General features: G+C 55.6%; 102 protein-coding genes and 1 other annotated feature (1 of these 103 running past the window's edge). Of the genes, 16 read left to right on the top strand and 86 right to left on the bottom strand.

Annotated features, from left to right (window positions below; genetic code table 11):
* Window positions 1-64: 64 nt before the first annotated feature.
* The 6 genes from GSF01_RS01495 to pdhA all read right to left on the bottom strand — a co-directional run bounded on the left by GSF01_RS01495 (window position 65) and on the right by pdhA (window position 7,211).
* Window positions 65-1,357, bottom strand: a complete 1,293-nt coding sequence (locus GSF01_RS01495; protein ID WP_159881236.1) for a polysaccharide deacetylase family protein — start codon at window positions 1,355-1,357, stop codon at window positions 65-67.
* 5 nt (window positions 1,358-1,362) lie between these two features.
* Window positions 1,363-2,073 (bottom strand): hypothetical protein, encoded by a 711-nt coding sequence (locus GSF01_RS01490; protein ID WP_159881235.1) that lies wholly within the window; start codon window positions 2,071-2,073, stop codon window positions 1,363-1,365.
* 203 nt (window positions 2,074-2,276) lie between these two features.
* Window positions 2,277-3,692, bottom strand: a complete 1,416-nt coding sequence (lpdA, locus tag GSF01_RS01485) for a dihydrolipoyl dehydrogenase (RefSeq protein ID WP_159881234.1) — start codon at window positions 3,690-3,692, stop codon at window positions 2,277-2,279.
* Window positions 3,693-3,698: 6 nt separating this feature from the next.
* Window positions 3,699-5,102, bottom strand: a complete 1,404-nt coding sequence (locus tag GSF01_RS01480) for a dihydrolipoamide acetyltransferase family protein (RefSeq protein ID WP_159881233.1) — start codon at window positions 5,100-5,102, stop codon at window positions 3,699-3,701.
* Window positions 5,103-5,134: 32 nt separating this feature from the next.
* Window positions 5,135-6,115, bottom strand: coding sequence for an alpha-ketoacid dehydrogenase subunit beta (locus GSF01_RS01475; RefSeq protein WP_159881232.1), 981 nt, complete (start codon window positions 6,113-6,115; stop codon window positions 5,135-5,137).
* A 25-nt stretch (window positions 6,116-6,140) separates the two neighbouring features.
* Complete coding sequence (gene pdhA / locus GSF01_RS01470; protein WP_159881231.1) at window positions 6,141-7,211, bottom strand: pyruvate dehydrogenase (acetyl-transferring) E1 component subunit alpha; 1,071 nt, start codon at window positions 7,209-7,211, stop codon at window positions 6,141-6,143.
* A 245-nt stretch (window positions 7,212-7,456) separates the two neighbouring features.
* Between pdhA and GSF01_RS01465 the strand changes: the two genes are divergently transcribed.
* The gene (locus GSF01_RS01465) at window positions 7,457-8,185 is read left to right on the top strand and encodes an alpha/beta hydrolase (protein WP_159881230.1); all 729 of its coding nucleotides are present in this window, start codon (window positions 7,457-7,459) and stop codon (window positions 8,183-8,185) included.
* Here the strand turns inward: GSF01_RS01465 and GSF01_RS01460 are convergent.
* From GSF01_RS01460 to GSF01_RS01450, 3 genes are all read right to left on the bottom strand, one after another.
* A complete protein-coding gene (locus GSF01_RS01460; RefSeq protein ID WP_235941207.1) occupies window positions 8,180-9,151 on the bottom strand; it encodes a lipoate--protein ligase family protein in 972 nt (323 codons plus the stop codon). The two genes, GSF01_RS01465 and GSF01_RS01460, sit on opposite strands and share 6 nt — an antisense overlap.
* A 181-nt stretch (window positions 9,152-9,332) precedes the next feature.
* Window positions 9,333-9,896: a GDYXXLXY domain-containing protein gene (locus GSF01_RS01455; RefSeq protein WP_159881229.1), complete on the bottom strand. Its 564-nt coding sequence runs from the start codon at window positions 9,894-9,896 to the stop codon at window positions 9,333-9,335.
* A complete protein-coding gene (locus GSF01_RS01450) occupies window positions 9,889-11,112 on the bottom strand; it encodes a DUF2157 domain-containing protein (RefSeq protein ID WP_159881228.1) in 1,224 nt (407 codons plus the stop codon). Before GSF01_RS01450 ends, GSF01_RS01455 begins: the two co-directional genes overlap by 8 nt.
* Window positions 11,113-11,370: 258 nt before the next feature.
* Between GSF01_RS01450 and GSF01_RS01445 the strand changes: the two genes are divergently transcribed.
* Window positions 11,371-12,426, top strand: a complete 1,056-nt coding sequence (locus tag GSF01_RS01445) for a metallophosphoesterase family protein (RefSeq protein ID WP_159881227.1) — start codon at window positions 11,371-11,373, stop codon at window positions 12,424-12,426.
* Between the two features lie 24 nt (window positions 12,427-12,450).
* Entirely contained in the window at window positions 12,451-13,737 is a 1,287-nt protein-coding gene (locus GSF01_RS01440; protein WP_159881226.1) for an ATP-binding protein, read from the top strand.
* On the opposite strand, the gene GSF01_RS01435 is transcribed toward GSF01_RS01440, so the two are convergent.
* The 16 genes from GSF01_RS01435 to cymR all read right to left on the bottom strand — a co-directional run bounded on the left by GSF01_RS01435 (window position 13,734) and on the right by cymR (window position 32,469).
* Complete coding sequence (locus GSF01_RS01435; protein ID WP_159881225.1) at window positions 13,734-15,551, bottom strand: peptidoglycan D,D-transpeptidase FtsI family protein; 1,818 nt, start codon at window positions 15,549-15,551, stop codon at window positions 13,734-13,736. The two genes, GSF01_RS01440 and GSF01_RS01435, sit on opposite strands and share 4 nt — an antisense overlap.
* Before the next feature lie 164 nt (window positions 15,552-15,715).
* Complete coding sequence (locus tag GSF01_RS01430; protein ID WP_235941206.1) at window positions 15,716-17,890, bottom strand: methyl-accepting chemotaxis protein; 2,175 nt, start codon at window positions 17,888-17,890, stop codon at window positions 15,716-15,718.
* 381 nt (window positions 17,891-18,271) lie between these two features.
* Window positions 18,272-20,455 carry a methyl-accepting chemotaxis protein gene (locus GSF01_RS01425; protein ID WP_235941205.1) on the bottom strand — a complete coding sequence of 728 codons (2,184 nt, stop codon included), beginning with the start codon at window positions 20,453-20,455 and terminating at the stop codon, window positions 18,272-18,274.
* Between the two features lie 252 nt (window positions 20,456-20,707).
* The gene (locus GSF01_RS01420; RefSeq protein WP_159881223.1) at window positions 20,708-22,003 is read right to left on the bottom strand and encodes a peptidase U32 family protein; all 1,296 of its coding nucleotides are present in this window, start codon (window positions 22,001-22,003) and stop codon (window positions 20,708-20,710) included.
* A 31-nt stretch (window positions 22,004-22,034) separates the two neighbouring features.
* Window positions 22,035-22,985, bottom strand: coding sequence for a peptidase U32 family protein (locus GSF01_RS01415; protein ID WP_159881222.1), 951 nt, complete (start codon window positions 22,983-22,985; stop codon window positions 22,035-22,037).
* A complete protein-coding gene (mltG, locus tag GSF01_RS01410) occupies window positions 22,982-24,085 on the bottom strand; it encodes an endolytic transglycosylase MltG (RefSeq protein ID WP_159881221.1) in 1,104 nt (367 codons plus the stop codon). Before mltG ends, GSF01_RS01415 begins: the two co-directional genes overlap by 4 nt.
* A 75-nt stretch (window positions 24,086-24,160) precedes the next feature.
* Window positions 24,161-24,472 (bottom strand): DUF1292 domain-containing protein, encoded by a 312-nt coding sequence (locus tag GSF01_RS01405; RefSeq protein ID WP_159881220.1) that lies wholly within the window; start codon window positions 24,470-24,472, stop codon window positions 24,161-24,163.
* A 37-nt stretch (window positions 24,473-24,509) separates the two neighbouring features.
* A complete protein-coding gene (locus GSF01_RS01400; protein WP_159881219.1) occupies window positions 24,510-24,842 on the bottom strand; it encodes a DUF1292 domain-containing protein in 333 nt (110 codons plus the stop codon).
* Window positions 24,843-24,848: 6 nt separating this feature from the next.
* Window positions 24,849-25,271 (bottom strand): Holliday junction resolvase RuvX, encoded by a 423-nt coding sequence (ruvX, locus tag GSF01_RS01395; RefSeq protein WP_159881218.1) that lies wholly within the window; start codon window positions 25,269-25,271, stop codon window positions 24,849-24,851.
* A gap of 22 nt (window positions 25,272-25,293) precedes the next feature.
* Window positions 25,294-25,557 carry an IreB family regulatory phosphoprotein gene (locus tag GSF01_RS01390; protein WP_072329451.1) on the bottom strand — a complete coding sequence of 88 codons (264 nt, stop codon included), beginning with the start codon at window positions 25,555-25,557 and terminating at the stop codon, window positions 25,294-25,296.
* A gap of 90 nt (window positions 25,558-25,647) precedes the next feature.
* The gene (gene alaS, locus GSF01_RS01385) at window positions 25,648-28,269 is read right to left on the bottom strand and encodes an alanine--tRNA ligase (RefSeq protein WP_159881217.1); all 2,622 of its coding nucleotides are present in this window, start codon (window positions 28,267-28,269) and stop codon (window positions 25,648-25,650) included.
* Window positions 28,270-28,755: 486 nt separating this feature from the next.
* Window positions 28,756-29,826 (bottom strand): AI-2E family transporter, encoded by a 1,071-nt coding sequence (locus GSF01_RS01380; RefSeq protein WP_159881216.1) that lies wholly within the window; start codon window positions 29,824-29,826, stop codon window positions 28,756-28,758.
* 183 nt (window positions 29,827-30,009) lie between these two features.
* The gene (locus GSF01_RS01375; RefSeq protein WP_159881304.1) at window positions 30,010-30,207 is read right to left on the bottom strand and encodes a hypothetical protein; all 198 of its coding nucleotides are present in this window, start codon (window positions 30,205-30,207) and stop codon (window positions 30,010-30,012) included.
* 10 nt (window positions 30,208-30,217) lie between these two features.
* Window positions 30,218-30,745, bottom strand: coding sequence for a PRC-barrel domain-containing protein (locus tag GSF01_RS01370; protein WP_235941204.1), 528 nt, complete (start codon window positions 30,743-30,745; stop codon window positions 30,218-30,220).
* Window positions 30,746-30,811: 66 nt separating this feature from the next.
* The gene (locus tag GSF01_RS01365; RefSeq protein ID WP_159881214.1) at window positions 30,812-31,963 is read right to left on the bottom strand and encodes a cysteine desulfurase family protein; all 1,152 of its coding nucleotides are present in this window, start codon (window positions 31,961-31,963) and stop codon (window positions 30,812-30,814) included.
* Window positions 31,964-32,046: 83 nt separating this feature from the next.
* Window positions 32,047-32,469 (bottom strand): cysteine metabolism transcriptional regulator CymR, encoded by a 423-nt coding sequence (cymR, locus tag GSF01_RS01360; RefSeq protein WP_159881213.1) that lies wholly within the window; start codon window positions 32,467-32,469, stop codon window positions 32,047-32,049.
* 166 nt (window positions 32,470-32,635) lie between these two features.
* Here cymR and mnmA point away from each other — a divergent pair, with 166 nt between their 5' ends.
* The gene (gene mnmA, locus GSF01_RS01355) at window positions 32,636-33,721 is read left to right on the top strand and encodes a tRNA 2-thiouridine(34) synthase MnmA (protein ID WP_159881212.1); all 1,086 of its coding nucleotides are present in this window, start codon (window positions 32,636-32,638) and stop codon (window positions 33,719-33,721) included.
* 180 nt (window positions 33,722-33,901) lie between these two features.
* Here the strand turns inward: mnmA and GSF01_RS01350 are convergent, their stop codons facing one another.
* The 6 genes from GSF01_RS01350 to GSF01_RS01325 all read right to left on the bottom strand — a co-directional run bounded on the left by GSF01_RS01350 (window position 33,902) and on the right by GSF01_RS01325 (window position 40,480).
* Window positions 33,902-35,242 carry a TrkH family potassium uptake protein gene (locus tag GSF01_RS01350; protein ID WP_159881211.1) on the bottom strand — a complete coding sequence of 447 codons (1,341 nt, stop codon included), beginning with the start codon at window positions 35,240-35,242 and terminating at the stop codon, window positions 33,902-33,904.
* Window positions 35,243-35,335: 93 nt separating this feature from the next.
* Entirely contained in the window at window positions 35,336-36,700 is a 1,365-nt protein-coding gene (locus GSF01_RS01345) for a hemolysin family protein (RefSeq protein WP_159881210.1), read from the bottom strand.
* Between the two features lie 238 nt (window positions 36,701-36,938).
* On the bottom strand, window positions 36,939-37,439 hold the full coding sequence (locus GSF01_RS01340) for a PCYCGC motif-containing (lipo)protein (protein WP_159881209.1): 501 nt from the start codon (window positions 37,437-37,439) through the stop codon (window positions 36,939-36,941).
* 48 nt (window positions 37,440-37,487) lie between these two features.
* Window positions 37,488-38,753, bottom strand: coding sequence for a replication-associated recombination protein A (locus GSF01_RS01335; RefSeq protein WP_159881208.1), 1,266 nt, complete (start codon window positions 38,751-38,753; stop codon window positions 37,488-37,490).
* Between the two features lie 172 nt (window positions 38,754-38,925).
* Entirely contained in the window at window positions 38,926-39,936 is a 1,011-nt protein-coding gene (locus GSF01_RS01330) for a phosphotransferase (protein WP_159881207.1), read from the bottom strand.
* Entirely contained in the window at window positions 39,902-40,480 is a 579-nt protein-coding gene (locus GSF01_RS01325) for an RIO1 family regulatory kinase/ATPase (protein ID WP_159881206.1), read from the bottom strand. Before GSF01_RS01325 ends, GSF01_RS01330 begins: the two co-directional genes overlap by 35 nt.
* Before the next feature lie 366 nt (window positions 40,481-40,846).
* On the opposite strand from GSF01_RS01325, the gene GSF01_RS01320 reads away from it, so the two are divergent.
* From GSF01_RS01320 to GSF01_RS01310, 3 genes are read left to right on the top strand one after another with little or no spacing between them, the layout of a single operon-like run.
* On the top strand, window positions 40,847-42,001 hold the full coding sequence (locus GSF01_RS01320) for a glycosyltransferase (RefSeq protein ID WP_159881205.1): 1,155 nt from the start codon (window positions 40,847-40,849) through the stop codon (window positions 41,999-42,001).
* Between the two features lie 28 nt (window positions 42,002-42,029).
* On the top strand, window positions 42,030-43,868 hold the full coding sequence (locus tag GSF01_RS01315; protein ID WP_159881204.1) for a CotS family spore coat protein: 1,839 nt from the start codon (window positions 42,030-42,032) through the stop codon (window positions 43,866-43,868).
* A 20-nt stretch (window positions 43,869-43,888) separates the two neighbouring features.
* Window positions 43,889-45,034, top strand: coding sequence for a glycosyltransferase family 4 protein (locus tag GSF01_RS01310; protein WP_159881203.1), 1,146 nt, complete (start codon window positions 43,889-43,891; stop codon window positions 45,032-45,034).
* Window positions 45,035-45,325: 291 nt separating this feature from the next.
* Here the strand turns inward: GSF01_RS01310 and GSF01_RS29215 are convergent, their stop codons facing one another.
* Window positions 45,326-45,631 carry a hypothetical protein gene (locus tag GSF01_RS29215; RefSeq protein WP_201305292.1) on the bottom strand — a complete coding sequence of 102 codons (306 nt, stop codon included), beginning with the start codon at window positions 45,629-45,631 and terminating at the stop codon, window positions 45,326-45,328.
* A 408-nt stretch (window positions 45,632-46,039) separates the two neighbouring features.
* Here GSF01_RS29215 and GSF01_RS01300 point away from each other — a divergent pair, with 408 nt between their 5' ends.
* Together GSF01_RS01300 and GSF01_RS01295 are read left to right on the top strand one after the other, a co-directional pair.
* On the top strand, window positions 46,040-47,356 hold the full coding sequence (locus tag GSF01_RS01300) for a UDP-glucose dehydrogenase family protein (protein ID WP_159881202.1): 1,317 nt from the start codon (window positions 46,040-46,042) through the stop codon (window positions 47,354-47,356).
* Complete coding sequence (locus GSF01_RS01295) at window positions 47,353-48,303, top strand: NAD-dependent epimerase/dehydratase family protein (RefSeq protein WP_159881201.1); 951 nt, start codon at window positions 47,353-47,355, stop codon at window positions 48,301-48,303. The genes GSF01_RS01300 and GSF01_RS01295 overlap by 4 nt, the downstream gene beginning before the upstream one ends.
* Window positions 48,304-48,444: 141 nt before the next feature.
* On the opposite strand, the gene GSF01_RS01290 is transcribed toward GSF01_RS01295, so the two are convergent.
* The 7 genes from GSF01_RS01290 to GSF01_RS01260 all read right to left on the bottom strand — a co-directional run bounded on the left by GSF01_RS01290 (window position 48,445) and on the right by GSF01_RS01260 (window position 58,143).
* Window positions 48,445-49,197 carry a tRNA threonylcarbamoyladenosine dehydratase gene (locus GSF01_RS01290; RefSeq protein ID WP_159881200.1) on the bottom strand — a complete coding sequence of 251 codons (753 nt, stop codon included), beginning with the start codon at window positions 49,195-49,197 and terminating at the stop codon, window positions 48,445-48,447.
* A 31-nt stretch (window positions 49,198-49,228) separates the two neighbouring features.
* The gene (gene aspS / locus GSF01_RS01285) at window positions 49,229-51,016 is read right to left on the bottom strand and encodes an aspartate--tRNA ligase (protein ID WP_159881199.1); all 1,788 of its coding nucleotides are present in this window, start codon (window positions 51,014-51,016) and stop codon (window positions 49,229-49,231) included.
* An 86-nt stretch (window positions 51,017-51,102) separates the two neighbouring features.
* On the bottom strand, window positions 51,103-52,362 hold the full coding sequence (gene hisS / locus GSF01_RS01280) for a histidine--tRNA ligase (RefSeq protein ID WP_159881198.1): 1,260 nt from the start codon (window positions 52,360-52,362) through the stop codon (window positions 51,103-51,105).
* A 582-nt stretch (window positions 52,363-52,944) separates the two neighbouring features.
* Window positions 52,945-54,900 carry an FAD-dependent oxidoreductase gene (locus GSF01_RS01275; RefSeq protein WP_159881197.1) on the bottom strand — a complete coding sequence of 652 codons (1,956 nt, stop codon included), beginning with the start codon at window positions 54,898-54,900 and terminating at the stop codon, window positions 52,945-52,947.
* A gap of 291 nt (window positions 54,901-55,191) precedes the next feature.
* Window positions 55,192-55,368, bottom strand: a complete 177-nt coding sequence (locus GSF01_RS01270; protein WP_159881196.1) for a hypothetical protein — start codon at window positions 55,366-55,368, stop codon at window positions 55,192-55,194.
* A gap of 100 nt (window positions 55,369-55,468) precedes the next feature.
* Window positions 55,469-55,921: a D-aminoacyl-tRNA deacylase gene (gene dtd / locus GSF01_RS01265; protein ID WP_159881195.1), complete on the bottom strand. Its 453-nt coding sequence runs from the start codon at window positions 55,919-55,921 to the stop codon at window positions 55,469-55,471.
* Between the two features lie 23 nt (window positions 55,922-55,944).
* Entirely contained in the window at window positions 55,945-58,143 is a 2,199-nt protein-coding gene (locus GSF01_RS01260; protein ID WP_159881194.1) for a RelA/SpoT family protein, read from the bottom strand.
* 319 nt (window positions 58,144-58,462) lie between these two features.
* On the opposite strand from GSF01_RS01260, the gene GSF01_RS01255 reads away from it, so the two are divergent.
* The gene (locus tag GSF01_RS01255) at window positions 58,463-58,879 is read left to right on the top strand and encodes a hypothetical protein (RefSeq protein ID WP_159881193.1); all 417 of its coding nucleotides are present in this window, start codon (window positions 58,463-58,465) and stop codon (window positions 58,877-58,879) included.
* A gap of 50 nt (window positions 58,880-58,929) precedes the next feature.
* Here the strand turns inward: GSF01_RS01255 and GSF01_RS01250 are convergent, their stop codons facing one another.
* The 6 genes from GSF01_RS01250 to GSF01_RS30165 all read right to left on the bottom strand — a co-directional run bounded on the left by GSF01_RS01250 (window position 58,930) and on the right by GSF01_RS30165 (window position 66,310).
* Complete coding sequence (locus tag GSF01_RS01250; protein WP_159881192.1) at window positions 58,930-59,442, bottom strand: adenine phosphoribosyltransferase; 513 nt, start codon at window positions 59,440-59,442, stop codon at window positions 58,930-58,932.
* A gap of 50 nt (window positions 59,443-59,492) precedes the next feature.
* Window positions 59,493-61,922, bottom strand: coding sequence for a single-stranded-DNA-specific exonuclease RecJ (recJ, locus tag GSF01_RS01245; RefSeq protein ID WP_159881191.1), 2,430 nt, complete (start codon window positions 61,920-61,922; stop codon window positions 59,493-59,495).
* A 30-nt stretch (window positions 61,923-61,952) separates the two neighbouring features.
* Window positions 61,953-62,906, bottom strand: coding sequence for a cation diffusion facilitator family transporter (locus GSF01_RS01240; protein WP_159881190.1), 954 nt, complete (start codon window positions 62,904-62,906; stop codon window positions 61,953-61,955).
* A gap of 88 nt (window positions 62,907-62,994) precedes the next feature.
* Window positions 62,995-63,942 (bottom strand): protein translocase subunit SecF, encoded by a 948-nt coding sequence (gene secF / locus GSF01_RS01235; protein WP_268893666.1) that lies wholly within the window; start codon window positions 63,940-63,942, stop codon window positions 62,995-62,997.
* Window positions 63,932-65,164: a protein translocase subunit SecD gene (gene secD, locus GSF01_RS01230; RefSeq protein ID WP_159881189.1), complete on the bottom strand. Its 1,233-nt coding sequence runs from the start codon at window positions 65,162-65,164 to the stop codon at window positions 63,932-63,934. Before secD ends, secF begins: the two co-directional genes overlap by 11 nt.
* Window positions 65,165-65,272: 108 nt before the next feature.
* Complete coding sequence (locus GSF01_RS30165) at window positions 65,273-66,310, bottom strand: post-transcriptional regulator (RefSeq protein WP_328803621.1); 1,038 nt, start codon at window positions 66,308-66,310, stop codon at window positions 65,273-65,275.
* A 36-nt stretch (window positions 66,311-66,346) separates the two neighbouring features.
* On the opposite strand from GSF01_RS30165, the gene spoVB reads away from it, so the two are divergent.
* A complete protein-coding gene (gene spoVB / locus GSF01_RS01220; RefSeq protein WP_159881188.1) occupies window positions 66,347-67,918 on the top strand; it encodes a stage V sporulation protein B in 1,572 nt (523 codons plus the stop codon).
* A 1-nt stretch (window position 67,919) separates the two neighbouring features.
* On the opposite strand, the gene GSF01_RS01215 is transcribed toward spoVB, so the two are convergent.
* Window positions 67,920-68,600 (bottom strand): DUF421 domain-containing protein, encoded by a 681-nt coding sequence (locus tag GSF01_RS01215; protein WP_159881187.1) that lies wholly within the window; start codon window positions 68,598-68,600, stop codon window positions 67,920-67,922.
* Between the two features lie 151 nt (window positions 68,601-68,751).
* On the opposite strand from GSF01_RS01215, the gene GSF01_RS01210 reads away from it, so the two are divergent.
* Window positions 68,752-69,111: a TIGR04086 family membrane protein gene (locus GSF01_RS01210; protein WP_159881186.1), complete on the top strand. Its 360-nt coding sequence runs from the start codon at window positions 68,752-68,754 to the stop codon at window positions 69,109-69,111.
* Window positions 69,112-69,206: 95 nt separating this feature from the next.
* Here the strand turns inward: GSF01_RS01210 and yajC are convergent, their stop codons facing one another.
* The 8 genes from yajC to GSF01_RS01170 all read right to left on the bottom strand — a co-directional run bounded on the left by yajC (window position 69,207) and on the right by GSF01_RS01170 (window position 77,344).
* Complete coding sequence (gene yajC, locus GSF01_RS01205) at window positions 69,207-69,512, bottom strand: preprotein translocase subunit YajC (RefSeq protein WP_159881185.1); 306 nt, start codon at window positions 69,510-69,512, stop codon at window positions 69,207-69,209.
* Between the two features lie 48 nt (window positions 69,513-69,560).
* Window positions 69,561-70,694, bottom strand: a complete 1,134-nt coding sequence (gene tgt / locus GSF01_RS01200) for a tRNA guanosine(34) transglycosylase Tgt (protein ID WP_159881184.1) — start codon at window positions 70,692-70,694, stop codon at window positions 69,561-69,563.
* 14 nt (window positions 70,695-70,708) lie between these two features.
* A complete protein-coding gene (gene queA / locus GSF01_RS01195) occupies window positions 70,709-71,776 on the bottom strand; it encodes a tRNA preQ1(34) S-adenosylmethionine ribosyltransferase-isomerase QueA (protein WP_159881183.1) in 1,068 nt (355 codons plus the stop codon).
* A 104-nt stretch (window positions 71,777-71,880) separates the two neighbouring features.
* Entirely contained in the window at window positions 71,881-74,148 is a 2,268-nt protein-coding gene (locus GSF01_RS01190) for a SpoIID/LytB domain-containing protein (protein WP_235941203.1), read from the bottom strand.
* 51 nt (window positions 74,149-74,199) lie between these two features.
* On the bottom strand, window positions 74,200-75,204 hold the full coding sequence (ruvB, locus tag GSF01_RS01185) for a Holliday junction branch migration DNA helicase RuvB (protein WP_159881182.1): 1,005 nt from the start codon (window positions 75,202-75,204) through the stop codon (window positions 74,200-74,202).
* Window positions 75,205-75,265: 61 nt separating this feature from the next.
* Entirely contained in the window at window positions 75,266-75,907 is a 642-nt protein-coding gene (ruvA, locus tag GSF01_RS01180; RefSeq protein ID WP_159881181.1) for a Holliday junction branch migration protein RuvA, read from the bottom strand.
* Complete coding sequence (gene ruvC / locus GSF01_RS01175) at window positions 75,904-76,407, bottom strand: crossover junction endodeoxyribonuclease RuvC (protein WP_159881180.1); 504 nt, start codon at window positions 76,405-76,407, stop codon at window positions 75,904-75,906. Before ruvC ends, ruvA begins: the two co-directional genes overlap by 4 nt.
* A 214-nt stretch (window positions 76,408-76,621) precedes the next feature.
* Window positions 76,622-77,344: a BofC C-terminal domain-containing protein gene (locus tag GSF01_RS01170; protein ID WP_159881179.1), complete on the bottom strand. Its 723-nt coding sequence runs from the start codon at window positions 77,342-77,344 to the stop codon at window positions 76,622-76,624.
* A gap of 126 nt (window positions 77,345-77,470) precedes the next feature.
* Here GSF01_RS01170 and lepB point away from each other — a divergent pair, with 126 nt between their 5' ends.
* The gene (gene lepB / locus GSF01_RS01165; RefSeq protein WP_159881178.1) at window positions 77,471-78,019 is read left to right on the top strand and encodes a signal peptidase I; all 549 of its coding nucleotides are present in this window, start codon (window positions 77,471-77,473) and stop codon (window positions 78,017-78,019) included.
* 188 nt (window positions 78,020-78,207) lie between these two features.
* Here lepB and GSF01_RS01160 read toward each other — a convergent pair whose 3' ends face one another.
* From GSF01_RS01160 to GSF01_RS01110, 11 genes are all read right to left on the bottom strand, one after another.
* A complete protein-coding gene (locus tag GSF01_RS01160; protein WP_159881177.1) occupies window positions 78,208-80,790 on the bottom strand; it encodes a LysM peptidoglycan-binding domain-containing protein in 2,583 nt (860 codons plus the stop codon).
* A 151-nt stretch (window positions 80,791-80,941) separates the two neighbouring features.
* Window positions 80,942-82,111 (bottom strand): GNAT family protein, encoded by a 1,170-nt coding sequence (locus GSF01_RS01155; protein ID WP_159881176.1) that lies wholly within the window; start codon window positions 82,109-82,111, stop codon window positions 80,942-80,944.
* Window positions 82,108-83,433, bottom strand: a complete 1,326-nt coding sequence (locus tag GSF01_RS01150) for a F390 synthetase-related protein (protein WP_159881175.1) — start codon at window positions 83,431-83,433, stop codon at window positions 82,108-82,110. The genes GSF01_RS01155 and GSF01_RS01150 overlap by 4 nt, the downstream gene beginning before the upstream one ends.
* Window positions 83,430-84,329: an MBL fold metallo-hydrolase gene (locus GSF01_RS01145; RefSeq protein ID WP_235941202.1), complete on the bottom strand. Its 900-nt coding sequence runs from the start codon at window positions 84,327-84,329 to the stop codon at window positions 83,430-83,432. Before GSF01_RS01145 ends, GSF01_RS01150 begins: the two co-directional genes overlap by 4 nt.
* Window positions 84,310-85,407: an NAD-dependent epimerase/dehydratase family protein gene (locus tag GSF01_RS01140; protein ID WP_328803620.1), complete on the bottom strand. Its 1,098-nt coding sequence runs from the start codon at window positions 85,405-85,407 to the stop codon at window positions 84,310-84,312. Before GSF01_RS01140 ends, GSF01_RS01145 begins: the two co-directional genes overlap by 20 nt.
* Window positions 85,317-86,663, bottom strand: coding sequence for an ATP-grasp domain-containing protein (locus GSF01_RS01135; RefSeq protein WP_159881174.1), 1,347 nt, complete (start codon window positions 86,661-86,663; stop codon window positions 85,317-85,319). Before GSF01_RS01135 ends, GSF01_RS01140 begins: the two co-directional genes overlap by 91 nt.
* Window positions 86,653-87,651 (bottom strand): beta-ketoacyl-ACP synthase III, encoded by a 999-nt coding sequence (locus GSF01_RS01130; RefSeq protein ID WP_159881173.1) that lies wholly within the window; start codon window positions 87,649-87,651, stop codon window positions 86,653-86,655. The genes GSF01_RS01135 and GSF01_RS01130 overlap by 11 nt, the downstream gene beginning before the upstream one ends.
* 772 nt (window positions 87,652-88,423) lie before the next feature.
* The gene (pheA, locus tag GSF01_RS01125) at window positions 88,424-89,311 is read right to left on the bottom strand and encodes a prephenate dehydratase (protein ID WP_159881172.1); all 888 of its coding nucleotides are present in this window, start codon (window positions 89,309-89,311) and stop codon (window positions 88,424-88,426) included.
* On the bottom strand, window positions 89,308-90,291 hold the full coding sequence (gene thrB, locus GSF01_RS01120) for a homoserine kinase (protein WP_159881171.1): 984 nt from the start codon (window positions 90,289-90,291) through the stop codon (window positions 89,308-89,310). The genes pheA and thrB overlap by 4 nt, the downstream gene beginning before the upstream one ends.
* A 61-nt stretch (window positions 90,292-90,352) precedes the next feature.
* Window positions 90,353-91,639 (bottom strand): homoserine dehydrogenase, encoded by a 1,287-nt coding sequence (locus tag GSF01_RS01115; RefSeq protein WP_159881170.1) that lies wholly within the window; start codon window positions 91,637-91,639, stop codon window positions 90,353-90,355.
* A gap of 40 nt (window positions 91,640-91,679) precedes the next feature.
* Window positions 91,680-92,150: an ACT domain-containing protein gene (locus GSF01_RS01110; protein WP_268893665.1), complete on the bottom strand. Its 471-nt coding sequence runs from the start codon at window positions 92,148-92,150 to the stop codon at window positions 91,680-91,682.
* Between the two features lie 138 nt (window positions 92,151-92,288).
* Between GSF01_RS01110 and GSF01_RS01105 the strand changes: the two genes are divergently transcribed.
* Both GSF01_RS01105 and GSF01_RS01100 read left to right on the top strand, forming a co-directional pair.
* Window positions 92,289-92,792, top strand: coding sequence for an NUDIX domain-containing protein (locus tag GSF01_RS01105; RefSeq protein WP_159881169.1), 504 nt, complete (start codon window positions 92,289-92,291; stop codon window positions 92,790-92,792).
* Window positions 92,793-92,825: 33 nt separating this feature from the next.
* Window positions 92,826-93,146, top strand: a complete 321-nt coding sequence (locus GSF01_RS01100) for an MTH1187 family thiamine-binding protein (protein WP_159881168.1) — start codon at window positions 92,826-92,828, stop codon at window positions 93,144-93,146.
* A 111-nt stretch (window positions 93,147-93,257) separates the two neighbouring features.
* On the opposite strand, the gene obgE is transcribed toward GSF01_RS01100, so the two are convergent.
* The 17 genes from obgE to GSF01_RS01015 form a co-directional block, all read right to left on the bottom strand.
* Window positions 93,258-94,559, bottom strand: coding sequence for a GTPase ObgE (gene obgE, locus GSF01_RS01095; RefSeq protein ID WP_159881167.1), 1,302 nt, complete (start codon window positions 94,557-94,559; stop codon window positions 93,258-93,260).
* A gap of 15 nt (window positions 94,560-94,574) precedes the next feature.
* On the bottom strand, window positions 94,575-95,243 hold the full coding sequence (locus tag GSF01_RS01090) for a Spo0B domain-containing protein (protein WP_159881166.1): 669 nt from the start codon (window positions 95,241-95,243) through the stop codon (window positions 94,575-94,577).
* Between the two features lie 150 nt (window positions 95,244-95,393).
* Window positions 95,394-95,705, bottom strand: a complete 312-nt coding sequence (rpmA, locus tag GSF01_RS01085) for a 50S ribosomal protein L27 (protein WP_159881165.1) — start codon at window positions 95,703-95,705, stop codon at window positions 95,394-95,396.
* A 6-nt stretch (window positions 95,706-95,711) separates the two neighbouring features.
* Complete coding sequence (locus GSF01_RS01080) at window positions 95,712-96,059, bottom strand: ribosomal-processing cysteine protease Prp (RefSeq protein WP_159881164.1); 348 nt, start codon at window positions 96,057-96,059, stop codon at window positions 95,712-95,714.
* Between the two features lie 7 nt (window positions 96,060-96,066).
* Entirely contained in the window at window positions 96,067-96,378 is a 312-nt protein-coding gene (gene rplU, locus GSF01_RS01075; protein WP_159881163.1) for a 50S ribosomal protein L21, read from the bottom strand.
* Between the two features lie 11 nt (window positions 96,379-96,389).
* Window positions 96,390-96,476 (bottom strand) — a sequence feature (ribosomal protein L21 leader region).
* Between the two features lie 52 nt (window positions 96,477-96,528).
* The gene (locus GSF01_RS01070) at window positions 96,529-97,770 is read right to left on the bottom strand and encodes an Rne/Rng family ribonuclease (protein WP_201305291.1); all 1,242 of its coding nucleotides are present in this window, start codon (window positions 97,768-97,770) and stop codon (window positions 96,529-96,531) included.
* 63 nt (window positions 97,771-97,833) lie between these two features.
* The gene (locus GSF01_RS01065) at window positions 97,834-98,757 is read right to left on the bottom strand and encodes a M50 family metallopeptidase (RefSeq protein ID WP_328803618.1); all 924 of its coding nucleotides are present in this window, start codon (window positions 98,755-98,757) and stop codon (window positions 97,834-97,836) included.
* Complete coding sequence (locus GSF01_RS01060; RefSeq protein ID WP_159881161.1) at window positions 98,750-99,682, bottom strand: M23 family metallopeptidase; 933 nt, start codon at window positions 99,680-99,682, stop codon at window positions 98,750-98,752. Before GSF01_RS01060 ends, GSF01_RS01065 begins: the two co-directional genes overlap by 8 nt.
* Window positions 99,683-99,907: 225 nt before the next feature.
* Window positions 99,908-101,050, bottom strand: coding sequence for an FtsW/RodA/SpoVE family cell cycle protein (locus GSF01_RS01055; RefSeq protein WP_159881160.1), 1,143 nt, complete (start codon window positions 101,048-101,050; stop codon window positions 99,908-99,910).
* A 6-nt stretch (window positions 101,051-101,056) separates the two neighbouring features.
* Window positions 101,057-101,854, bottom strand: a complete 798-nt coding sequence (gene minD / locus GSF01_RS01050; RefSeq protein WP_159881159.1) for a septum site-determining protein MinD — start codon at window positions 101,852-101,854, stop codon at window positions 101,057-101,059.
* 85 nt (window positions 101,855-101,939) lie between these two features.
* Entirely contained in the window at window positions 101,940-102,605 is a 666-nt protein-coding gene (locus tag GSF01_RS01045) for a septum site-determining protein MinC (protein WP_159881158.1), read from the bottom strand.
* 71 nt (window positions 102,606-102,676) lie between these two features.
* Complete coding sequence (mreD, locus tag GSF01_RS01040) at window positions 102,677-103,204, bottom strand: rod shape-determining protein MreD (protein ID WP_159881157.1); 528 nt, start codon at window positions 103,202-103,204, stop codon at window positions 102,677-102,679.
* 15 nt (window positions 103,205-103,219) lie between these two features.
* Entirely contained in the window at window positions 103,220-104,101 is an 882-nt protein-coding gene (mreC, locus tag GSF01_RS01035) for a rod shape-determining protein MreC (RefSeq protein ID WP_328803617.1), read from the bottom strand.
* Window positions 104,102-104,183: 82 nt separating this feature from the next.
* Complete coding sequence (locus GSF01_RS01030) at window positions 104,184-105,221, bottom strand: rod shape-determining protein (protein ID WP_159881155.1); 1,038 nt, start codon at window positions 105,219-105,221, stop codon at window positions 104,184-104,186.
* A gap of 54 nt (window positions 105,222-105,275) precedes the next feature.
* Entirely contained in the window at window positions 105,276-105,965 is a 690-nt protein-coding gene (gene radC / locus GSF01_RS01025) for a RadC family protein (protein WP_159881154.1), read from the bottom strand.
* A gap of 371 nt (window positions 105,966-106,336) precedes the next feature.
* On the bottom strand, window positions 106,337-106,918 hold the full coding sequence (locus GSF01_RS01020) for a Maf family protein (protein WP_159881153.1): 582 nt from the start codon (window positions 106,916-106,918) through the stop codon (window positions 106,337-106,339).
* Between the two features lie 60 nt (window positions 106,919-106,978).
* A complete protein-coding gene (locus tag GSF01_RS01015) occupies window positions 106,979-107,221 on the bottom strand; it encodes a DUF4321 domain-containing protein (RefSeq protein ID WP_159881152.1) in 243 nt (80 codons plus the stop codon).
* Between the two features lie 181 nt (window positions 107,222-107,402).
* On the opposite strand from GSF01_RS01015, the gene GSF01_RS01010 reads away from it, so the two are divergent.
* The gene (locus tag GSF01_RS01010) at window positions 107,403-108,803 is read left to right on the top strand and encodes an N-acetylmuramoyl-L-alanine amidase (protein WP_235941201.1); all 1,401 of its coding nucleotides are present in this window, start codon (window positions 107,403-107,405) and stop codon (window positions 108,801-108,803) included.
* Between the two features lie 402 nt (window positions 108,804-109,205).
* Here the strand turns inward: GSF01_RS01010 and GSF01_RS01005 are convergent, their stop codons facing one another.
* The 4 genes from GSF01_RS01005 to GSF01_RS00990 form a co-directional block, all read right to left on the bottom strand.
* Window positions 109,206-110,594, bottom strand: a complete 1,389-nt coding sequence (locus GSF01_RS01005) for a hypothetical protein (RefSeq protein WP_159881150.1) — start codon at window positions 110,592-110,594, stop codon at window positions 109,206-109,208.
* Between the two features lie 155 nt (window positions 110,595-110,749).
* The gene (gene murC, locus GSF01_RS01000) at window positions 110,750-112,138 is read right to left on the bottom strand and encodes a UDP-N-acetylmuramate--L-alanine ligase (RefSeq protein WP_159881149.1); all 1,389 of its coding nucleotides are present in this window, start codon (window positions 112,136-112,138) and stop codon (window positions 110,750-110,752) included.
* A 7-nt stretch (window positions 112,139-112,145) separates the two neighbouring features.
* Window positions 112,146-113,525: a bifunctional folylpolyglutamate synthase/dihydrofolate synthase gene (locus GSF01_RS00995; RefSeq protein ID WP_159881148.1), complete on the bottom strand. Its 1,380-nt coding sequence runs from the start codon at window positions 113,523-113,525 to the stop codon at window positions 112,146-112,148.
* Window positions 113,526-113,534: 9 nt separating this feature from the next.
* Window positions 113,535-115,343, bottom strand: partial view of a valine--tRNA ligase gene (locus tag GSF01_RS00990; protein ID WP_159881147.1) — the 3' portion only. Its footprint extends 861 nt past the window's final position; the window shows 1,809 of its 2,670 coding nt (coding positions 862-2,670); the start codon falls outside the window, past its right edge; the stop codon is at window positions 113,535-113,537.

Genomic DNA, 115,343 nt, shown 5'->3' with positions numbered 1-115,343 from the left:
CAAGAAAAAAACCGGTACGTGCGAGACTTCCCTATGTGGGAGCAGCTCAAACGTACCGGCTTTTCTATTTGAACAGAACAAATTTGAGCTGCTGCTGCTTCAAATACTCGATCATTTCCGGCAGCGCTTCGACGGTCGCCGCTTTTTCATGAAAGACATAGATCCCTTTGGAGGGAGTATGCTCTTGCATATACCGCACGAGGTCCTCCGCCTTCTTCCCCTCGGTCCAATCCGTCGGATCCCGGTTCCACAGCACCATCTTCATCCGATTGGCTTTCATATTCTCCATCAGAGCATTGTTTAACGAGCCGTAAGGCGGTCGAAACAGCGTGATCGGCGACTGCACGAGCGGCTCCAGCACTTCGTTCGTTTGGGTCAAATCTGCCTTTTGCTCGGCGGAGGAAGCTTGAGATAAATCCCTGTGATTCCAGGAATGACTCCCTACCGCCATCTCGCGCTCGCTGGCATAGGTCACCATCTCCGGACGCTTACGGGCGTTTTCTCCTATGAAGAAAAAGGTCGCGGCCACCTTATGCTCGACTAAAATATCGACAATCTTCCGTGTATAGACGGACGGTCCATCATCAAAGGTCAAAGCCACGTAACCTTCCGGCAAGCTTGACAAAGCGTCGGCTTCGCCAATCTCATACCATTCGCTTACTCCCGCGGTTTGTTCGGACGGCATCCGTTCCGGCGGCGGAGGCTTCAGCTCCACGACTTCCCTAGAACCTGTCTCCGCCGTGAACGGCTTCATCCCCGCCTCCATGGATGCAAGCTCCGCTTCCATCGGCGGGACATGTCCAAGACCCCATTGTTCAAGTCGGTTATCGGGTACTGCGGTCAGTGCCGGTTCATCCTTCCCTGTGGCCAGTACCGTCACAAACATCAAGGCCAGGATCAAGCCAAGAACGCCCAGTCCATGCCTTTTCCGGGTGGTCAGCCATCCTAGGGGGCTCTTCCCGCCAACAAGAGTTTGGCCTATGAGCTCCTTCTCCTGATCCACAGCTCTCGGGGCTTTCGGTGTATAGCTGCGCCCCTTAATTCGCTGCAGTTGTTCTTGATAAAGAACGGAACAGGCAAAATAAAAAGTCTTGCCGGTAGAGCCTTTTGTAGCAACCAGAGAACTGAAATGCGTTTTTTTGAAGGGATCCCACTTGGAATAAGGAGATAGCCTCACCCTTGCCGAATCATTTAATTCCAAAGAAACAAGCTGATCATATGTATATTCGTCGATCTCAATCTCGCACCGGACCGTTCCTTCTTCCCGGTTTAAAGCCAATTCCAACTTGCAGCAGGTCGAATCTTGCTTGAGCGACAGCAGTTCAATAATACAGACCTCATATGTATCGGATAACATGGAGCTTAGCCGCTCCCGTTCCCGTCTTCATGCTTGGCTCTTATCGCTTCCAGCGGGGAAGACATCCGAGTCGTAAAATCTTGAATCATGCTAAGCAGGTAAGCCTTCTCCTCGCGCTGCTCCTCGAACTTCTGTGTCAGATGAGCATGCTCGACGGCAAGCTTGCCGATCTTTTCTTCCAGCTCATTAATCTTCCTGCTCTTCTCAAGCTGAGCTTCATTATGCTTCTGCAGCAAGCTGCTGTATTTCTGCTGCTCCAGATCGATCACATTTTTCAGTTCCTCGATCTCCTCGCTCAGCCCGTTTTGAATATCGCGGCAGTCATCCATCATTTGATCAAGCTTCAGATTCTTCTCAATCAGCTTTTGCTCCAGCTCGAGGATGCTCTTTTCCCGTTCTTCGACTACGCGGCCCATATTCTTTAGGTCCCGGGTCAACCTGTCTACATTGCCGCTCGCATGCGTCAAGCGGTCCTGATACTCATAAATGCTCATCTCCGCATGCGCCTTAGCTTGGATCATTTGATCCACGGCAAACAGCAAATCCAGAGACTTTTTGTCCAAATTAGCTTTGCTTGCCGTCATAATCACAGGCTGATGATCCGTGTCATAGGTCGATGCCTCATCCGTTTGTTCCCGATAATCTTCCTTTACCTCTGGTTCTTGCTTCGCTTCTCTATCCTTTGCATCCTTCCATATTGCAAAAGGAGACCGCATGCCCAGCCCACCCCCATCAACATTGTTACATTTTGTCGCTCTATAGTTCCATTATAGAGGATAAGCGGGAGCAATTACGTGGGTCTTTATATTCAAGTGTCTCGGTATGAATACGGACCTAAGAACCAAATACAGGTCTATCGACGGAAAGGGCGCCGACGGCAAAAAACCCGCCTATCGGCGGGTTTTCCTAAGCCCTATGCTTATTTGCCCAATTGGTGAATCGGATGGCCCAGCGCGCCTTCTGCGGCGTCCATCGTAATTTCGCCCAAAGTAGGGTGAGCATGAATGGTCAAAGCGATATCTTCAAGCGTAGCGCCCATCTCAATGGCCAGCGTCAGCTCGGAGATCAGGTTGGATGCTTCATAGCCAGCCACGAAGCCCCCGATCAGCAGACCGGTATCCTTGTCGCCGACAAGCTTGACGAAGCCGTCGGTTGCGTTCATGGATTGGGCACGGCCGTTGGCGGCAAAAGGGAACTTGCCGACTACCACATTGATGCCCTGAGCCTTCGCATCCGCTTCGCTCAAGCCTACGCCTGCGATTTCCGGATCGGAGAACACAACGGCCGGAATCACCTTGTAGTCGATAACGCTAGGCAGTCCTGCGATGGATTCTGCCGCGACCTTCGCTTCGTAGGTAGCCTTGTGCGCCAAGGCAAGACCCGGTACGATATCGCCGATCGCATAGATGTGCGGCACATTCGTCTGGCATTGCTCGTTGACCTTGATCAAGCCGCGTTCGCCGACTTCGACTCCTGCCAGCTCCAGCGAGAGCTCACCGTCGGTGTTCGGACGGCGTCCGACCGTAACGAGCACATAGTCAGCCGTTACTTGCTTCTCTTCGCCTTTCACCGTGTACGTAACCGTCACATTGTCGGCCGTTTTCTCGCAAGACTGCGCCAAAGCTTCCGTAATGATCTCGACGCCCTTTTTCTTCAGGTTGCGCTCCGCCAGCTTGGTCAATTCCTTCTCGAAGCCCGGCAGGATGAAGTCGGAGCCCTCGAGGACCGTAACCTTAGAACCCAGTCTGGCATAGGTTTGTCCCAGCTCGATACCGATATAGCCGCCGCCGATGACGACCAGGCTCTTAGGCACTTCCTGCAGGGTCAGCGCCTCTGTCGAGGACAGAATACGTCCGCCGAATGGGAAGGCCTTTAGCTCGATCGGACGGGAGCCCGTCGCGATGATGCAATGATTGAATTTATAGCGTGCCGTTTCGTTATCGTTGAAGACGCGCGCTTCATGCTCGTTAATAAACAGCGCCTCGCCGTTGAAATACTGAACTTTGTTTCCCTTCAGCAGCATTTGAACGCCGCCGGTTTGCTTCTTGATGATGCTGTCTTTCCAGGCTTGCACCTTGGAGAAGTCGAGCTTCACATTTTCGGCCGTTATACCGATCGATTCCGACTGGGTGGCCACTTCATAATGATGGGCCGCAGAGATCAGCGCTTTGGAAGGAATGCAGCCGCGGTTCAAGCATACGCCGCCTACTTCATCCTTATCTACGACCAGCACGCTCTTGCCCAATTGCGCAGCGCGGATAGCCGCTACGTAACCGCCGGGACCTGCGCCAATGACCAATACGTCAATTTCTACAGATGCGTCACCTACTACCATAGCGGATTACACCTCCATAACAAGCAGCTCTGGATCGGAGAGCAGTTGTTTAATGTAGTTCATAAACTGTTGAGCGGTAGCGCCGTCGATAATACGGTGGTCGAAGCTGAGTGACAGAGCCATAACCGGAGCAATCACGATCTCTCCGTTTTTAACGACTGCTTTTTCCGAAATACGGCCCGTGCCCAGGATAGCGACTTCCGGGAAGTTGATGATCGGAGTGAAGAACATCCCGCCGGCGGAACCGATATTCGTGATCGTCAGCGTGGAGCCTCTCAGCTCGGCCGGACCAAGCTTGCCGTCGCGTCCGCGCGTAGCCAGGTCTTTGATCGCCGAAGCAATCGTCCAAATATTTTTTCGGTCTGCGTCCTGGATGACCGGTACGATCAGACCGTTATCCGTATCGGTGGCAATCCCGATATGGTAGTACTTCTTATATACAATTTCCTGCTTCTCTTCGTCGATCATCGCATTCATAGCCGGGAATTGACGAGCTGCAGCCACCAACGCCTTCACGATGAAAGGCAGGTAAGTCAGCTTGACGCCCTTCTTCTCAGCGACTGGCTTGGCTTTCTCGCGAAGCGCGACCAGACGCGTCACGTCGACCTCATCCATCAGAGTGACGTGAGGTGCCGTGTAGGCGCTCTTGACCATAGCGTTCGCGATCGCCTTGCGGATACCCTTCAGCGGCACGCGCTCTTCTTCACGGTCGCCGCTTACGGCGCCCGCTGCCGAAGCTGCGGCCGGCGCAGACGACTTGGCTGCTTCCGCGGCCGGAGCTGCGCTAGCGGCTGCCGGTGCGGCCGCTGTGCCGCCGCCTGCTGCGAAGCCGAGTACGTCTTCTTTAGTAATACGGCCATTTTTACCGGTAGCCGTAACTTGGGCAATGTTAATGCCCTTATCGCGTGCCAGCTTGCGCACGCTAGGCGTGGCGAGCACGCTTCCTGCCGATGAGGAAGGAGCGGAACCGCCGGCAAGCGGAGTGTCCAGCTTCGAAGCCGCTACGTTCGCAGCAACCGCGCTGCCGACCGGCTCTACGCCGCCAGTGGGAACTTCTGCGCCGCCCTTGGCCGCGTCATTCTCTGCGGCGCCTGCCGCAGGCGTCGCCGCTTCGGACGGGCTCGCTGCAGGAGCATCTCCATGTCCGCCCGCTTGCTGAGGCACCTCGCCTGTCACCTCGATGACGGCGATGATATCGCCGATCGTACATACGGTACCCTCGGCAACCTTCAGCTCCACAATTTTCCCTTCTACCGGGGAAGGAACCTCTACGGTTGATTTATCGTTCTGTACGTCCATCAGGATTGTTTCATCATTCACCGTATCGCCAGGCTTGACGTGCCACTTGACGATTTCGCCCTCGTGGATGCCTTCGCCTAGCTCCGGAAACCGATATTCAAAGTTTGCCATCGAACATTCACCATCCTTGTCGCTTCGTCAAATTAAAAATCAAGCACTTTATTCAAGCCGGCTACGATTCTCGCCGGATTCGGAAGCCACTGGTCCTCGACCTGGGCAAAAGGATATACCGTGTCCGGAGGTGCTACGCGAAGCACAGGCGCTTCCAGGTGAAGGATCGCCTTCTCGTTAATTTGTGCAATAACTTCCGCTGCGATGCCTGACGTTTTTTGCGCTTCCTGAACGACGATCGCGCGGTTCGTTTTCTTGATCGACTCGACGATGGTATCGATATCGAGCGGGATCAAAGTACGAAGATCGATGACCTCGACTTTAGCGCCGCGCGTCTTCTCGATCTCTTCCGCAGCCTTGAGCGAGGTGTGAACCATCGCACCATAGGTGATGATCGTCGCGTCGGAGCCTTCGCGAACCACGTTCGCTTTGCCGATCGGCACTGTGTACTCGCCTTCAGGCACTTCGGCACGGAACGAACGGTACAAGTTCAGATGCTCCATGAAAAATACCGGATCGTTATCGCGAATGGCCGAGATCAACAGACCTTTGGCGTCATACGGATTGGAAGGAACGACAACCTTGATACCGGGCGTTTGCACCATCAAGCCTTCGAGCGAGTCGGTGTGCAGCTCGGCAGCCTTAACGCCGCCGCCGAAAGGCGTACGGATCGTAATAGGAGCCTGATAGCGGCCTCCGGAACGGTAGCGAAGACGCGCCGCTTGAACTGCGATCTGATCGAATGCTTCGAAGATAAAGCCGATAAATTGAATTTCCATAATCGGACGGAAGCCCTGAGTGGCCATACCTACCGCCATACCGCCGATAGCCGACTCGGCCAGCGGCGTATCGAATACGCGCTCTTCACCAAATTCGGCTTGCAGGCCTTCCGTTGCCCGGAATACGCCGCCTACCTTACCGACGTCTTCCCCGAAAATGACGACGTTCGGGTCGCGCTGCAGCTCGACGCGCATCGCGTCTTTTATCGCTTGAATCATTGTCATTTGAGCCATGGCTGAATGTTCCTCTCCTTTACGCTTACGCTAAGTAATCCGCTTTTTGCTCTTCCAGATGCTGAGGCGTCGATTCGAACATGCTGTCGATCAGACCCGGCACTGTCATTTTTTCCGTCGTTTCCGCCTTCTTGATCTGCTCGGCTACCGTGTTCTTCGCTTCCTCGACAACAGCCGCCTCTTCTTCCTCGGTCCAGAGGCCTTTGCCCACCAGGTAAGTGCGGAAACGGTTCAGCGGATCCTTCAGCTCCCATTCAGCCGTTTCTTCCTTCGTCCGGTACTTGGAAGGATCATCACCGGACATGGAGTGCGGCAGGTAGCGATACGTGATCGCTTCGATCAGGGTAGCTCCCTCGCCGTTGCGTCCGCGCTCGGCTGCATCCTGTACCGCCTTGACGACCGCCAGGACGTCCATACCGTCGACCTGGACGCCCACGATACCGGCGGATACCGCCTTATGTGCGACAGATAAAGCCGCTGTCTGTTTCTCGAATGGCGTCGTAATTGCATAACCGTTGTTCTGCACGACGAAAATAGATCCAAGCTTGAACGCGCCCGCAAAGTTCAGCGCTTCGTAGAAGTCGCCCTCGGAGGAACCGCCGTCTCCGGTGTAGGTGATCGCTACGCGCTTCTCGCCGCGCTTCTTGAACGCCATAGCCACGCCCATCGCATGCAAATATTGAGCGCCGATAATAATTTGCGGCATAAGCACATGCACATCGTCAGGAATCTGTCCGCCATGCTGATGGCCGCGGGAATACAGGAACGCCTGGTACATAGGCAGGCCGTGCCATACGATTTGCGGCATGTCGCGGTAGCCCGGGCAAATAAAGTCATCTTTATTCAAAGCGAACTCGCTTCCGATCATGGTCGCTTCCTGTCCGGAGACCGGCGCATAGAAGCCAAGACGTCCTTGACGGGTCAGGTTAACGGCACGTTGATCCCAGGTGCGGGTGAACACCATGCGGCGCATCAGCTCGCGCAATTGCTCATCGGTTAAATTCGGCATTTCCTCCGGGTTGACGATCTGGCCGTCTGTCGAAAGAACGCTGAGCGGCTTTACTTCTTCTACGCCAACAATATGCGGCTTACTCATCTCAAAAGTCACCTCTTACGGTTAGTTGGGTATTAGTGATGCAAACGATACGGTGATGATGCAATGAACAAAAACACACTTTCTGTTATAGTAGTATTATAAACCTGTTTTTATAAATAACACAAGAACTATCTAGATAAATACGTTCTTTCTTGCGCGAACCGACTATAACAGTTTCACAAAAAGGGTATTACAGTTTTAGAAAATTTACAAAACTATTATAATACAACCGGAGGTATCCCTTTATGGACCAGGATATTTATTACAAAAGAACGATTGTCAAGGAGCTTGTCCCCTCAACCTTTCTTGGTGAGAAGAGACCGCTTAGGATTTACTTGCCGCCCGGTTATAACGAGCTTTTGTCCTATCCTGTCATCTACTGTCAGGACGGTGAAGATTTTTTTAATTTTGGGCGCATCGCGACGACCATGAATCGGCTGATCTATGATGATCAGGCGGAGCCGGCGATTATCGTCGGCGTTGATGTGGATAAAAGCATCCGTACCAGCGAGTACTCACCGGATGGCGACCGGTTTACCTCTTACTGCCGTTTTTTTGCAGAAGAGCTGCTGCCATTCGTTGAACATCATTACCCCGTTCGGACCGATCCGAACGAACGAATTTTGGCGGGAGACTCGCTGGGCGGAACGGTATCCCTGCATCTTGCCTTAGATTATCCTAGCCTATTTACCCGGGTTATATCCTTATCGGGGGCTTTTTTGCTCTCGACTCAGGAGCGGATTCGCCTGGAATCGGACTTGTCGTGGCTGAGCTTATCGATGGTGATCGGCTTGGAGGAAAAAGACGTCGATACCGGTAGAGGCCGCTTCGACTTCCTGGAGGCCAACCGGATAAGCAAACAGCTCCTCTTGGAGAGGAGCTGTCCGGTCGTCTATGAAGAAAAGCCAGGTAAACATGTCTGGGGCTTCTGGCAAAAAGAGCTGCCGTCCATGCTAAAGCGGTTTTTGTTATAAACCGTAGCGCTCCCGCATCCTCTGGGCCATCGCCCGCACCTCAGCCGGATCGGGCAGCCACAGCTTGGCGGAAGCGTCCGTCAGCCCGTCCGGTGTCTGGCGGTCTCGGACTACGCGTTTGACCGCATCGATGAACGTCTGGGCCGGGGTTGGCCCGCTAGCGGCCGTGTCTCCCGGACGAAGGCCGCCCGTCGACCGCCCTTCGTCCGGGGGGCCGGCGGGATCCGCATTCCCTGCCGCCAGGCTCTCCGGGCCATCCGGCTGCACAGAGCGGGCAAACCCCGTACCCAGCAGCTCCGTCAAGCTCGCCATGCTTTCCTCGCGGACCTGCGGATAGACGGCATCTGCGCTTCCCGCCGCAGCAAGCTCATAGAAAGACCGCGCCAAGGCAGCCTTCTCCGCTCCAGAGCCCTCCACGACTACGAATGCCTGTACCACGTAGGCATGCTGCTGACGACGCTGGGCAATCCCGCAGAACTTCCGGCCCCCTATGCTCAGATCGAAGTCGCCGGGGCAGTAAGCCCCTTCGATTTCTCCCTTGGCTACAGCGCCGCCAGCCTCCTGCAGAGCCAGCGCGATCAGCTCGTACATCCGCTCAAAGTCGTCATGAAAGTCAATTCTGCCGGCCGGCTTGCGCCCGATCAGGGAGACATTGACTACGCCGAGATCCAGCGGCACCGCCGCACCGCCGGAATTCCGGACCGCTACGCTGTATCCTGCCTGCTCCAAACTCCGGCTTGCCTCAGCCGCAGAGGACAGCCTGCTGTCCCTCAATCCCATTACGAAGGCCCGCGGATGTCTCCACATATGGATCAACGGAGGACCTCCCTCGCCGACATACCGGCATAACAGCTCCTCCAGAGCAAACGGATATAAAATATCGGGCTCGCTGAAATCCCCGCTTCGGTCCAGCATAAGCAAATTTTGAAGTCCTTCCCCTGAGGGCGAAGCTTTCTTCTCCTGCATGTTGTAAGTTCCCCTCTCACGCGCTGCGGGCACTCCGCTCCGTTCCTCTCCCTGCTTGCATTTGCCAAGGAGCTGCGGCCCGTCAGACGCCGCTCGGCTTTCGAGGAACGGGGCGCGTTGCTGAATACCGTTATCTTATCGAAATGGAGCTGCCGCAGCAACTCCTTCTAAGCGGAGGAACCTACCTTTCCTCCAGTCCCTCGATTTTTGCTTGTCCCCACGAGGACACCTTCAGATGAACGATCAGATCGGATGCTTTCTCCTCCAGCTCCTTGCCCGTATTCTCGGGGACATAATATTTCTCGATGCCGTAATTGACGCGAAGCCTCCAGTCCAGCGGCTCCCATTGATACGAAGCGCGGCCTTTCATCATCGTTTCGCCGGACATCAGATCAGGCTTGCGGTCATAGGCCCCCACCGGAATGGAAGTCCCGTCCGGCGTTGTTCTCACGACCACGTACACGACTTGCCCTCGCTTCACTCCTTCAGCAGAGCCCTTCCACAAAGCTGGAGAAATTTCGCTGATTTCGTAGCTCAAGTTCACGTAATCACCATACAGGAGATCCCGCGGATCTACCGGCACGGTCTTGACCCTGACATCCTGTCCGTACCAGCTAATGGCATAATAGGAGAGAGCAACGCCGATAAGCACCAGCACCTGGAGCAGCACGAGCGCCGCTGCCAGTTTCCCCCGACGATTCGACAGCCAGAGAGGACCGGCTGCAGCCGTATTCCCTTTATTCATGGCGATTCGCCTCCTCTACAGACTTCAATACCCGCTTATTTCTCCGGTTCAGGAACCAGCTTAGCCCGATTAACAATACTCCGCCTAGTATAAAGAACAATGATTTATCCATAAAGTCCCAAGTCAACTTGATATAGGCGACTAAGGTGCTGCATATAAACAATAGCGTTCCGAAGTTGATCTTGAACCGCCAGCCTTCCGCATAGCCTCTCCATAGCACATAAAGCGAGAACATAAACAGCGCCAGCAGGTAAAGCACCGGATATCCGGCAGACATATATACGAAAGGCAAGAGGAGCACCCATTCAAATCCGCTTGCAAGCGTCCCGCGGACATATTTGCCCGACATCGAGACTATAAACAACAGACCAAGCGCGCCCAGATAAGCCAGTGCCTGCGGTCGCACATCGGCATCCAGATTGGTCCACTCCCCGCTGACAAGCACCATGAACACCCCGAATACATAAGCCAGGGCGAGCGGAGCGGCCTGCATCGCGAAGCCGCCTCGGCGGTCCTTCAGCCAATCTCCCACCACATAAAGGACCATCGCAGGGATAAAGACCCACATAAACGGCAGCTCCTCGCTCATGATCCATACGAGAGAGTGAATGATTACACTCAAGCTGAAGCACCAGATCAGCAGAGCGCTGCGGCTCCTCCAGCCGAAGTACCCAAGCCCGATCACCATCAAGGCGAAGGCCGAATAACTGAAGCTGTCGAACGAAGAAACGCTGTATATTTGAGCCACATTAAACAAAATCAAAGCAATTAAGTATAAATACCGGCTGCGATATAAATAAGTGACGAGCATGGCGGCCGTTGCCCATAGGATAAACGAGCCTGCGTTGTAGGCAACCAAATGAAACATCTGTCCGATCAGCACGATGCCCGCCCCGAAGCTGACTACCCCCAAGCTGACTAGCGCAATCCCCATCCTGGAATCTCCACGGCGAATAAATGCCTCGCCCCCCGCATAGAAGCCGCACATGACGAGGACGATGAGTCCCAGACGGGCCAGTTGGGGGATATCCTGCCAATTGGCAGCGACGAAGCTCAATATACCGAGAGCCAGCAGAATGCTGCCGAGCAGCGGAAGGATACCGATACCCCGTCTATTTTCTGCATAAAGACCGACAATACGATCCGCTTGCTCCCGGGTGACGATCCCTTTCTCCACCCAGCCCGGCGCTTCCTGTTCGACCCATTTCCTGCTCATGCCTGATCACCTCTGTCCTGGTCCGCTACGCCAAAACGTGCAGGACCTTATACTTATAGTATAGTCGTTGATTCTCGCAAAAGAAGTACTATCTTCTACTAGTACCTTACCCGGCAAACTCTTTATTTCAACCTATTAGCCGGCGGTGGTCGATTCATGTATTTTTTTTTGTCGCATCCTCCATTATAATGAGGCTATCTCGATTAAATGCAAAATACGGCCCTTAATTTGCCAAGCTACCCGGAGGGAAATTCCTACATGATAACAAGACGTATCTTTATCAAGCAGCTACTTGCCATGATTGCCCTTGCGACGGGTGGAGCGGCTTTATCGGATCGTTACCTCGGCTCGGAGCAGGCCGCTTCTGTCGATCCCCCAGCCGAAGGACCGCAAGCCCCCGCTTCCGCAGAGCCTGCCGTCTCCGATCAGCCCCTGCTTTCTTTCTTCCTCCTCAGCGATCTGCATATTTCAGTCGCTGACACGACAATCGGCGATAAGCTTCACGTAACCTTGAAGGATGTAAGCAAGTTCGAATCGCCTGTGGATACGATCATCTTCGGTGGCGACGTGACCGACTTTGGACGAGATATCGAATACAAGCAGCTCCGCAAAATATTGGACTCCTACAAGCTTCCTCCCATTTATGCCAATATGGGCAATCACGATTACTATGACATCTGGCTGACCGATCGTGGCGCTTTCTCAACCGATACGGTGCCCAACGGAAAAACGGATGCGATGTGCCGCGAGCGCTTTATGACCTTTTTCGGCTATAAGGAGAAGCCCTACACGGACGTATGGCTGCAGGACGTCCACCTGATCCTGCTCTCGCAGGAATGCTACGTGCAGGAGAAGCCTGATGTCGGAGAGGGCGCCTGGTATTCCGACGAGCAGCTCGCCTGGTTCGAAACGAAAATGAAGGAGCATGCGGACGGCAGGCCCGCCTTTATTTTCATTCATCAGCCGCTGCCTGCTCCGGGAACGGACGGCGGGACTCATCGGTTGATTCGGGCCAAGCGGTTCCGGGAGATTTTGAAGCCTTATCGCAATGCTTTTGTGTTCTCCGGGCATACGCATCGAAATTTTCTCAGCGATAACCATTATAACCAGGAGAACACGTTTCACTGGTTCAACAATGCTTCCGTCGGTAAAACTCGCGCAAGCGCGAATGGCGGCCCTGCCATCCAAGGCATGTATGTACAAATCTATTCGCATCAGGTCGTCGTGAAAGGCCGGGAGTTTACGGATCGTTCCTGGATACCGGGAGCGGAATGGACCGTGCCGATCAAGGCCAAAGCCCGTACCTCCATTTGATTCAGACTGCAAAGGTGATGAATTGTGAGCGTTATTACAGGATTATTGCTGAATATGATGTTTATAGCCATGCCGTTCTTCCTGACGCAGCTCTTCGGACAGGACCATTTCCAGCCCTTCGGTAAACAAAGCTCTTGGCGGTCTGCGGTTATCCTCAGCTCTCTATCGGCCTTATTCTGCATGACCTATCCGGTACAGCTGACGGAGGGATTGCCGTTCGACCTGAGCGCGCTCGCCTTCGCCGCTTGCTTCCTATACGCCGGCCCCCTACCGGGGCTAGCAGTATGCGCCCTTATGCTGCTGTATCGCTTTCTTCTGGGAAACGAAGACAGTTTCTATATGCAGGCCATCTCGATACTTCTTATAGCCGCCTGGCTGCTGCCAAGCCGCAGGAGGCTCATGACGAACGCCTGCTTGCTTGCACCGCTTGCGGCAGCAGGAACCGGGCTTACCCTGTCAGCCCTTGCTTCCCTCGGTTCTATCGTCTATCTGGGCTGGAAGGGGACCCCCATGAGCCTCGAGCTGGCCGGCATGTTTACTATGTATATCCTTTTTCATGCGGCGGCTGCCGTTCTAGCCGTATACATCGTCAAGAAGCTTCTAAATGAAACAGACTCCGGCAAGCGGCCTCAGCATCAGGAGAAGCTGCACATGATGGGCGAGCTTGCCTCTTCGTTGGCCCATGAGCTTCGTCATCCGATGACGGTAGCCCGGGGATTTGTACAAATGATCCGGCGGGGGGATCTGTCTGACACCAAGCGCCAGATCTATGCCCAGCTCGTGCAGGATGAGATCGAGAAGGCCCAATCCATGATCAACGATTATTTATCCTTCGCCAAGCCCCAGCTGGATGCGATCGAGCTGCTGGATGCGAAGCAGCTTGTTCTTCGAGCGGTGGATTCCCTGACGACGTTCGCCAGCCTTCGTCAGGTCCACATTGCAGCCGACCTCCAGGACAAGCTGATGATCAGCGCCAATCCGGACAAATTTATCCAATGCATCGTGCACTTGTGCAGGAATGGAATCGAATCGATGCCCGGAGGAGGAACGCTGCGGATCATCGGCTCTGTTCAATGCTCAACCGTTTGCATCGATATTATCGATCAGGGCATCGGGATGACACCGGATGAAGTAGGACGGCTTGGTACTCCCTATTACTCGGCGCGCGGCAAAGGGAACGGGCTTGGCATGATGGTCACCTACCGGGCTATTCATAATATTCACGGACGTATCGATGTAACGAGCGAACGAGGCAAAGGCACCTGCTTCACGCTCATGCTGCCTACGCTGCAGCCCTCCAGCTATCATTAGCCTTCGTAGGCTGCCAATATATCCATCACTTCGCGGAAGAGCGGGATCGCTAGATTCGGTTCGCCTTCCGGCACATGACGGACCAGGACGGAGGCCGCATACTTCGGCTTATCCGTCGGCCCGTAGCCGATAAACCAATGATTCTCGCCGGCCCGGCCCTGCTCCAGAACGACCTGGGCCGTACCCGATTTCCCCGCCACGGGCCATCGGGCCGACTGCAGCGCACGTCCCGTCCCTCGAACGACAACCCCGTTCATCCACTCCAGCAGCTTACCCGCCGTCTTCGCATGAACCGTTACCGGACTGTCCTCCTCCGCCCTCGCCTTACGGGCAAACCGTTCATATAGTCTTCCATTGCCGAAACGAACCTCCCGTACCACGCGGGGAGCCTGCACTTGTCCTTCATGAAAGAGCGTGACGATCAGATTGGCTGCCGCAAGCGGGGTCATCTGCACATCCCGTTGACCGATCGACGTCTGTACAAGCGCCCCTGGATCGGACCGGTCTGTGGAAGCCGCATACGCTTGACCACGCTGCTCTCCGTCCCACTGCAGGAAATGATCCGATATAGAGCTTGCCCCCGACCATCCGACTGTCCCGGTAACGCCCAGCCTCCCGGCATATTGCTCCAGCTTCTCTCCGCCTAATCTCTGAGCCAGCTTGGCGAATACCACATTGCAAGATTGTGCGTATCCTTCTTCGAAGGTCAAATGACCATGTCCCCCCTGCTTCCAGCAGCGAAACCCGAATTGCCCGAGCTCACCGGCGCAGTGAAAAGATTCTCCGGGTTGTGCTACCCCTTCTTCTAACGCTGCGATGGCGGTCACCGTCTTGAAGATGGAGCCGGGCGGCTCAGCCTGGATGGCGAGATTATGCCAGTTTGTCTGAGTCGGATCGACATCATCGGGATGAAAGGCCGGCTTGCTCGCCATCGCGACGACATCAGCCGTCTCCAGATCCAGCACAACGACAGCTCCCTCCCGGATGGCGGACTGCGCCAGCTTGCTTTCGATCCGCTCCTGCACTTCTCGGTCCAGGGTGGTAACGACGCTCAGCGGATAATAAGGATTGCCCGGCGTAACAGTCCGAATATCCAGCCCGGGCAGCGGCCGCTTACCGGCATCGGTGAACAGCGAGACCGTCGTAGGTCCGATGCCGCGGAGCCAAGGCTCAAAGGTTTTCTCCAGACCCGCATTGCCGATCCGGCTTGTCAGCTGCAGCTCTCCTTTTTGAAATTGGTCCGTAAACTGCTTGGCGACCCGGTCCGGGTTTTGCCCGATGTACCCGAGCAGTTGGGCGGCTGGCTGCCGTGCCTCATACCGCTGCCTGTACACGGTCACGCACAAATCCTCCAGCGCAAGCGCCGAGAGAAGCGAGACCTGCTTGTCGGAGAGGGCAAGAGGCTTGCCATCGGCCCCCGGCCACATCCGCGGAGCGTTCGCCGACTGCTGGAAGTCCTTAAGCTTCGAGAGCGACGTCTCCATAATACGAGCAGCTTCGGCGAGCTCGCCTTCTCTTTCGGCGCTCCGCTCAGGCTCACTTCTTACAGGGAATACCGTCAGCACCTGCAAAGACTTCCCCGTCAACGACCGACCTTGCCTATCCACGAAATCCCCCCTGCCGCTATCCAGCACAATGCCTTGCTCCCTCTGCACGACCGAGTTCTCCACCAGGTCGACATGACGGGAGGTCCAGCGTCCGGAAGCCGCGATTTGGATCCAGAACAATCGAATATTCCAGACGATCAGGACAGCGATGATTACAATCAGAAGTAAAAATATCCGGTTTTTCTTCAACCCGTTTGGCCTTTCCATAGGTGTTACTCGGCCCCTTCCTATCTCCTGGCTGCTGCTAACCAGTATAGGCTTAAGCCGCTTGCTCCAAACACCGATTAGGATAGACCGCCTAGCCCAAAAAAGCGCGTAGCCTTGTATAAAGGCACGCGCTTCTTGAAAACCGATAAACTTAGACCGAACTTCTACACCCGGAACTTCGACAGCGATTCTTGCAGAGATTTGGACAGCTCTTCAAGCTTATCGGACAGGTTGACCAACCCATTGGAAATGTTCAATTGCTCCGTGCTGAGCGATGCGACCTCCTGCGAAGTTGCCGACGATTCCTCGGCCACTGCGCTGACGTTCGTCATCGATTCGTTCAAGACGACCTGCGAGGTTTCAAGCTGGCTGATCGATTCCGTTACTTCGGACAGCCGCTCGATAAAGCCGCCCATCTGCTGATCGACCTGCTTGAAGATCTCGTCGGCCTCCTTGACGGAGGAAATCTGCTCCTGGAAGATCGGATAAGCCTTCGACAGTACGTTGACCGTCTCCTCAATCTCCTTCTGGATTTTCTCCGTAATCTGACCGACGATCGCGATCGATTGCCGCGACTGGTCGGCCAGCTTGCGGATTTCATCAGCGACGACCATGAAGCCCTTGCCTGCCGCTCCTGCCCGCGCCGCCTCGATGGTCGCATTCAGCGACAGAATGTTCGTCTGCTTGGAGATATTGCCCAGCACATCGAGTATTTTCACGATCGAGCGCGTGCTTTCCTTCAGATTATCGACCTTCTCCACCATCGAACGCGTCATCGATTCCGTCTCATTGGTCTTGCCGATCAGCTCGTCCATGTACGCGATCCCCTGCTTACTGGACGACTGTACCTCGCCGGCGGCCGTCCCCATGATCACGTTGGCTTCGACCACGGTTTTCATCTGCATGCCGATGGCGTGCGTCAGCTCATTGCCGCGCTCCGACTCCACGGCCAGACTGCTGGCTCCGCTTGCGATCTCCTCGGTCGCCACCGCTATATCCTTCGCGGACATCGCCGTCTTCTTCGAGGCTTCGGACAGCTCGCCGGCCGTTCCTAACACTTCTTGCGCCGAGATATTCGTTTGCTGCACGAGCTGCGTAATCTTCTCCATCATCTGGTTGAAGCTGACGCTGAGCTGACCGATCTCGTCTTGTCCCTTCGCTTGCATACGCACGCTTAGATTCCCCTGCTCGCCTTCCTTCATCAGATTCCTCAGCTGAATAAGAGGGCTGCCAATCATTCGGGCCAGCATATAGCCAATTACGACGGCAATCAGCATCGCGCCGAACGCCATAGCGAGCGTAATATCAAAGATCACTCTCGCGTCTTTAACCAGCTCATTCACCGGCATGGACCCGATCAGAAACCAATTGTTCAGCTTGGATTTGTAATAAACAAGCTGGTTCTGGCTATCGCGTGTTTTCAGCTGACCGCTCACCCTGTCGAAAGCATTCATTTCGATATCGAGATTATGGGGCTTGGCCAGTTGTTCTCTATCGCTCGTGTAGATGTAGTTGCCCCCTGGGGAAACAACCACCGTACTCCCGCCTTCGCCCATATTGATTTGCTTAACCTGGTCGCCGATAACCTCTAGCTTGATCTCGACGAGGAGAATGCCGGTAATCTGGCTCGTCGTTACACTTTTCAGAACCCGCCCTAGGGCGAAGGACGTCTGTGTCCCCACGGCAGCTGCGCTTTCCTCCACGAACCCTTTGGCGGATGTCTCCAGCCATACCGACTGGCCGCCCGCTTCCAATACCTTTTTGAACCAATCTCTATCGCCCCGGTTGGTGGCACCCAGGTTGCCGGAGGAAGAACTGATCCCATCGCCTGTTTCGGTCAATAAATGGACAGCCTTGATGTTCTTATTAGCGAACGAATACACATTCAGCTTATCCCCGATCTGACGGCTAAGCTCCAGATAATTATAACTATTGCGCTCGGAGGCGCGAATGTCCGTTACGAGCTTCCGAAGGTCCTCATTCAACATAATCTGCATCGACAAATCTTCATAAGAAGAGTAGATGAGGTCCAGCTTTTCACCTGCTTGGATAATGGTCTGTTCGGACGCATCCGCTACTTTATTCTGAATAACATCCTTGGACTTCGTGTAGGAAATCATGCCGACGACCAGCACAAAGAAGACGATACAAAAGAAAAAGATCGCGAATAGCTTTACGCCAACTGACTTTAGCGGATTGGACCGGATCCCTTCAGATACACCGGAGATTTTGCCGGTGCCTGTCGAGCTGGCTCCGGAATTGCGGGAAGCGAGTTTGGTTTGTACGGTTTTGCCGGCATGTCGCAGGCTGTCGAGCAGTGAAGACCATGTCTTCTTCACAGGAAGCACCACCTAATTTTGTTAGATTGAACGCATATGACCTAGAATTTTCTCTTCTTTACACGTTCTTCACATAAAGTTTACGTACACTTTCGACACTATCAGTCAAAATCCTTTTCCATTTTTCGGATTTCGTAAAAGAATGAATAGTGCCATAGTCTTAACATCGATTGTCCTATCTTATGTATATCGGTCTGTCTCCTTTTTTTTTGAAGCTCAAAATCCGTGTTTCCGAACAATTTCAACCTTTTAATTCGAAACATCCCCTCGGATACGGCCGTTCCATAAAAAAAACCGCCCGGAAATCCAGCTCCGGACGGTCGCTCTAGGTCTTTCTGCATACCTGTTTCTTTGGCTTCGATATTAGCTCCGCAGCGTTCGTCATACCTGGAATTTAGATAAAGACTCCTTCAGGGAGTTGGACAGCTCCTCCAGCTTATCGGACAGGTTGACCAAACCATTGGAAATGCTCAACTGCTCCGTGCTTAGCGATGCGACCTCTTGTGAAGTTGCCGACGATTCCTCGGCCACTGCACTGACGTTCGTCATGGCTTCGTTCAAAACGACCTGCGAGGTTTCAAGCCGGCTGATCGATTCCGTTACCTCGGACAGCCGCTCGATAAAGCCGCCCATCTGCTGATCGACCTGCTTGAAGATCTCGTCGGCCTCCTTGACGGAGGAAATCTGCTCCTGGAAGATCGGATAAGCCTTCGACAGTACGTTGACCGTCTCCTCAATCTCCTTCTGGATTTTCTCCGTAATCTGACCGACGATCGCGATCGATTGCCGCGACTGGTCGGCCAGCTTGCGGATTTCATCAGCGACGACCATGAAGCCCTTGCCTGCCGCTCCTGCCCGCGCCGCCTCGATGGTCGCATTCAGCGACAGAATGTTCGTCTGCTTGGAGATATTGCCCAGCACATCGAGTATTTTCACGATCGAGCGCGTGCTTTCCTTCAGATTATCGACCTTCTCCACCATCGAACGCGTCATCGATTCCGTCTCATTGGTCTTGCCGATCAGCTCGTCCATGTACGCGATCCCCTGCTTACTGGACGACTGTACCTCGCCGGCGGCCGTCCCCATGATCACGTTGGCTTCGACCACGGTTTTCATCTGCATGCCGATGGCGTGCGTCAGCTCATTGCCGCGCTCCGACTCCACGGCCAGACTGCTGGCTCCGCTTGCGATCTCCTCGGTCGCCACCGCTATATCCTTCGCGGACATCGCCGTCTTCTTCGAGGCTTCGGACAGCTCGCCCGCCGTGTCCAGCACTTCCTGAGCCGATATATTCGTCTGCTGCACGAGCTGCGTAATCTTCTCCATCATCTGGTTAAAGCTGACGCTGAGCTGACCGATCTCGTCCTGCCGTTTGACGGGCATGCGCACGCCCAGATTCCCCCTCTCGCCTTCCTTCATCAGGTTCCTCAGCTCAACAAGCGGTTGACCGATCAGACGGGCCAGCATAAATCCGATCACCAGCGCGATCAGCATAGCGCCGAAGGCTATGACAATCGTCAGATTGAAAATGACGGAGGCGTCCTTTACAAGCTCCTTCACCGGCATGACGCCAACGATCGTCCAGCCGTTCATCGGAGATCTATAATACACCAGCTGACTTTGGCCGTCAGGCGATTTCAGTTGATCGTGCTTTTCCTGGAACGCCTCCATGCCGACCGGGAGCGTACTTGGCTTGGCTATAAGGCCCTTGTCCTTGGCATACACATAGTTGCCCGATCCTGAGAGCACTACCGTGCTTCCGCCATCCCCCATGTTAATTTGTTCCATCTGTTGTCCGACGACGTCTACCTTGATCTCGATAATCAGAACACCCATAACCTCGCTGGACACGGCATTTTTCAGCAATCTCCCCAGTGCGAAGGTAGGCTCTCCCTTACCCCCCGAGTAGGAGGCCTCCGTATATCCGTTCTCCTTGGTCTCCAGCCATACCACCTGACCGCCTGCCTCCACGATCGATTTGAACCATTCCTGGTCAGGCTGAATCGTCGCCCCCAGCGTACTGTTCGTTGAGTTGATGCCCTCTCCCTTCACTGTCAGCAGATGAATGGCGCTGATTGTTTTATTGGAAAACGCATACATATTCAACTGCTCCGTCAGCAGACGGCCCTGCTCCATAAATTCATAGGAGTTTCGGTTCACCATCTGGATAGCGCTTATACCTTTGCTTATTTCATTATTGAGCACCATTTGCATCGACAATTCTTCATACCTGGAAAAGACCAGATCCAGCTTCTCGCCTGCTTGTATGATCGTTTGCTCGGAAGCATTGGCTACCTTATTCTGAATGACCTCTTTGGATTTGTTATAAGAAATCAGCCCTACCGTCAGCACGAAACATACAATACTTAAGAAGAAGATGACAAATAGCTTGCCCCCTACCGACCTCAACGGGTTAACGCGCGTGCTCTCCAAGGATTCGGCGGCCCTGCTTGGGATGGGTTGGCCGGATTGCGGCGGATGGATAAGAGAGTCGTCGGCCTCGGTTTTCTCAGACTTGCCGGCTTGTCGAAAGCGCCCCAGCAGCGATGATAGCGTTTTCTTCACAGGATACACCACCTATTCTTGATTGGCACATATGGACTTGCAGCACATAAGTAAATATTGGGTTGTTGTAAGCTTATCCATATATTCGACATCATTTTGGCGAAATCCTCCTAGGAACCTGCCGATTTAGAAATTTTATAGTCCTTACGTCCCATCCTCTTCTTACCCGTATATAGGACGTCAAAAAGCGCCTGCCCAAGCCTGGGACAGACGCTTCTTCCTCATGTTAGCTATGGCCTCGCTGCCATGCGTTTACTTTCCTTTGCCCATACGTTTTCTTACCATATCGTATGGCCGGACAGGAGAGGCTACCTTCATCCGGATCGGCTGGAGCGGGTGTCTTGCCGCATCCAGCGATTCGCCGGCTTCGTTGTAGATATCCGGTACCGTCTGCTTGAAGAAGGTACCGCCGGGACCGAAAAACTCAATTTCCTGGCCGGGCTTGAAGTGATTGCGCTGCTGGACGAGCGCCGTGCCGTTCTCCGCATCGTACTCCATGACCACTCCGACAAAATCATAAGGCGCGGCCTTATCTTCCGGTTCGAATATATGATCCTCATGATCCGGCTGATCAAAGAAAAATCCGGTATTCAGCGGACGGTTCGCTGCCTTCTGGATGTCGTAGAGCCATTCGGGCTTCAGCTCATAATTCTCCGGATCGGCAAAGTAAGCATCGATGGCCTGGCGGTAGGCGTTCACGACTGTAGCCACATAATGCACGCTCTTCATCCGACCCTCAATTTTGAAGCTGTCCACACCAGAACGGATCAGTTCCGGCAAATGCTCGATCATGCACAAGTCCTTGGAGCTCATCGAGAAGGGGTTATCCCCCTCCTGGAACAGCGGCAGCTCCTTGATCCCGATCTGCGGGCCGGCCAGCTCCTCTTCCGTCGTAAACAAATCATACTTCCAGCGGCAGGACTGCGAACAGCCCCCGCGGTTCGAGTCCCGATCCGTAAAGTGGTTGGACAGCACGCATCGTCCCGAGTACGAGCTGCACATCGCGCCATGCACGAATACTTCGATCTCGATCTCGACGTTCCGCTTGATATCTACGATCTCGTCCATGCTCACCTCACGGGCAAGCACGACGCGTTCTACGCCGTCTTCCTTCCAGAACTGGACAGCCTGCCAGTTCATCGTCGATTGCTGCGTACTGAGGTGGATCTCCAGCTTAGGCGCGACGCGGCGGCATGTTTCGATGATGATCGGATCGGCCACGATAATGGCATGGACACCCGTGTCCTGAATGCCTCTCAGGTAGTCTTCCAGGCCGGCGATATCCTCGTTATGCGCATAAATGTTAGTCGCCACGAAAACCTTCGCTCCGTACTTCTCGGCGAATTCCACGCCTTCGCGCATCTCCTCGAACGTGAAGTTATCGGCGTTCGAACGAAGGCCGTACTGCTGCCCGCCGATATAGACGGCATCTGCGCCGTAATGAACGGCGAACTTCAGCTTCTCCAGACTCCCCGCAGGCGCCAGCAGCTCAGGCTTCTCCAGCCTGATGCGCTTGCCTAGCAGCGCTTCTTGTTCCTTTGTAGTCATTCGGGCTCACCTCTTTCCTTATAGCCTGATCTTAGTAGACTTGCTCTTTAAAGAAAAATCCGTAGGACAGCTCGCGTCTCGGATCCTGAAGCTCGCGGATCGCATCCAGCAGTCTTTCATCGAACACATAGCCTGACGGGTCCGCCGTGTAAGCATCGATCGCCTGACGATAGCCGCGCAGCACCGTCTCATTGTATTCGACTGATTTGAGCAGCGGTTCGATCTTCAGGCTGTCGATCCCGCCCTCCAGCAGCTCATGCAGGCTGTCCAGTATACAGATATCGTCCGAGCTCATAATATGCGTTCCGTTGATGTCCTCATAAACCGGATAGCGCTCGTTCTGCCTCTCCTGCTCGATGAGAAACAATCCCTGATCGACCCCTGCCTTCAACACTTCATCCGACGTCAATACGCGGTTTTCGCCTTGATGGTTCTGATAATTCGTCAGCAGGCTGCGTTTCGAATGATAAATATTCGTAATCCCGTGGACCTGCACCTGCACCTCCATGTCGGGCAGCAGACGTTTGATTTCGAGCGTCTCCTCCAGGTTCAGCTCACGGGCCAGCACCATGCGTGTAGCGCCCTTGGTCCCCCAATACTTGGCCGTTGCATAATTGGTCGAGGTCATCTCCGCGTTCCAGTGCAAGCCGATGCCCGGCGCCGCCTTGCGAACTGCGATAAGCACCGCGGGGTCTCCGAACACAAGCGCATCGATCTTCAGCTTATGCAGCTCCTTCAGGTACGCCTGAAGCTCGTCAAGCTGCTCATTGCTCATCAGATTATTTACCGCGGCGTACACCTTGACCTGGCGCTCGTGCAGCCATGGCACCAGCTCCTCCAGCTCGCGGACAGTTATCTCGCCGGGCAGACGCAATCCGAAGCGATGCTCGCCGATCAGCACCGCATCTGCTCCCGCCTCCACGTACCGCCGAGCTTCTGCGGGCGTACCCGCAGCTATTAGCAATTCCGGCTTTGTCCTCATTCCGGCACCTCTACTTTCTCAGATTCGGTCTCCCTCGTCAGGGGCGAGGCCGTCTTGTTGCTCTCTGCGATATTCTTCTTATGCTCTTCAAAGGTCTCCGCGAATAAATGCTTGCGGCTGCCGTCCTTCTTAGTTACATAGAACAGGTATTTCGTCTCTTGCGGGTACAAGGCCGCCTGAATAGATGCAAGCGATGGACTGGCGATCGGTCCCGGGGGCAGGCCCCGGTTCAAATACGTATTATAAGGACTTTCTACACGCAGGTCCTTCTCAAACAGTCTTTCCTTTTGCTTGTCGAATAAATATTGAATAGTCGCATCAATCTCAAGCTGCTTGTTTTGCTTTAGTCGGTTATGAATGACCCCGCTGACCAGAGCGCGCTCTTCCTCTGCAGCGACCTCCCGCTCGATCAACGAAGCCAGCGTCAAGGTTTGATGCAGCGTTAGCCCGTGGGTATCCATCGCCTGCCGCCAGCCCTCCGGAAGCTCCTGCAGCCGCTTGTCTAGCTGTGCCGCCATCGTCGCCACCAGTTCGTCCGCTCCGGCATCCTTCTTCCATTCATAGGTGTCGGGATACAGGTAGCCCTCCAGGCGCGCCTTTAGATTCGGATCGCTAGGAATGCCGGCCGCAGCCGAACCTTGCGGAGCCACAAATCGCTTCAAGGCCGCCTCGAACGCGGCTGGCTCTATGCCCGACTGCTGCAGCTTCTCGGCAATTTGTCTGATCGTAAAGCCTTCGGGAACCGTGAGACGCAGTCCCGCCTCCTTGACCGTATCCCCCTGGTTCAGCATGGCAATAATCGCGTCGGAGGTTAAGCCCGGCCGCATCTCGTATTCTCCGGCCTGAAACCGGCCGCCCTCGCCCTTATACTTCACATAATACCTGAACAGCCGCGCATCGCGAATCAAGCCCTTCTGCTGCAGCTCAGCGGCGAGCTCTCCAACCCCTGTACCGGACGGAAAGGCCACCCGTACGGGCGTTTCCGAAGCGGGCGACGGCGCCAGGCCCCGGCTCACATAGAGCGCCAGGCCCACTGTCAGGCCGACCGCGAGGCAGATGATCAGCAGAAGTCCCCATATCCAGAACCGTTTTAGTGTCATAGTTCCCCTTTCTCCGCACAAACGAAAAAGAGCGGATCATCTCCGCTCATAGGCTGTTCAAGATCAATTGCCGGCTTACAGGCTATCGTCCGGAGGGAATGTCCACTCGTCGAATAGCTCCGAGATATCTTCCCACTCGTCGTCATCCTCGATTGTCTCGAGCTCCAGCTCTCCATCGCCCTTGCGCGTGACGCGAAAAATTTCCGGTTCATCCTCTTTGCCCGGCTGTGCTTTCTCCAGCATGGCATAGCCACGCCCGTCCAGCACAAGCTCGGATACGATCTGATAAACGACGGATTCCTGCCGCTCGTCTACTAAAATAATATCATCTCCGTACGCATCCCGCAACTGGCGCGTCGGAGAAGCTTCCCCCGCAGGGTTCGACATGGCGTCCTCCTTCAGGTGAGGCGGAAGAGCCGAAGGGTTACTTCGACTCTTCTTCCTCTTCTTCATCCTCATTGAACTCATCCATCAGCGTGTTGAACGTTTCTTCCACGATGTTCCATTCTTCCTCGTCTTCGATCGTGTACAGCTGGAGATCATCCCCGTCTTCCTCGTAGCGGAAGGCGTACACTTCTTCGGACTCCTCGTCCGCATCGACCGGCACAACCATCATGTACTTCTTATCCGAGTCGTCCACCTCGAACTTCATGATCACTTCGAACTCTTCTTCGTTGCCTTCTTCATCCGGAATAAAAATAATTTCCGGTTCCTCTTCCAATTGGTCCTGAATGTCGTTGTTTTCCTTCTGGGACATGGTCCTTCACCTCTTTGACTTAGAATGGGCATCCATATAGTTTTGCAGGATCAGGGCTGCGGCCATCTTATCGACGACCAGCTTCCGCTTCTTGCGGCTGACATCCGCCTCAAGCAGCGTCCGCTGCGCCGAAACGGTAGTCAGCCTCTCATCCCACAGATGCACGGGCATCTGCAGCGCCTCGTGCAGATTCCGGGAGAACTCGATGCATAGTTCTCCGCGGGGGCCGATCGTGTTATTCATGTTCTTCGGCAGGCCGACGACAATTTCCGAGACTTCGTAGGCCCGGATGATGTCCTGCAGCCTGCCCAGATCGCGCTCCTCCGTCGTGCGCCGGATCACTTCCAAGCCCTGCGCCGTCCATCCGAGCTCATCGCTGACTGCGACGCCGATCGTTTTGTCCCCATAATCCAATCCCATCAAGCGCATAGCATGTTCCCCGTCTGTCAACTTATGACTTGTACTGCTTCAGGTACGAACGGACCAATTCCTCGATCAGCTCGTCCCTCTCCCGTTTGCGAATGATGCTTCGGGCGTTATCGTGACGCGGGATGTAGGCCGGATCGCCGGATAGCAAGTAACCGACGATCTGGTTAATCGGATTATACCCTTTTTCCTGCAGCGCGTCATATACCGCCAGAATGACTTCTTTGGGCGAGGTTTCGATCTCTTCCGCTTTGACGTTGAATTTCATCGTTTTATCCATTGAACTCATCTTGCGAAGCACCCCCTGCAATTCGATTTACACACATATTCGCCATCAGTCAACAAATTCCTGTTGACAGGCGAACATTTTACCCGAACATTATTTGGACAATATCCAGCCTTCGACGCCGGCAAGCGCTTCGGCCAGCTTCGAGGCGTCCTTGCCTCCCGCCTGGGCCATGTCCGGCCGCCCGCCGCCGCTTCCTCCGCAGGCCGTCGCAACTTCCTTGATCAGCTTCCCGGCATGATAGCCTTGGCTGACCAAATCCGGCGTCACCGCCGCGACCAGGTTGACCTTGCCTTCAGCCGCTGCGCCGAGCACGATAACGGCGGAGCCCAGCTTCTGCTTCATTTGATCCACGATGTTGCGAAGCGTCTCCATATCGCCTGCGCTGACTTCGGCCGCCAGCAAGGAGATACCGCCGACCGATTTGACCTGATCGGTCAAAGAGCCTGCTTCGACATGAGACAGCTTCGCCTTAAGCGATTCGTTCTCGCGAGAAAGCTCCTTGAGCTGGGCGAACAACCCTTCTACGCGCTTCGGTACATCCGGGATATTCGACTTCAGCAGTCCCGCTGCGTCCCGCAGCAGCTGCAGCTGATCGTCCAGATACTGATAAGCCCCTCTTCCGGTTGCCGCCTCGATCCGACGCACTCCGGAGCCGATCCCCGACTCGCTGATTATTTTGAACAAGCCGATTTGGCCGGTGCTTGCCACATGGCAGCCGCCGCACAGCTCCAGGCTGTAGTTACCGACCCGCACGACGCGGACGATGTCGCCGTATTTCTCGCCGAACAAAGCCATCGCTCCAAGGGCCTTTGCTTCCGCAATTGGCTTCAAGCTGATATCTACAACCAGATTGTTCCAGATTTGTTCGTTAACGCGGCGCTCGATGTCTTGAAGCTCCTCAGCCGATATGCCGCCGAAGTGCGAGAAGTCGAAGCGCAGACGGTCCGGCGCTACAAGCGAGCCCGCCTGGTTGACATGCTCGCCAAGAACATCTTTAAGCGCCTTGTGAAGCAAGTGGGTTGCCGTATGATTTTTGATAATATCCTCGCGCACATCCTGAGTGACGACAGCCTGGACGGTTTCCCCTTTGCGCAGCACGCCCGCTTCGACGCGCACCGTATGCACATGCTGGCCGTGCGGGGCCTTGCTGACGTCCTCGACCCTCAGCACCAGGTCTCCCGCGGTCATGCAGCCATGGTCGCTGACCTGGCCGCCGCTTTCCGCATAGAACGGCGTGCGGTCGAGAATCACCTGGCAGATTTCTCCGATGCCGACGAGATCCACGAATTGCTGCTCATGCACAATAGCAATGACATTAGCAGTTGTTACCAGTTCAGTATGTCCAACAAACTCGGTTTTAACCGTGTAATCGGCAAGGGGCCCGCCCTGAACCTTCATGCTGTCCGATTCCTGCCGGGCGGCGCGGGCGCGCTCCCGCTGCTCCTGCATCGCTGTATCGAAGCCTGCCCGGTCGACCGTCAAGCCTTGCTCGGCTGCAAAGTCCTCGGTCAGATCGAAAGGAAAGCCATACGTATCGTAGAGCTTGAATGCATCAGGCCCGCTGATGGCAGTTTCGCCAGCTTGACGCGCCTTTTCCGTCAACTCCGACAGGATCGCGAGACCGCCTCCCAGCGTTTCATGGAACCGCTCTTCCTCGGTACGGATAACCTTCTCGATAAATTCGCGTTTCTCCACAACCTCCGGATAGTAAACGCCCATAATATCGCCGACGATGCCTGTCAGCGTATACAGGAAGGGCTTGTCCAGCCCGATGACCTTGCCGTAACGAACGGCCCTGCGCAGCAGGCGGCGAATGACGTAGCCGCGGCCCTCATTGGAAGGCAGAACGCCGTCGCCTACGGAGAAGGCGACCGTACGGATATGGTCCGCGATCACCTTCAGCGCGACATCCGTCTCCGCATGCTGCTTGTAGGTGACGCCAGCCAACTCGGCGGTCTTCTGGATGATCGGCTGGAACAGGTCCGTATCGAAGTTCGAGTCCACGTCCTGCAGGATCGAAGCGAACCGCTCCAGGCCTGCCCCGGTATCGATGTTCTTGTTGGGCAGCGGCGTGTAGCTGCCGTCCTTATTATGGTTGAATTGCGAGAAGACGAGATTCCACACCTCGAGAAAACGCTCATTCTCGCCTCCCGGCCAGCATTCCGGATCGTTCAGATCGCCATACTTCTCTCCGCGGTCGTAGAAAATTTCCGTACACGGTCCGCATGGGCCTTCGCCGATATCCCAGAAGTTTTCATCCAGCCTGTAGATGCGCTCCTCCGGAATCCCGATTTTTTTGTTCCACAGCTCAAATGCCTCGGTATCTTCCGGATATACGGTGACCGAAAGCCGTTCCGGGTCGAAGCCGATCCATTCCTTGCCCGTCAGAAACTCCCAGGCCCAGGTAATTGTTTCTTCCTTGAAGTAATCGCCGATCGAGAAGTTTCCGAGCATTTCGAAAAAAGTATGGTGACGCCGGGTCTTCCCTACATTCTCGATGTCGTTGGTGCGGATACATTTCTGCGAATTGGCGATGCGCGGATTCTCAGGCACGACGCGGCCGTCGAAATACGCCTTGAGCGGGGCCATGCCGGCATTAATCCAAAGCAGCGACGGGTCGTTGTGCGGGACTAATGGAGAGCTCGGCTCAATCTTATGTCCCTTGCTTTCAAAAAAGGCTAACCACTTGGCGCGAATTTCACTGGCTTTCATTTGCTAATAACCCCCCTTAATTGGTATGAAACGGAAAACGACAAAAAAACGCCCCTGAAAGCAGGGACGAATAAATCGCGGTACCACCCTGGTTATTGTGCGCACACCCTTGGAGAGCCGCCTGGGCGCCTCTACCGGTGACACAATCTCCTCTAGCCGGACAGTAACGGGTCCGGGACCGGCGGCGTTTATCCGCACTCCGAAATGAGCTTTCGGTCATCCTTCATCAGGAAGGCTCTCGCAGCGGAGCAGTCTGGCGACATGCCGGCGGCCAACCTGTAGCGTACCGACGTGCCTGAGCCAGCCCCCAAGCCCTCTCTCTGGCTAATGGACTATGACCTACTTGATTTCTTCAACGCTTTTTGACTATAGTCAATGGAAGCTATACCGACAAATTATACCGCTCTCCGGCGTGGACTGTCAACTGAGAGGACTGAAAGGACTGACAGCTTAAGCCCGCCCTGGCATCTCTCACGCTATACAGCGCTATACCGTCCGCCGATGCACCAAATACAGAAACAAATGCTGCACGATCACCTTCATTACGGCAAAAAACGGTACAGCCAAAATAAGTCCCGCCACCCCGGCGACCTCGCCTCCGACGAGCAGCGCGAAAATAATGAACAAGGGGTGCATGTTCAAGGATCTGCCCACGACCTGCGGGGAAATCACATTTCCCTCCAGAATTTGACACACCGTGTTGACCAGGATGACCAGCAGCACCATCTTGATCGAGATCGTAGAGGCTACGATCAGGGCCGGCGCGGCTCCGAGGAACGGCCCCAGATACGGAATGATGTTGAATATTGCCACGATGCTGGCGAGCAGCAGCGCATAAGGCATGCCGATGGCCCAGTACCCGATATAGGCCAACAAGCCGATGATGAGGCAGACGGTAAATTGCCCGCGAATGTAATTGCCGAGCGCCGTGTCGATATCCATCAGCAAGGAAACAATTTCTTTGCGATGCGTCTTCGGCACGATGGCAAGCGTCGTTTTCTCCAGCAGATGAAAGTCCTTCAGCATATAAAAGGAGACAAACGGAATAATGAACACCATGAAAAGCGTATTGATCGTGTTGCCGATGCCGTGGATATAATCCGCGATGCCTGCCGAGATGCCCGCCTCCAGCTTCGACAACGACTGGTTGATTCCAATCCGCACGCTATCCGGCAGAAACTGCAGTCCGTTCAGATTATCTACCAGGCTCTGAGCCTTGATCGAGACATCCGGCATACGCTCGTTCAGCTCTGACAGCTGTCTTACGAACATCGGGATGACGTTCATCAGAATCACGGTCATGGACATGATGAACATCGCATAGATCAACAGGACGGCGATCGTACGGGGCACTCTGCGCGCTCCCAGCAGCGAAACTACCGGATTCAGCACGTAAGATATGATGAGGGCTATGATGAACGGAGTAAGGATTTCCCGCAGGAATACGTATACCCCCGAGATCATCGGCCGAAGCTGCATCAGCAGCAACAGGATCGCCAGCCCGACCAGTACATATATCATTCCTAGCAGCAAGCGGTTTTTGGGTATCTTCTCCATGGGTTTCCCCTCCTGGCGCCGCTTGGGCAGCGGCGGGTTTCCACATAAGACAGTATATGTACAACCTCTGGATCTTAACCCATGGTTTTGCCGCACAACCCGGAAGCAGGCAAAAAACGCCGCCTTGGCAGCGGCGGGCGCTGAACGAGGCGGCGTTTCATATTTATTCTGTCCGTTCGCATGTTAGTTAGCGTGTACTTCCGGCATTTCCTCTTCGAAGAAAAGATCATCAAGCGAGCTAAGCGTACCATCTTCCTCTACTTGAAATACGGACATTTTTTCACCGTTCACCGTCAGTTCGATAAAGCAGCCCCAGCAATAAAACTGGTGCGAGCCGATTTTGCCAATATCTTTCGAGTTGCAATTTGGACAACGTAACATCGGTATCACCCTATTCTTCTTTTGGTACGAAGATTTCCTCCAACGCCTCGCTTGCGTGAACGGGAACAATCAAGGCATCCTCGCCGACTTTGACGGACTCCGGCATGGGCAACCACTTGCGCCCTTCTTTGAGATCTGAAATGAAACCCTCGGTTACTTCATAACCTATTACTTTCCTACCCGATTCCCCATCCAAATAAACATCATCGACCACCCCGAGTTGGTGCCCGTTGACGGTTAGTAAAGGCAATCCTTTGATGCGGCGGCTGCCGCCGAGCAGCAATCTCCATGACCCAGCAGCGTCTAGAGGCCCGATAAGCTCCTCCTGCTTGATCGTCACGGCATCGTCGCCGACTGCTACTACACTGTCCCATCCGACGCCTGTCGCATCCTGGAACCAGTATCCATCACTGAGTACGAAAGCTTGAACCTGCCACTCGTCGTCGAGCAGTACATCTTTGATAACGCCTACTTGCTTGCCGGTCTGTACGCCTATCACAGGTAGTCCGATTACATCTCGCGTTCGCTTCAACAACATTCTCTCCATTTCCGGATTTGAGCCAAAACCGGGAACGTCACCGCAGCTTGCAGCGCAACAAAAAACCTAGATTTTATTACGCAAGCGCGCCGCGACGGTTTCAATTATTTCAGCGGTGCGGATCATCTGATCTTCGTCATTGCCCGCCCCGAAACTGAATCGGATAGCGGAGCCCGCCCTCTCCTCGGACAACCCCATGGCACGGAGGACATGAGAGACCTCGAGCGAGCCTGACGTACAGGCCGATCCGCTGGCCGCTGCAACTCCGGCAAGATCCAGATTCATCAGCATTGTCTCGGTAGAAATACCCGGAAAGCTGATGTTCAGGATGTGGGGCAGGCGTTCGCACGGATGTCCGTTCAGGAGGAAAGCTTCCTTTCCTAGCCGCCGCTCCAGCTCATGAACCAATTTACTACGTAGTCTTTCCACTTTCTCCCTGTATTCATACCTGTTGCGATCAAAAAGCTCCACCGCCTTGGCAAACCCTGCAATGGCCGGAACATTCTCCGTGCCAGGACGGCGCTTGCGCTCCTGCGAACCGCCGTAGCCCTGCGGGATAAATCGCGTATTACGGGCTATATACAACGCGCCGATCCCCTTGGGACCATAAAGCTTATGCGCGGAAAAGCTCATCAGATCGACTGGCAGCTCCGAAAGCCGCAGCGGCTCATACGCGAGCGTTTGCACCGCATCCACATGGAAAACGATGCCCCGATCGCGAGCGAAGCAGCCGATCTCTTCGATCGGCTGCAGCGTACCAACCTCGTTATTGCCATGCATCACGCTGATCAATATCGTATCCGGCCTCACGGCCTCTTGAACATCCACAAGGGACACTTGCCCGTACTCATCGACCGGGACATAGGTAACCTCGAAGCCCAGTCTGCTCAGCCGCTCGCAAGCATGCAAAACGGCGTGATGCTCCACCCGGGTGGTTACGATATGAGAGCCGCGGCTGCGTCCCGCTTCGGCCGCACCGAACAACGCGAGGTTGTCGCTCTCCGTACCCCCGGACGTGAAAATAAGCTCGGAGGACGAGCTGCCGATGAAGCTGGCGATTCGGTCCCGAGCATCGTTTAACGCGAGCTTCGCTCCGCGTCCGGCTGAGTGCGTACTCGACGCATTGCCGAAGCTGCCGGTCCAATAAGGCAGCATAGCCTCTACAACTTCCGGGTGAACCGGGGTCGTAGCGGCATGATCCAAGTAAATCGTGTCCAATTGAATTCACCACAATTCGTTCCGCATATATTTCAAACCGGTAGAGAAAGTGGCAAGCCTTACAGGAGTAAGGCCTGCCCGGACTAGATATAAAACATGTAGCTGTCGCTCTGACTGCCTTCATCTCTGAAAGTAATCAAATCATGCAAAGAGGTCGAATCCAGCACCTCTGCAATGCCATCACGAATGCGAATCCACAAATGTCGCTTCGCCGGATCGTCTTCTTCCGTAAAATCAACGGGACTGATCGGCCCTTCCAATACCCGAATCACATCGCCTGCAGAAATATCCTCGGGGTTCTTCGACAGTATATAACCCCCGTAGGCGCCGCGAATGCTCTTGACTAACCCTGCGTTACGCAGCGGGGCAACCAATTGCTCTAAGTAATGTTCGGATAACTGATGCTTCTCCGCGATGCTTTTCAGTGAGGTGGGGCCTTCTCCGAAACGAGTCGCTAGCTCCATCATGATGGTTAGTCCGTAGCGGCCTTTAGTAGAAATTTTCAAGTCGAGCACCTCATTTACATATCATACATTTTCGTATCTTTTCTATGGTAACATAAAACCGTTTCCTGTGGGAGACTAACCTGGGCATAATATTGAAAATATTTTATCTTCGCAGCAATTCGATGTATAATAACAACCATGTCATCAAGCAAAGCGAGGGAATGCTATGAGTAAACCACGTATCGTCCTTGGGATGTCCGGGGGGGTCGATTCCTCCGTATCAGCGCTCCTGTTGAAGGAGCAGGGTTACGAGGTCATAGGCGTATTTATGAAAAACTGGGATGATACCGATGAATTCGGCCACTGCACAGCAGAGGAAGATGCCGAAGACGTTCGCCGCGTTTGCGATCAAATCGGTATTCCTTATTATACGGTAAATTTTGAGAAACCATACATGGATAAGGTATTCGCCTATTTTCTCGACGAATACCGCAAGGGGCGCACTCCCAATCCCGATGTCATGTGCAACCGCGAGATCAAGTTCGGCGAGTTTTTGAACAAAGCGCTTGAACTGGGAGCCGACTATATCGCTACCGGGCATTATGCCCGCGTTGACCAACAGGATGGCAAGTTTCGTCTGCTTCGCGGAGTGGACGCCGGGAAGGATCAAACCTACTTCCTCCACGCGCTCAACCAGTACCAGCTGTCCAAAGCGATGTTCCCGATCGGCCATCTGCCGAAGCCGGAGGTTCGCGCTATCGCGGAGAAGGCGGGACTGGCGACCGCCAAGAAAAAGGACAGCACAGGCGTCTGCTTTATCGGCGAACGGAACTTTAAGGAGTTTCTCAGCGGCTACCTGCCGGCCAAGCCCGGCGATATGAAAACGCTGGACGGGGAAGTGAAGGGCCGGCATGACGGACTGATGTACTACACGCTCGGTCAGCGCCAAGGACTCGGCATCGGCGGCTCCGGCAGCGGAGAGCCTTGGTTTGTAGCCGGTAAGGACTTGCAAAATAACGTCTTGTATGTCGTCCAGGGGGAGAAGCACCCGGAATTGTACTCCACGGGCCTGCTGGCCTCCGAGCTGAACTGGATCGCTGGCGACGCTCCGAAGGAAGCTTACGCCTGTACAGCCAAGTTCCGTTACCGCCAGCCCGACCAAGGAGTAACCGTCCACTTTGGCTCGGACGGAGCGTGTGAGGTAATCTTCGATCAACCGCAAAAGGCGATCACGCCTGGACAATCCGTAGTTTTCTACGACGGGGATGTTTGTCTCGGCGGAGCCGTTATTGATACCATGCTTCGCGCCTAATTTAGAAAAACCAAAAAAACCGTCAGGATTGAACGGCATCTCCCATGTGTCAGATCGTGTCTAACAATGGAGCGCCCTTCAAAATCCGACGGTTTTTTACGTTATTTCCCGGGCTATAATTCCGGGCTTCGGGCAGCTATGCGCTTGAACATCAGCATAAGCTGGATTTCGTACGGGCTATCATCCAATCGTCAGCTTGCCTTCGGGATACCGAAACGGATCCTTCTTCGGATTCGGCTGAAGCGCGTAAGCAAGCGTCACAATCCCCACCCGGCCGATAAACATCATAATAACAATGATCGCCTTGCCAGCGGTCCCCAGCTCCGAGGTTAGGCCTCCGCTAAGCCCCACGGTCCCGAAGGCGGACACCGCTTCGAAGAGAATAATGATAAAATCCTGCTGCTGCACCGTGGAGAGCGCCATCGTCGAGGCTACGACGCAAAACAAGCCGATGAAGCAAAAGGTAGTCGCCTTGTAAATATCGCTTTTGGCGATGCGATGGCGAAACAGCACGACATCCTCTTTGCCCCTGATCATCGCGAGCAAAGCCCCGACCAGAATAACGAAGGTCGTCAGCTTGATTCCGCCGCCGGTCGAGTTGGGGGCGGCACCGATAAACATCATGATGATCATCAGAAACAGGGTGGCCGAACGAAGCTGGCTAATATCCAGCGTGTTAACGCCCGCCGAGCGGAGACTGATGGATTGGAACAACGAAGCGAGCAGCTTGCCGTCCCAACCGAGCTGACCAAGCGATCTGGAATTGGTAAATTCAAAAATAAAAATGAGCAGCGCCGCGACCAGCGTCAGCACGGCCGTTGCCGACAGCACCACTTTACTGTGCAGGGAAAGCTTCCGGGAACGGCGGTAATCCACCAGCTCGGCAAGCACGATAAACCCTATGCTGCCCAGCAAGATCAGCAGCATGGAGATCATGTTGATCCCCCAGTCATCCACATAAGGCGTCAAACTCCTATATCCGCCCAGTAGCTCGAAGCCCGCGTTATTAAATATGGAGATCGCATGGAAAACGCCATAGTAAGCGGCTTGGGGCAGAGGCATCTCGAAGGACCAGCGATACGTAAAGTATAGGGCAGCTACGCCCTCGATCGTCGCCGAGTAGAGCAATACCTTCAAGATCAGGCGCACAACTCCTTCGATACCCGACAAGTTCAGCGATTCCTTGAGAATGATCCGGTCGCGCAGCGAGATGCGCTTGCGAAGCGCTATGGCAAACCAGGTCACCGTCGTCATGAAGCCCAGTCCGCCCAGCTGGATCAGTCCCAGAATCACCAGTTGTCCGAACGTTGTATAATAGGTGCCGGTATCCGCGATGACAAGCCCGGTCACGCAGGTGGCGGACGTCGCCGTGAATAGCGCATCGATGAATGGCGTATGCTTGCCGCTCTGTGCTGCAGCCGGAAGTGACAGCAGCAGGGTGCCTGCCGCGATAATTAACGCAAAACCGATCGCGAAGACGCGCGGAGGCGTCAGCTTGAAACCTTTGAATAAACGGGACAATTCTTACCCAACTCCCTGCTCTCATACGAATGTTAGAGCAAGTATACCATGTCTCGGGCAATTTCGTTACTGGGCAGGGGGATAGCGCCTCGCCTACCGCGACGACTCCCTGTTTACGCCGGGCATGGACCGGGCAATGATGATCCTTGTTATCCGCAGATGATCGATCTCCTCAATCGTGAAGGTCCACTCCTCTCCCCACCTCACCTGCTGCTGACTGGCGGGAGGCATCTCCACCTGCGAATAGATCCAGCCCCCGATCGTGTCATAATCGTCGGTCTCAATCGACAAACCGAAGAAGGAATTGACTTCTTCAATCAGCAGCCGGCCGTCTATTGAATGAGCCCATTCATTTCTTCGTTCGATCTGAGGGCGTTCTTCGTCAAATTCATCCTGAATTTCGCCAACGATCTCCTCGATGATGTCTTCGAAAGTAACCAGCCCGCTCGTACCCCCGAACTCATCGATGAGCAGCACCATCTGGGTCTTTCTCTTCTGCATCAGCTTCAGCAAGGCACTGATCTGCATCGATTCCGGCACCTTCAGGATCGGACGCACAATCTCCTGCATATCGCCTTCTCCATCCGATAGCTTGAGCAGATCCTTGATGTGCACAAACCCAATGATATTGTCCTTATCCGGCTTGCATAGCGGGTAACGCGTATGCATCTCGCTGATGGCCAGCAGCTTGTTGTCCTCATAAGATCTTTGCGCATACAAGCAAACCATTTCCGTTCTCGGTATCATAATCTCCCTGGCATTCGTCTCCGCGAACTCGAATATATTGTCAACCAGCGTCATCTCCGTATTCGCGATAAATCCCCGCCGGTTGCTTTCCTTCATCAGGGAGCGAATCTCATCCTCGGTATGGGCCGTCTCCCTCTCCTCCGCCGGTTCAATCCCGGCCAGCCTCAGCAGCGCATTCGACACGGCGTTGGAGAGTTTCAACAGCGGGTAGAGCAAACGCCCCAGCCACATCGCGGGGCCGGCAAACAGCCAGGCGATGCGTTCCTTTCTGCGTAGAGCGTAAGCCCGCGGCAGCTGCTCGCCCAGCGTCAGCTGCAGCAGCGTCAGCGCCGCAAACCCGGCTGCGGCGGCTACGGCGTGCGCTGCTTCCTCCGATAGCCCGAGCGGACGTAACGACGGCCCGAGCAGCACCGTCAAGCCGGAAGCCCCGAGCCATCCGAGACCCAGCGTCGCCAGGGTGATGCCGGCCTTGATGGCTCCTGCATACAGCTCCGGCCCGCGCCGCGGGGCCTCGCCAGCCAAGTGCGGCTGCCCGTCACCCCTTAACGGCTTGCGGGCCCATGGTGTGCCTTCCGCCGTCACGGCCTTCATTCCCTCGCCGGAAGAAGCCCTGGCAAGCGCATACTCAGCGGCAGCGAGCAGCCCGTTTAATCCAATCAACAGGACAACCAACACGATGCATACCCAGAAGGATAACGGATCGCCGTTCAAGCCCCATACCCACCTTCCTCACCCTGGATGTCTGGAAGTCCGGTCCGGACCTCCGATATTAAGATTCTATTAATACCTTATACATCCGGAGTTTGGCCTAGAACGGTAATCGGTGAAGCTACAGCCACGAAGAGCGTCATTCACGTTGACAGAAAAGAACAGCACAAAGAGACGCTGGCCTTCAGCCCGCGCCCTTTGTGCAATGCCCAAAATCCTCTTGTACCTGCGGCTCTCATCCCTATGTCGGCATAGGGGTTGGGGTTGGCTTGGCGTAGCCCTGCTTGTACGTCTGATCGATCGTCTGACGTATTTCACGGAGCGACTTGCCGTCCTGTGTCAGCTTGATCGACTTCACCGCGATTTGGAGGCAGACGCCGCACCGCGTGCCATGGTCATCCCACACGACCGAGCCGCCCGGCTTAACCTCCTGGATGAAGCAATTCATATTGCTCTGATGACCGACACTATCCCCGCAGCCGCAGTAGCAGGGCATCCACTTGAGGATTTCCGTTGCCTGACCGGCCGCTTGGTATACCAGACGGATCTCTTCCGACTGCTTGTCCAGAAACTTCGGCAGTACGGTAGCGGAAGCCGTCGTTTCCTGGATGTCGCCGCTGCCCTGATGCTGCTCATGTCCGGCATGCGAGGTGGCGGCTTCCGGCTTCGGCGCACATGCCGTTGCGATGGATGCAAGCAGCACAAGCGCCAGCAGCGGCTTCATTCGTTTTAACTGTTTCATTCGCTTCCCCATGAGATACATGAGCTCCAGTCACACTCCGTCTTCGGCTTATTTGGAACGCTTATCATGATACTTCGTAAATATTTTCCCCTCGACTCCGGCATTCTGAGGGATGTAGAACCTCGTATGCTTCAGCTCATTCGGCAGATACTGAATGACGGCGCCCGGATTGTCGATCGGATTGACATAGGTTTTGGTGCCGTCTCTTATCTGCGCAGGCACCTCGTAGGCCCGATGATCGCGGACCGTTTGCAATGCGGCGTTGATTCCTTTATATACGCTGTTGGACTTCGGACTTTCGCACACATACACAACGGCTTGGGCCAGCGGCAATCTCCCCTCCGGCATGCCGACGAACTGGATCGCTTCCTTCGCCGCCACCGCCACTTGAAGAGCATTCGGGTTCGCCATCCCCACATCCTCGCAGCTATGGACGATGACGCGGCGCACGATGTACATCGGATCGACCCCGCTGTCCAGCAAACGGGCCAGCCAGTACAGCGCCCCGTCGGTGTGGCCGCCCCGCATGCTTTTGCATAGCGCCGAGGTCAGGTTGTACATATCGTTCGTGCTGATCGTATTAATTCTTGTCGCGTAGGCCTCTTGAACGGCCGGAAGCTCGACGACGTCCGAATCGAATGTCGAGAAGACGGCAGCCTCCAGCGCGTTGAGCGCGTTTCGCAAGTCCCCGTTGCATATATCCGCGAGATAGGCCAGCGCATCCGGAGCAATCGTCACCTTCAGCTTGCCAAGCCCGCGTTCCGTATCCGAAAGCGCCTGCAGCAAGGCCGACCGGATCTCCTGATCGGTGAGCGGCTGCAGCTGAAATACCCGGCAGCGCGATACAAGCGGAGGGATGATATCGTGCTGGATGCTCTCCGTTGTACAGCCGATCAGGGTGATCGTACCGTTCTCGACGACGGGCAGCAGCGACTCCTGGATGTTGCTCTTCATCGCGTGTATCTCATCGATAAATACGAGGGTACGCTTGTTGTACAGCTTCTTCATATCCTTCGCCTTCTCGAACGTGTCGCGGAGCAGCGCGATCGACAGCGATACGGCGTTCAGCTTGATGAATTCAGCGTCGCTGAGATGGCTGATGATCGTGGCAAGCGTCGTCTTGCCGCTCGACGGCGGCCCCTGCAGGATCATCGAGGGCACCTTGTCCGCCTCGATCAGATGGCGCAGTGTCTTGCCTTTGCCGACCAGATGGGTTTGACCGATATATTCGTCCAGATTCCGCGGTCTCATCCGCTCGGCAAGCGGCATGTACTCTTCCGCAGAGGACTGCTGATTATAATCGAATAAGTCCACGTGTATCTACCTTCTTCATCATGTAATCTAGTTGTATTGTAGCACATAACACACAGAGGAATCTAAATGTTGCCCCTGCGCGGCCCGCGGGGATTTAACGATTTGTGCGCTTGCCGGGCCCGCCTCCGCATCTGTATGCGCATGCCGCAGGGGAGTTCTCCTGGCAGAACTGCTATCCGGCATCCTCCTCGTCCCCGTTCCTGGCAGCTCCCTGCTTCCCGCTCGTTAAGTCATGCAGCCGCTGGCCGCCGTCGTCCAGAAGCCAGCGGATCAACGGCATCTGCTTCCTATAGTGTCTGCGCCATTTATCCCGCGGATTGTCGGAATACGCGGCATGACATAAGAAAAACAATGCGGTTTTGGCTACTGCGACCGGCAATATATTCGCTTCCGCATCGGTTAACGGACCATATCCCTTAAGGAAGTCCTCGTCGAACGATCTGGCATATGCAGGAAGCAGCATATAGATAACCCACAAGGCATAGGCGACATCATGAATACGATAGCCCTGCTCGACGAAATCAAAATCCAGCACACACACAACCTCGTCATCGGCATAGCCTTGATTCCAGAAGTGCCAGTCTCCGTGAAGGATAGAACGCTCAAGCCCCGCTTCTGCGGAAGCGATAAGCTGCAAGATCTTCTCGCTGAGCTGCCGGGCATCGGCGAGCTGATGCTCCGGGATGCCCGATACCGTCTCCAGCGTGCTCAGCGCGTTCGTGAAATAATCATTTCCGCGGTTGAAGGACCATTCCGGCTTCGGAGCGACCGGCATCGTCTGCAGGGCATCATGAAATTCCCGAAGCTTGCGCCCGCTGGCCAATACCTGGCCTTGCCTGTTTTGAAACAGTCCCATTTCCACAAAACGCGTAACCTGAATCAGCTTCCCCATACAAAGAATAAAAGAGTCGCCTTCTATGGAGAGCAGCGGAAGCACTACAGGCACTCCCGCTTCCCGGGCAGCGATAAGCACCTTATGAAGACATCTCAAATGCTCGGCCGTATTGGAGCTATTTAATACACGAACGACGAACTCTCCTTCACTCGTTTGCAATTTGATATTTACGTTATAGGCCCCCCCGATGGGGCCGTCGATATGTCGGATGCTGCCCAAACGAAAACGTTGACAAATAAAGTCCAAAATGAACTCATCGTTCAGACTGAACGATCCCGAGACGCCCATACCGTTCGCTCCTCTTCAAAAAATAATTGTGCCAATCTCTGAGCAGCTCAGGATCCATCTCTTTCACATAATCAACGAACCGGTCCAACTGCCGGAGTCGTTCGAGCTCTTTGAACAAGTATCGGGGCACATCGCTTGTCTTCACATAGGCATGGACCAAATCAATAATTTTGGCCCCCCCCTCTTCGGGAATCAGGATATGAAATAAAGCGATGTCGCATCTCGTGAATTCGAGCCGTTTCATCTCGCGAAGCACTCCGATGAGCATTCCCGCTTCCTGCCGAGTCATCACTTTTTTCCGTTTCAAGCGCCGATACATGGTTTCTCCCTGGACATATTCCATAATCAAATAATCCGGCCCCGCCTCGTACAGCCTGGGGATCAGCTTGGAATGCTGAGCGCGAAAATAAGCCTCTCGTTCTTGACGAGCATGGCCCCGATCCCTATATATTTTGATGCACCGTTCAGGTGAAATTCGATACACCACGCCTTGCTTGCCTCGTCCGATTAACACGGCATCGTGCGAGAACTGTTGCTTGTTCAAGTGCGCCCACCACCAGAATTAGAGTTGTACTCCACTATATTCGACATCCTTCTATAAATACTGGGACGAAGGCGCATTTCATATTATTTTGCGGTAAATCCGCATGTGCACTATCAACGGAATTTCCAAAGACATATGCATAGGAAGAGGTACAGCATATCCGAATTTGGAGGTGAAGAAATGTTGAACAATAAACGAGTTTCCCCCAATCGGCCAGCGCACCCGAAAAAAAGAAAAGCTGTACCCCGCCGTTTTAAAAGACCTAAAGCTCCATCTATCTCGGTTCCTTTCCCCTTTTCGGCAATAGCCGAGCCACCGTTGCCTGCGGGGTCCCCCGCTTCCAGCGACGTGCGCAGTCCCCCCTCCTTGCCCCGGATCCTTATGGTCATCGATCAATTTAATATAGGAGGCACGGAAACCTACACCCTCACGCTGACCAGAGAGCTGATGAAAAGAGGCTTCACCGTCTTGGCAGCCGGCAAAAAGGGAAAGCTGCTTGACAGCTTTCTAGGTCTTGGCTGCCCGTGCTTCGAAATCGATTTTGTCCTTGATAATTTCAAGGAAAATTTACCCGAGCGACGCTTGAACACAGAGATGCTTCAATCGATTATCTTAACCCAAGGCATAGATCTTGTGCATGCGCACCAGATTCCTTCCGGTGGTGTCGCATTTGCAGCTGCAACTGAATTGAGGGTTCCTGTGGTTTTTACGGTGCACGGCACCTATTACGACCGCGAATTCCTTCACTCCATTAAAGAAGCAACACTCACCAGCGTCAGCCCCTCCATCCAGCTTATGCTCCAGAGCCGTGGCGGTCATCATTCGTTTCTTGTCCCTAACGGCATTGATCCGCTGGAATTTTCCCCTGTTAACTCCGCTTATCGAGCTTACCTGAGACAGAAGCTGGGAATCCCCCCAGCCTCTCCGGTCGTAATGTATGCCGGGCGATTATCGTGGGAGAAAGCGGACATCTGCTCGGAGATCATTCATACCGTATCTGCGATGCGCCGGAGCGGGCATCCCGACCTGCAATGTCTCATCGCAGGTGGAGGACATCAGGAGGAGCATGTGTTCAAGCTCGCCTCACTGAAACAGGCGGGAGCGAAAAAGCCATTTATCCATTATGTCGGAGAGGTTCTGAATATGAAATCGTACTATGCCGTCAGCGATTGCATTATCGGCACAGGGAGGATCGCGCTGGAGGCGATGGCATGTGAACGACCGATAATCGCGGTCGGGAGCAAGAGCTTTTTCGGTGTAGTCAAGCCGGACAATTACGAACATGCCTGGAAAAGCTGGTTCGGCGACCATGACGGCAGTCGTAAATTGTCTCGAAGTCAACTGGCGGAGCATCTGCAGAAAGCGCTCGATATCGATAAAGAGCATCCGCACAAATACGTGCAGAGCGGGAAAAAATGGGTAACCTCCATGTTTCCCGTCGCCAAAACGACAGCGAAGATGATCGAGGTGTATTCGCAAGCGTTGAAGGTCAGCCCTGCAGCGAAGCGTACGGAGGCTTAAAATAAGCGGTTTGGATGGAGTGGTGTCGGTGGAAAAGTATCAAATCGGGCCGTGGGATCACCTTACGGATACCCTGCCCCCAGGCATTGTCCTGGAACAGTATGTCCCCCCCGAGCTTGAGGAATTGGCAAGAGAGGTAAGTGCGCAGTACGACATGCAAGTGTACGATATGACGCTGATCACATCGAAGCCCGATAAGGGCGGCGCCATATGGAAAATCAACACCAATCACGGCCCCCGCAGCCTTAAGGTGCTGCACCGCGGGCCTGCGCGCAGTTTGTTCAGTATCGGCGCACAGGATTACTTGGTTAAGCAGGGGGCGCGCGTTCCCGCACTTATCGCGAATCTGGATGGCCAGCAATATGTCGAAGCAGGCGGCAAGCTATGGATCGTGACCGAATGGATAGAACCGCTTTCTCCCGTATCGAAGATTGATTTGGAAGGAGCCGCCGCCCTATGCAAGGGTCTTGGCGAGTTCCATAAAAAATCTCAAGGCTATGAGCCTCCCTTCGGGGCCGCCAGCTCATCCCGGCTGTACCGCTGGCCCAAGTATTATGAAAAGATTATTGCGAAGATCGGATGGTTCCGCGATATTTGCCTGGCCTATAATGAATATCCGGCAAGCGCGTCGCTGCTCTCCGTCATTGATCAGTTTGAGCAGCAGGCCCGCGATATTTTCGATCGGTTTAAGCAATCGCCTTACTACCGGATGACCGCTATGGGAGAACCCTATTTTGGGCTTGCCCACCAAGACTACGGATGGTCCAATGGACAAATGGGGCCGGATGGCATCTGGGTCATCGACTTGGACGGCGTCTCCTATGACCTGCCTATCCGCGACCTCCGCAAGCTGATGACAAGTACTATGGACGATATGGGCAACTGGGATATTACCTGGCTTCGCGGGATGATTGCCGCTTATCACGAAGGCAATCCGCTTGATCGGGAAACCTATGAGATTCTATGGCTGGATATGGCGTTTCCCAATGAATTCTACAAGCACATTAAAGAAATTGTCTTTGAGCCCTCCCTGTTTCTTCAAACGGAACTGGAGGGCATCCTTCAGCGCGTAATCACCGGAGAAGCGACCAAGTGGCAGGTACTGCATGAGCTTGAGCTTGATAAAGAGAACTACGCTCCCGGCAACTACTCGGAGCTTGTCGAGACGAAGCCGTCCTGGATGGAACGGGTGCTCGACTCCGGCAAGCTGGCGATGCCCGGACTGTTCGCCGCCGTGCCGGAGGAACAGTCGGCGCAGATCCCATCCGAGATGTACCCCGTATATTCGGAGGGAGGAGAAGCTCTCACTCCCGAGACCGTTGCGGAAAGCTCTCTCATCGCCGCACCCCTTGCCGCAGAAGGCTGGCAAGCTCAGCTTCCGGACCAAGAGCGCATAAGTGCGGGCGAAGCCCGGAGCGAGCCTGTCCAACAGCTTGCCGGCTTGCCGCAGGAGCTGCCCGCCCAGCCGCCAGCCGAAACTCCAATCGTTGTGCCGCTGCCCTCTATTGCCGCTCCTGCGCCGGCGCGCGCTGCAAGAAGACGCCGCAAGAGAACTATCCGTATCACAAAGCCGCAGCTTGCCAAATCAAGCAGGCGGCGCAGTAAACCCAATAGGAAAAAGAAAATCAGCGCCAAACGGACTACGAGTCCTCAACTAAACCGAAAGACGAAAGTTACGAAAATCATCAAGCGTACTGCCCGTGTTATACGCCCTGGCAGGAAATCCGGCTCGGCAGCAAAGCATCCGGTCAAAGCGATGTCCGGGCGCGCTGGACAGACGAAGGGCGCCGCACGTATCCTTCCGAAAAGTGCAGCCCGGCCGAAGACAGACGCCGGTAAGACTAAGCAGCGCAAGCGGACAGCTTGACGAAAGGAGGAAGAGGCAAGTTGAACGTATTGATGATTTGTACAGAAAAACTGCCTGTCCCCAATATTCGCGGCGGCGCTATTCAAACCTATATTTGCGGCGTAGCCGGCTTCCTGGCAGGGAAGCATAACCTGACGATTCTCGGGAGAGACGACCCCGACCTGCCTCAGGACGAAACGTCAGGAGGCATACGTTATGTCAGAGTGCCCTCTGGGAGCACACTCGACATTTACGCCAAGGGCGTGCTGGAATTCGTCGGCCTCTACGGGTCTCAGTACGATATCATTCATATATTTAACCGGCCTAGGCTGGTAATGCCAGTACGAGCGTTAGTGCCCCATGCGCGGATTATTTTAAGCATGCACAACGATATGTTTAATCCCGAAAAAATCGAGCCGGGCGAAGCGATCGCCGCCATCTCGCAGACAGAGCGAATCATTACGATCAGTAATTATATCGGAGATGAAATTGCCTACTACTATCCTGAGGCTGAAGGCAGAACCAAAACCATTTACTCCGGCGTCGATTTGTCCCGCTTCGCGCCTTGGTTCCAGTCACAAGCCGCCCAGCAAGACCGCGCGGCACTTCGAGCCGAGCACGGACTCAGCGATAAAAAGATCATATTATTCGTCGGCCGGCTGTCTCGTAATAAGGGACCGCACGTGCTCGTGAAAGCGATGAATCAGATCCATCACTCGGATGCGGTGTTAGTTGTCGTCGGCGGGGCTTGGTATAGCGATCATACGGTTAGCGATTATATCGCATACGTCCGAGCGCTTGCGCTAAAATCTCCCATCCCCGTCCTGACGACGGGTTATGTGGACGCTCATCAGGTGCATCGCTGGTTCACGGCGGCTGATATCTTCGTCTGTACCTCTATATGGCAAGAGCCTCTGGCCCGCGTTCATTATGAGGCGATGGCTGCCGGGCTTCCATTCTTGACGACGGCCCGTGGGGGAAACCCTGAGATTGTCACGAGCAGCAACGGCCTCCTAGTCACAGACCCCGAAAATCCATCCGAATACGCAGAGAAGCTGAATCAGCTCTTGTCCCATCCTGAGCTCTGTCGGCGAATGGGAGAACACGGCCGGCGACTCGCGGAAGAACGATTCACCTGGCAGCGCGTAGCCGAGGATATTATGTCGGTGTGGGAACGGCGGGCATAATGCCCGTCGTCGCTCCTATTGGGTGATGAAACACCACCTCTTTGCGGCGGCTTCATTCATGAGAATCAGGGCTTGACGAGGAGCTACCCTACACTCCCCGTCAAGCCTTGCATGCGGATTTTTCTCTGCGACTCGATAACCCGGCGAGGCGTACAGGCACATCTAGGCATGTCCCACCGGATTAATGCCCGAACCTAGTCTCGCCGTTATTTCAAGTGCCGTGAATAGGACTGCCAAGGAAGGGGCTGCCTCAAAAGTAGACTAGCTATTTCGAGACAACCCTATCTGTACTCAGCTTTCTTCTTCGTCGTCTTCCTCTTCATCTTCTTCCTCTTCTTCGTCGTCGTCGTCGTCCTCTTCTTCCTCTTCTTCCTCTTCTTCTTCCTCTTCATCTACAAGGTCAAAGTTCTGCTTGGAGCCGTCCTCATACTCGATCTCGACTTCAACAACCTGATCCCAATTCACTTCATCCCACAGAGCCGTCAGGTTTTCTTCCAGATCATAGTCTACCGTCTCTCCGTTTGCATATTCCACCTGTACCTCAACAGCCACGAGATCGCCTTGCAGCCAGCCCTTTACTTGATCAACTTTAGACAATTCAATCATTCCTCTCAGTTTTCGTATCGAAACCTGCTCAGAAGTTTCCCTGTATTCTATGAGCCGCCAATTATATGGTGTAGGCTGCTTACAGCGTGGATAAGCGGATATTTCCTACAGACCCTGCAAGCTTCATTATGAAAATTAACTCATATACAGCACACATTTTCGCCCCTTTCTGGTAAACGCCCTTCCGGCTTTATTTTTTTTTCATAAATTTATAGTAAATACAATAAGACAAGGAGAACATGCTATGAAAGGACTCATCCTATGCGCCGGCAATGGCAACAGACTCACACCCTTTTCCAAAACTTCCCCAAATGAGCTGCTTACAATTGCCAATAAGCTAATTCATTCGATTTACAGTCCCCTTTCGATTAGCATGCCCGATTCAAGAGGAGAATCTCTATGAATATATTGATTATGGGTACGGGGTACGTAGGGGTGACAACCGGACTCTTATTTGCAGAACTCGGGCATCAAGTCACCGGCTTAGATCCGGACCGGGAGAAAGTGAATACCCTTTCCGAAGGTCTTCTCACCTTTTACGAGCCCGGACTGGATCGCATTCTATGGAAACACGTCCGAGCGGGTTCCATCCGGTTCACCACTGATGCTTCAGCAGCCATCCGCGATCACTCCATCATCTTCATCTGCGTGGGGACCCCATCCCGCGAGGATGGAAGCGCCGATCTGCGATATATGGGACAAGCGGCCACCCAGATCGGCCAGCACACGAAAGAATATAAGCTTGTCGTTATGAAAAGTACAGTGCCTGTCGGCACTTGCGAGCAATTGACGCATATCATTCGCGAGGCCCAGCCCGCTCCGATTTCATTTGACGTCGTCTCTAATCCTGAATTTTTACGTGAAGGCAACGCCTGGCATGATGCGCTACATCCGGATCGTATCGTGATCGGTGCCCTGCATGCTTCGGCGGCCGTTCAGGTTCGGCAATTATACGACCCGCTCGATTCTCCGGTACTTGTTACGACGCCTCGAACCGCTGAGTTAATGAAATATGCGGCAAATGCATTTTTGGCCACAAAAATATCTTTTATCAACGAAATTTCCCGCTTATGCGAAGTAATCGACGTTCCGGTGACCGAGGTATCGGCAGCGCTAGGGATGGATCACCGGATCGGCCCGCATTTTCTGAACGCCGGTCTCGGTTACGGAGGCTCTTGTTTTCCCAAAGATATTCAGGCGCTTCTGCACATCGCCGCCGGGCATGACTTGACTCTGGGTATTCTCGAACAGGCCGACCATGTGAATCGGACGCAAATCCCCCACCTGCTGCGCACCTGGGAGCAGGCCATCGGCTCGTTCCACGGAAAAACCATTGCGGTACTGGGGCTTTCGTTCAAGCCGGATACCGATGATCTACGGGAGGCTCCCGCACTAAAGCTGATCTCCTTACTAGCAGCAAGAGAGACTGCCATTCGCGTTCACGACCCGGTCGCCACGCTGCCTTCGACGCTGCGCTCCTCGCAAATTCAGCAATTCGGCTCGATCGAGGAGACGCTGGCCCAGTGCGATGCCGTCATTCTATGCTCCGAGTGGCCGACATATAAGGAGGCGGATTGGGCGAGGCTCCACAGTCTTATGAGAGACCATTATTGCTTTGACGGGCGAAACATGCTTGACGGCAATCGCATGGCCGCCCTCGGCTTCCATTATTATGGCGTGGGGATCGTGCAGTCACGGGAAGGACGAATGCTATGAGAATCTTAGTAACCGGCGCAGCGGGCTTCATCGGCTCCCATCTTTGCGAGAGGCTGCTGCAAGACCCGCATCATGAAGTTATCGGACTCGATGCCCTCGTGCCTTCTGCCTCGCCTGTATCGGTAAGAGAACAGAATCTGGCGGGCTTGCTTGGACATCCGAGATTTCAGTTTCTTAAGCAGGACCTGCTGGAAATCGACTGGTCCGCCATACTGCCTCAAGTTGATGCCGTTTATCATTTGGCCGGGATTCCAGGCGTACGCTCAAGCTGGGGCACCGACTTTCAGACCTACGTGTCCCATAATATCCTGGCAACCCAGAGGCTGCTGGAGGGATGTCGCCGGTTCCCCGTATCCAAATTTATCTACGCCTCTACTTCTTCCGTCTATGGCGAGCAAGCGGGGGCGGTTCGCGAGGATGCCGTTACGCGTCCGCTGTCTCCGTATGGAGTCAGCAAGCTGACCGGCGAGCATTTATGCAAGGTGTACACGCACAACGACGGACTTCCGGTTGTGATCCTCCGATTTTTTACCGTATATGGTCCGAGACAGCGTACCGACATGGCGTTCCACCGGTTTATCCGGCAGCTGCTTCATCAGGAGCCCATCACGATATACGGCGATGGCACACAGAGTCGCGATTTTACATTTGTACGGGATTGCGTACATGCGATAGCATCCGTCCTCGATGCCCCTGATGTGATCGGCGAGACCATCAACATCGGCGGCAAAGAGCGGGCCACGGTCCTGGAAAGCCTCGCACTCCTGGAAGAGCTCCTCGAGGTCCAGGGAAATGTTCAGTTTATAGGTAAAATTTACGGTGAACCCAAGCAAACATGGGCAGATATCCGCAAAGCGCAGAGGCTGCTGAGCTACGAGCCGCAAACGACGCTCCGCGAAGGTCTGGCTCTGGAATGCGCAAACTTGCGGCAGCTTTACAACCTCTAGACCCATACTAGTCCGCCGAGCCCCCGTTACCCTCCTGAAAAGGCCCTCCGGTTCTGTTCTAACCGGAGGGCCTCTTTGTTACAAAAAAAACACGGCATCCGCCCCTAAGGAGCAAATGCCGTGTTGAAAGACAGTCTGTATTTACTTGATTCCGGCCTTGGCGAGCAAGTCGCGGACCGCCACGCTGACCATGATCAGCCCGGCGACAGGAGGAACAAAAGCATTGCTGGCCGGAGGCTGCTGCGCTTTGCGGATCTCCGGCGCGTTCTCCGGTACGATCTTCTGGGTGACATCCTCGCGGGGCTTGATCGGCTCCTCGGTCGAGAAGACGACCTTAACCCCCTTATGGATGCCCTCCTTGCGCAGCTTGTGACGGATGACGCGGGCCAGAGGATCGACCGTTGTTTTGGAAATATCCGCAACCTGGAATCGGGTCGGATCCATCTTGTTAGCCGCACCCATGCTGGAGATCAGCGGGATTTTACGCCGGCGGCATTCCTTGATCAGGTGAATCTTATAGCTGATCGTATCCGAAGCATCAAGCACGTAGTCGAGCGGATACTCGAACAGCTGCTCATACGTCTCCTCGGTATAAAACATGCGCAGCGCGATGGCGTCGCATTCCGGGTTGATCAGCTTGATGCGTTCCTTCATCAGCTCCGCCTTCGGCTGGCCGACGGTCGTTGTGAGCGCATGGACCTGGCGGTTCACGTTCGTGATGTCCACCACATCCTTGTCGATCATCACGATCCGGCCTACTCCGGTACGGGCCAACGCTTCAGCCGCAATCCCGCCGACGCCCCCGATACCGAGAACGGCAACCGTACTGTTCTTCATGACTTCCAGACCTTCGGGACCTATAGCCAGCTCCGTGCGTGAAAATTGATGCAGCACCAAAGATTCGCTCCTTTCCGCTTACCGTAGTCTAGGCCTTCGCGACCGGCGGCTTCTTCGCCACCCGGATGGACAGCTGCTCCAGCTGATTGTCCTCCACTTCGGCCGGCGCATTCATCAGCAGATCGGTTGCGCTCGCCGTTTTCGGGAATGCAATCGTCTCCCGCAGGTTCGTGCGGCCCGTAAGCAGCATAACCAGACGGTCGAAGCCGAATGCGATCCCGCCATGCGGAGGGGTACCGTATTCGAAAGCGTCCAGCAGATAGCCGAACTTATCATAGGCAGCTTCATTGGAGAAGCCGAGTGCCGCGAACATTTTCTCTTGCACCTCGCGCTTGTAGATCCGCATCGAACCCCCGCCGACCTCGTAGCCGTTCAGCACCAGGTCATACGCTTGCGCGCGAATTTGTCCGGGATCGGTATCGAAGAAGTGCACATCCTCTTCCTTCGGACGCGTGAACGGATGGTGCTCGGCTACGTAACGCTTCGCTTCGTCGTCATAGCTAAGCAGCGGGAAGTCCACGACCCAAGCGAACTTAAATTTGCTCTCGTCGATCAGGCCAAGCTGCTTGCCGATCTTCAGACGCAGATTGCCAAGCACGTCAGCCACGATCTTCTTGTTGTCTGCCGAGAACAGCAGCAGGTCGCCCTCCTCGGCTTCCAGACGCTCCTTCAGCAGCTCCAGCTCGGATTCGTTAAAGAACTTGACGATCGGCCCCTTCAGCTCGCCGTCCTTGTACGTGATCCACGCCAAACCTTTCGCGCCGTAACGCGAGGCGAACGAACCAAGATCGTCGATCTCCTTGCGGCTCCAGACGCCGCAGCCTTTGGCGTTCAGCGCCTTTACCTGGCCGCCGCCGGCGACCACCTTGTTAAACACCTGGACGCCGGAGTTCGAGACGATGTCCGAAACGTCCTTCAGCTCGAGACCAAAGCGCAGATCCGGCTTATCGGAGCCGTATTTGCCCATCGCATCGGCATAGCTGATCCGCTCGAATGGAGTCGGGATCTCAACGCCTACCGTTTCGCGGAACAACCGGGCCGCAAGCTGCTCCATCAGATCCAGCAGCTGATCCTGAGACAGGAACGAGGTCTCGATGTCCACCTGGGTAAATTCCGGTTGGCGATCGGCGCGCAGGTCCTCGTCGCGGAAGCAGCGGGCGATCTGGTAGTAGCGCTCCAGGCCGCTGACCATAAGTAGTTGCTTGTAGATTTGCGGCGACTGCGGCAGCGCGAAAAATTCGCCTGGATGCACCCGGCTAGGCACCAAATAATCGCGTGCGCCTTCCGGCGAGCTCTTGGTCAGGATCGGCGTCTCTACCTCGATAAAGCCGTTTTCGTCGAGATAGTCACGGAAGACTTTGGCGGCTTTGGAACGAAGCTGCAGCGTGCGCTGCATCTCCGGACGGCGCAGGTCGAGATACCGGTACTTCAGGCGCAGCGATTCGTCGATTTCGATGCCGTCTTCGATGAAGAACGGCGGGTTTTTCGCCGGATTGAGCACCTCGATCTCGGTGATGCGAACTTCAATATCCCCGGTCGGGATGTTCGGGTTGACCGTCTCGGCATCGCGTTCGACGATCGTTCCGCGCACAGCAAGGACGTATTCGTTACGAGCACGATCCGCGATACCGTGGGCGTCTCCGGAAAACTCCGGATTGAATACGATTTGCACGATTCCGCTGCGGTCGCGCAGGTCGATAAAAAGCACTCCGCCCAAGTCGCGGCGACGCTGTACCCAGCCGTTCAGCGTTACGGTTTGTCCTACGCCCGCTTTGCTTAGCGTGCCGCAGTCATGTGTTTTCAACAATTGTGTCATGATAGAATGTTACCTCCAGATTAGAAGTGGGATGAATCTAGATACTCGTTGTTGAATCGATGTCATGGCGCGAAGCTGTCTCAGCTCTACCCGCGCTGACGTGCTGCCAGCGTGCGGGCGAACTCGGACAGAGACAGCGTTTCCTGCTCGCCGGTCGCGAGCGCCTTGACAGCAATCTCGCCTTTCTCCAGCTCGTTATCGCCCAAAATCCCGACATACGCCGCCTTGTAGCGGTCGGCGGATTTCATCTGCGCCTTAAGCTTCCTGGACTGGTAATCCTTCTCCGCCGTCAGCCCTTCCAGGCGCAGCTCATGCAGCAGACCGACAATCCGCGTCTCTGCCGCTTCGCCAAGCCCGATCAAGTACACGTCCAGCGGCTTCTCGGCCGGGATATCGGCGCCTTGCGCCTGAAGCACCAACAGGATGCGCTCCATGCCAAGAGCGAGTCCGACCCCGGGCTGATCCTGGCCGCCGATCTGGCCGACGAGACCGTTATACCGTCCTCCGCCGCCGATCGTATCGATCGCGCCGATTCCTGCCGCCTTATACTCGAACGCCGTGTGCGTATAATAATCCAGACCTCGCACCAGCCGCGGATTCAGACGGAAGGGAACGCCCAGCGCTGTCAAATACTGCTGCACTCGTGCAAAGTGTGTGCGACACTCCTCATCCAGATGCTCGACGATCGTCGGCGCTCCCTCGCAATACTTCTGATCGATCTTGCAATCCAGGATGCGCATCGGGTTGCGCTCATAGCGCGATTGGCAATCCTTGCAGAGCTGATCCTTAACCGGCGCGAAAAATTGCTGGATATGCTCGCGGTAAGCGGCACGGACCGACGGATTGCCTACGGAGTTGATCTCCACGGTTACATCCTTAATCCCGATCTCCCGGTAGAACGTGTATCCCAGAGCTATCACTTCCGCATCCAGGCTTGGATCGACAGAGCCGATAGCTTCGATGCCGAATTGATGGAACTGCCGGTAGCGGCCGGATTGCGGCTGCTCGTAGCGGAACATCGGCCCGACATAATACAGCTTGCTGACATCGGGCTCGCCGTACAGCTTATTCTCCACATAAGAGCGAACAACGCCTGCCGTTCCCTCCGGACGCAGCGATATACTGCGATCTCCTTTGTCCAGGAAGGTGTACATCTCCTTCTCGACAATATCGGTCGTCTCGCCGACTCCCCGCTGGAACAGCTCGGTATGCTCGAACACCGGCGTCCGGATCTCGCGGTAATTGAACCGCTGGCAAAGCTCGCGCGCCTTGCTCTCCACATACTGCCACTTCTCGATTTCGCCGGGCAGCAGATCCTGCGTGCCCTTCGGTTTCTGAATGCTCATCTTCAGTTCGCTCCTTTCTATACTATCCGCGGCCGCCGGCTCTTAACTTGACGAGGTCCCCACATACTGGCTCAAGCTGGCTCAAGCCTCATGCGGCATGATTCCCGGGCCAATAAAAAAACTCCCGCCCCTGTCGTTGACAGGGACGAGAGAACATATCGATTTCTCCCGCGGTACCACCCGCGATTTGAATGCATCATCTGCCGCGGCCAACCGGGCCCGAGGACACACTCACACTTGAAGCGGATAACGCCCGCCATACGCAGTGCGGCTACTGCACAGCTGCTCTCGCATCTCCAGCCGTATACGGCTCAGATTGCGGCAGCAGCCGGGTTCCCCGACTGTCCTCCGGGAGGTCTTTTCGTCCGATTCGCATAAGGAAGCTTGCAGCCTGGGCTTCCCTCTCTGCTCTATGCAAGGTTCGGATTACTTCTTCCCATCCATGGATCGCATCAATGACTTTCAATGTTCACATTTTAACTGCCCAAGTCGGTAAAGTCAAGCAGGCACCGCGCTTTATGTTGTTCTGTGATAGGCAAAAAGGCAGAAATCCCGGGATTCTGCCTTTTTGCCGTGCCCTGCTTACTTCTCTTTTCTCAGTACCTGATAAACATCCTTAATCAGCATATACGTATCGCCGTTGGTCAGCTCCTGCTTGTTGCCGATGGAATCCACAGAAGCCTTGGTCAGCCAGCCCTTGCTTTGCAGCACTTCAACCGCTGTCTCAGGCGTGGCGTCCTGCTTGAGCAGCAAGGCGAGCATGTAAGCGGCCGTGTCCAGCGTAACCGGCAGCGTCTTCGCATCCGCTCCCTTGGCTATCGCTGATGACGGAGCGCCGGGCAATGCCTCAGGCTTGAACTTGCGCATGCCTTCCAGCATGTTCAGCATTCGCTGCTGGTTGCTTTTCTCATCCAGCCGGAAGTTATTATCGTATCCGCCCGTCGTCAATCCGAGCGTCACGGCGGCCTTCAAGCCTTCATAGGATTTATGCTCCATGAAAGGCTCCGGCTTCAGCGTATATTCATTCAACGCCATGCCCTGCTTCGTCAGAGAAGCATGAAGCTCTGCGATCGCTTCCTTGGAGGCGGCCATCTGGCGGAACGTCAGCTTCTTGTCCGCTGCGATCTTCGCCGCTGCCCCTGCCGCTTCGGCGGCAGCCATCCCGACCGGAATAACCCGGGCCGAGCCGTGCGGCAGCGTATCGAAGCTTGCGGCCCGTCCGACGACGAGCAGGCCGTCGACCTTCAACGGTACAATGCTGCGGAACGGCACTGCGTACTGCTTCGGATCAGTGACGACCGCCCCGGTATCAGCAGGCGAGATCCGTTGAATATCGACCGGGTATTCGCCGAAAGCGATGCGATCCCACTGATCCCGGTTCTCCAGCACATCGACGATACTTAGTCGATATTCGCCCTGGATGTGACGCGTTTCCCGGATATACAGCTCAGGCGCTGTCGCATCGAGCTCGATCCCCGCAAACTCCGGATATTGCTTCTTCATGTACTCCACGATATGAGGAAGCTCGTTTTTAGCTAGCTCAAAGGCTTCAGCCTTCGACTTGGGATCGGTACCGTCAATACCGAAGACCTGAAGCGCATTGATCAGCATCGTATTGTCATTTTGTCTTCCGATATTCAAGCCGCGCATAGCCACGCGTTCTTTGTTGACCGGAGGATAGTCCTTCATATCCTTATAGCCCCACGCGCTCATCGCATTGGCGCCCGTGCCTGCATCCCCGTCGCCTTCCAGGCGCTCCTGCACCTTTTTCCAGACGTCCGGAGTAATGTTCTTCAAGCGGAAAACAAGCGTCACCGCCATCCGGGCTTTCTTATCACCCAAATCCTCGCGGCCCGTTGTGTAAGGCACTCCCGCTAATGCGGCAATATCGGCGTCCTGCGTCGCATCAATGACGGAGCCCGCCTTGACGCTCTGAACCGACCCGTCAGCCAGCGTAAGCTTAAGACCGGTCACAACCTGCCCTTCGCCGCCCGCCTGCATCAGCGGTTCCATCGCCTTTACCTTCAGAAGCACATCAATATTTTTTTCTGCAGCTACCAGCTCATGAAAGGCATTGGCAGCCGTGACCACATCGAAGGAATCGCCTTCGATCTTGCTGTACCAGTCGCTAAAAATCCCCTTGTTCAATACCTCGCGCTTATGTAGAACACCCTTATCAGGCTCGTAGTTCATGTCGAGGCTGTTCAGCCATCCCAGCGTCATCAGACCGCCCAGAATGGCGCGATCATGGCCGTCTACAAGCAGCGTCTTCTGGCCGTTGCGCGCGGCCGATACGGCTGCGGCTACTCCTTCGGGATCGGTGCCCGCCACGATGACGTCATAGGAGCCCTTCGGCGCTTGAACAGTCTGGATCTCCTTCAGCGTTTGCGCCTTGCTTGTCGTTACACTGTGCTTCAACGATTGGGTCTTCCATACGTAAAGGCCGCCTGCAGCTGCCGCGATGAGGACGAGCGCTGCGAGAATAACGATATACCCCTTCAGGCTGCCGCCTGAAGCATACCTTGAATTGCTTGCCATATCACACCTCTTATTATACGGAATAGTTCAGCGAATCCGCTGCTAGGTCCATGCAGAAGCCTAAGACCGCGAGCACAAACGGACTCCTAAAAGGAATATACGATTCATGTCCGCAAAAAGTTGCAGATTTCGTCCAAAAACGGCAATATTCGGCCAACTTGGCCTAAAAGATGAGATAAAACTTCATTTGTCGCTTCATCACGCTTTCTTTTGGCCCTCTATCTGTGATTTTCACAGAGAAGAACGGACCATCACCATGCCGCCCAGGCGGCGAGTGACGGTCCGTCTTATTCAACGAAATGATTTGCGCGGCGTCCGCTTCCGCTGCTCCTCGGGAGAGGAATGTCCGGCGCTCCAGGCGCCGGCGCCTCGTTCATCCGAAAGCAGCGCAGCGGCTTCCTCCATATGCCCGAGATTCAAGTACAGCTCCGGCATAAGCGCGATCTGCTCTTTGGGGGATCGGAACATGTCGAGGTCTCCTTGCCTGTCAGGTGTCTATGTCGGATGTTAGACTGGCATCTGCTAGGATTCCCCCATAGCCTCCGTTTTAACCCCTTAGGTCTTTAGGTCAGGCTCCGCGCCCCTGGCTCTCGAGAATCAAGGTGACTGGCCCGTCGTTGATCAGTGCCACTTCCATCATCTCACCGAATCGCCCGATTTCTACATGCAAGCCCTGCTGGCGAAGAAACTCATTGAAGCTTTCATATAGCGGCTCGGCCTTCTCCGGACGGGCGGCAGCCATAAAGTTCGGCCGCTTTCCCTTGGTGCAGTCGCCATACAGCGTAAATTGAGAGATCGACAGCACTTGGCCGCCTGTATCCAGCACCGACAGGTTCATCTTGCCGTGTTCGTCCTCGAAGATGCGCAAGCCCGCCACCTTCTCGGCGATGTAGCGTGCATCCTGCTCCGTATCGCCTTCCCCCACGCCCACCAGAAGGACAAGCCCGCCGGGGATGCTGCCCACGATCTCACCGCTGACGGTTACGCTTGCCGCCTTGCTTCGTTGTACTACCACCTTCACTGGATCGCCGAACCCCACTTCCTCTAGGCTTGCATAATCCGCTGAACGGAATATACATCCTTGACCCGTTTGATCTTCTCCACTACCGCATGCAGATGGTCAATGTTGCGGATGAGAATAGTCATATGAATCATCGCCATCTTGTTCTTGTCCGAGCGGCCCGATACGGCCGAGATAACGGTCTTGCTTTCCGAAACGGCCTGCAGCACTTCATTCAGCAGCCCTCTCCGGTCATGTCCGGTAATCTCTATCTCGACATTATAATTAGCCTCCACCTGCTCGGCCCATTCCACATCGATCACGCGGTTCCCTTCGTCGCTGCACTCCGGCGAAGGGATATTGGTACAGTCGGCCCTATGCACAGACACCCCTCTTCCGCGGGTGATGTAGCCGACAATATCGTCGCCCGGCACCGGGTTGCAGCAGCGTGCGAAGCGTACCAGCAGATTATCGACGCCCTTGACGCGAACGCCGTTGGTGGGGCGCCCTTTGCGCTCCTTATCGATCGAAGGAGCCTTCATTTCCTTCACTTCAGAGGTAAGCTGCAGCGCCTGCTGCTGAGCCTCCTCGGCCTCCTTGCGCATCTTCTCCGTCAGCCGGGTTACGATCTGAGCGGCCGTGATGCCCGAGAAGCCGACGGCGGACAGCATATCCTCCACCTCGTTGAAGTTGAACTTCTTGGCAACCTCCATCATCTCGTCGTCCTTCATCATCTGGGAAGGGTCGTAGCCGAGTCGCTTGAGCTCGCGCTCGATCAGCTCATGGCCCTTGACGACGTTTTCCTCACGGCGCTCTTTCTTGAACCACTGCCTGATCTTCGTCCGGGCATGCGACGACTGGGCTATCTTTACCCAGTCCTGGCTCGGTCCGTACGAATGCTTAGACGTCAAAATCTCGACAATGTCCCCCGTGCTCAGCTTGTAGTCCAGCGGTACGATGCGGCCGTTGATCTTCGCTCCGATCGTACGGTTGCCTACTTCCGTATGAATCCGGTAAGCAAAATCGAGCGGTACCGATCCGGCCGGCAGCTCAATCACCTCGCCCTTCGGCGTGAACACAAAAACAAGATCGGAGAAAAAGTCCATCTTCAAGGATTCTACGAATTCAGAGGCGTCCTCCGCTTCATTCTGCAGCTCCAGAATTTCGCGGATGAAATGCATTTTGTCCTCATAGCTGCCGGAGGGCACGTTAGTGCCGTCCTTATAGGCCCAGTGCGCCGCGACCCCGTATTCGGACGTGCGGTGCATCTCAAAGGTCCGGATCTGCACTTCCAGCGGCTCTCCCTTGGGCCCGATGACGGTGGTGTGCAGCGATTGGTACATATTCGGCTTCGGCATCGCGATATAGTCCTTGAAGCGCCCGGGCATCGGCTTCCATAACGTATGGATAATACCGAGCGTGGCATAGCAATCCCTGATGTTATCGACAATAATCCGCAGAGCCAGCAGATCGTAGATTTCGTTGAACTGCTTGCTGCGGGCTGTCATTTTCTTATAAATGCTGTAGATATGCTTCGGCCTGCCCGAAATGTCGCCCTCGATGCCCATCTCGCTCAGCTTGTCCTGAACCGTATGAATCACATCGTTAATATACTGCTCGCGCTCGGTACGCTTCTTCTGCATCAGATTGACAATCCGGTAATACTGCTGCGGGTTCAGATAGCGGAGCGCAATGTCCTCCATCTCCCACTTGATCGCAGAAATCCCCAGACGATGCGCGATCGGACAGAAGATCTCAAGCGTCTCGTCCGCAATCCGTCTCTGCGCCTCTTCGGATTGATGCTTCAATGTGCGCATATTGTGCAGCCGGTCGGCGAGCTTAATTAGAATAACCCGTATATCTTGAGCCATGGCGACGAACATTTTACGATAGTTCTCGTTCTGATGCTCTTCTTTGCTCTTGAATTTGATCTTCTCCAGCTTGGTCAGGCCATCTACGATCATCGCGCAGGTCGCTCCGAACTTGTCCCTTACGGACTCCAGCGAAACAGTCGTATCCTCCACAACATCATGAAGCAGCGCAGCGATGATGCTGATCGTATCCATCTGCATGTTGACCAATATTTCCGCTACGGCCAACGGGTGCAGGATGTACGGCTCGCCGGACTTGCGCACCTGACCATAATGGGCTTGATCAGCAAATTCATAGGCTTCCCGAATTCGAACGAGATCCTGCTCTTTAATATAAGTGGATGCCTTCTCAAGAAGCTGCTCTATCCCCATTGGTCTATCCATTCCCTTAAAAACGATTTTAATCCATTATGCCCTTGAAACGTGCCCTGCGTCAAGAATTTGCGGGACAAACCGACACTTTGCGTCAATCGCAGCATAATCCAATTCGCAGCCCGTTCGCGAAACGCTTCTCTTATCTGCTAGCAGGACAGGATGGAAGCGGATGTTGCGTGAAGGTAGATCATCGACTATACCCTTGGGACGAGGGGGACATATACATAGAGTAGATTAATGGAAAGGAGTAATTGTATGCCGAACAGCAAAGCACAACCTGCCTTGAAGCGATTCCGTGTCAGAAGCCTAACGGAGGATGCGGCTCACGAAGGCCATCGCAACGGACTGCCTGCTCAAGGAACCGACGCCCTCGCGAATCCATTTGGCCTCCCCTCCCGCTGGCCGCTGCAGCACCCGGGCATACCCGGAGACTCGACCCTTCCGCCGCCTGCAGCACCTGCTGAAGACTATCCGCCAGGGCAAGAGGGACTACCGGGCCCGGGAACCGGGCATCGGTGCAAGCCCAAGCATCCCCGGCGACCGGCTTGCCGCAAGCGGGTCCGCCGCTGCGTCAAGCGTACAGGCACAGTCCCAAGGCGTACAGGAAGCGCGGCGGGAAAAGGGTCCCCTGCGTGCAGGAAAAAGCCAGTTCGACGCACGAAGCCGATTAGCGGGAACCGCTGTACATGCCGCAAGCGGGGTTCTAGGTAGAACTACGCAAAAAAGCGGGTAAATTCCAGGCTGCAGCCTGGAACTTACCCGCTTTTGCTCTTTCTGTACCGCTCAATACTGAACCAGCGACAGCACTTCAATGCCATCAAGCTTATCTCTGCCGTTTAAGTCGAGCAGCTCGATAAGAAAAGCCGCACCGACGATTTCGCCGCCAAGCTGCTTCACGAGATTGACCGACGTGGAGATCGTACCACCGGTCGCAAGCAGATCGTCGGCAATCAGCACCTTCTGTCCCGGGGCAATCGCATCGGCATGCATCGCCAGCTTGTCATTGCCGTATTCCAAGGCGTAATCCGCTTCGATCGTTTTCCCCGGCAGCTTGCCGCTTTTGCGAATCGGAATAAAGCCGACGCCAAGCTCAACCGCGAGGGGCGCCCCGATCACAAACCCGCGCGCTTCCGGTCCGGCGATACAGTCGATCTGCTTGCCCTTCAGTCTCCCGGCCAGGTCTGCGATAACCGCGCGATAAGCCGCGCCATCCTTCAACAGCGTCGTAATATCCTTAAAGCTGATGCCTGGCTGCGGAAAATCTGGGATCTCCCGGATATAAGACTTGTAATCCATGTTGTAATCTCCTCTACAATTAAGTTTCCTTATCAGCCCGCCCGCAGGCTTCAGGCTAGTCGTTCCAAAAGCTCCTTGGCCGATGAGTAAAGCAAGGTTTGCTCCACCTCCGGACGTTTCATCCTGGCTTGATACAGGATCGAAGCCGACAGCTCCCGCTTTGCCGCAGAAGGGACAAGCCGGTAGCCGCCTTCCGGCGTCGGCGCGGCGATACCCAGTTCGCTGAATACCTCCAGCATGAAGGTAACCAGCGAAGGGGATAAGCCCGTGCGCCTCGCTATCACTTGGCAAAAATCCGCTTCAACTGAGCCGCCTCCCTGCTGCTTCTCTATCATCGCGACAGCACCGTAAACGGACTTGAACATCTCTCGTCCCGGAACGACTCCCGCCTGACGGTCATGCTCCGTTTCTCCAAACACCGCATAGTACCGCCTTACGGCCTGGGCTTCGCCTGACAGCGCCTCGATTTGTTCAAGCTTGTCCGGTACATTGAACACGATGATATCTTCGGCTTCCGACAACGGCGAGGAACGCGCCAGCTCGTTCTGCGGACGAATGGCCAGATGAATGTCGATCGTCCAGATCGCCGCAGCCGCCGCGAACGGCCTCAAAGCAGCTGGAGGAACCCGACCGAAGACGATAATGGCGGGAGGCACCTTGCCGCCCGGCTCTCCCGGGGGCATCCGCTTGCATTTGTCCAGGAGCTCGGCAACCCGGCGCTCGGGCTTGGCGGCTCCCCGCCAGTCGAATAACTGAACCTCCTCGATGCGCAGATCCTGAATCAATACTTGAGGACGGCGGACGCCGTTCCATTCGTTAATCGACAGCTCGCCCAAAACATCGACTTGTGCTGACGGCGAGATCCATTCGGACAGCACTCCCTTGCCGAAGCCGACCGCTTCGATGCTCGCGGCGGCTTCGGCAGCGGGATCGGTGAGCGTCAGCTTCAGATGCTGCCGTTCCTTCCCGATGGTTCTCATGTCACCGACGCCAAGCTTCGTGAAGATAAAGCGCGGGACAGGGTTGCCCATGCCGAACGGTCCGAGCAGCTCCAGCTGCCGGATGTTCTCCAAGGTGATATCCTCTGCAGGACAGATCAGGTCCGCTTGTAGCTGCGGAGTCAACTCCTCCGGTCCCAGCCATTCCAAGGCAAGCCGATTCAGCCTCTCCGACAGCTCCTGCAGTGAGCCGCGCGCAAGCGTCATCCCCGCGGCCATCTGGTGGCCGCCGTAATGCTCCAGCAGGCTGCTGCAATGCGTCAGAGCCTGATAAAGGTCGAAGCCCGGGATGGAACGCGCAGACCCTTTGGCCAGCCCCGTCTCCTTATCGATTCCGAGGACGATCGTGGGACGGTAATACCGGTCCACCATCTTGGAGGCGACGATCCCGATCACGCCGACGTTCCAATCCTCCTGGGCGAGTACGAGAGCCTTCGGCAGCTCGCCGTCAGCATCCCTCATGGCCTCCACCATACCCGACGCCGCCTTGGTCATGTCATCGACGATACGTTGGCGCTCTTTATTCAACGCGTCGAGACTATCGGCCAGTTGCATCGCTTCCTGCTCGTTATCGGTCGTAAGCAGCTTGACAGCCGCATCCGCGCTCAGCAGACGCCCGCTCGCATTGATTCTTGGACCCAATGCGAATCCGATATGCGTCGAATTGACTTCCTTGACGGCAACCCCGGATACTTCGAGCAGCGCCCGAAGCCCTGCGTTCGTCGTGCTCCGCATCCGCTCGATCCCCTGCTTCACCATAATCCGGTTCTCACCCGACAGATGCATCAGATCGGCGATCGTCCCGATCGCCACATATTCAAGCAGCTCCTCGGGCCAACGGCCCAGCAGCGCATGAGCCAGCTTGAAGGCTACCCCTACCCCGGCCAGATGCTTGAATGGATAAGGACAGTCCGGTTTCTTCGGATTGACGAGCGCATAAGCCTGGGGAAGCAGCTCAGGCGGCTCGTGATGGTCCGTTACGACAATATCGATACCGAGTGAAGAGGCGTACGCTATTTGCTCTACGGCGCTGATCCCGGTATCGACGGTTACGATCAGGCTGACTCCCTGCTCCTTTGCCGCGTCGATCGCCCCCGTATGGAGCCCGTAGCCTTCCTGAACACGGTGGGGAATATAGTAGTCGAAGCTGCATGCGAGCTGCTTGAACAAGCTGACCATCAACGAAGTGCTGCTTACGCCATCGGCATCGTAGTCGCCGTAGATACGAATCTTCTCTCCCGCTTCTATGGCCCGGCGTATGCGCTCGACGGCCTGTTCCATGCCGTCCAAAAGGAACGGATCATGCGCCTGATCCGTTCCTCCTTGTAAAAATTCAGCCGCATGCCCGATGTCTGTCAATCCCCGAACCGCGAGCAGCCGCGATAGAAACGGGGAGACATTCAGTTCCTTCTCAAGCTCCTGGGCCTTGGCCGCGCATGCTTCCGCTTGACCGACGGTCCATCTTGCTTTTCCTTGCAGCATTCGGTGAGGCCTCCTTATTTGTTTCCGCCCCTAGTGGATCAGCGTCGGCATATCCTCCAGGTCCACGTCCCCATTTTTGTACGGATAGCCGGGATCATAAGGGAACACCACTACGTTAACATCCGTGATATGGATAAATCGCTTCATCAGAACCTGCTTAACCGTTTTGGCGATCTCATGTCCTTCATGGATCGTAATACGGGGGTTTACGCTGATTTTGACGTCAACCTGCACATAATGGCCTTCCTCTCTGGCCTGCAGATCATCGATCGAGATGACTCCCTTAATCCGCTGCACCGTTTCCAGAAGATCATGGGCGTCCTCCCGGTGCAGCGTCCTTGGCTTGGAACGGAGTGCCGCTTCCAGCAGAAGCCGGTAGCCCGTCCATAGAACGGAGGCCGATATAACCAATGCCGCCAGAGGATCGAGGACATACAGATAAGTCAGGCCGAAGTAGCTCGCCGCGAGCGCCCCGGCAATGCCGATACATGCGATAAGAGAGGCCAGCAAATCCCCCCGATTGCTTGCAGTGGCCCCCGAAGCATACGAGACTTCCGTCTGCGGAACGAAACGTATCCGGTACTGACGCCACAATTCCTTAATCAATAGGGAGACGACAATGATAATGAGCGCAGCCGTTCTGGGAGGCTGACTCTCCCCCTGCAGCAAAGCTTTGATAGCCGTCAGAGCGACCTCGACACTGCCCACCATCAGCAGCACAGCCAGCAAAATCGTCGTAACCGGCTTCATTCTATGGTTATAGGAGGATGAAGCCTCCCGGGTCGCAGCGGTCTTGCCCGTCCGTTCTTCGTAGAGAGCAGCGATCGACCCGACAGCATGAGCCCCTGTATGCAGGGCATCCGCCAGCAGCGCTTTGCTTTGGGCCGCGACGCCGAAGACGCCCTTCACCACAGCAAGTGCGAGATGAAGCCCGATCCCGGTCCAGGCGCCCACCGTCGCCTGTTTCGTTCTAACTTCAGTCATGGAGCCACTCCTCTATGAAAAGTGATATCCTCTTAGCGATGGAAAGAGAGAAGCCGCCGCATGTTGATTGACGCGACGGCAATTATATTCATGCTTGCGCAGCGGTTTTCTTCTTCGAAGCCAGCGTCTTGTTCTTCAGCTCATACCAGAGCGGACCGGCGATACAGATCGAAGAATAAGCTCCGCTTGTCAAGCCGATTATTTTGGCAAGCGCGAACAGCTTGATTGCAGGGCTGCCGAAGATCAGCAAGCATACGGCTGCGATCAATACCGTCAATACCGTATTGATGTTCCGTTTCATCGTCTGCCAGATGCTGTCATGCAGCATATTGGACAAGTCTTCCGTTGTCTTTAGTCTGGCGAAGCGCAGATTTTCCCGGACACGGTCGAAAATAACAATTTTATCATTGATAGAGTACCCGATCGTGGTCAAGACGGCCGCCATAAAGGGAAGATTGACCTCCAGCCGGAAGATGGCGAAAAAGCTGATCACCACAAACGCATCATGCAAAATCGAGATAATGGAAGCGAGCGCGAAGCGCCATTCGAAGCGGATCGTCACGTACAGCGCAATCGCCACACTCGCCACTCCGATCGCCATCAGCGCCTTATTCTGCTGCTCGATAGCCATATCGGGTGTCACCGTGTAAACTTCTTGAGACACGCTGTCTCCATATGCGGCGATAAAGCCTTGTTTGATACTCAGTACGGTAGGGTCGTCCAAAATGTCGCTAAACCGCATCGTCAACCTGGTCGCATTATCGCCGCCAAGCGTCATCGTCTCGGCTTCAGCCCCGGATGCGCCGAGGATCTCCGCCGCTTTTCCTTTATCAATGGACTGCGAGGCAGAGATATCCATCGAAGTACCGGCGCGGAAGTCTACCCCGTAGTTCAGCCCCTTCCAGGACAGCATGATCACGCCCAGCAGGCAGATGATCAAAGACAGCATATAGAAGTATTTCCGATGCTTGACGAAGTCAAAGAAATTTTTGAAATAGTCGTGGGTGTTCGTTACATGATTAGTTTTAGAGTGCACGGATTTCCGACTCCTTTACGCCAAAGTAAGACGGCTTCTTGAACACATTGGCGCGAATCAGCAAGACAAGCAAAAGCCGCGCAAAGAAGATATTGGTGACGACACTAAGCGCAATGCTGAGCATATTCGTAAGGGCAAAGCCCCGAATAGCGCCGTTACCGATGTAGAAAAGGACAGCGCCGCAAATAATGTTCGTAATATTCGCATCCATAATCGTCCGGAACGAGTGCTTGGACCCGGCTTTTAGGGACGACAAAATGCTTTTGCCGCTGCGAATTTCTTCCTTGATCCGTTCGGCCGTAATAATGTTGGCATCTACGGCCATACCGACCCCGAGAATAAAGGCCGCGATACCCGGCAACGTCAGCGTCGCCTGGATCAGCTCAAATACGACGAGCAGCAGCCAAGCGTAGGTAATGATCGAGATCGAAGCGACCAGACCCGGGATCCGGTAAAAGATAAGCATGAACAGCAAAACGAGCACAGAGCCGATCAATCCGGCCTTCACCGTTTGATGCAGGGACATCAGACCCAGCGTAGCTCCTACGCTCTGGGAATATTTCTCCGTCAGCTTGAGCGGCAAGGCGCCGAGGTTAATCGTATCCGCCAGCTTCTTGGCCTCGTCAAACGTAAAGTTGCCTGTAATCGTCGCTTTTCCGTCCGTCAGCACCTGCTGAATAGTCGGAGCCGATAATAGGTCTTCATCCAGGTAGATCGCAAGCGGCTGCCCGAGCAGCTTCTCTGTAACCTTGCGGAACTTTTCTTTATCTTTTACCTCGATGGCGATCATAGCCCGGTTAGTTTGGTCAAACTGCACCGTTGCGGCGCCTTCGACAAAATCGCTTCCGAGCATTTCCTTGGTCCCGTCCGGACCGCGAAAGGTCAGCTCGGCGGGTTCCTTGATTACTTTCCGAACTTCTTCTTCATTGCTTACCCCCGGAAATTTCACACGGATGCGATCCGTTCCCTCCGTCGTAACCTCCGGCTCCGTAACGCCCAGCGAGTCCGCCCGCCGCTCCAGACTTAGAGCCGTTTGTGTAAGCGAATCCTTGTTGACCGGCTTGCCTGCCTCAATCGGCTCGGCCACGTACAGGATTTCGAATCCGCCTTTTAAATCGAGACCCAGCTTGATATTCTTGACCAACTCCGGGCTCGATAGTCCAATCGAAGTGAATACGATCAGAATAATCGCTAGAAAAGTAACGATGCGTTTGATGTCCATAAGGATCTCCTTCCACACTCAATAGTCCTATTATACCCACCTGTGAAAATCGAGTCAATTTGCCATTTTACCGCAGGAAACCAGGCGGACAATAAAAAAGACACCCGCTTACGTGATGCGGGAGTCCTTGTATGCGCTCATCGTCATCCAGTTCATAAAGCTGGTTACCTTGAGCGACAAAATATCGTTCACTATCCGATGAAGCGCCGGCATCCCTTGCTTCCGGTACTTGTCGCTTACGCATTCCCATATCTCCGATCCGGTCACATACTCGTAGCCCAGCATCCGGAATTCCTGAGCTTTGCTTATGCAGATCTCCTCAATCATCAGACTAAGCGACTCTCCATCCATCACAGACTCCGCTTCGTCATCGGCGTACTCTAGAGCAGCCTCCTGTTCATTCTCTGTGACAGATGCAGATGGAACCGGGAGTACCGGGATTGACTCATCCGGGTGACTGCCCGTCTCGAGAGCAAATACGGCCGCTTCCTTTGCAGCGGCTTCCAGTGCCGCCGCCTCTTCCGAGCCGGAACCCGCGCTCTCCTCCGAATGGCCGGTCGGCGTTTCCTCCTCGCTGCTTCCCCAGCTTCCCATTAAAGAGCTGCCGGCTTTGCCGTCAGAGTCCGTAGCGTAAAACCGCTCCATGTAAGGAAGGTCCGGGTTGTCCTCCACCGCCCCGAAGCTCGGTACCGATTCGTCTGCGGGTCGCCTATCCGTTGCTTCCCTTAACGCTTCGTTTTCTTCCAAGGCGGCTTCCAAGGCGCCTGCCCCCTGGGCTTCCTCGCCTTTGGTCGGTTGGCCGCCTGCTTCGTGGTCCGTCTCGCTTCCGGCGTCTTGCGCAGACTCGCTTCCGATGCCTTGCTCGGACTCGCTTCCGATGCCTTGCTCGGACTCGCTTCCGATGCCTTGCTCGGACTCGCTTCCCGGATCCGTATCCTCCGCATGCTCCGATCGTCCGGCCCAAATCTCCCGAGGCCTCTCCAACTGCTTGCTGTCATCCTCCATGTCCGATCCCTCCCGATGCGCAGCCGTTCTGTCCTTGTGCTTGTATGTATTCGCTGCCTGCGCCCGTTTTCCTGCTTTTTCGTCCAGGCAGGGCTTGTATAAAAATGTGTGCATGCATGCGGACAGGTCCCGCATATCCATTACTATACTCCTGCCGTGAGAAAAGAGGTTATCCCATTGACCAAACAATCCTTCATCAAAGGAACGATGATTCTTCTCGCCGCCGGTATCATCAACCGCATCCTTGGCTTTATTCCCCGCATGGCGCTCCCCCGGGTCATCGGAGCGGAAGGAATAGGCCTCTATCAGATGGGCTGGCCGTTTCTGGTCGTCATCCTGACCATCGTGACCGGCGGCATTCCCGTAGCGGTAGCCAAGCTGGTAGCGGCGGCAGAAGCGGAGGGCAGCGAAGCGCGCGTTAAAAGCATCTTCCGTACCGCCCTGTGGCTGGCCGGGTCGCTAGGCATCGTCTTCACGGGAATCATCCTGTTCGGCGCGCGATGGATCACAGAGCATCTATTCACGGATTCGCGCGTGTACTATACGTTCCTGTGCATGACCCCCATCGTTCCGCTCGTCGCCGTCTCAGCCGTATACAGAGGCTACTTTCAGGGCAGACAGAATATGATTCCGACCGCTGTATCCCAAGTGACGGAAACCCTTGTACGTATCGTTACCGTGCTCGCTTTCGCGTATATGATGCTGCCCCATGGGATCGCCTACGCGGCGGCTGGCGCCATGATCGGGGTGCTAGCCGGCGAGATTGCGGCGATGCTTGTGCTGCTTCTGCTGTACAAGCAGGAAGTAAGACAGCCAGGGAGCCGCCGCGGAATCGCCATGAAGGCGGGCTTGAGCAATGGCTCCGAGCGTCGCTCCAGCCTGAAGCAGCTACTGCAGCTCGCCCTTCCCGTCACCGGAAGCAAGCTGGTAGGCTCCAGCTCGTACTTCCTGGAATCCATCCTCATCGTACAAAGTCTAGCTGCCGCAGGGGTGGCGACCGCAATGGCGACGGCTCAGTACGGAGCGCTGCAGGGCATGGTCATCCCCGTCCTCATGCTGCCAAGCGCCCTGACGTATTCGCTGGCCGTATCCCTCGTCCCCTCTTTGTCGGAGGCCGCGGCCAATGGAGACATGAAGACCATCCATATGAGACTTCAGCAATCGCTGAGACTGGCGCTTGTCACCGGGGCGCCGTTCGCCGTTCTCATGTATGTGCTAGCCGAGCCCATCTGTACCTATATGTATGCCCAGCCCGAGGTAGGAGCCATGCTGCGCCTGATGGCTCCTGCCGCCTTGTTCATCTATCTGCAGGCTCCGCTGCAGGCTGCGCTCCAAGCCTTGGATAAGCCGGGAGCGGCCCTGATCAATACACTCATAGGGTCGGCCATCAAGCTGTCGCTGATCTATGGGCTGGCCAGTCGACCCGAGTTCGGAATATTGGGGGCTATCGTTGCCATCACCGTCAATATCATGCTCGTTACTGTCCTTCACGGCTACAGCGTGGCCAGACTGCTCCAGTTCAAAATGTCCGTGATCGACTTCGTCAAAGCCGGAATATGCATGGGCGGAGCAGGCTGGGCCAGCGCCCTTCTCATGCAGGCTTCTTGGTTCGAGGAAGGCCTCAGCCGTTTTCTTGCCGCCTGTGCGGCAGGTTTTGCCGGCTACCTGATCTTGGCACTGTTTACGAAGCTGATCGACCGTCAAGATTTTTTTCGAATCATGTGGCTGGGGAAAAAAATAGTGAAATAGCTTACCGGTTCTTATCGATAAACCATTTACCGCGATGGTCGACCGAACAGAAAAATACATCCTTAACATCCTGGATTCCCCGTGATCGAAGCTCCTTTTTCAACCAGAACCGGGTTTGCCCCAGCTTGACCAGGCTCTCTTCCTGCACCTTACCATCCATGATCAGCGGAAGCGGAAGGCCCTCATAACGGAAGGAGGGCTTGGCATCGGATTCCTCATCACGGTCGGCAGTCTTGCTCTTCTCCTTAACCGTGAGCTTTCCCGACGTCTCCAGGATGGCAAACTCCACATCCGCCGGATTCATCACCTTGTTTTCACGCAGCTGCAGCAGCAGATCGTCCAGATTATACCTTTGCTTGCTCATTTCCGCTCGGTTGAGCTTTCCATTTTCCACCAGGGGAGCCGCCCGTCCTTCAATCCAGCGGCGTATCCTCTCACTCTTCAGCGATACATACGCAATCATCATTTGGACGGCCACCAGGGTGAGCATCGGCAGCAGCCCTTCGATCAGAGGCTTATCCATATCCTCAAGCACGAATACGGCAATTTCCGCAATCATGATGGAAATAACCAGATCGAAAATAGAAAGCTTGCCGATCTCGCGCTTGCCCATGATCCGCATCGTCAGAAACACGATGAGATAAATCAGAATGGTTCGCATGAACAAAGTCCACAGCACCATGAGACACTCCCTCCGCCTGTCGGTTCATTCGGTATTTTGGCCTCGGCCGTGATTCGGCATTCGGGTGAAATGTTGGTAAGCGGAACTTGTACTAATTGCATCGCTAGGCCCATACAATGAAACATGATCAATAAAGGAGGTTTCCAGACTTATGGATCGTTCGCCGCTTTTGTCCGGCCTGACGTACTCCGCCGCGGTCGCTCTTATCGGTACGCTGCTTGCTTCGCTTCTCATGCTGGGCACCGGTTTGTCCGAAAATTCCTGGCTTTCCGTCACCTTGCTCATCCATGGGCTCGCCCTGCTCGTCGGCGGATTCGTTACCGGCAAACGCTGCGAGTCCAGAGGCTGGTACCACGGCGGGCTGCTTGGTGTTGCCTACACCTTCATCGTTTGGCTGATCGGCTTTCTCGCCTACGACAGCAGCTTTACCCGCGAGCTGTGGATGATTGCGGGACTGACCCTCGCCGCGGGCGCTTTCGGCGGCATGATCGGCGTCAATGTGAAGAGGTAATCGTCTTCTAGCAACGAAAGAAAGACCTGTATCGGCGCTAAAGCGCGGTACAGGTCTTCTTCAATATCACCGGCGGGAACGCCGGAGACATTTCCTTATTCGGAAGCCGTTTGGACGGCATTGATCGCAGAGCGTTCGAACGTAAGCTTGGTCACGTCATTGACGCGCAGGATGACCGTGTCGTCAGTCAGTTCGAGGATCGTGCCGTGAAGACCGCCGATCGTGACCACCTTGTCGCCTTTTTTCAGGTTGCCCAGCATCATATTCCGCGTCTTCTGACGCTTCTGCTGCGGACGAATCAACAGGAAATACAAAACAACGAACATAAGAACGAGCGGGCCGTAAGTCATCAACAGGCTCTCGATACCGCCCGAAGCCTGTTCGGCTGTTGCAAGAAACATAAACAATTCCTCCCTTTTTACTGTCGTAGCAGTTCTATATAATGGTAACTAAAACCCTTTGCTGTTCTCGTCGATCCCATAACGAGCGAAAAATTCATCGCGGAAATCGAGCAAGCGGTCTTCACGAATCGCTTGACGCACACCGCGCATCAGCTCCAGAAGAAAGTGCAGATTGTGATAGGTTGTCAGTCGGATGCCGAACGTTTCATCGGCTTTGATCAGATGCCGGATGTAAGCGCGTGAATAATGACGGCAAGTGTAGCAGCTGCACGCCGGATCGAGTGGACCGAAATCCTCCGCATACTTCGCATTGCGCACCACGAGACGCCCTTCGCTTGTCATCACCGTGCCATTGCGCGCGATCCGGGTCGGCAGTACGCAGTCGAACATATCTACACCGCGAATCGCTCCCTCTACAAGCGCATCCGGAGAACCGACCCCCATCAGATAACGGGGCTTGTCCGCCGGCAGCAGAGGAACGGTATAATCCAGCACTTCCAGCATCAACGGCTTCGGCTCGCCGACGCTCAATCCTCCAATAGCATACCCCGGGAAATCCATGGAAGTCAACTCGGCCGCGCTCTGCTTGCGCAAATCCTCATACATCCCTCCCTGCACGATCCCGAACAGTCCTTGATCATGCTTCCGGCTATGGGCCTCCAGACATCGCGCGGCCCAGCGGGTCGTTCTCTCCAGCGACTGCTTGGCGTAGCTGTGCTCTGCCGGATATGGCGGACATTCGTCGAAGGCCATAATAATATCGGCGCCGAGCGCATTCTGAATTTCGATCGATTTTTCCGGAGAGATGAACAGCTTGTCTCCGTTCAAGTGAGAGCGGAACTGCACCCCTTCCTCGGTGATCTTCCTCATCTCGCTTAAGGAAAATACCTGGAAGCCTCCGCTATCCGTCAGGATCGGGCGGTCCCAGTTCATAAACTTATGCAGGCCTCCCGCTCTCTTGACGATGTCATGGCCCGGCCTCAAAAACAAATGATAGGTGTTGCTCAGAATAATATGCGCATCCATCTGCTTAAGCTCTTCGGGACTCATCGTCTTCACGCTCGCTTGCGTGCCTACGGGCATAAAGGCAGGAGTCTCGATGATGCCATGCGGCGTATGCACGCGCCCAAGGCGGGCGCCGGACTGCTTGCATGTTTTAATAGGTTCATACGTTATCGCCAATTCGGTCACTTCCTTTAATAGATAAACATCGCATCGCCGAAGCTGAAAAACCGGTATTCACGTTCTACGGCTTCCTTATAGGCCGCCAATACCTGCTCCCGACCGGCCAGCGCGCTGATCAGCATAAGCAGCGTGGACTTGGGCAAATGAAAGTTCGTAAGCAGCGCATCGACCATCCGGTACTGGTAGCCAGGGTAAATAAAGATACCCGTCCAGCCGCTCCCGGCCACCAGAGTGCCTTCTTCGCTTGCTGCCGTCTCCAGCGTACGAGCGCTCGTCGTCCCTACCGCCACGACGCGGCCGCCTTTTGCTTTAGCGTCATTAATCAAGTCAGCCGTTTCCCGGGTGACCTCATAGTATTCCTGATGCATATCATGCTCTTCGATCGTATCAGCCGCAACAGGACGGAAGGTACCGAGCCCCACATGCAGCGTCACATACGCTAATTGTATACCTTTTTGTTCCAGCCTATGCAGGTATTCCTCCGTGAAATGAAGTCCAGCGGTCGGCGCCGCCGCCGAGCCCTGATGCTTCGCGTATACGGTCTGATAACGCTCCCTCTCCGGAAGCTGTTCCTTAATATACGGGGGGAGCGGCATATGCCCCAGACGGTCCAATATTTCATTGAAAATCCCGTCATACTTGAAGCGGAGCACCCGTGTGCCCATCTCGCCTTCCGACTCGACGGTAGCCGTCAACAGCGGCTCTCCTCCTGCCGGCCGGACATCGGAACCAGATTCCGCTCCTCCGCCAAAATGTATGCAAGCCCCGGCTTTCAGCCGTTTGCCCGGGCGCACGAGAGCTTCCCAGGCGTCGCCCTCCAGCTGCTTAAGAAGCAGCACCTCCACCCTTGCTCCCGTATCCGGCTTCACGCCAAAAAGCCGGGCTGGAATTACCCTCGTGTCATTGAGCACGAGTACATCCCCGGCTTGCAAATAATTTTCCAACTGTTCGAACCTGTGGTGTCCGATCTCTCCGGTCCGCTTGTCCAGCGTCATCAGCCGCGAAGCCGTACGGCTCGTCAGCGGCGTCTGCGCGATTAACGACTCAGGAAGCTCGTAATCAAACAAATCAACTTGCATGAACGGTTCTCATTCCCTTGGCTTGTATAGTTTGCCCCTTCGTATGCCGTTCAGGAAGCCTGACGATGCAGGCTTGTGAACGGTCTCTTCGGGGGAGCGATCGCTTAGGGCGCGGACTTGGTTAGCGCCACGCCGGTATAGTAGGTGTTCAGGATCCGGACGTAATCATGGCCAAGCTCGGCCAATCCCTTGGCTCCCCACTGGCTCATGCCGAGTCCGTGACCGAATCCGCTTCCGTTAAAAACAAACTGAGGCTTGGATGATACCGTCTTCACGCTTCCATCCCCGCTCATCACGAAAAACTGCTCAGCCTTGTAGGCTTGGGCGGAGCCTGATCCGCCAATAACGTACAGCGGCTGTCCCGAGCTCTCGCTGCGCGACGCGCCGGCTCCTTGTATAGTATAGCGTCCCCATTCTTCAATATCAAACCGGGTACTCGGCAGTCCGCCCAGCAACGAACGCAGCGCATCCGGGTAGGAAGACTTGACGGGTTCTCCATTGACAGAAATTTCAAGCGCCCGCCCCGAAGGTCCGCGTTTTGAAATCTCCAACGTATGAATCCCGCCCGCCGCGGAAGCCGGGAGCGAAGCTCCTAGCAACTCCTTCAGTTTGACGGCGTCGTACGGCCCTCTTATCCAGGAGTAGGCATTGGACTCCACCTCTTCGCCGATGACGGCAAAGCGTGTCCCGACATCGGCCTTGGCGATGGCGGGGTTATTCGTATTATCGACATAGGGAGCCGAGCGAATATTGACGGCCTCCGTATGGGATTCGTAGATGGGAAATCCCGCTGTATTTTTCTGGCCCGTGTCCTTGGCGTAATCCGAATGCATGTATCCGATGAGACCATCCGGCAGTACGATCCGGTACCAGAGCTTTTTCCCGGCCTGCGCCCCGTCATCCGGAGATGGGACACTTACCAGATACGGCACCGGATTGCCCCAGACTTCGAGCGAATCGGCGGTAATTCCTCCGGCATTGGAGAAATAAAGCGGATCGATCAGCGTTCCTTTATAGGTAAGCACCTCGCCGCTGGTCGCATCCACGGCCTGCCGCGCCGCGGGAAACTCAGCCTCGATTCCCTTGTAGAACTGATCGAGCGTCGTGTCGCTGACATGGGCGATGTCGTATTTATTGCCCTGCTTCTTGACATAAGTGCGGGCGGCAACCGCCTGCGCCTTCAAAGCTTCTACCGGCCACGAGGCACCGAGCTCGGAGCCAAGCACGCCGTATAAGTACGCATCCATCGGCACTTCGTTGATGACGGCAAGCTTCCCTCCATAGGCGGTTACTTCGATGCCTCCGCGGTAGGAACGGCCGGAGCGTTCCGCCACCTTCACGCCGTCTGTCTGGTTAACCGGCGTGGCCCACAGCTTGGCTCCATTCCCTGTGACAAACGCCGCAACAGCCTCGGCGCCTCCTTGGGCGGCCACCGAAAGCTCTTGCCGCTTCAATATGTATCCCTGCGCCGGATCGACGGCAGCAAGCTTAACGGCCGGGAGAGCCGCCGACACCTTCGCCTTGAGCGACTCCAGGCCGGCCGCGTCAGCCTCAGCCCCTACCAATGCCGCAAACCCGCCGGAAGAAGTGACAGCTAAGTCCGCTTCGAAGCCCGCCTGGGCAAGAGCGGCAACCTGGACCGAAGCTTCCGCTTCCGTCCCATACAGACCTGCGCTCAGGCGCTGAGGACCGACGACCGACGATCCCTGGCTTCCCTGGGCTGCCTCATCTGCCGCGGCCTTGGTGGCGTAAGGTCCCTGATACAGCACATACTGGGGCTTTCCTTGCTTGGTCCGCTGCAGAATTCCCGTTTCCTTCCCCGCTGTCTTCAGCGCCTGCGCCTTGGAAGTCGCGAGGGCCATGTCGGGCGTGGCAAGCAGCTGAACATAGAATCCGTCCGTATAGGCTCGCACAGCCTCCTTGCCCTTGGCCGCATGAAGCGGTTTGACTCCTAACGGATCGCGCAGGGAAAGCGTCATCCCGGTCTCCGCTGACAGTGTGACGGCGGAGGCCCGGCTTGTGAAGCGCGCCGTCTCGATAAATAAAGCGACGCGAACCGTGTCGGCGCTTAAAGCCGCTTCGCTGCCGGCAGCAGGAGGCGTTGTCGTGCCCGGCACAGGGGCAGCCGGGGAGTTCGTGACGGGTGCATCGACCGCCGCTGCGTATACCGATAGAGGAGGATGTGCCATCATCAGCACACCTGCTCCCAGCGAAGCCAGCAACGTATGACTGACCGCCGTGCTCCATTTTCCTTTATGTCTAGCCGCTGCAGCAGCAGGTTCTAAGGCTTGAGCCGAGGTCGCGAGCCCATTGGACCGCTTACTCAAGACCCCGGCCTGTTGACCGCCGGGCTTTGTCGTTCTTGCATTCATTTCCATATCTCCTTCCTTACCCATCAGAACCATGCAGCCGTCCCTCTGCTGTCAAGAACGCTTCGGCATCGGCAAGCCCAAGTGCCGGCAGGCGCTTTCGGTTACCATCCTGCCCCTCGGGGTGCGCTGCAGAAACCCGATCTGCAGCAAGTAGGGCTCGTATACATCCTCGATGGTCTGGCTCTCCTCTCCGATGGAGGCTGCGATCGTATCCAGACCGACGGGTCCTCCCTGGAAGCTCAGGATGATCGCCCGGAGCATCTTATGGTCGATCTCGTCAAGCCCGAGCGGATCGACCTGCAGGTTAGTCAGTGCCATATGCGTGATCTCGCGCGTAATAATACCGTCGCCCTTGACCTGAGCGAAATCCCTGACCCGCTTGAGCAGCCGGTTCGCGATGCGCGGCGTTCCGCGGGAACGCATGCCGATCTCATAGGAGGCATCGCCGACAATCTGCGCCTGCAGCAGGTCGGCTGTACGGCTTACGATATACGAGAGCTCGTCGACGGTATAATATTCCAGCCGGCTGACGACCCCGAACCGGTCCCTCAGCGGGGCGGACAGAAGTCCGACCCTCGTCGTCGCTCCGACTAGCGTGAACGGCGGCAGATCCAGCCTCACCGAGCGCGCGCTCGGCCCTTTGCCGATCATAATATCCAGGGCGTAATCCTCCATCGCCGGATACAGCACCTCTTCGACCGTACGGTGAAGGCGATGGATCTCATCAATGAACAGCACGTCGCCTTCCTGCAGATTGGTCAGGATCGCCGCCAGGTCGCCGGGCCGCTCAATCGCGGGACCGCTCGTCGTGCGCAGATTGACGCCAAGTTCATTCGCGATGATGTTGGAAAGCGTCGTTTTCCCAAGTCCCGGAGGACCGTAAAGCAGCACGTGATCCAGCGCTTCCTTCCGCATCTTGGCCGCTTCAATATATATTTTCAGGTTTTCCTTCGCCTGCGCCTGTCCGATGTACTCTGCCAAATACCGCGGACGCAGACTGAACTCTGCCGTCTCGTCTTCCATCATCAGATTCGCAGAAATGATCCGGTCTTCCATGCTGTACACTCTCCATTCCTTTAAAGATGCCGACCCGGATGCCCGCGTTTACGAGCTCGGATCAGCGCGTCAAGGACTGCTGGAACAAAGCCTGCAGGGCAAGCTTGGTCACCACGTCGGTCGTCTCTAGTCCCGTCAGCTTCGGCCTGATGGCTGCGCCGGCTCTGTCGGCCTCGGCTTCGGTATAACCGAGCGCCAGCAGCGCCGCCTTCGCCTCTGCCCAGGCCGTGTCATCCGACGGTATATGCAAAGGAATGCCTTCTGCCATAAAGCCGGCGGCATCGTCACTGGAAGCGTAGGCTCCGAGCTTGTCCTTCAGATCAAGGACCATCCGCTGGGCCGTCTTTTTCCCGATCCCCGGGAGCTTAGTGAGGAAAGTCAGATTCTCCTGTCTGATCGCCGACGCGATCGTCTCGGGTCTGCCGCCGGCCATCACGCCGACAGCCACCTTGGGACCGATCCCGTTCACATCGAGCAGCAGCCGGAACAGCGACTGCTCCTCGCGGGTCTGAAACCCGAACAGCAGATGAGCGTCCTCGCGCACCTGATAATGAATATACATGGTCACCTCGGCGTCCTTACCGTCCTTAGCCCCGATCGCATACGGATTCGGCGTAAAAACCCGGTAGCCGACTCCCTGTACGTCCAGCACAACATAATCGGTCTCCCGATGGGCAACTCTACCTCGCAAAAAATCGATCATCGTCTCGTTACTCCGTTCAATTTGGATTGGAGCGCTGACGAATGCGCATGGCAGATAGCCACCGCAAGCGCGTCAGCCACATCGTCGGGCTTCGGCACGGCAGTGAGGTGCAGGAACATCTTGACCATCTCCTGCACCTGTCTTTTCTCCGCCTTGCCGTAGCCGACAATGGCCTGCTTAACCTGAAGCGGCGTATATTCCGCTATCGGAAGTCCTTTCTGTACGGCCGCCAGCATGAGTACGCCTCTCGCCTGACTGACTGTCATAGCCGTCGTCACATTGCGGTTGAAGAACAGCTTCTCGATAGCCACCGCGTCGGGCTTATACTTGTCGATCAGCTGTGTGAGCGCGTCGAAAACCTGCTTCAGCCGCAGACCGTCGTCCGTATGCGCCTCCGTCTGTATAGAGCCGTACTGAACCGGAACCAGCTTATGTCCCTGCTTATCGATAAATCCGAAACCGACGATCGCGATCCCGGGGTCAATGCCTAAAATACGCAAAGCTGCCGCAACTCCCCTATTCGTCCCTTCGCTGACTCTCCAGCGCTGCCAGCAGGAAGCGAACATATGTATTCACTTTCATTATAGCAGATAACGGAAGCGATGAACACGCGAAAGTATCCGGTCAACGCAAGCAGGCCCGCCCCGGGATTATAGAACGAATACGTTCGATAATCTCGGGGCGGGCTGCCGGAGCCGCATGGAACGGCCGGATTTAGGGCTGGGGCGCCTGCGGCGTCTGCCGCATGGCCTTCTCCGTCTCCTCGACGGCAAAGTCGCTAAGCGTGGAAAGCACGCTGTTGTAATCATCCAGGTCGCGGATGCGGATGCCTTGGTACAACTGGCGCACCGTTTCCCTCGGCAGGCTGCTTTCCAAATGGCCAATGTTCAATTGGAAAAACGTACGCAGCACATTTTCCGAGCCAGACCCCGGAACGCCTTCGAACATGGACAGATTCCCTTTCGCATCCAGGCCGAAGTAGGCATGCTCCTTGCAGGCCGGTGACAGGTCTTCAATGGACTCGGTGAAATAAACGTCGCCCGACTCGCCCAAGCTGACGATCAGCGCCGGATGCTGCCTGTAATGGGCTAGGATAGCTTCGGCATTCATATAACCAAGCCTCTCAAGCTCCTCACCGCATACATACGTTTTGCGAGAAAAGGCCTCACGTTCGCCCTCCAGCCCCGTTAGCATCCTGCGCACCTCTTCCTCGGGCTGCTTGATCGCTCGCTCGGCATGTCCGAATACCGCCTGGCTGCGGCGCTCAAGCCACTCTCTGGCTTCATCGGCCGTCTGGGCAGAACGGCTCAGCCAAATCCATGCCGAGAAGGAACCTAGAACCAGCGTGACGATAGCGAAATACAGCAGCCTCCGCTTTATGCGAAGCCTTCGCTTCCATTGCTTTCTTACATGATTCCACCATGTGTAAAGTTTCATAAGCATCCCCTCTTTGTCTGCACCTATGTTTTTACTATTTTTCCCATGGGGATCGACGTTTATACGGAATCTGTGTATACTTGGTTATATGGTTTCAATGCAGCAGGGAAGGATGTTGACGAACCAATGCAGTCGCTTTTGAAAGAAGTATGGGCTTGGACCCGCTCCATCGCCGCAGCCTTTATTTTGACCATTCTGATCGGTATGTTTATTTTCCAGCCGACTAAGGTACTCGGGCATTCCATGGACCCTACCCTCCACGATCAACAGCGCATATACGTCTCCAAGCTGTCGCATACGTTCCGTTATGCGCCGGATTATGGAGATATCGTCATCATTGACAGCAGGGTCGAGCGCCCCCGCACGTTGAAGGACGACTTGCTGGAGCATCCGCTGCTTCGTTTGATTAGCGGGGTGGATGACCCTAATATGTATGTGAAGCGGGTTATCGGCAAGCCCGGTGACGTGCTGGAGCTGAAGGATCAACGGATGTATCGCAACGGGCAACCGCTGGACGAGCCTTACCTGAACGAACAGATGCAGGCTTCCGCCCCGCAAATCTGGACCGTTCCTGAAGAACACGTATTCGTAATGGGCGACAACCGCAATCACAGCAAGGATAGCCGCACCATCGGCTTCGTCCCTTATAATCATGTGCTCGGCATCAAATTCTAATGTAGGCCGAGAACCCGGAGCTGCCGGGACGGGAACGCCGAACAGGCCGGCCGCTTCAAGCTTTATGCTTGGAGCGGCCGGCCTGTTTTCTTCTACGTTCGGGTCATGTTGAGCGTTATGCCACACATTCAGTTGAAAGCTATTCACCCCGGACTCCGCCGGTTTCATCAATCCGGCTTCGGCGCTTATTAACTGCTCAGCCATGGGTTATTTTTTTTTGCCCGGACTGCTCCCCCGCTCCCTTTACGCCGGTTCTGCTTAAGCAAGCTGCTGATGGCGTCATACGCGGAACGTTCACGGTTCCGGGCTTTGCTTTTGGGAGCAGCCGTCTTCGAGCTTTCCTTAACGCTTCCTTTCGCTTTACTTTCCTTTTGCTTTGGGGCGAACTCATCCACCAATGGAGCAATGGGGTTTGCCGGAATCTCCGTCGTTCCCGTCGAAGTGAAGGGCAGCGTACCCACACCCGGATACGCATTGATGGTTGCGAGCTGCCCGTTGGGGAAAGGGGCAGTTAATTGCGGGAGTAAGGCGGCGGCACCATACGATGCATTTCCTTGACTCGCCGCTGGCGCAGCACTTCGCTTTTCCTCCGCTCGAGGGGCCTCGTAAGGCTGATTAACATTCAACCCTTCCATCATGGGGCTCACTGCGGTTGGCTGGAACGCGTTCGGAGACTCAGACACCGGGCTTACGACGCTTGGATTGAACGCATTAGGTTGCTCGAACGCTGGGCTTACGGCGCTTGGATAGTACGCATTCGGATGCTCAAACGCTGGACTTACCGCGCTTGGATAGTAGGCATTCGGATGCTCGAACGCTGGGCTTACCGCGCTTGGATAGTACGCATTCGGATGCTCGAACGCTGGACTTACCGCGCTTGGATAGTACGCATTCGGATGCTCGAACGCTGGACTTACAGCACTTGGATAGTAGGCATTCGGATGCTCGAACGCTGGACTTACAGCGCTTGGATAGTACGCATTCGGATGCTCGAACGCTGGACTTACCGCGTTTGGATAGTACGCATTCGGATGCTCGAACGCTGGACTTACAGCGCTTGGATAGTACGCATTCGGATGCTCGAACGCTGGACTTACAGCGCTTGGATAGTACGCATTCGGATGTTCGAACGCTGGACTTACAGCGCTTGGATAGTACGCATTCGGATGCTCGAACGCTGGACTTACAGCGCTTGGATAGTACGCATTCGGATGCTCGAACGCTGGACTTACAGCGCTTGGCTGGTATGCATTCGGATGCTCGAACGCTGGGCTTACCGCGCTCGGATTGTACGCATTCGGATGCTCGAACGCTGGGCTTACCGCGCTCGGATTGTACGCATTAGGAAATTCAGACACTGGGCTTACGGCGCTTGGCTGGTATGCATTCGGATGCTCAAACGCTGGGCTTACCGCACTTGGATGGTACGCATTCGGATGCTCGAACGCTGGACTTATAGCGCTCGGATTGTACGCATTCGGATGCTCGAACGCTGGACTTATAGCGCTCGGATTGTACGCATTCGGATGCTCGAACGCTGGACTTATAGCGCTCGGATTGTACGCATTCGGATGCTCGAACGCTGGGCTTACGGCGCTCGGCTGGTATGCATTCGGATGCTCAAACGCTGGACTTATAGCGCTTGGCTGGTACGCATTAGGTTGCTCGAACGCTGGACTTACGGCGCTCGGCTGGTACACGTTCGGAAAATTCGACGGATACTCCACATTCGGTTGATAGGCGTTCGGCCACCCCATCGCGGGACTTATAGCGCTTGACGGGTACGCATTAGGCGCTGCATTCGGGTATTCGGCCGAAGGCGACAGCGCATAAGGAAGATTCGGTTGGCCGCAGCCACAACCTCCCGCAACTTGGGCATTCGCCCCCAAACCGGGGAAAAACGGATAAGGCGCATGTTGTCCGTGCATGGCAGCATTCACTTCCATATTTTCGATCGGCATATTCGGAAAAACCGGAAGCTCGGGTTCTGGGGAAAAAGGAACATCCCCTGCTTTGGTGGCAGGCACCTGAAACTGTGCGAACAAATCCTTGGCTGGCGGCAGATTCCCTGCTTCCGTTTGGCCATACGGTATATTCAGATTCGGAGCTTTAGTCATTTCCGGCAACACAGGGGGCGGTACATTCGACTTTACATTCGGCAGGACAACCGGCTCGTGAGCTTTAACCGGCTCCTCCTTCATAGGAACTGGCGCAGGTACAACCGGTGCGGGCGGCAGCTCCGACACCGGCGTTGCCTCGACAGGCAGCGGGGTCATAGGCATGGCTGACGTGTCAATCTTAGGAGGAAGCTCATTGGCAGCATTCTCTTCCACGGATTCTGCCACCATTTGAACCGAGGTGTTGGCTTTATGTCCTGCTCCAGCAAGATTGGATGCGTTCGCCTGGTTCTCTGACTCGCCATGACCGGCATGGACGGACTTTTGCTTTGGAATGTACACGACATCGCCGGTCATCAGCACATTCGGGTTTTTCAACTGCGGGTTGGCAGCCACCATATCGGCCAGCGGCACGCTCCAGGCTTTGCCCAGCTTCCACAGTGTGTCCCCTTGCACCACCATATGCTTATACAGATAGTCGTTCGGTGGTACGGCCGGCTTCGATTCACTCGGAATCTTGATTTTCATTCCGATGTCGAGTACATCCGGGTTCGCAATTTGAGGGTTGAAAGCAATCAGCTTATCGAGCTCCACCTCATACTTCTGGGAGAGCTCGTAAAGCGTATCGCCTTTCTTCACGATATGGATTTTCAAATGTGTAAACCTCCTTCAGTTTTGCGCTCTGTCCTGCCGGAACAAAATGACATTACAGTTTATGCAACAACCTGGGCATTTGACCATAGTATCGTGAAAAAATTCCTTCTAAGCACTCCGGCCGCCGTCTGCACGCCTGTTTTTCCGTCGGCTAAAGCTTGTATTTTTGAATGAAGGGAACCCCTAATCCATTCAGAACACTACCCAGCATAGCCCATCCTAGTTGACGCCTTATCGGCAAATGCCGGTCGTAAACCGCCGAATATTCGATCTCGGCCCACGCGCCGCGGTTACGCTTAAATTGGGCGGCGCCGGAGCTCTCATGCAGCAGACAGCCGTTCGCCCTTGCAAGCTCCAGCAGCACCGCGGAGAGCATCCGATATAGGCCCAGCGACTGGGGCAGTGAGGTATCGTAGCCGAATACCGGCGTCGTCATGACTCCCTCCCTTTGGAAAAAGCCGAGCACCCCGTCGATCCGTCCTGTCCGGATGCTGCGGAGGGCATGGAGCTGAAGAAGTCCCTGCTCCAGCGCCATCGCGAAGAATCGTTCCGTAAACTGCGGATTGCAGGCCGAGTATTTCTCCACATACAGAGCACGGTACAACTCGGTCAGCCTAGGAATATCAGCAGGAGTGAGAGCCGAGGGCTCCAGCCGCTCGTAGCCGTGCTTGCTCAGCAGCTTGTAGTCCCTCTTCACCAACCAGCGGGCTTTGGCGCTTACCGAAGCGTCGTCCGACGGCTTCAGCAGGTAAATTTGCCGGCTGGGCACCAATCGAAATCCGTGACTGACAAGCCGTTCGATAAGCGGTCCATTCAACGTCCGGTTCAAGGAACGGAAGATAAGCGCATGGCTCGGATATGCATCCAGCAGCAGGCTTACGGCCTGCTCCCAAGCAGCCTCCGGGATTGCCGGGTACAGATTGGTTGAGAGCAGCCAATTATTTACTTGGACTACCCGGTTAATTCCCGACATTTTCAGCATAACGCCCATCGTATCGAGCAGTGCCGAGAGCGGCGGCCGGAGCCCGCGAAAGCCTGCCAAACGAAGCTCTTCCTTCGCATAGGTCACATAATGGGTATAAGGAGAACAGACATACGAGCTGTCATACTCGGTACTGTTCACCGTGACCGGCACCGTATGACCGCATAGGCCCAGCACCCGCAGCGAGGTATCGATATTCGTTATATAAGAGGAGACGGGCTGCTCCAATATCGGCTGCAAATACCGCTGCGCATACCGGCCCTGCTCATCGTCCGGCCAAGGAATCCGCTCTTTTCTTCCGTCGTACAGCGCCGCAGTTCCGCTCAGGCTTCCTGTCATGGACCGCTCCTCCTCTCCACACGCCGCAGCTTTCGGGCGCCGGGCGCAAACTCATACGGCCTGAACCGAAGCTCCGGCAGCCGACAGCCGACACGGGCGCATAGCCCGCCGAGCGACTGCGCGACGCTTTCCTGCACGTCTGCCAGCGATGCCTCCACTCCCACTTCCAGAGCCACCTCCATAGCGCCCTCCTCCAGCAATACGACATGGTAAGCCTTGACCTCCTCTGAGGCCGCAATAATAGCCCGGCTGATCGAATCCGGAAACACGGCGACCGTCCCTCCGCCTTCGCATGCCGGCAGGTGAAACACATCGTCGCAGCGGCCCTCGATCCGCTCGATAGGCAGATATACAGAGCCGCAAGGACAGGGCCTGCTCCGCTCAGTCAGCACATCATTCAGCCTGTAGCGGACTATCGGCTGGGCAAAGCGCGAAAAATCCGTAACGATAGGCACGAAGCGCCCCGTCCCCTCATCCAGATATTCCTTTTGCACACAAACGATATCCTCATTCAGATGAAGCGTTCCGTACCTGCAGGTGGCTCCCAGAAAGCCCTCCGTGCATTGGTATACCTGATGAAGCCCTGAGCCAAATGCAGATTCGATCATCTGGCGGTCGAGCTCTTCCAGCACCTCCGCCACCGCAATCACCCGCTTCGGTCTGATCTGAAGCCTCCCCGCTTCCACAGCTTCTGCCAGCAGACGAAGCATGGAGGGCGGAGCGACGAGCAGGGTCGGCCGTTGGACATCCAGCCGGGTCAAATGCCGACCCAGCGGGTCTAGCAGATCATAGAATTGGAAATCTAACCGCCCGCCTTGAACCGTCCCATACAGGTTACTGTCGGCACGAAGGAAGAAGGCGATCCGGTGTGTGCCGAGCAAGGAGCCGGGCAGCATCCTCGCCAATACATGTCCGGCCCAGGCAAGCCGCTCGCTCCGGCTAACCAGAAATAACCCCCGGCTCCCCGAAGTACCCGAGGACAAGCCGACGGTTATATCGCCGATAGCAGGCGTGAAATCACGAGTCCGCTCCGCTGTCAGGGCCAGCTGAAATGCCTCGTCTTTGCGGATACCCGCCGTATTCAGACGATCGAATGCTTCCATCATCGCCTGCTTGTCGATCATAGGGAATGCCTGCCAGTCAGCAGTCGAAAGCCCCGCCCATAGCTCCCTATAGAACGGAGAAGCTTCCCGGATCCGCTCGATATGCGAGAGGACTTTTGCTTGCTGCCACCGCTCGAAGGCGGCGCGGTCCGTCCAGCGTCTCCCATAGCGACAACGAGCATAGTGTGCCATAATCTTCATCTGGTCGACTGTGATCATAATTCCTCTCCTCCTCCCGTCCAGCGGGCGCTTGCCTCGGGACAATGAGACGGCACGATCCGAATATGGGGAAATCGGCTGTGAAGCGAGACGACGCGTTCGAAGCTCTGGGCATAGTGTACGCGGCTCGGCATGATGACTCCTGCAAGAGGATGCGGAGGACGCGACTCGCGGTAAGCACGGCTCGACCAGACGGCATCTGCGCATAGAAAATAAGTGTGCCGTTCCGTTGAGAGAAATAATCCGATCTGTCCGTCCGCATGCCCGGGGAGATCTACAGCCAGTATACTCCCGTCGCCCAGTACATCGGTTACATAGGGAAAAGGAAAGCCGCTCTCTGCAGGAGGCATAATCCGCCGGTCTGCCGACAGCCTATCCGAGCGCGCTTCGAAGTCATCCGGCAGCAGCTCCGGAAGAAACGCACGCCGCAGCGCCGCCATTCCGGTAAGCTGTTTGACCGCCTCATACCCGCTGGACTCGTAGATAAAACGCGCATGAGGAAAATCCCGCAAGCCTGCAATATGATCGGCATGAAAATGCGAGATCATAATCAGCCCAATTTCCGCAGGATCGATGCCTGAACGCCTCAATTGCTCCGCGGCCCCCTCCTCCTCCCGGAACCGGACGGGAGTCAGCATCCGGTACAGCCTTGCGGGCAAACGGTCCGTCGCTTCCAGGAAACGGCTCGCATAGCCGGTATCGAACAGCATATAGCCGCGGCTCGGATGCTCTATGCAAGCGAACATCGCGGGGATGCTCACCGGCGCAAGCGCCCCTCCACGCAGCGTCACCCATTCGGGATGCTTGCAGCAGCCTGCCGTGAACAGACGAAGCTTCACTCGGGTTCCCGGTTCGTGCGGTCCCTTTTCCCACTTGTCAAACCATGGCATGTCCATCTCGCTGCTCCCTCCACCAATCCGCAAATCGTTCCAGCCCCTCCGCTATGCTCACTCTAGGCTCATATCCCAATACCCGCCTCGCTTCCCCGATATCCAGCGTCTGGCTGCGGCCAAGCATCCCTGCCGTCGCCCGGGTAAGCTGCGGCTCTCCCGCTCCCGGCCGCAAGTAAGCCGTGAGCTCAAGCAGCGACGCCAGCGTATAAGCCGCCGGATACGAAAGCTTGACCGTGCGCAGCGGCATACCGAGCTTGGCGAACAGCAAGGCAGCCGCCTCAGCCAGCGGCATCGGCTCCCCATTTGTAATATTAAAGACACGGCCTACCGCCTGTTGAGGCGCCCAATACGCTTGGAGCATCGCGTCCACCGCATTATCCACATAGGTCAGATCGACCAGCCCCCGGCCTGCGTCGATCATCGGCACGCCTCGGCCTTCGCCTGCCTGGATCAGCTTCGGCAGGATGGTCCGGTCTCCCGGACCGAATATGGCTCTCGGACGCAGAACGACGGACCGCAGCCCTCGGCCTGCCGCCTGTTCGATGATCGTCTCGGCCATCCGTTTGGTGCGGGCGTAAGCACTGGCCTGCCGGACAGGAAGCGGCTCACACTCCTTCACGTTCAGGCGGTGCGAACCGCCAAAATAAACGCTCGGCGTCGACACATGGATCATTCGGCCAACCTCATGCCTTAGGCAGCCCTCCGCTACGTGAGAGGTTCCCTTCACATTGCTGGCGTAAAAATCCGCATACTTGCCCCACGCCGCCGACAGAGCCCCGCAATGAAAGACAGCATCTTGGCCGGCGCATAGCTGCATCATCCGCGGTCCATCGTCCAGATCCGCCCGGACGAAGCGAATCTCCGCCTGCTCCAGACGACGCCCCGCCTCTTCGCTTCGGCCAGTAGCAGTTACCTCCCAGCCAAGATCACGAAGCCTTAAGGCGAGATGCCCTCCCAGAAAGCCCGTCCCTCCGGTGACGAGAGCCTTCATCACATTGTCCCCCCATTCCATTCGATATCGGCCGTAGAGGCTTCCATGATCGTCATGCCGCTCGCCGCCGCCCTTCGCTTCAGCTCCCACAGCATCCGCGCCTGCTCAAGGAACGGCCCGGGATCGCCGCTCCGATATACCACATCGCTTGCTTGTCGGAAGTCGCCTAGCCACCTCTTCATACCTTGCCAGGATAGATGGGCAGGCAAGCCGTAAGCCAGCATGGGTAAAGCCAGCATGGCTCTTGCTCCCCGCTTCGGCTCCGCCAAAGCGTCCATCCGCTCCTGATTGTCGAGCAACGCCTGAACCAATCCGTCTCCCGGGCCGAATAAATGAACCCCGCTCGTCGCCCGGGGATTGCATTCGAGCGGATACAGAACGCCATGTCCGTCCTCGATGAAATCAAATGCAATCTGCCCGCTGAATCGTTCGGCTCGCACGAATCGCTCTACCCATTCACGCAAGCCATCGTGAACAATAGCCTCGAAGTATACGGTCGCACCCCTGCCCGCCGTATAACGCGACTCATATACAGCATGAGCCCTAAGCTCGCCTTCATGGGCAATACCGTAGGTGCATAGCTGCCGGCCTCTGACCAATCGCTGCATGACCCAAGCCGCAGAAGTTCCTTGGGCTTCAGAGGTATCGTCGTCGGAACCAGCTGCATCTATCTGCTGAGCTTCTCTAAAAGAAGCTCTCATTCCGTTTCCATTCCCGGCTTTTCGCTCCCGCCCTCTCTCCGCGGCTTCGAAGTTGCGCTTTTCTAAACCACTCACATGGAGCATGAACCGGACCGCCTCTCGGGGATTGTCAAAGCTTTGCACCTGCGAGGAAAACCGGGAAAATTCAGGCTTAAGCACGACTCCCCCTGCAAATTCGGCCTGCTGCAGCGCCTTCAGGCTCGCCTCCAAGCTTGCCTGGTCGCCGGGCACCAGCTTCAAGGTTTGGGGAACAGGGAAGCCGAGCCGCTCCGCCAGCTGGATAAAGTCCCACTTGCTATGCAGCCGCTTCAGCTGTCCGAGCGGAGCCGCAATCACCCGGCAGTGACGGCTTAGACGCTCCAGCCCTGCCGATACGTAGAAGATCTCCTCGCAAGTCGGAATCAGACAATCGATCTCCTCACGCCGCACGATTTCTTCAAGCGCCGAGATATATGGCTCTGCCCCATGAATCGGTTCCGGCAGACGAAAATGGCCGCTTACTGACCTGGAGGCCCGGCATAAATGCCGCTCTGCACTCTCTGCCGCAAACACACTCCAGCCCGCAGACGCCAGCTGCCTCGCCAGCTCCAGTGCGGCAGGCGCCCGGCCGCCTGTCAGCAGTACCCGACCCCGTTCAATAGACAAAGGCCAGTCCCCCCAGCGACAAGCCAGCGGAAGTGCCCAGCAGCAGCACATGATCTCCGCGCTCTATACGGCCTTGGCGCACCGCCTCGTGCAGTCCCATCGGAATCGAAGCCGCAATCGTATTGCCGTGATCAGGTGTAATGTACATCATCTGTTCTTCGGAAATGCCCAGCTTTCGCCCAAGCAGCCTCATCGCCATCGCGCTGCCTTGGTGCGGGATGACCAGCTTGAAGTCGCTTATTTTCAGCTCCGTTGCCGTAAGCAGCCGCTCCAGGAAAGAAGGCAGGCGTTGGGAAGCCATCCGAAAAATACCCGACCCGTTCATATCAAATGAAAACTCTCCAGCCTGATCAGGCTCATATAAACTGGCCGGAAGCGCACTTCCTCCTCCGCGAATTTCGGATAACGAAGCCCCATCCCCATAGGTTTCCATGGATGCGTAAAGAATCCCGGACGGCTCTCCGGGCTGTGAGCGTTCGATCACTGCAGCGGCGGCCCCGTCCCCGAACAACGCTGTGCTTTCCTTCTGATGCCAATTCAATCCCTTCGAAGCAATTTCGGCAGACACGATCAGCACTCGGCGATACCTGCCTGCCGCTACCATATAGGAAACCATGTCGAGAGCAGCCACAAAGCTCAGACAGGTCGTATTGATATCCAAAGCCGGCACCCCCGAGCCGCCTTGCCCCATCGCACGCTGAATCAGCGCCGCGGTGCAGGGAATTGGCTGCTCCATCGTGCCGCTCGCACAAACTAGACAATCGATATCGGCAAACTCGAGTCCTGCAGCAGCCAGCGCTTGTTCAGCCGCCCGGGCCCCCATATCCGAAGCCTTCTCATCACCCGCAAAGTAACGAACCTTCACATCCGACTTCTTCAGCACCCACCCGTCAGGTACTCCCAGCCGTTGATCCATCTCCTGTGCCGTTACTTGTGTCGCCGGCAAATACTTACCTGTTCCGACAATCTTTACCTCGCGTCTCTGCATGTCGAATCCTCCCGTCATCGCGAAAGTCTATCTAGCTTTATTGTAGCGAATAGCGATACAGGAAACAGTACTAACTTCTCATAGTACCTCGTATTCGATATTTTGAACCAGCATCCCTGCGCGAGTTAGGGAAAACGAATGCAGCTTGGCCGGAAACGTAAAAAAACCAAGCGGGTTAGGCTTGGGTTCGAACAATCGGGAAAACGTTTATGTCAGGCGTTTCAATCCACGCTCCCGCACGGGGAGCGACCATCGGTAAGGGTGCCTATGGTGTTCCTGATGTAGTTTCAATCCACGCTCCCGCACGGGGAGCGACAACATCCCCTTACAACCCCTTATTGCGCCTGGGATTGTAGCCTCAACAGTGCGACCCACTTTAACTAGGCTCCACAACGTTCCAAAATCACTTCAAAAACGCCCGAATCCCATGTCCTGCCTGAGGTGCGAATCCCCAGGGATTTTCATGTGAGCTTGGGGTTCGCACTAGGATATAGTCTCAGTATAGTTCTGCCGCCATCCAACTTCAATCTCTCATTTTAATTCTAATTCTGCTTTTTAAACAAACAAAAAAAAGCGGAACCCAGCTCGCCATCCTCCCTTCCCCCCTAAGTAGGGGTTAGGATGAAATACGGCTCTAGATTCCACTTTTCCTCGAACAATACTGCTCCTGTATGCCAAACCTTACCTATGACCGACCGAAACTTACCTTCCTGAGCGCAAGTCCGTCATAGCTAGCAGGAACCTTCTTCCCGCACACGCCCATATTCAACTATCACTTCGACGGAACCGGCTGGTAGGAATAAGTCGGGTAACACCCCAGAATACGTACCTGACAGCCGATCGCCTCAATCTCTTGCAGCGCTGCCGGCAGCAGGACGGAGTCCATGGACGCTTTAATGTCAATGTAGAAAAAATAATTGCCAAGCCTCTTCTTCGTTGGTCGGGATTCGATCTTCGTTAGATTGATCCGGCGCCAGGCGAAGGCGGAGAGCACCTGATGCAGCGCGCCTGGATAATCCTCCGGCAGCGTAACCAGAATCGTGGTCTTGGTATCCGACGACGGCTTCAGCTCCGGCTTCTCCGGACCGATCAGCACGAATCTGGTGAAGTTGTCTTGATGATCCTGTACGCCTGCCGCCACCGTCTGGAGCTTGTACAAGATACCGGCTCCCTGTGGAGCCAGGGCGGCCACCGTTGGATCCTTCAGCTCGCGTACCAGTCGGGCCGCTTCGCCATTGCTGCCCACCTGCTCCAGCTCGACATGAGGCAGCAGCTCTCGCAGGAAACGCTGGCATTGCGCCAGCGTGACGCTATGGGAGTACACCTTGCGGATGCGGGAGCACGCAGCCCCGCGGTCGGTTACCAGGGACTCATCGTCCCCTTCCGGCAGACGAAGGAGATTAATGGAGATCGGGTACACCCACTCGGCCTGAATAGGCAGGTCGACCTCGTGTACCAGCCAATCCACATGCAGCGTAACCGAGCCCTCGAACGTATTCTCAATCGGAATAACGCTATAATCCGTCGCTCCGGTGACCGTCGATTGGAATACATCCGCGATCAGGCTGCATCCTACGTAATCGAATGCCTCCTTGCCCAGTACATGATGGGCCGATTCCTCCGTGTAGGTGCCCGGACCAAGCAATGCAACCTTCTTCATACCCGGCTCGCTCCCCTCGCCACTTCAAGCAGGCTGGCCTCCGCCTCACCGGCAGGCACTTCCTGCACCTGGACGCCGGCCTTGTCAGGCTGCAGCCAAAGCATCGTCGATTCGATGCCCTCGCTGCGGAGCTTGCCCTGCATAAACGCCTCCAGCTCGGCCTTGCGGTCCGAGCCGCGGTCGACCAGCGCGAGAATGGTCGGCCCCGCGCCGCTAAGCGCAACACCGAGCGCGCCGTTGTCGGTCGCCTCCTCGAGAATGGCCGACAGCCCGGGCACAAGCGGCGCGCGATACGGCTGATGCAGCGCATCCTTCATCGCCCTGCTGATCATGTCCAGCCTTCCGGTACAGAAGGCCGCGACCAATACCGAGGAATGGCCTACATTGAACACGGCGTTTTCCAGACTTTGCTCCCGCGGCAGAACGCCCCGCGCCTTCTCCGTCGCAAGCTGGAAGTGCGGGATCGCCACCAGCACCTCGAGATCCTCATGCGGCTCGACCCGGATATATTCCGCCCGCAAGCCGTCCCAGAACGCAACGACAATGCCCCCAAAGAGCGAAGCGCCGACATTGTCCGGATGCTTCTCCAGCTCTGTCGCGAATTGGAACAGCTCTTCATTCGTGAACCTGCCGCCGATCAAGGCATTGGCAGCCGCCAGCGCGCCAACGATCGCCGACGCGCTGCTGCCGAGTCCCCGAGTCAGCGGAATATCGCTGTAGATCGCAATTTCCAGCTCGGGCGCAGCCAGGCCTGCCCGCTCAAATACAAGCTTGGCGACTTCGTAAAGCAAATTGCTTTTATCTGTCGGGACGCCCTGCATCTGATCCCCATACAGAGTAAACCGCGTTTCCTCAGCCTCGCTCATTTCAATCCATGCATATAAGTTCAACGCCATACCAAGCGTATCGAAGCCCGGGCCGAGATTAGCCGTGCTGGCAGGCACCTGGACCCGCACCTTGCGTTTATTGGTTGGTATCATTCCTTCTCACGCCTACCCTTCAAGCTTCTCATAACGTTCTTTCCCGTTCCGTTAACCTCGATTACCCTTCTACGCGGTACACGCTTTTGATCGCATGAACGGCGCCCATGCTCTCGAATTGCTTCAACACTTTATTCATCGACGCTTTGTTCGCATCATGCGTGATGATGATGATCTCGGCCAGCGGATTCGTCTGATTCGGATGCTGCAGCACAGACTCCAGGCTAACCTCATGCTCGGCGAATACTTGCGTAATCTGCGCCAGTACCCCAGCTTTGTCTTCGACATGCAGCAGGATAAAGTTTTTCGAAGCGATCTGCTCGTCGGTCTTGAGCTTCTTTTCTTGGTAAGGGACGAAGCCGCGGCGACCGTTGATTCCCAGATTGGAGTTGCGGACCACGGCTACCAGATCGGCAACGACAGACGTAGCGGTAGGCATCTCGCCCGCACCCGGTCCGTAGAACATCGTTTCCCCGACAGCCTCGCCGTAAATATATACCGCATTAAACACCCCGTTAACAGCAGCGAGCGGGTGCGATTGCTTAACCATCGTCGGCTGCACGCTGATGCTGATGTGCTCGTCCTGCCGCTCGGCGATACCCAGCAGTTTGACTTCGTACCCGAGCTTCTTCCCGTACGCAATATCTTCTTTGCTTACCTTGGAAATCCCTTTTACGCTCACATCGGACAGGGCAATATTGGCATGGAAGCCGAGCGTGCCGAGAATGGTCATTTTGCGGGCGGCATCAAAGCCTTCCACGTCCGAGGTCGGGTCGGATTCCGCATAGCCGAGCTGCTGCGCTTCCTTCAGCACGTCGTCGTAAGCGGCTCCCTCCTGGCTCATCTTCGAAAGAATATAGTTGGTGGTGCCATTGACGATCCCCATGATCTTCGTGATCCGGTCGGAGGAGAAGCCCTCGATCAAGGTGCGGATAATCGGAATACCTCCGGCCACACTCGCTTCGTACATAACGTCGCAGCCGTGCTCGGCAGCCTTCAGCAAAATTTCCGGTCCGTGCAGCGCCATGAGATCCTTATTGGCCGTTACGATATGCTTGCCCCGCTCCAAAGCGGCGAGAATAAGCTCCTTCGTCTGATCGATGCCGCCCATGACCTCTATGATGACATCGATATCCGGATTTTCGATGATGTCCCAAGGGTTTTCCGTCAGTTTTTCCTCCGAAATGCTGATCGAGCGAGCCTTGCTTTTATCCTTGACCAAAATCTTGGATATCTCGATCGGGGAGCCTGATTGGCTCATCAGATGATGCTGGTGTCCTTCCACAATGCGCACAACACCGGTTCCGACGGTGCCAAGTCCGAGTAATCCGACTTTATAGGGTTTCATAGATATCTGCCTCCTCGATAGCTCTTGATAGTATGCTTGATCATCCTTGCCCGGCGAGCGTTGCCCGACTAACTCCATCTTGCTCGCGGAGCTTGTCGAGCAGGACGGCCACGCTCTCGCCCATCAGCGACGTTTCCACCGAAATGACGACATTGGCGATGCCCTGAAGCGGGATCGTTTGGTGAATGGTCAGTACATTGCCCTCCAGCCCGGCGATGAGCGCCAGTACTCTGGACAAAATCCCGGAACGATGCTCCAGATCCATGGAGATGGTAACGATCCGATCCCGATCCAGCTTGCTCAGCGGGAAAATGCCGTCCTTATATTTGTAGAACGCGCTTCGGCTCAGCTCCACCTGCTCGACCGCTTCGTGGACCGTCTTTACCTTGCCACGGGCCAGCAGGCTTTTCGCTTGCACCGTCTTGACAAGCGCCTCCGGCAGCATATCCTCCCGGACGAGAAAAAATCGCTCGCTCTGCGGCGGAATTTCCTTGGTATATTTATCAGGCACAGCAATAGTCCTCTCTGCACAGACGATTGTTCTTACCTAGTGGACATTATATCGCATGCCCACCGCTTCGGGCAATAGGCTTTATGCGTACAAATATGATAAAGTTAGAATTAACCATCAGGAAAGAGGAGAAGCCCTTTGATTCGAGCCCGTATGATGGCAACCGCCATGCTATTCAACCATGAGGATCTGCTGATGATGAAACGCTCGCCTACACGTACCTTATCCCCCGGATTATGGGCCGCAGTCGGCGGGCATCTGGAGCCTCATGAGATCAATGATCCCCGTAGCGCCGTCTTGCGGGAAATTCACGAAGAAACCGGTTTGCTCGAGGAACATCTGGATGAGCTTCGATTAAGGTACATTCTGATCCGACTGAATGAGCAAGAGGTACGCCAGCAATTTATTTATACCGCCAACACGAGCAAGCGGGACATCGTACAGTCCGATGAAGGGACCCTGCACTGGATTCCGCGCGATCAGGTATTGGATCGAAAGATTCCTTTTATTTTTCACAAGTTGCTCGAGCATTATTTCCAGCATCCGCCGGTACCGCATGTGTGGGTAGGAACAGCCGGCTTTGAGGCCTCAGGCGCCCCGACCGTACACTGGACCGCTTTGGTTGACCCTCAACAGCTGTAGGAAGAGAACCATCCCCGAAAGGAGAACGACAAGATGGCCATAGCAGAAATCACCGTTATCCCCGTCGGCACCGCTTCAACAAGCTTGAGCGCCTATGTCGCGGGCCTTCACGCCTACCTGGACGAAGAGCAGAAGGCCGGCAGCATTGCATTCGAGATGACCGCGATGAGTACGATTATCGAAGGAGAGCTCGATGAGCTGTTCCGCGTCATCCGGGGCATGCACGAGCTTCCCTTCGGAGCCGGCGCGCAGCGGGTATGCACCTCCGTAAAATTCGACGACCGCCGCGACAAGCGCGGGTCAATCCGGCAGAAGCTGGAGTCGGTAGCCAAGCGGCTGGACACCCTTCCCTGATTAACCCGAGTCCTTGGGAAGGAACTAAAAAAGATCACCCTGCAAGGTCCCAATGGCCTATCTACAGAGTGATCCTGGTCTTAGTATGAAGGGTAAGCCACTATACAGCTTCTATTCCTGCTCGACAAACTCGAATTCGAAATCGCCGATCCGTACGATCGTCCCGTCCTTCGCTCCGCGCTCGCGCAGCGCTTTGTCGACGCCTTTCTTGCGCAGGATGCGGGCGAATCTCAGGACAGACTCCTGCGTGCTGAAGTTCGTCCGCTTGATCAGCCGCTCAATGCTCGGGCTGTCGACCACGTACGCTTCGTTATCCCGGCGAATAACAAAGTCCTCATCCTCGTTATCCTCCAGCCGGTATACCTTGCGCTCGGACAAGTCAACCAGATCCTCGACCAGAGGCATCTCAGGGATGGTCTCCAGCAGATCGGACACCTTGTACAAAAGCTCCTGTACCCCGGACTTGGCGACAGCCGAGATCGGGAAGATCGGCAGGTCCAGGCCGCGAGCGGCGAGCTGCTCCTTGAACGATTCCAGATGAACCTCGGCATCCGGAATATCCATCTTGTTGGCGACGATGATCTGGGGACGCTCCTCCAGCTTCGCATTATAGAGCTTCAATTCATCGTTGATTTTGACCCAATCGTCGAACGGGTCGCGCCCTTCCGTCCCCGCCATGTCCACCACATGTACGATAATTCTCGTCCGCTCAACGTGACGCAGAAATTCATGGCCGAGCCCCACGCCTTCATGAGCGCCCTCGATCAGGCCAGGAAGATCCGCCATGACGAAGCTGCGTCCGTCCCCGACCTCGACAACTCCAAGATTCGGAGTCAGCGTCGTAAAGTGATAGGCGCCGATCTTCGGTCTTGCCCCGGAGACGACGGAGAGCAGGGTCGACTTGCCCACGCTCGGGAACCCGACAAGCCCAACATCCGCCATAACCTTCAGCTCCAGCACGACCCAGCGCTCCTGGCCCTCTTCGCCGTTCTCCGCAATTTCCGGAGCGGTATTGTTGGCCGTAGCGAACCGGGTATTGCCGCGCCCGCCGCGCCCGCCTTTAGCGATAACGACTTGCTGATCATGCCTCGTCAGGTCGGCAATAATCTCCTGCGTATCATCGTCCACGACCACGGTTCCCGGAGGAACGCGTACGATCATATCTTCCGCATTGGCGCCGTGCCTACTCTTATTCCGTCCCTTTTCTCCGCGCTCCGCCTTGAAATGCTTCTGATACCTGAAGTCGACAAGGGTACGCAAGCCTTCGTCCACACGGAAAATAACGTCGCCTCCGTCACCCCCGTCGCCTCCGCCGGGACCGCCCTCCGGTACATACTTTTCCCTGCGGAAAGCTACGAGTCCGTCGCCTCCGTCGCCGCCCTTGACATAAATTTTAGCTTTGTCTACAAACATGAAAGTTCACCCTCTTTATCGTTCCAGCGCGGTGTCGTCCAAGGTCCACTCGACACTCCAACACACCGACTGCTCTTCGTAGCTGCCTTGGATACGGACTTGCTGGTCCTCCCAAAGAACGGCTAGCTCCTGCTCCAGACGCCGAACACGCTCTACCCGGAAAGCCCCCGTATATCCGATATCCAGCCTGAGTATACGGTCGCCCTTGGTCCATACCAACTCCAGCCGGTTATCGTCGGAATATGGCGATGAGGCCGCTTCTGCGCGAAACCCTTCCAGAAGCCGCTGAATGCCCGACGCCACGTCCCCACGCCCGGGAAGCTCATCAAGCCGAATCTCTTCGTTCATGCGGATCTCAAGACGCAGCTCCTTGACCTCCGCTTGAAAGGCCAGAATAAACAGGATCAGAGACGGAATACCAAGCTTGGATATCAGACTCTCCTGCTGGACCTTATCTTTTATTTTCTCCATCATACCCGGTAATTTATCATACTTCTTTAACTGCACGTAGCCCATCAGTACCTGAATATCGTTCATCCAATCGTGTCGGTAGTGATTGAACAGCCGAAGCGTACGCAGGTCCTGCTCCGAGGCAAGTCCGGCAGCTTCCGATGCGGCGGAGTGCCGTCTGTGCTCGTCCCCAGGCTGACGTTCATAATCCTCGGCTTTTGCATCCGTTGCCATGCTCGATCTCTCCGTTCCGCATCATTCGATATCCCTAACAGTATAGCATGACGTCATGCAAAGTACACGAATGGAAGTGAAGTCTTCTTTCTTTAAACAAACAAACCCTGGCGAAGCTTAGTTCGCCAGGGTTTGGACGTTTCGTCGATGTTACACTTCTACCGCAGCAGCTACAGGTGCAGCAGCCGCAGGGTAGACGCTCACTTTTTTGCGGTCACGGCCAAGGCGCTCAAACTTCACAACGCCCTCGACTTTCGCGAACAAGGTATCGTCGGAACCGATGCCCACGTTGTTGCCCGGATGAATTTTCGTTCCGCGTTGGCGAACGAGAATGCTGCCGGCTGTTACGGTTTGACCGTCTGCACGCTTAACGCCAAGGCGCTTTGCGATGCTGTCACGTCCGTTTTTCGTGGAGCCTACGCCCTTCTTGGATGCGAATAACTGGAGATCCAATTTTAACATTCGTGTCTACCTCCTTACTTCGGGTGATGGTTTGTCTTGCATTGCTATATATGCGCCGTACGATTGTTGGATAGATTGCAGCATGACGACCATGCCTTCAAGCAATAACTGCATCTTGCGTTCCGTCTCCGCATCGGTCTGCGGCGGGATATCCGCGCTCAGCAAGCCGTGCTTCATCCGGGTATTCAACTGCACACCGGCCAGCGCCTCAATAGCGTTAACCGTGCCGACCGTAACCGCCGATACGCCCGCGCAGACAATATCCTTGCCCCGCTCGTCGTACTGCGCATGCCCGTCGACTTGAAATCGTACGATACGACCGTCCTCGCCTCGGATAATCTGAATGCGAATCATGTCAGTCTTACGCTTGGATCTTCTCGATCACGACTTTCGTGTACGGTTGACGATGACCTTGCTTGCGACGATAGTTCTTCTTCGCTTTGTACTTGTAAACGATGATCTTACGGCCTTTGCCATGCTTCTCGACTTTACCGGAAACGGTAGCGCCGGAAACGAGCGGAGCGCCCAGAGTAAGACCGCCTTCGCCGGATACTGCCAATACACGGTCGAATGTGACCGCATCGCCTTCGCCGACTTCCAGCTTCTCGATGAAAAGAACATCGCCCTCGGAAACCTTGTATTGTTTACCGCCTGTTTCAATAATTGCGTACATAGTTGCACCTCCTCATGTCTCAGACTCGCCTATAAGCCAGGTGACTTGTCCATGAAGACAAGTTCTTGGATACCCGCTTCGCGCGGTTACAGCATGTTATAGCAACACACCCAATTATTCTACCACAAACAACATAGACTGTGCAATGGTTTATTTTCCGCGAAACGCAAAGCCGGTCCCTCCGCATGCCGAACAAGGCTGAGGCGCCGTCGTTTCCTTGCTGTCCCGCACCTTCTTGCGCGTCATCTCGACAAGGCCCAGCTTCGTCCATCCGACGACGACGGTTTTCGTGCGATCCTTCCGCACCTCCTGGTTCAGCTCGTCCAGCACCTGCTGACGGCGCTCAGGCGTCTCCATATCGATAAAATCAATGACGATCAAGCCGCCTATATCCCGCAGCCGGAGCAGCCGGGCGATCTCGCGCGCCGCCTCCCTGTTCGCATCGAACACGGTCTGCTCCAGGTTCACCGAGCCTGTGTACTTCCCCGTATTGACATCGAACACCGTCAGCGCTTCCGTCCGGTCGACGATCAGATAGCCGCCGTTGTCCAGCCATACCTTGCGGCGCAGCGCCAGCTCCAGCTGTCTGGCGATCCCGAAATCCTCCATGACATCCGCTCCCCGGTGCACGCTCACCCTATCGGCCAGCGTACGGGTGCCGGGAGCCGACAGCACGCTCCAGACAAGCTCCTGAACGTCGCTGGAGCTGACAAGCACCTCCTGCACGTCGTCGCGGAACACGTCGCGGACCAGCCGCGGCAGCATGTCCAGATCGCTGTGGATCTGGCGGGGAATCGCGCCTTCCTTCCCGGCTGAGGCGGAGAGAAGCCTCCAGCGGCTCCGCAGCTCCTGCAGATCGGCCGCCAGCGCCTCCTCCGGCTCGCCCAGCGCCGCCGTTCGAACGATGAAGCCCTCCCCGGGCTCAAGCTGCCGCTCGGCCATCCGCTTGAGCTTATCCCGGTCGGAGGCTTGTTCGATCTTGCGCGAGACGCCGACATAGTCGGCGCTCGGCATGTATACGCCGAATCTTCCAGGTATGGAATAATGCGTCGTGATGCGCGCCCCCTTGCTGCCGACCGGTTCTTTCACCACCTGAACCATGATAGACTGGCCCACATGCACAAGCTCGTGGATAGGCGGCTTTTCCTTGGGCTGTTTGTCCAGATTGGCCGGAAGCACGTCATCGATATACAAAAAACCGTTGCGCTCCAGTCCAATGTCCACAAAGGCGGCCTGCATGCCCTGCAGTACACGGACGACACGCCCCATGTAGATATTGCCTGCGAGCTGTCCCTGATTTCGATGTCCTCTATAGTACTCGGTGAGCTTGCCGAATTCGACAACAGCCACCTCAGTATGCTCTTGTTCGCATTTCACCAATATTCGCTTCATCTCCGGCAACACCTCGGGTCTATTGTAACATAATCTTGCTAGCTCTGCCCGTTAGAGGGAGCTTCAAGCGAAAAGCTCGGCAACGGTTCTCTCTCGCTTCGTCTCATCAAAATAACAGTCCAGCAGCTGCTGCTCCAGAACGATATGACGGATGCGCGAACGCTCGTCCAGGACGTAAATCAGATGATAACGGTCCCGCATGAACAGCCGCACGATGTCTCCCGCTTTGCGGCGGCCATTGACCACGATCGGCCCTGCCAGCGTCCCTTGATCGATCCGACTGGCGAACCGTTCCTCCCGGCCAAGCAGGAACCGCATGAACCGATAGGGCGCCCCGCGCCTTTCATACCAATTCGACGCCAATAGGAAGCAGCCGATCAGCAGCCAATTCAGCGGAATGCCGCCTCTCTCCGTAAAGGCATATACTAGAGCCCCGACGATCATCCCTGCGCTGAACAGAAGACTTAGGTCTGCCGCAAGCTGCAGCGTGCGCTGATAAGGGAGCCAGAGGCCGAACAGAACCGTCATAACCTTCCCTCCGTCAAGGGGCATCACCGGCAGTAAATTAAACAGGGCGATGATCGCATTCGCTTGTATGAAATATTCACCCCATAACGGAGGCAATAAACCAAACCGGGTCAGCGTGTACCCAACCCCCATCATCCATACGTTCTGGAGCGGACCCGCCAGCGCTACCGCGAGCTCTTGCATAGAGGTGGCGCCCTGGGCCTCCTCCACAACGGCAACTCCGCCGAAAGGCAGCAGTCGAACCTCCCGCACCCTCCAGCCGAAGCTCCTTGCTGCCGCGACATGGCCAAGCTCATGCACAAGCACGATACCGAACAGGGTTAGCACCTCTACGACGTACCCTGTTACGATCGACAGCAGCAGGAGCAGCGTGAATAACGGATGAAAGCGAATCGTTGTCCCCAGCAGCCGCTTGTCTGCGTTTCTCAGCAAAAGGAGTGGCCGGGCAAAATTATTCAAGCGGAATCACATCCGCCGGATCGACAACCTTGCCTTCCTTAAGGAGGGCAAAAAACAAAACGGCTTGGGCTTGCCTGTTCGACGGAGCCTGAAGCGTTCCTACCGTCTCGCCTCCTTTGACCCAGTCATTCTGCCGGATGCCGCCCGCACTCAGGTGACCGTAAGTCGACTCCATCCCTCCGGAATGGCGCAGCACGACCGTATAGCCAGTATCGTCCCGACTGCCCGCGAAGATAACCATGCCGGTATCCACTGCCGATATCGGCGTACCGCCGGGCGCTTCCACAAGCACGCCTCCCTGACTTGGCGTGAAGGGAGCAATCAGCTTGCCCTCTACAGGCGCAAAGTAATGCTTGGGGAGCGAGGCCACTTTCTCGGCATCCTGATGGCGGGTCCCGCCATTGATCGCGGGAAGGAACGAGGGAGCTCCCCCAAAGTACCGTTCGTACCAGACCGCCAGCGCCGCTGTATCCAGCGGCTTTGTCAAAGCGGTGGCTACGTACGCGCGTCCCTGCCCGGCCAAGGGATGATCGATCCGGTACATCCCCCATACAGCGACGAACAACAGCCCGCTTAACAGCACCCGAAGCGCAATTCGCCGCCCCTTCGGCGGATATGCGCTGACCCCTTCGCCCTCATCCCGATAACGAGGAGGATAAGAGGACCATTCGCGCTCATACTTTCGCTTCCACTCTTCCTCCGGGTCCAGACGCGGGGAGACAGGCCCTCCGTACTCATATTCAAAGCGGCCCGCTGCCAGCGGTCGTTCCGCTTTATCTATCCTGTCATAGCCTTCAGGCTCCCCTTCGTAGGGAAAGCTCATATGCACATGTGCCGGCTCTCCATGGACGTTCCGCCATCCATGCTCCTGGAGCTTGCGGATCTTTTCCGTTCTGCGGTCGCGCACGCTTTTCTTCGTATTCACTCACGATGCCCTCCTCGCCAGCTGAATCGCTCGTTCCCTTCATCCTATGAGCTTGTACGGGCAAATATACGCACGGCGAAACGCACGAAAAAACTCCCTTCCACCCGCTGGCGCGGGTTAAAGGGAGCTTTTTCGCATCGTCTCAAGGATCAGACCTCCGCTTCGAGAAACAATGCCCTCCGGCAATGAAGAGGGGACCAGGCAAGCGCTGAGCCCACAAGAGTGTCAGTCCTCATCCAGCAGCCGGTCATCATGCATCTTAATGCTCATCACCAGTCCCATCGATACCATATTGATCAACAGTGACGTGCCCCCATAGCTGACGAATGGAAGCGTGATGCCTGTGAGCGGCATGATCCCGATCATCATCCCGACATTCTGGAAGATCTGGAAAACCAGCATCGTTACGATCCCGATAATGATGAAGGAGCCGGCATAATTATTGCAGTAGAGGGCGATGAGAATCATTCTGTAAATAAGCACGAAATAAATAAGCAGCAGGATCGATGCGCCGACAAAACCAAACTCCTCGCCCACTACCGCGAAGATGGAGTCTGAGTAGGCATAAGGGACCGTGCGGGGCGAGGTCCCCTGCAGATATCCTTCGCCGGTCAGAAAGCCCGATCCTATCGATCGAATGGCGCTATCTACGTGGTAGCTGTCATTTTTATCCGCTGTCGTCGGGTTAATGAATGTATTGATCCGTACGATCCACTGAATCGACAGCTTTCTTTCGCTCAGGAAGCTGATGATGAACGCATAGTACTGATTCACTAGAAACAGCAGCAGGTAAGTAAAGCCCCCGATAATCGTTACGCCGATCAAGACAAACCTGCCTTTGATATTGCCGATCCACAGCATGCCTACGAGCAGCACAGCCAAAATCAGCCCATTGCCGAAGTCCGGCTGCAAAAGGACAAGACCGATCGGAATAGCGACCAGCATCCCGATCGGTAAAACATCCCGAATCAGCTCAAGCGGCTCTCCCTTGCGCCGCGCCATGAAGGCGGCCAGGGTGATGATCAAGATGATCTTCATCAGCTCGACGGGCTGGAATGATAGAAACCCGAACTGGAACCAACCGCGCGCATTATTAATGTTGGAGCCGAAAAAATAAACGGCCACCAGCAGCAGCACGCCGAAGCCGTATAAATAATACGAAACCTTGGTCAGTATCCGATAGTCGAAGTAGGCCGCGCCCACAAAAGCCAGGATCGAGATAAGGTAGATGACAATACTTTTCTTGACATCGAAGGCAAAGGTTGTATTGCCCACCCCTACACTGTATTGCAGTATTGCTCCGATCACGATCAGCACAATAAGTAAAGTTACGATCAGCGGATCTATTTTTTTAAACTTGTGCAGCACCTTGCGTCATCCTATCCCGAAAAACTTTTTCATTTTGCCAAGCATGCCGGGACGGTTTTCAAGCTGCATCAACGGCACCGTATCTCCAAGCATACGGCGGGCAATATTCCGGTAGGCGATGGCCGCGCGGGAATTCGGGTTCATGACCGTTGGCTCTCCCGTATTAGCCGCCTTGATCACAAGCTCATCGTCGGGTACGATTCCCAGCAGATCGATCGCAAGCACGGAGCAAATCTCGTCGATGTCCAGCATTTCGCCCTTCTTCATCATCATCGGACGAATCCGGTTAATGACCAGCTTGGGCGATTCCACATTCGGCTCCTTCTCAAGCAAACCGATAATACGATCCGCATCGCGCACGGCCGCATTCTCCGGCGTCGTCACAACGATTGCTTTATCCGCTCCGGCGACGGCATTCTTGAAGCCCTGCTCGATACCGGCAGGACAATCGATAATGACGAATTCGAAGTCCCGCTTCAACTCGAGTACGATCTGCCTGACAGCATCCGGCGAGATCGCGTGCTTATCCTTCGTCTGTGCAGCCGGTAGCATATACAGTTCATCGAACCGCTTGTCTTTCACCAATGCCTGCGCCAACCGACAGCGCCCCTCGGCGACATCGATCAAATCATAAATAATACGGTTCTCCAGCCCCATCACGACATCCAGGTTGCGCAGGCCGATATCCGTATCGACCATGACGACCTTTCTCCCCTGCAGCGCCAGTGCCGTGCCGATGTTCGCCGATGTCGTCGTCTTGCCGACGCCGCCTTTGCCTGAAGTGATGACGATTGCTTCTCCCATAGGTCCCACTCCTTTAAGCCTTAGTTATGCTATTCTCACACCCTGCCAGGCCCGCCGTTCCCGCTCTAGTCCATCGAGATGCCGACTAGACATGATGAAACGGTGTAAATCTGTGCATATGGTGAACCTTGTCAATCTCCATTTTGCCTTTCTTGATATAGGCAAATTCCATGTACGCGTCAAAAGCCTCGCTCAGGTCCCATTCGTCCGGCGGACGAGAGATAATCCCCCCGATGCGAAGCTGTGTTGGCCGCATATACGAAGCCGCGATGACCGCATGCTCGTCGCCGTCCGAGCCGGCATGAGCCATCCCGCGTAACGATCCCATAATATAAATGCTGCCCGAGCTGACAATCGCTCCTCCGGGGTTCACATCCCCAAGAAACAGCACATTGCCTTCATGCGTCAAGGTTTGGCCGGAACGAACGATCCCGCGGACGATCTTGACATCCGCAGCATCCGGCGCTGCCCGCTCATGCGACGGGTCCAGCGTTTCCATCGATTGAATAAGCAGATTGCCCTTCTGTCCGATAATGCGGCGCACTTGCTCTTTCTGTTCATCGGTCACGGCCCGTTTGCCGAGCTTGACATGTACATGAATGATAGGTCCCGTTAATATTTGCTGATGCGTTTTCTCCAACTTATGGTTAAGCTCATCGAGGACTTTAGAAAATTCGCAGGTATCGTCCAGCAAAAACACTAGGCCGTCCTTCACGCCCTTGATGATCACATGATGTTTGGCTGCCGTCATAAACGTTCCTACCTCCTAAGCCTATACAATTCGGCTTGGCGCAGGCGTTCTCCTGCCCGAAGTAGGAAAATTTATTCTTCCTTCTCCGACGACTTCCCTGGCAGGCTTTCGAACATACGGCGCACCGGGACGTAAATCGCCAAGGCGAACAACAAGTTAATCAGCATGCTCGGCAAAATCTGATGAAGAAACACCCACTCGAAGGGAACGGCGGTCACCCGGAACAGCCGATTAATCCCATAGAGAATCGAATCGTAGAATAAATGCCCGCTGCCGATCACGAGCATACTGACAACGATGCTTGAGTACATCCTTCCCTGCAGCAGACCGGCTGCATAACCGGCAACCCCCATCGCGAAGGCGGCTGGCCCAAGCATCGGCGAGGACGATAGAAAATCGTATAAAAACCCGAACAGAAGTCCATACACCAGGGCGACATGGCGGCGGACATAAAGACCGATGTACAAGATAACGACCAGAACAAAGTGGGGATTAACCTCCACATTCGTCTGCCAGCCAAGCGGAAGAATCCACGGAAGCAGCGTAGGCTCCAGCAGAAATAACACAGCTAACAGCAACCACAGCTTTTTATGACTCATTCGCGTCCGCTCACCTCACTCCGGCACTTCGACGACGAATACTTCGCGAAGGTGGTTGAAGGAGGCGAGGGGCTCGATCATCGCGACATGCGTAATTCCGAAGTCGCCTTCCCGCCGCTCGACCACTTTGCCGACCTCGATCCCGCGGGGAAATACAAGCCCCTGGCCGGAAGTAATGACGGTATCGCCCACCTCCAGCGGATCGTTCCGGTCGATTTTGGTCATAACCAGCATCTTCGTGTCGGGATCGTAGCGTTCGATAAGACCGTATGTCTGATTGACTCTGCCCTTGGCCGTAACCGCGATAGCCTTCGAATCGGGAGTCGTCACCTTGGAGTCGATGGAGGCCTTGTCGTCAATGGCCGTGAGCAGCTGGACATTGGAATAGAAGGCCGATACCTCGGTCACCCGGCCGATTAAGCCTTCTACGGAAATAACCGCCATATTCGGACGGATATTGTCCCGCTCACCCAAATTAATAGTTATCGTTTTCCCCTGCTGGATGAATTGCACAACCTCCGCTATACGGAACTTATACTTATTCATCTGTTTCTGCCGCTCTGTAAAGTTAACCGCTTCCTGAAGCCTCTGGTTCTGCAGCTCCAGGTCATTCAATCTTGTTGTATCACGCGCGTAGCGAGACAACGTCTCCCGCAGTACTCGGTTCTCCTCGTAGATCGTCCGGATCTGACCAATCTCCTGAAAATACTCGACTACTGCCCCTACCGGCCTGTAGATCAGTCCTTGCGTGAACGAAACCGTATCTTTTACGAATTTACCCGGCCAAGTCCTGTACCCGCTTTTCCCGTAAGTCAATCCCATGAGTACGATGAAACCGATAAGAGCGAGCATCAGGATCAACAATCTTTTGTTCCCCAATAGCTTCAATACTGACACCTTCCAAACTTACGAACTTGGTAGGCCGCCGAAGCGGTGTATGCGTCCCACAAACGCCGATCACCGCCTCCGGGCAACCGGACTAACGCCGAGCCTTGTGGGCTGGACCTGACTTCCGGAACAAATGAATATTTTCAAGCGCGCGCCCCGTCCCTATGGCCACGCAATCCAGCGGATTTTCGGCGACGAGAACGGGCATGCCGGTTTCGCGGGTCAGCAGCTTGTCCAGGTTGCGCAGCAACCCGCCGCCGCCCGTCAGTACAATGCCCCGATCCATGATATCGGCAGACAGCTCGGGAGGACATTTCTCCAAGGTCACCTTGACCGCATCGACAATACTGTTAAAGGTATCGCTCAGTGCCTCGGTAATTTCTTCCGAAGAGACGGACATCGTTTTGGGCAGGCCCGATACGAGATCGCGGCCCCGTATCTCCAGCTTGATCGTGTTCTCCAGCGGCAGGGCCGAGCCGATCTCCAGCTTAATCTGCTCGCTGGTACGCTCCCCGATCATCAGATTATAAGTCCGCTTGATATACTGGGTAATCGCATCATCCATCTCATCGCCCGCTACCCGGACCGAACGGCTTGTCACGATACCTCCCAGAGAAATAACCGCTACTTCCGTTGTCCCTCCGCCAATGTCGACCACCATGCTGCCCGTCGGCTCCCACACCGGCAAATCCGCGCCGATGGCCGCCGCGAAGGGCTCTTCGATCGTGTAGGCTTCTCGCGCACCGGCTTGCCGAGTAGCATCCTCTACCGCCCGCTTCTCCACCGCCGTAATACCCGAAGGCACGCAGACCATGACGCTGGGATGGCGCTGGAACAGCAGACGCTGCTTCTGCGCTTGCCGGATAAAATATTTAATCATCGTAGATGTCGTTTCGAAATCAGCAATAACGCCGTCCTTCATAGGACGAATCGCCCGGATGTTGCCCGGCGTACGCCCGATCATTTTTTTGGCGTCGTTACCAACAGCTTCAATCGTCTTCGTATCGGTTCGGATTGCGACAACGGAAGGCTCCCTGACAACAATTCCCTTCCCTTTGACGTAAACGAGCGTGTTCGCGGTGCCTAAATCTATTCCTAAATCCTTGGTGAATCCTCCCAATCCGAGCATCGATGTTTCTCCCTTCTCTATTTGAAGGCGTGTCTCACGCATTTGACTATTATATTACATCAATCCAAGTTCCTTCAAACTCACAAAACGGCGGTCGCCGATAACCAGATGATCGAGCACCTCGATCCCTACAATCTCGCCGGCCTCCACCAATCTTTGGGTCAACTGTATATCTTCCGGACTAGGAGTCGGGTCCCCGCTTGGGTGGTTATGGGCGCATACAATCGAAGCGCTGCTTCGCTTGATTGCCGCACGGAACACTTCCCGCGGGTGTACGATCGAGGCGTTCAAGCTCCCCATCGACAGCGTCTCTTGTCCGATCACATGATTTTTGGTATTCAGAAACAAGCATACGAAATGCTCTTTCTGCAAATAACGCATATCTTCCATCAACAGCGCGGCGGCATCCTGCGGAGAGCGGATCGTAACGGCATCGTTCATCGTCGATCGGGCCATTCTTCGGCCCAGCTCGATCCCGGCTTTAATTTGCAGCGCCTTGGCGGCGCCGATTCCTTTAATCTCAGTCAACTGCTCGGTACTTACGTCGGCCAGCTTGCGCAAGCCCCCGCTTTCCCTAAGCAAACGCTCGGCCAGTCGGACAGCCGATTCGGCAATCGTGCCGGTACGCAGTAAAATGGCAAGCAACTCCGCATTGCTTAAAGCTTCAGCCCCATGCTGTATCATTCGTTCTCTAGGTCGGTCTTCAATCGGGACATCGCGCAACGTAAAATTGAGCGATTCCATGTATTCCCCCCTTTTCCATTCGAATTTCCATTATACCATTACGCCCGCTCAAAAAACAGCAAACAAAAAAACGGCAAACAGGCCGGCAAGCCGCATCCATCAAGGCCCGCACCCTCGACATCCGAGAGGCTTGCCCCGGTTCATTTCCTGCTGACGATTGGATGATTCCCAAATATCCGCTCGCTCCATCCTCTCTCATTTTGCAAGCTTAACCGCCTCCTTATTCATCGAAGCAGGCAGGACTTTTAATATCTTCGTCCACCCAGGCTGATTTAAGTCTTGTCTCCATCCGGCCGAGCCCTCATACTTGGCTTCATAAAGAAAGAGCATCTCCTGCCTCCCGTCGGCCCGGATGATGCTCTTGTTGTGTTCTAGAGAACGCGAACCCCAAACTCTTCCAGCATATCGGAGAGCAGTCCGACAGGCAGACCTACAACCGTAAAAAAGTCGCCGTCAATCCTCTCGATCAAAGTCGCCCCCAGGCCCTGTATGCCATAGCTTCCCGCCTTATCCCGGGGCTCCCCGGATTGAATATATCGGCGAATCCTCGCTTCATCCATAGATTTCATGAAAACCTCAGTTTTCCAGTGCGCTACCCGGGATTGTCCAGTACCCGCATCCACGATAGCCACGCCCGTATATACCGAGTGCGCTCTGCCCGACAGCTGCGACAGCATCCGAAATGCGTCCTGGTCGTTTACCGGCTTACCCATGATCTCGTCGTCGCATACGACAATCGTATCCGAGCCGATGACCAAGCCGGCTTCATACTGCTTGGCTACCGAGCTTGCTTTACGGAGCGAAAGCAGGTCCACCATCTCCGAGGGCGCAGTTCCAGGCGGGACCGTCTCATCCTCATCGCTCGGATGGGTGGTAAAAGTCAGATTCAACCCCTGGAGCAGTTCCTTTCTTCGGGGGGAGGAGGAAGCGAGAATCAACGGAACGATCGACATAAAACGATACCTCGTTTCGAATTATTGTGAAATGGGTATAGGCATGTCCTGATGCCCGAGTTATATCCTGCGGAATACCCAAAACCCTGCGGCAAGGCCGGCAATGCTGATCAGGTTGAGCCTGATATGAAAGTCCAGATCGTAGCGGATGACGAGCAGGTCCGCTTTGGGCTGCCAGGACAGCTCGACCGACTTGGTCAGGAACGACAGCGCCGAGTAGGAGGACAAAAACTGGCCGACCAGGGTTCCCGCCACCAGCCCGATCAGGAGCAACAGGAGAAGCGTAATCGTATTTTTTTTCAAGGTATAAATGACCTCTTTTTCACAATATAGGGCTTCGCGAGACAGCTTCGACGAGCTGCCCGAATCCTTCGTTATTATATCATATTCGAAAGCTCAGGCGCTGTCTTTTCTTGTTAGCAATTTGCCGGCTGGATTTCCGAAAATGAAACTTGTTCGCCAAGTAAAGAAAGGATGGAACCGATTGAAAGCAAAATGCCTTGTGGCCGCTCTAGCGGCATTCTGCATATGGACCTCTCCGGGACAAGCGCTGGCGGCCACGGTAGTCCTGGATGCAGGCCACGGCGGGACCGATCCCGGCGCAATCGGCGTGAATGGCTTGCAGGAAAAAACCGTTAATCTGGATATTTCCCAGAAGGTACGCGATCGGCTGATACAGCGCGGATACGAGGTAAGGATGTCCAGGGACACGGACATCTATGTGTCGCTTAGCGACAGGGTCGCTTATGCCAAGGCTCAGCAAGCCGATATCTTCGTCTCTATTCACGCAAACTCTTACAGCAACCCGGCGACCCGGGGAGCAATGGTTCTTTATTATGACGACGCCTATCCGCAGTCCAGCTATCCGGCAAGTGAAGAGATGAAGGCGCTGACCCCCCAGAGCCGCGAGCTTGCGCAGTTCGTGCTGGACGGATTTCTCGGCAAGGCGGGCGGCACGGATCGCGGGTTGGTACCAAGTGCCGTTTATGTCGTCAGGATGGGAAATATCCCTAGTATCCTGGTGGAGACGGCTTTTTTATCGAATGCGCAAGATGCAGCTTTACTGGCCGACGAGTCGGCTCGCGTTGCGATGGCGGAGGGCATTGTCGACGGTATCGAGGCATATCTGTCCGCCGCGGACACCGGTTTTTCCGATATACGCACGCATTGGGCCCGAGAAGCGATACTGCGATTGAAGGAGCGCGGCCTTGTCGTAGGAGCCTCCGGAGGCCGCTTTGAGCCTGCCCGGGCATTAACTAGAGCGGAGTGGGTGACGCTGCTGAATCGTGTATTCGACTTGGACCCTGCGGGGAAAGCTTGCAAAGCAGTCGAGGGCTCGGTGTCCGGCGCCGTATACGCCGACTGCGACCCCGGTGCTGCCGAAGGCCAGATCGGCACAGGCGTTGATGCAAGCCGGATTCCCGGCTTCGCGGGCATTTCGGGCGCTCCTAGCGCCGGACAAGGCAAGGCTGGCGACCTTGAACGGAAACAAAGCCCGGAAGCGGCAGCAGGTTCGGAGCTAGGCGCGGCAGCCTTCCGGGACGTTCCCTCCAAGCACTGGGCCTACGCCCAATTGGATCAGGCCGTCAAGTCGGGCTTGCTGGAAGGATATCCCGACGGCACGCTGCGCCCCAACCAGACGGTAAGCCGGGCTGAAGTCGCTTTGCTGTTCCAGCGCCTGGCCCAGATGCCTCTGGCTTCGACGGGAACGAGTCCGTTTGGCGACATGCCTGCCGACCACTGGGCCGCGCAAGCCGTGGCCGCGCTTAAGAACAGCGGACTGATCAACGGGACGTCGCCGGGACGCTTTACCCCCGACAGGTCGATCACCCGGGCCGAAGCCGCGACCCTGCTAGACCGGTATGTCAGCAGCTATTCCCGATAAAGCTATCTGCGGTTAAGGGCATAGCGTCAGCTTCCCGTCATCTATATAGGTTGAACTTAAGACAGTAACATTCGGCTGGAGCTTCATCGGCGGCAAATCCAGCTTGTGCTTAAAGACCTGCGAGTGTACAACTTTTTTGTCGGATAGTTGACCAACAAGTAAAACTCCCGCAACCGTGCATCTATTTTCCGCTTAACCCGTTGGTTCAGGGAAATATCGCATAAAATTCCTGCATACTTGCAGACTTTTCCCTATCAGAAAGCCATTTATGTAAAAAACCTGCACTTTGGCATGTTTCCGACCTGGAATGGGGATAGATTGCATAAAAAAATGATCCGGAAAAGGATCATTTTTTTTATGTCCGAACTGGAGAAACCGGTATCCGGCAGGTGCAGATTCTTGTTAAGAAACCGATACCGTCTTCAGCAATTCCTTCTCGGCGACCAAATATTGCATGATGGCCGTCTGTGCCTGCCAAAGCAGCGAAGCCGACGGGTTTTTCTTGTACTCCTCCAGCGTCACAACCGCTGTATTGAGTGCGCTGTTCAGCTTGGGCAGCGCGGCTCTCCCCGCCTCCCCCAATCCGTCGCTTATCGCGGGGGCCGACTGGGACCAGGCTTGATGCGCCGTCTTAATGGCTTGCAGCGCCTTGTCATCCATCGGCTTCGGCTCTTTATCCACAACATGCAGCGAGGTCTGCGCGCCGATCAGCTGCACGAGCTTGCTGCCCAGATTCATGTAGGCGGCGAATGCCTCGGGCTGCTTGCCGTTCCAGCGAATCTGCGAAACAGCCGGTATCTCATACGTTTTTAGCATCACATCGATTTCCTTGGCCTTGTACGTTTGCGACAGGCCAAGCGACTCATCGCGGTTCGCGGCTACTCCTACGAAAACCGTGAACTTCTCACCGGCCTCGCTCACGGCCGACAATCCTTTCTTACGAAAGTTCGCTACTTCCGCCTCAGCGCTTTGGGCCGTGCTGAATACGCCTCCCTGCAAAATCGTATAGCTTCGCGCCGGAAGATTGACAGCTACTCCTGCGCCGGCTGAAGTCGGCTGCGCCCCGGCTCCGCTGAGCCCCGAACCTGGCTGAGCCGTTCCAAGAGCTGCCCCGGATGCGCCGGCGGCTTGCTGCTGTCCCGTCTTGCCGATGTTGGCTTGTCCCGCTTGATCGCCATCGGGAGCGGAGAACATCGAAAGCACCAGAAATCCGAATGCCACCCCCGTAACCACCGCGCCTGCGACAGAAATGACAATCCGTAAGAAGGAGCCGCTGCCGGGGGAACGCGTAATTCTTACATGGCCCCCGAATCCCCCGTCGTCCCAGCGGCGGTCGCGGTCCGGCCTGTCCCCATTCCCGTCCCGGCCGCGCGAGTCTGCGGCGCGACGATCTTCGTCACCCGCCTCCCCCGGCCCGTATTCGCTATATCCGGTCTCAGGATCGACCTGTCGTTCCGGGGGACTGCGAAATGGGGTTTCGGTCCGATCGCGCTCCCCGTCGAAGGAACTCTGCCAGCCTCCAAAATCGGTCGTAAAATCATTCAAGGGCTTCATTCGGCTCGCAGGTCCCAAGGAAGCGCTCCTATCCGGTTGCTGCTGCTCCATGACAGGCCTGTCCGTCATGGCTTCGGGCATGGCGATCGGCTCCTCGGCCGGAATCGGACGCGAAGACTCTTCCACGATCCGGTATTCCTCGGCACGCAGCGGGATGACCTTCGAGTTCCGGCGGAGGCTGCCCTCCTCTTGCCGGCGGTCCTGCGAGAAACGAAACGTCATCTTGGCTTTAGTCATAGCTTCAACTCTCCCTTGTCAGTGATCTTGCTACTAGACTATGAGAGTTGCAGCTTGAATAGAACCTCAAAAAGAGGGATGCCTGCTGTTCAGGACATCCCTCTCTCTCGTATCGCTTTCCCTTGTCGGCCGGCTGCACAGCTGCCACCCGGCTGTCAGCCCTTCGTTTCCGACCGTTCCTCCAGCGCTTTAGCCAAGCCTGCTGCCGTCTTCCAGATATCGCCGGCCCCCATCGTGATGATCAGATCGCCGGGGCGAACCGTACCCAGCAGGTACGCCTGCACTTCTTCCTTGGTCGGCACGTACTTGACGTTCGAATTGCTATTTTGGCGGATCAGCTCCACCAGCTTGGCAGACGTAATCCCCTCGATCTGCTTCTCGCCGGCCGGCGAGTAGATATCGGTGATGATCACCTCGGCCGCATCCGGAAATGACCGGCTGAACTGTTCAAACAGGAAATAGGTTCGCGTATAGCGCTGCGGCTGAAACACCGCCACGATTCGTTTGCCGGTTGCCTTGGCTGCCTGAATCGTCGCTTCGATTTCCGTAGGATGATGGGCATAATCGTCAATGATCAGCATATCGTCCACTTCGCCGAGCACTTGAAATCTGCGCTTCGCCCCGCGAAACTCCGTTATGGCCTTCGCCACCTGGTCAAAGGTCAAGCCTGCTTCCAGACAAGTAATCAACGTAGCCAGCGCATTATATACATTATGCTTGCCCGGTACGGACAAACGGATGGTGCCTAGCGTCTGACCGGCATGGACCACCTCGAAGGATACCTTGCGGTCGCCCAGTACGATAGCCTGCGCGACGTAGTCCGCATCCGAGTCGATCGCATAAGTGATGACTTCGCTGCGGATATCCTGCAGCATCTCGGCCAGATAAGGGTCATCCTTGGAGACGACGGCCTTGCCTTCCGGCTTGACTTGACTGAGAAACTGGGCGTAAGCCTGCTTCAGCTTGTCAAAGCTGCCGTCGTAGTTCTCCAGATGATCGGCTTCGATATTGTTAACCAGCGCGATCAGCGGCTCATACTGAAGGAACGAGCCGTCGCTTTCATCCGCCTCGGCTATCACGTAATCGCCTTTCCCCGCTTTCGCATTGCTGCCTACGTTCAACAGCTCTCCGCCTATGATAAAGGTCGGATCCTGGCCGCATTCCTCCAGCACCAGCGCGATCATAGACGACGTGGTCGTCTTGCCATGCGCGCCTGCGACGGCAACGCCTTTCCTGGCGTTCATCAGGCGGGCCAGCATCTCCGAGCGGTGCAGGATCGGAATATTCAACGCCTCAGCCGCAGCCATCTCCACATTGTCCTTGGACAGAGCCGTCGAATAGACGACAATGTCCGCGCCTTTTACGTTCTGCGCCTCGTGGCCGATATATACCTGTGCGCCCTTGGCAGCGAGCTTTTCCGTCAGCTCGGCTTGCGCCAGATCAGATCCCGAAACTTGGTAGCCCATTTCCAGCATCACTTTGGCAATGGCGCTCATACCATACCCGCCGATGCCGATAAAATGGATGTGCTCCGATGTGTTCACGCCCGTTTCACCAGCCTTTTTCAGAATCGGATTGATGCTTGATCCAGGAACGTACATCCCCTATCAAATATAACGTCCCGGAAACGACGGCGAGGTCATCCTGTCCCGTCATCCGCGTCAAACGATCCAACGCTTGTTTCCAGTCCGGTTCGATCACAATTTCCACATGTTCTCGTCCCAGCTCGGTCAGCATCCGCTTGGCCAACTCGGCCAGCTCCATGGCGGACGCTTTCTTGAGCCAATCCGGCTCGGTCAATATGAGCGTATCCACTATTGGCAGTATATGCCTGAAATAGCCGGTATGATTCTTATTTGACAGCATTCCCATCATAAAATGCAGCTTGCCGTACTTATACGTATCGGTAAGGGCCGCAGCCAGCGTCTCGGCGCCTTCCGGGTTATGAGCTCCGTCGATAAGGATTCTCGGCTCAGCAGCCACCTGCTCCAGACGTCCCGGCCACTGGGCCGCCCGCAGTGCGCGGTAAAGCACCTCGTCGTCGACGATCAGAGCGTAGTACTGCCTAAGCACCTCCAGCGTCATCAAGGCGACCGCGGCGTTTTTCACCTGATGAGCGCCGTTCATCGAGATCGCCACATCCGGAATACGGCGGAACAATCCGTCGAAATGAAACACCTGTTCATTCTCCCCGCGCCGCAGGAGCTCCGTCTTATACTCGCGACCCAATACATAAACCCGGCTCTTCTTCTGCGCGGCCTTCTCCTCGATGACCGCAAGCGCCTCCGGCTGGTCGACCGCGGTGATGACTGGCACGCCTGCCTTAATGATCCCGGCCTTCTCGCCCGCGATCAAGGCGAGGGAGTCGCCCAGGAACTCCATATGATCGTGGCCGATATTCGTAATAACCGAGACCAGCGGCGTCACCACATTGGTCGAATCGAGACGCCCGCCCATCCCGGTCTCCCATACGACGAAATCGGGATAAGCCGTGCGCGCGAAATATTCGATCGCCACCACGGTCGATATTTCGAACATGGACGGCTGTCCGTACTCCTCGGCCACCCGGTCAACCAGAGGCTTGACCTTATTGACCGTCTCCAGCAGATCCTCATCGCTGATGTTCTGCCCGTTCACGCGGATACGTTCATGGTAAGTCTCGATGTAAGGGGACGTAAAGGTTCCCACGTCATAGCCCGCCGAGTGGAGCGCTTCGGTCAGATAGGCGCAGACGGAGCCTTTGCCGTTCGTCCCGGCGACATGAATAAACTTCAGCCTGCGGTGCGGGTTGTCCAGCAGCTCCATGAGCCGCTCCATACGGTCCAGCCCAAACTTGATGCCCGCCAGCGGAATGAACCTCACGATCCAGTCCACCGCCTCACGCGCCGATGTAAACGGCGCCTGGGCTGCTTCATTTCCCTCGATTGTCATCGGCCGGTATCATCCTTTCAGCTCGGCGATGCGCGCCGTCACTTTGCTGCGCTTGTCGGCATAGTCCGCGAGCTTTGCTTTTTCCTCATCGATCACTTTGGCAGGAGCCTTGGCGACGAAGCCTTCATTCGCCAATTTTTTCTCGATCCGCTCGACCTCGCCGTGCAGCGTCTTCAGCTCCTTCTCCAGCCGCGCTATTTCCTGGGCAATGTCGATCAGTCCCGCGAGCGGCAGGAACAGCTCGGCCCCGGTAACGATCCCCGTCATCGCCTTGTCAGGCGCTATCAGCGCCGCATCGATAGCCAGGCTGGACGTATTGCTGAAGCGGCGGACATATTCCTCGTTGCGCTGCAAAATGTCCAGCGCTTCGCTGTCGGTTGGCTTCACGAGCAGCTCGACCTTCTTGCTCATCGGCACATTGACCTCGGCGCGGATATTGCGGACGGTGCGGATAATCTCCATCAGAAGCTCCATCTCGCGGACCGCTTCCGGCGCTTCGAAGGCCGCGTCATAAGTCGGCCAAGGCGCCAGCATGATCGTCTCGCCCTCATGCGGCAGATGCTGCCAGATTTCCTCGCTGATAAACGGCATGAACGGGTGAAGCAGCCGCTGCGTACGGTCCAGCACGTAAGCCAGCACCGACTGCGTCGTCTTCTTGGCGGTCTCGTCCGTACCGTAGAGCGACAGCTTGCTGAACTCGATGTACCAGTCGCACAGATCGTCCCAGATAAAGTTGTACAGCAGACGTCCGGTTTCCCCGAATTCGTAGGCGTCCATCAGCCTCGTCACATCGCGGACGGTTTCGTTCAACCGGTGGAGAATCCAACGATCGGCCGTCCCCAGCTTGCCGCTGAGATCTATATCTTTATACTCGAAGCCGCTAAGGTTCATCAGCGCAAAGCGCGAGGCGTTCCAAATCTTATTGGCAAAGTTGCGCGCTTGCTCAACCTTCTCCCAGCGGAAGCGCAGGTCCTGGCCGGGTGTCGAGCCTGTCGAGAGCATGAAGCGCATCGCATCCGCCCCGTATTTCTCGATAACCTCGAACGGATCGACGCCGTTGCCCAGCGACTTAGACATCTTGCGTCCGTCGGCGTCCCGTACCAGCCCATGCATCAGGACATCGTCAAACGGGATGCGGTCGGTAAACTCCAGCGAGCTGAAAATCATCCGCGATACCCAGAAGCCGATGATGTCATAACCCGTTACAAGTAGACTGTTCGGGAAGTAACGCTTAAGATCGTCGGTATCCTCCGGCCAGCCCATCGTGGAGAACGGCCACAGCGCCGAGCTGAACCACGTATCGAGCACGTCGTTGTCCTGATGAAGGCTCGCGCTAGCGCAATGCGGGCAGACCGCAGGGTCCTCCATCGATACGATCAGTTCTCCGCAATCCTCGCAATACCAGGCCGGTATCCGGTGTCCCCACCAAAGCTGACGGGAAATACACCAGTCGCGGATATTTTCCATCCAGTGCATATAGCTTCTCTCGAAGCGGTCCGGTACAAAGTTGACGCCTTCGCCGGCCTTCTGCACCTCTACCGCACGCTGGGCAAGCGGCTTCATGGCGACGAACCATTGCGTGGACAAATAAGGCTCCACGACGGCCCCGCTGCGCTCGCTGTGTCCGACCTGATGCACGTGCTCCTCAATCTTGAGCAATACGCCCTGCTCTTTCAAATCGGCAACGATCTGCTTGCGGCAGTCGAAGCGGTCGAGACCGTTGTACTTGCCTGCATGCTCATTCATTTTGCCGGATTCGTCCATGACCAGCACCTGCGGCAGCTGGTGGCGGCTCCCCACCTCGAAGTCGTTCGGATC

It is taken from the genome of Paenibacillus puerhi, assembly GCF_009846885.1.
GTDB lineage: Bacteria > Bacillota > Bacilli > Paenibacillales > NBRC-103111 > Paenibacillus_G > Paenibacillus_G puerhi.
This window is presented reverse-complemented; position numbering and strand designations above follow the sequence as displayed.

Coding starts and splice junctions, on each gene's coding strand:
- GSF01_RS01495 (WP_159881236.1), bottom strand. CDS start 1,357: ATGTTATCCGATACATATGAGGTCTGTATTATTGAACTGCTGTCGCTC.
- GSF01_RS01490 (WP_159881235.1), bottom strand. CDS start 2,073: ATGCGGTCTCCTTTTGCAATATGGAAGGATGCAAAGGATAGAGAAGCG.
- lpdA (WP_159881234.1), bottom strand. CDS start 3,692: ATGGTAGTAGGTGACGCATCTGTAGAAATTGACGTATTGGTCATTGGC.
- GSF01_RS01480 (WP_159881233.1), bottom strand. CDS start 5,102: ATGGCAAACTTTGAATATCGGTTTCCGGAGCTAGGCGAAGGCATCCAC.
- GSF01_RS01475 (WP_159881232.1), bottom strand. CDS start 6,115: ATGGCTCAAATGACAATGATTCAAGCGATAAAAGACGCGATGCGCGTC.
- pdhA (WP_159881231.1), bottom strand. CDS start 7,211: ATGAGTAAGCCGCATATTGTTGGCGTAGAAGAAGTAAAGCCGCTCAGC.
- GSF01_RS01465 (WP_159881230.1), top strand. CDS start 7,457: ATGGACCAGGATATTTATTACAAAAGAACGATTGTCAAGGAGCTTGTC.
- GSF01_RS01460 (WP_235941207.1), bottom strand. CDS start 9,151: ATGCAGGAGAAGAAAGCTTCGCCCTCAGGGGAAGGACTTCAAAATTTG.
- GSF01_RS01455 (WP_159881229.1), bottom strand. CDS start 9,896: ATGAATAAAGGGAATACGGCTGCAGCCGGTCCTCTCTGGCTGTCGAAT.
- GSF01_RS01450 (WP_159881228.1), bottom strand. CDS start 11,112: ATGAGCAGGAAATGGGTCGAACAGGAAGCGCCGGGCTGGGTGGAGAAA.
- GSF01_RS01445 (WP_159881227.1), top strand. CDS start 11,371: ATGATAACAAGACGTATCTTTATCAAGCAGCTACTTGCCATGATTGCC.
- GSF01_RS01435 (WP_159881225.1), bottom strand. CDS start 15,551: ATGGAAAGGCCAAACGGGTTGAAGAAAAACCGGATATTTTTACTTCTG.
- GSF01_RS01420 (WP_159881223.1), bottom strand. CDS start 22,003: ATGACTACAAAGGAACAAGAAGCGCTGCTAGGCAAGCGCATCAGGCTG.
- GSF01_RS01415 (WP_159881222.1), bottom strand. CDS start 22,985: ATGAGGACAAAGCCGGAATTGCTAATAGCTGCGGGTACGCCCGCAGAA.
- mltG (WP_159881221.1), bottom strand. CDS start 24,085: ATGACACTAAAACGGTTCTGGATATGGGGACTTCTGCTGATCATCTGC.
- GSF01_RS01405 (WP_159881220.1), bottom strand. CDS start 24,472: ATGTCGAACCCTGCGGGGGAAGCTTCTCCGACGCGCCAGTTGCGGGAT.
- GSF01_RS01400 (WP_159881219.1), bottom strand. CDS start 24,842: ATGTCCCAGAAGGAAAACAACGACATTCAGGACCAATTGGAAGAGGAA.
- ruvX (WP_159881218.1), bottom strand. CDS start 25,271: ATGCGCTTGATGGGATTGGATTATGGGGACAAAACGATCGGCGTCGCA.
- GSF01_RS01390 (WP_072329451.1), bottom strand. CDS start 25,557: ATGAGTTCAATGGATAAAACGATGAAATTCAACGTCAAAGCGGAAGAG.
- alaS (WP_159881217.1), bottom strand. CDS start 28,269: ATGAAAGCCAGTGAAATTCGCGCCAAGTGGTTAGCCTTTTTTGAAAGC.
- GSF01_RS01380 (WP_159881216.1), bottom strand. CDS start 29,826: ATGGAGAAGATACCCAAAAACCGCTTGCTGCTAGGAATGATATATGTA.
- GSF01_RS01375 (WP_159881304.1), bottom strand. CDS start 30,207: ATGTTACGTTGTCCAAATTGCAACTCGAAAGATATTGGCAAAATCGGC.
- GSF01_RS01370 (WP_235941204.1), bottom strand. CDS start 30,745: ATGTTGTTGAAGCGAACGCGAGATGTAATCGGACTACCTGTGATAGGC.
- mnmA (WP_159881212.1), top strand. CDS start 32,636: ATGAGTAAACCACGTATCGTCCTTGGGATGTCCGGGGGGGTCGATTCC.
- GSF01_RS01340 (WP_159881209.1), bottom strand. CDS start 37,439: ATGAAACAGTTAAAACGAATGAAGCCGCTGCTGGCGCTTGTGCTGCTT.
- GSF01_RS01330 (WP_159881207.1), bottom strand. CDS start 39,936: ATGGGCGTCTCGGGATCGTTCAGTCTGAACGATGAGTTCATTTTGGAC.
- GSF01_RS01300 (WP_159881202.1), top strand. CDS start 46,040: ATGAATATATTGATTATGGGTACGGGGTACGTAGGGGTGACAACCGGA.
- GSF01_RS01295 (WP_159881201.1), top strand. CDS start 47,353: ATGAGAATCTTAGTAACCGGCGCAGCGGGCTTCATCGGCTCCCATCTT.
- aspS (WP_159881199.1), bottom strand. CDS start 51,016: ATGACACAATTGTTGAAAACACATGACTGCGGCACGCTAAGCAAAGCG.
- hisS (WP_159881198.1), bottom strand. CDS start 52,362: ATGAGCATTCAGAAACCGAAGGGCACGCAGGATCTGCTGCCCGGCGAA.
- GSF01_RS01275 (WP_159881197.1), bottom strand. CDS start 54,900: ATGGCAAGCAATTCAAGGTATGCTTCAGGCGGCAGCCTGAAGGGGTAT.
- GSF01_RS01270 (WP_159881196.1), bottom strand. CDS start 55,368: ATGTTCCGATCCCCCAAAGAGCAGATCGCGCTTATGCCGGAGCTGTAC.
- GSF01_RS01260 (WP_159881194.1), bottom strand. CDS start 58,143: ATGGGGATAGAGCAGCTTCTTGAGAAGGCATCCACTTATATTAAAGAG.
- GSF01_RS01255 (WP_159881193.1), top strand. CDS start 58,463: ATGCGGCTCACGAAGGCCATCGCAACGGACTGCCTGCTCAAGGAACCG.
- GSF01_RS01250 (WP_159881192.1), bottom strand. CDS start 59,442: ATGGATTACAAGTCTTATATCCGGGAGATCCCAGATTTTCCGCAGCCA.
- recJ (WP_159881191.1), bottom strand. CDS start 61,922: ATGCTGCAAGGAAAAGCAAGATGGACCGTCGGTCAAGCGGAAGCATGC.
- GSF01_RS01240 (WP_159881190.1), bottom strand. CDS start 62,906: ATGACTGAAGTTAGAACGAAACAGGCGACGGTGGGCGCCTGGACCGGG.
- secD (WP_159881189.1), bottom strand. CDS start 65,164: ATGGACATCAAACGCATCGTTACTTTTCTAGCGATTATTCTGATCGTA.
- GSF01_RS30165 (WP_328803621.1), bottom strand. CDS start 66,310: ATGGATATGCGGGACCTGTCCGCATGCATGCACACATTTTTATACAAG.
- GSF01_RS01215 (WP_159881187.1), bottom strand. CDS start 68,600: ATGGTGCTGTGGACTTTGTTCATGCGAACCATTCTGATTTATCTCATC.
- GSF01_RS01210 (WP_159881186.1), top strand. CDS start 68,752: ATGGATCGTTCGCCGCTTTTGTCCGGCCTGACGTACTCCGCCGCGGTC.
- yajC (WP_159881185.1), bottom strand. CDS start 69,512: ATGTTTCTTGCAACAGCCGAACAGGCTTCGGGCGGTATCGAGAGCCTG.
- queA (WP_159881183.1), bottom strand. CDS start 71,776: ATGCAAGTTGATTTGTTTGATTACGAGCTTCCTGAGTCGTTAATCGCG.
- GSF01_RS01190 (WP_235941203.1), bottom strand. CDS start 74,148: ATGAATGCAAGAACGACAAAGCCCGGCGGTCAACAGGCCGGGGTCTTG.
- ruvB (WP_159881182.1), bottom strand. CDS start 75,204: ATGGAAGACCGGATCATTTCTGCGAATCTGATGATGGAAGACGAGACG.
- ruvA (WP_159881181.1), bottom strand. CDS start 75,907: ATGATCGATTTTTTGCGAGGTAGAGTTGCCCATCGGGAGACCGATTAT.
- GSF01_RS01170 (WP_159881179.1), bottom strand. CDS start 77,344: ATGAAACTTTACACATGGTGGAATCATGTAAGAAAGCAATGGAAGCGA.
- lepB (WP_159881178.1), top strand. CDS start 77,471: ATGCAGTCGCTTTTGAAAGAAGTATGGGCTTGGACCCGCTCCATCGCC.
- GSF01_RS01155 (WP_159881176.1), bottom strand. CDS start 82,111: ATGACAGGAAGCCTGAGCGGAACTGCGGCGCTGTACGACGGAAGAAAA.
- GSF01_RS01150 (WP_159881175.1), bottom strand. CDS start 83,433: ATGATCACAGTCGACCAGATGAAGATTATGGCACACTATGCTCGTTGT.
- GSF01_RS01145 (WP_235941202.1), bottom strand. CDS start 84,329: ATGGACATGCCATGGTTTGACAAGTGGGAAAAGGGACCGCACGAACCG.
- GSF01_RS01130 (WP_159881173.1), bottom strand. CDS start 87,651: ATGCAGAGACGCGAGGTAAAGATTGTCGGAACAGGTAAGTATTTGCCG.
- pheA (WP_159881172.1), bottom strand. CDS start 89,311: ATGAAGAAGGTTGCATTGCTTGGTCCGGGCACCTACACGGAGGAATCG.
- thrB (WP_159881171.1), bottom strand. CDS start 90,291: ATGATACCAACCAATAAACGCAAGGTGCGGGTCCAGGTGCCTGCCAGC.
- GSF01_RS01115 (WP_159881170.1), bottom strand. CDS start 91,639: ATGAAACCCTATAAAGTCGGATTACTCGGACTTGGCACCGTCGGAACC.
- GSF01_RS01100 (WP_159881168.1), top strand. CDS start 92,826: ATGGCCATAGCAGAAATCACCGTTATCCCCGTCGGCACCGCTTCAACA.
- obgE (WP_159881167.1), bottom strand. CDS start 94,559: ATGTTTGTAGACAAAGCTAAAATTTATGTCAAGGGCGGCGACGGAGGC.
- GSF01_RS01090 (WP_159881166.1), bottom strand. CDS start 95,243: ATGGCAACGGATGCAAAAGCCGAGGATTATGAACGTCAGCCTGGGGAC.
- rpmA (WP_159881165.1), bottom strand. CDS start 95,705: ATGTTAAAATTGGATCTCCAGTTATTCGCATCCAAGAAGGGCGTAGGC.
- GSF01_RS01080 (WP_159881164.1), bottom strand. CDS start 96,059: ATGATTCGCATTCAGATTATCCGAGGCGAGGACGGTCGTATCGTACGA.
- rplU (WP_159881163.1), bottom strand. CDS start 96,378: ATGTACGCAATTATTGAAACAGGCGGTAAACAATACAAGGTTTCCGAG.
- GSF01_RS01070 (WP_201305291.1), bottom strand. CDS start 97,770: ATGAAGCGAATATTGGTGAAATGCGAACAAGAGCATACTGAGGTGGCT.
- minD (WP_159881159.1), bottom strand. CDS start 101,854: ATGGGAGAAGCAATCGTCATCACTTCAGGCAAAGGCGGCGTCGGCAAG.
- GSF01_RS01045 (WP_159881158.1), bottom strand. CDS start 102,605: ATGACGGCAGCCAAACATCATGTGATCATCAAGGGCGTGAAGGACGGC.
- mreD (WP_159881157.1), bottom strand. CDS start 103,204: ATGAGTCATAAAAAGCTGTGGTTGCTGTTAGCTGTGTTATTTCTGCTG.
- GSF01_RS01030 (WP_159881155.1), bottom strand. CDS start 105,221: ATGCTCGGATTGGGAGGATTCACCAAGGATTTAGGAATAGATTTAGGC.
- radC (WP_159881154.1), bottom strand. CDS start 105,965: ATGGAATCGCTCAATTTTACGTTGCGCGATGTCCCGATTGAAGACCGA.
- GSF01_RS01020 (WP_159881153.1), bottom strand. CDS start 106,918: ATGTCGATCGTTCCGTTGATTCTCGCTTCCTCCTCCCCCCGAAGAAAG.
- GSF01_RS01005 (WP_159881150.1), bottom strand. CDS start 110,594: ATGACTAAAGCCAAGATGACGTTTCGTTTCTCGCAGGACCGCCGGCAA.
- GSF01_RS00995 (WP_159881148.1), bottom strand. CDS start 113,525: ATGACAATCGAGGGAAATGAAGCAGCCCAGGCGCCGTTTACATCGGCG.